Below are 115,343 nucleotides of genomic sequence, written 5' to 3'. Positions count from 1 at the left end.
GATGTGCATAGGTTGTAGCCAAGCCCCCTCTCTTAGCTACAACCCTTGGAAAGTCATTTCTGTGCCAACAAACTCGAATTTATTGGATATTGCTTTTACTAATAACCTTGAGCATGGCTATTTAGTAGGTAGCAATGCCACCCTATTGGAAACCAATGACGGTGGTAATACCTGGAAACCAATAATACTGCAACTGGAGGAGCAAAAGTATCGCTTTGACTCAGTAAGTTTTGCAGGAAAAGAAGGCTGGATTGCCGGAGAGCCTGGACTGTTACTACACACTAGCGATGAAGGTGCTTCTTGGTCGCGTATTCCCCTGAGCGAAAAGCTACCAGGTAGCCCGATCGCAGTTAAGGCGCTAGCAGATAATACAGCTGAAATGGCTACTAATGTTGGAGCCATATATAAGACCACAGACGGCGGCAAAAACTGGAAAGCCCAGGTGGAATCAGCAGTGGGTGTGGTGCGTAACTTAGAGCGTTCTGCTGATGGTAAATATGTTGCAGTTTCGGCTAAGGGTAGTTTCTACTCAACTTGGGAACCAGGGCAAGATGCTTGGGTACCCCATAACCGCAATAGTTCTCGGCGGGTAGAAAACATGGGCTTTAGTGAAAATGGGCAATTGTGGTTGTTAGCTAGAGGAGGTCAAGTTCAGTTTAGTGACGAAACTAAACCTGACGAGTGGCAAAAGGCACAATATCCAGAATTATCCACCAGTTGGGGTTTACTGGATTTGGCATATCGCACACCCAATGAAATTTGGGTAGGTGGCGGTAGCGGTAATTTGCTACGCAGTGCCGACGGTGGCAAAACCTGGGAAAAAGACCGTGAGGTAGAAGAAGTTGCGGCTAATTTATACAAGATTGTATTCTTAGAGCCAGAGCGGGGATTTATAATTGGCGATCGCGGCGTTTTGCTCAAATATCTACCAAACCCTGAAACAACTTCTCCAGAAGCAGCTTAATGGGGAATTGGGCATGGGGAATGGGGCATGGGGCATGGGATATTGCTTATTAATTCTTGTTTTTGACTCCCTTACTTCCTCACTCCCTCTTCTCTGTGCCCAATTCCCAATGCCCAATGCCCAATTCCCAATGCCCCACACCTAATTTCTGAGAAGAACTTTGCAACTTGTAACTCTTTCTTAACTTTGTAGGATAATAAACTCAATAACACTCTATGTATAAGGTAGGGATCTAAATGTCAGGTACCACTGGAGAACGTCCGTTTTCGGACATCATTACTAGCGTTCGTTACTGGGTAATCCACAGCATCACCATCCCGGCATTATTTATTGCTGGTTGGCTATTTGTCAGCACCGGGCTGGCTTATGATGCTTTTGGTACACCCCGTCCCAACGAGTATTTCACACCAGCACGGCAGGAAGTGCCCATTGTGAAAAACCGTTTTGAAGCTAAAAAACAAGTTGAACAATTTATTGGAAAGTAGTTTGAGATCATGACTAGCGGCAACAACATCAATCAACCAGTTACCTATCCAATTTTTACCGTTAGATGGCTGGCAGTTCACACTTTAGGTGTACCAACTGTATTCTTTTTGGGCGCGATCGCCGCAATGCAATTTATTCAACGTTAGGAGCAATTATGGTAGAAAGATCTCCCAATCCCAATAATCAGCCGGTTGAACTAAACCGGACTTCTTTATACCTGGGATTACTAATGATTTTCGTTCTGGGTATTCTGTTTTCTAGTTACTTCTTTAACTAATTAGAAGTACTGTTGTTAATCTTGGTTTATGAACGTGTGTTGATTTGTTGTTAAGGGAGGAGAGAAGCTGTGTCTGGAAGTGGGAGAATTCCCCTGTGGGTCGTCGCTACGATCGCAGGTTTGGGTATAATTACAGTCTTGGGCATTTTCTTTTATGGTGCCTACGCCGGACTCGGTTCTTCGATTTAACATGAGTTAGTTTGAACCGAACACTATAAGTTAGAATTTTCTGGCATTTGTTGAGAAATCAACGTTAAAAAAACCGCCTGTCTCTATGAGATAGGCGGTATTAATTTTGGTCATTTGTCCTACCCTGCGGGTTCGCCCTTGGCGTTCTCGTTCGCGCAGCGTCTCCGTCAGGAGAAGAGTAGCCGCTGGCGCGTCTTTGTCCTTTGTCCTTTGTTTTTTGCAAATGACTAATGACTAATGACTACATCAGTATCAGTTGATATTGCTGATATCGTCGCTTTCAGTGTATAAAAACAGAAAGGCGAAGACCACACCTGGCAAAATCCAACCAATTATGGGCACAAAGAGAGCAGACAAATACGAAGTACTAGCCAAGATAGAAGGCAAAAAAGAAGTTGCCATAGTAAAGGTTCCTATGAATTCACACTACAATTCAAAATGAGCTTACTGCAAATTCTGCCAGATTTTTAAAATTCTTTCATATTTTTAACACAGGGGACTATGGAAAGATGAGGAAGAGAATATGGGGCCGCGATCGCTTATTCCTTATATAATCGATCATTTTTTCAACCAGTCCAACCATAAGACTTGATACTGTCAGCTTTTCGCTTGATAAGAGTTATGGAAAACTTTTCGATCTACTGAATTTGGTCAGTCGAGCAATCATCAATGAATCTACTGCCTCTAGCCGCACCTTTACCAAAAACTACCCCTACCACCTCACATACCCAGGAGTTCATCTAGCAGCAAGTCTGGCAAGTCTGGAGGAATTACAGTTCGTATTATTGTGACTTTGTGACTCTCCTGTTGGGTTGTTAGATCGAGTGCGATCGCTTCTAAGCGAATTTCCAAACAGCCAAAGGGAATGTTTAATTGTGTCATCACTTCCAACCCTCCCGATGCATTAGGAAGTAAATTTGTCAATAAATGGGGGCCATCTAGTAAGTAGCGAGTTTGATAATCTTCAAGCCATAACTTGACAACAACTTGCAAAGGTACTTCTGGCAATACTACGCGCACTATGACAGATTTACCAGCAATTAATTCACCTTCTGGCACATACAAATGTGGAGTTGGCAAAGGCTCAGTGGCTGCTGCAATTATAGGTAAGGAAGAAGATGAATATAAAAGTGGTTGCTCCTTCTCTTCAAAGGTGTAACTCTTATTTGTATCGCCTTCCAGTTCGGTATCTGTATCATCTACAACGATTTCTTGCGCTAACCAAGCTGACGCTATATTTATTTTTATCGGAGGAGGAGGGGGCGGTATTTGTGTTAACAGAGCCGATGAGATTGTTGGTTTTTCTAGTACTTTTTCTGTTTCCGTATTTTCTCCAATCCCCAGTTCCATTTCCTGCGCTGTGTCTATACCTTCTCCAAAGTTCTCCAGTTCAGGAGCCAACCCTTCGACTTCTTCCCATATCTCTTGTCCCTTGGGTGTTTCAGTCAGGAGAAGTTGTGAACTGCTCCAACCTTCGCTTAGATTATTCTCCGTGTTGGCATCTAGGTCTAATGGCAAGTTAACATCAATATTCGCATCTGCACTAAGAGAAAGGGGTATCTGCTGTGCTGGAACATAGTTATTGTCATCTTGAGGTTGCAGATCGTTGATAGATTCAGGCAAGGAGTATCCTTGGCTCTGCATCCACTTCCTCAGCAGGGGGGATGAATAAAGGTTTCCCATTGTAATTAATTGTGCATTTTGTGGGGCTTCGACTTCAGCAACAGATTCTTCCTGGAATTGTGTATCTTGCGAAGCTTCGACTTTAGCAAAAGATTCTTCTTGGAATTGTGCATCACCTACTACTAATTCAGGTATATTTTCATCTTCAGCCACAGTTGCATCCAATTTTGGCAAGTCTTCAGCCGCTTTAACTGCCAATGCATCTGGAGGAACATTGTTTTTTACTTTTTCTTCTGGATCATCTGGCAAAGCTTGTAGTCGTTTCAAGTATGGCAAAGTAGTCTCAAGTATTGGCATTCGACGTTGCTTAATGACCAACTGCTCCAAGTTGATGGTGGCTATAGTAGCATCCTTTTCTAGAAGCTCCTTCGGTGTCTGTGGTTCTGCAACAACATCTGTGGAAATGTTGGCATCACTTTGAATAGGGGGCAGTTTCGGTAATTGAGGCAACGAAATGCTTGAATTTTTGAGCTTAGATGTCCGCAGTTTAGCTTCTCGCAGAACTTGCAGGTTAATTTGCGGTGGTAGAGGTGTGTTTGGGGATGGATTAACTATCTGAGACAGGTCTGTTTTTGCAGTCTTGACCAGATTTAATAGTTTCAAATCGAGCTTAACAGGTGTCTCTGTTTCTGTAAAAGCAGCAGATGAGTCCGATAGTGTTATGGGATCATTTAAAGATGTACTGGATTTTGCTGCGCCTGTAATTGCCAGTAATTCTGTTACATCTGCTGTAATGGTGAAGGACTGGCTGGCTAACGGTATGACTTCGCCAGCATCGGCGAATTTACCATATAAACTGATATCTGCCAAAATTAGCTTGGATTCACAATCAGCAGGAATATCAATTGAGGTATTGATGGTAAAGGGCAACTCTTTATCTGATAAGGGTTGCCGTACTTTGGTCAAGATTTTCGAGTTCTTGGGCGATCGCAGTTCAATTTCTACTTTAAGCGCCCGCAAGCTTTTTGAAGATAATGTTTCACCCCAATCTGGATTTGTCTTTTCTTGGAATTCTATGTACCCGTTGATTATAAGAGCTTGTCCCCAACGGGCAATGTAATTATCCTGACTTAAAGTTAGTAGTAATGGTGGCGGTAGTTGTGTTGCCGAAAAATCTGTAACCTTTTCATCTTTGAGCAGCAGTTCAGAGGCGGGTAAAGCTAAATCTATTAAATTTTGTAAAATCTGCTCTGCTGTCTCTCCTTTGAGCCACACAGGACTTACAGGCTGATCGATAACTATATCTTCATCTTCTTCCGTTTCATCTGGTGCAACAGTGGTAACAAGATTGCTGTCTGTAGTTGCTAGTTCTTCAGAAACAGCGATCGCATTATCTAGCTCAATAGTAGTTTCTGCTGGGGCATTAGATTCCAAGTTCCCTTCATCTGGTGCAACAGTAGTAGCAAGGTTGTTGTCTGTAGTTGCTAGTTCTTCAGAAACAACGATCGCACTATCTAGCTCAATAGTAGTTTCTGCTGGGGCATTAGATTCCAAGTTCCCTTCATCTGGTGCAACACTAGTAGCAAGGTTGCTATCTGTAGTTGTTAGTTCTTCAGAAACAGCGATCGCATTATCTAGCTCAATAGTAGTTTCTGCTGGGGCATTAGATTCCAAGTTCCCTTCATCTGGTGCAACACTAGTAGCAAGGTTGCTATCTGTAGTTGCTAGTTCTTCAGAAACAGCGATCGCATTATCTAGCTCAATAGTAGTTTCTGCTGGGGCATTAGATTCCAAGTTCCCTTCATCTGGTGCAACAGTGGTAACAAGGTTGCTGTCTGTAGTTGCTAGTTCTTCAGAAACAGCGATCGCATTATCTAGCTCAATTACATGTTCTGCTGGGGCATTAGATTCCAAGTTCCCTTCATCTGGTGCAACAGTGGTAGCAAGGTTGCTGTTTGTAGTTGCTAGTTCTTCAGAAACAGCGATCGCATTATCTAGCTCAATTACAGGTTCTGCTGGGGCATTACATTCCAAGTTGTCAGAAAAATTATCTGGGCGATCGGGTGAATTTGATTCTAAATTTTTCCTCTGCTCTCTCTCTGCTAACAGTGAGAAGACTTGCACTTGTACACTGTATTGCCAAGATTTACCGAGCAGATCCGACATCAAATCGCCGGAACACCGCAACTCCCAAACTCCCGGCTGGAAGTAGGTAAAAGGAATTATCGGCATTAAGCCTTCTGAGTTAGTGCGACGCGATCGCTTGAAAATTCGCCGCGTTGGTTGAACTTCCTCAGTTGAAGAGTGAGTTACCCGTACTTCCACGTCTGTATTCAGAAGGTTAGAACGAGCCAAAACTCTATACTGTCCTTCCAAAATTTCCAAATTTGGCGATTCTAGGATATGCCACGAGCGAGCGCCTTGTTTCTGTATCAGAAATTGCCAGTGTTCCATTGTAAGTGATGCCCAGACCGACGAGCCGCTGAGTAATATTGTGGATTAACTTGCTTGCAAGTTTACCTCAGTATTTTAGAAATGCCTCACTTAAATGGCTATCAAGTTAACTCAGTTTTACTGACTTGACTTCTCACACTTTAACTACTCACCTTAAGGAAATTTCAAGAAGTCGCCGTGTTGCTTGTGCGTAAAGCTTTTGTTGTTTTCTGAATATTAAGTTTGACACATCCTAGTGCTAAATTGACAGGAACGCAATGGATACCGTTAGTTGTCTTTGCTCAACTTAGTGCAAAAATTTTTGTATTATTTTTTACTAAAATTATCACTTTGTAATAGACACAACGTACAATAAATTAAAATTCACTTGAGAATTGTTATTGAATCGTAATTGCCCACATTTTTGCTACAAAGAGGTAGGATGTGGTTCTTAAGTGTCCTCTGCGATCGCCCAAGGTAGGCGCAAATCACAACACTTAACCGCGCAAAACATATCCAACCTACCTGAAACTGCTCTTTGAAGGGCGACAAAGCGTGTTTACCCTAAGTGAAATGTGGGTGACAATGAGGATTTACAGGAGGGATTGGATGCTAGTCATTTTAATGGACGATCAAATCCTTGCCCCTGAGCAAGTTTGCCAGTCTTGTTTACTCGCTGACGGGAGCGGTCAACCCCGTTGGCGTGGGGGTCAACTGCGGTGTGGTCAAGCCATTCGCAAACTTACTCAACAGCAGCCAGACCAATATGAGTGTATGATGGGCTTTCGCGTCGCCCATATAGAATAGTTGAATTTCTCAGCAAGACCAAGTAACTGCGTTATCCTAAGCTCAAGTAACTATTGAAATTTAACGACAGGAGAACGCATAATGTCTTGGCGCGGGTCTACAACAGTTTCAGATCGGATTTTTGCTTCCTTGCCTTATTTGCTTCCTCTAATTGAAGTTTTTGTATTTGGTAGATATTTGTTCTCAGAGTTTCCACCTCTACAACTACTGTTTCTACCGCTTCTGCCATTATTGAGAATTTACTACGGCGTGCGTTATGCAGGAATGATTATTTTCTTTGCTTTATTTTTGCTGGTAGTAAGAAACGAAAAAATTAGTCACTTTATTCGTTTTAATACCATGCAAGCAATCCTTTTGGACATCATTATCTTTTTGTTTAGCATCCTGACTGATGTTGTGGGACTAGTTCCCTCCGGTGGTTTTGCCATCCAAACCCTATCCACAACCATTTTTATCGGCATAGTGGGAGCAGTCGCATATTCAGTCATCCAGTCTGTAAGCGGACGTTATGCAGAAATTCCAGCGATTTCCGATGCAGTGTATATGCAAGTGCGTTAGAAGTTAACGGGTCGCTACGGTGTTTTCCAGGCGACCGATACCTTCAATTTCTACGCGGACGCGATCGCCTGGATGCAAAGCACTTACACCCTCCGGCGTACCTGTAAGCACTAAATCACCAGGTAGTAGCGTCATCACCTGACTGATGTAGGAAACTAAAACATCGGGGGAAAACACCATCCGATCAATACAGCTAGATTGAACTGGATTAGCGTCGTCATTGACAAAAGTCTGCAATTTCGCTCCTGGATTTAATTCCCGTACAATCCAAGGGCCCAAAGGACAGAAAGTATCAAAACCTTTGGCTCGCGTCCATTGACCATCCTGTTTTTGTAAATCCCGCGCTGTTACGTCATTGGCAATGGTGTAGCCCCAAATTTTAGTTTGGGCTACCTCTGGCGTACATTCAAAGACGTAATCACCAATCACTAGAGCTAACTCTCCTTCATAGTCAACTCTATGTGACTGGGGAGGATACTTAATTTCCCTCTCAGAAGGAATGATTGACGTAGGTGGCTTAAGAAAGATTAATGGTTCAGAAGGTACTGGAGTTCCCATTTCGGCTGCATGATCTGCATAATTCTTACCAACCGCCACAATTTTTGAGGGAGCGCAGGGAGCCAGAATTTGGTAATTTCCTGGTGTCAAAGTTAAATCAGTGGGTTGTCCTTGTAACCAGGGTGGAGCATCTAGCACCTGTACATTCAGGGATAGCTGTAGTAACCCATAGTAAATCTGTCCTTCTGGATTTTGAATTCGCACGTAGCGCTGCGCCATAACCTTGATGAATATCCTTTTTTCTGCTTTTTCGTTGCTGTGAGCAGGTAGCAATCGTCAGTTAGCTGTTTAGCAAACCGATTGAGCCTTGAGCAAAAAAGCGATCGCTATAGATGCCCTTAAAAAAAGATACCCCTTAGCGAAGCTGATAGCTCGATCAATCTTGTTAAAGAAATATCGGGGTTGCCTTCCAACCTAGTTTTCATTAGGGACATCCAAAAAATCCAAACTTTGGCGATTTGGCTAATGATTCAAATTGAAAACTGGTAAGATTATAGTTCCTTGTTGCTTCAGATGTTGATTAATACTGGCATTTTATATAAAACTCAAGTATAAATTGATATCAGCAGCCGCTTTTGTCCATGAGGAAACTGAAAAATATGACTACAAATTACGAAACAATGTACATCCTCCGTCCTGACCTGGGAGAGGAACAGGTAGAGCAAGCAGTTACTAAATATCAGAATTTGCTTCGCGATCAAGGCGTCCAGGATATCCAAATTCAAAATCGTGGTAAGCGCCGTCTGGCTTACGAAATCAAAAAACATCGGGATGGCATCTATATCCAATTAAACTACAGCGCGCCTGCAACTGCGATCGCCCCCTTTGAACGTGCCATGCGCTTAAGTGAAGAAGTGATTCGCTATTTGACAATCAAACAGGAAATTGAAGAAGAAAAACCCCCCAAAGAGGAAAAAGAAAAGCCCACTAAAGTAGCAGCAACAGTCTAAGGGAGTAGGGAGTGGAAAAGCAGGGAAGCAGGGGGACAAGGGGGACAAGGGAGAATTATTAAACCAAGCGTCGGCTTCCGGCGCTTGAGACTTCTCTCCTTGTCTCTTCCCAATGCCCTATGCCCAAATCCCATTCAAAAAAATTTTGTCTTTTTCTTTTTTCGTGACTTATTTGGGAATGCTAAATTAACAAATACTTGCCAAAGGTAGTACTCCCGCAGTTATACCTAAGAGTGGACAAGATTCTGAATGGGAGCTTTAAGCTGCTGTGAGCCAATCTGATACACCTAATATTCAAGTTCTCTTGACGGAAGTATCGCAGCTACGCCAGGAGTTGCAACTTCGCGATCAATTAGTGCAACAACTATCTCAAGAACTCTTCCGGCTGGTAAAGGGTAACACTAGTTTTATGCCCCAGCAGCCGGAATTTGAGCGCGATCTGACCCAGTTACACGCTTTACAAGAACAACTCCAAGCTGTGGAACAGCAGGTGACGTTCTACCAAGAGCAAATTACAACTCGTGACTCCGAAATTTATCAATTGCGACAGTCAGTTCAAGAACTAACCGATCGCACTCGCATGTTGGAGCAAGTAGTACAAGAATTGCCTCAAATATACCGTCGGAAGTTTGAAGAGCGGATGACGCCAGTCAGAGAAAAGGTAGCAATGCTACAACGGGAAAACCGCCAACTGCAAGCAGAATTGCAAAGTGTGAGTTACCGTTTAGCACTAAAAACTCGCAATGCTAGTCATAGCGGTATTGATTTACCAAATTTTCCCCGTCCAGCATCTGAACAAACTAATATTTCGGCTCCCCAGAATGCCTAAAATTACCATTATGTTGGAATCTAAGAGGTAAGAAATTGGTGCACCAAAGCATCTTGGAGGTATCCAAGCAGTAGATCGAGGCAAAAATAACTATAAAGTTAGAAATAACGTAAAAGCTGATATTCTAGCCTTTCTTACCTCTTGCTTCCTTTCACTATTTACGCCGCATATAAAACAATTAGCTTAGAGTAATTTGAAAAACTCTGTCTTTAAGAGGCTGGGGAGTGTCACAAACAGTTGCATTTGCTTTGACCAATTTTAGTCATTTCTGAACTTTACTGCTTTAGGTAGATGACTTTCAATAAGCAGATTCATTCACTTGTAATTTATACTACCTAGCTCAAAGCCATGAGTTTCCCTCAACATTCTTCTCTAGACAAGAAAGAGGATCGGCCTGCTAGCACCAGACTGTTATCTTAAGAGAATGTGAAAAAATGCAAATACTGCTTGACTCCGCCATCCTTCTTTAGATAGATTTATTAGTTAGTCTGCTAGCATCAAACTGTTATCTTTGACGCTGGTAAAAATATCTTGGTAAGTGTGAAAAATTTCAAACACTGTATCAAGTTGGGTAAGTTCCAAAATCAACCGTACAGGAGCTTGTACATTGCATAGAACCAAGCGGCAACCACTCTGACGTGCAGCTTTTAACCCTTTTACTAAAGGAACTAACCCAGAACTGTCCATGAAGTTAACTTCTGCTAGGTCAAGAACCCAGAGTTGATAAGCTTGAGGGACTACTCCAGCCATCTGTTCGCTCAAAGCCTTACCGCCTTCCAAATCTATGCTTCCTTGGGGTTTAAACAAAATCACTTGAAGTTCTTGTGTGAAAGCCATGAATTTAACAGGGTAATTGGAACACTTGACAAAAAATTGAAAAAGACATAAATACTTCTTTTCTTTCAACGGTGAAATGACTCTTTTACCCAGATATTTGGACAATTGCAGTCTTACAGTTGAGAGATTATTTCAGTATTAATGTCGTATAATTTGTGATAACTTTCATCAATATAGGCATAAGCGCCTAACAATTTCGGTATCAACCGTATCTTTTACAAAATTTTCACAATTTCAACGGATATTTATAAATTTTCTATAAAATTTTTAATCTTTTTTCAATAAATTATGAGCATGTGGTAGAAATTGCAAAAATATTCAAAATTTAACAGTTACTATAGACTAGAAGCTATGGATTATTCAGTATTAAACTAATGACTTAATGACCGAAAACGCTTTCGTATACAAGCCCCTAAATTTATTTATGGGGATTATTAATTTTGAATTTTGAATTTTGAATTTTGAATTCAAAGTGTACTCCTTTGGGGAAGCAAGCTAGGCGCAGCGTCTCGTAGAGAAGCGACGTGACTTTATGTATTAGTTTGATTGACACCCCACCCAAAAAAAAGCAAAAATATATTAAAAGTAAAAATTTGTAAAGACGGCGGTGTGGAATGTCTTTAGAGCTGATTTCACTAGAAAATATCCAGAAAGTTGCTCATAATTACGGGTATTGGGCGATTTTTTTCGGAATTTTGCTAGAAAATTTAGGCATTCCCCTTCCTGGTGAAACCGTGACCTTAGTAGGCGGGTTTTTAGCTGGCAGCGATGAACTAAATTTCTGGCTGGTTCTCGGTGACGCAATCATGGGTGCTGTCATTGGTGGTACTTGTGGCTATTGGATTGGTAGAGTTAGCGGTTGGGCTTTTCTGGTAAAACTTAGTGGCATATTTCGGATTTCTGAAGTGCGGCTGCTGAGTATTAAAGATCAATTTAGTCAAAATGCTGCTAAAGCAGTGTTTTTTGGACGTTTTTTGGCATTGTTACGAATTTTTGCTGCACCACTAGCTGGTATAGCTGAAATGCCCTTTGGAAAATTCTTTTTATACAACTTGTTAGGAGCAGTTGCTTGGGCTAGTTTGATGGTGACGTTAGCTTTTTTTGCTGGCAAAATTGTCTCTTTAGAACAATTGGTTGCTTGGGTGAGTCAATTTGCGATCGCAGCGTTATTAATCCTCGCTGCCTTAATTTTTGTGCCCCTGTGGCTGGAGTCTCGCCAGGTTAAAGGTGCAGCAGAAGAGTAAGTTAAGCATAAAAACTAGCGCAGTCAGGAGTGAGGAGTAAAGTAAAAAGTGAATTTTTTAACTTTTACTTTAGTTTTTTGCTTTTTTAACTCCTAACTCCTGTACAGACGCGATTAATCGCGTCTCTACTTCTAACCCCTAATCTGCTTTGACCAAATGCGAGTCGGTAGTCCCCAAACGTAGATAAAGCCTTCAGCGGCTTTGTGATCAAATTTGTCTTCGGCTCCGTAGGTTGCCAAATCGGGAGTATAGAGAGAATTATCGCTAGAACGCCCAACTATTGTAGAGTTGCCCTTGAACAACTTCACTCGCACAGTTCCAGAAACTTGCTCTTGTGTTTTTTGAATAAAAGCATCAAGTGCAACTTTCAGTGGACTGTACCACAAACCGTTGTAAACAATTTGGCTGTAAGTTTCTTCAATCCCACGCTTGTAATGGGTAACATCTGCCGTTAAATTCAAGCTTTCTAAATCCCTATGTGCCTGAATTAGCACCAACATCGCGGGTGATTCGTAGATTTCCCGCGATTTGATCCCCACCAGACGGTTTTCAATCATATCGATCCGTCCGATGCCATGATTTCCTACCGCCTGATTGAGTTCTTCAATTAGCTCAACTGGCTTTTTGGCTATACCATTGAAGGTTGTGGGAATACCACCGTGGAAACCAATTTCGATGTACTCTGGCTCGTTAGGTGTGTGAGCGATCGCTTTGGTCATCTCATAAATTTCTTCTGGTGGCTCAAATGACGGATCTTCGAGTAAACCAGCTTCAATGCTACGACCGAGCAAATTCTTGTCAATACTATAGGGAGAAGATTTTTTGACTGGTGAGGGAATACCAAACTTTTCCCCATAAGCGATCGTTTCCTCACGACTCATCCCCCATTCTCTGGCTGGTGCAAGGATCTTCAAGTTGGGGTTTAAGGCGGTTACAGAGACATCAAAGCGAACCTGATCGTTGCCTTTGCCAGTGCAACCGTGAGCGATCGCATCAGCACCATATTTTTCGGCTGTTTCTACTAATATTTTGGCAATCAGTGGACGAGCCAGCGCGGTTCCTAGAGGATAACGATTTTCATAAAGGGCGTTGGCTTGAATCGCTCCAAAGGCGTAATCTTTAACAAAGCTGGCTTTGACATCCGCCACTAGGGATTCACTTGCACCCGATTTCAGAGCTTTTTCTCTGATTGGCTCTAATTCATCTCCCTGACCTAAATCTGCTGCAAGGGTAATCACCTCTTCCACACCCCACTCCTGTTTGAGGTAGGGGATGCAAACTGAGGTATCCACTCCGCCAGAATATGCCAGGACAACCTTTTTGGCGCGACCCATTAATTTCTCCAGTTAGGACAACAAAGAATGAGTCATTATTATATCTAAACTAATCCATGTATATTTTATTCATGCAACAACCTATAAGGCGATTTCGGAGTTAGAAGTCAAAATTATAGTTTACTCTTAATCCAGTTCGGTTAAGCTCTAAGCAGTTATTGAGTATAGAAAAAAGTTTTTCTCAAGCTTGCTATGCGTAGTATTGATCGTAGAAGAAGGCCCGATCGTAAATAGCAAAAGGATTAGGGCGAGTTTACCTAAGTAAGCTCACCCTAATTTATATTTAATGTTAACTTAGTTTTGAAATCCTTATACAGGCTAAGGTTAGAGTGTAGAGAAAATCAGGAAAATTTTACTGAGCTAAGATTGACTTTAATAAGATTGCCTTACACTTTGCAACTTCTCGTTCTTGCGTTTGCGTAGAAACATACCACCTACAGCCAGCATACCTAAGGTAACACTAGGCTCAGGAACGGACTTGGGGTCAAAACCTGTAAATCTGTCAGTTCCTTGATGGAAAGAATGGTTGTCACTTTCAAATCCACCACCACCTGCTTGGGTAATGACAATCTTGTTGAAAATATCCTTCTTACTATCTGAGTAGAAGTGAAGGTAGCCATTTCCTTCACCGCCATGCTGTGACGCATGAATTGGAGCAACTGGGTTCACATCCTCAGTTGTAAATGATTTGATCAGATTATCGCCATTGTAGAAGGAAAAAACGTTACCAGAACTGATAGCTCCCCAGTCAATACCGAAATAATTGAGGGAACTTGCAAGGTTAATTGTAACTTTATCGCCGTTGAAAACTGCCAAATAGTTACCATTATTATTGACTTCACCTTTTGCCCCAGCAGGTGCCCATTGATCTAACTTAACACTGCTGATTCCACTGTTATTCTCAAATGAGTACTTAGCGAAACCAGTGGTTGGTGCTTGACCATTATTGAAGTCAATAGTTTTCGTACCGGGAAGCTGAGTAAACTCAGAAAAAGCACCTTTGTCAGTTTTTCCATCAGGGGCTGCAATACCAGTAGTTACTTTAAAGGAAATAGCCTGGGCAGAACCTGCATAAATAAATGAGGAGATTGCAGATAAAGATAGAGCAGCGATACAAGCAATTTTTGTAATAGACATACTTTTGAGATTTTGTATTTTTAATTGTTGAAAAATTCGCTGTGCGATTTGAGTTCATTATGTAACGTCTTCTATCAGGAAGAATAGGATGAAAATACTGCATTTGTATTTACTGAAAAATTGCTAGATTTGAGAAAATACTTGCTTGATTATCGAACATAAATAAGTAGTTTCACTTGCCAAAACAGGGGATAGAATATCTGTTCTTTATCTGAAAAGAAAAAAGTTGTAAAGTGAGAACATATATATTAAGAATTTGTATTTTCGGATGTTGTTTTGATTAAGAACTAATAAAGACAACGGACAAGACTGTTTGAGATTCTCTGTGCTGATAAATAGAAATAGATTCGTAGTCATTGCTATTGCTTTTGATCTTCTTCCGTTGCTCTGTCTACTCGTCTTTCTCCAGTCAACTATGCCACCTGAGTTTTTTTAACATGAGTAGTAACATGAATTAGACTACCTCTTGCAACAAAAGAATCTTGAATCTATGCATCCAACTGAAAAAGCTGCTGTCCCTACTCGCGTTATCGGTTTAATTAGTGGCACATCTGTAGATGGCATAGACGCTGTGTTGGTAGACATTTCCGGCACAGAATTGGATCTCAAAGTTGAGTTGCTAGCCGGGGCAACATATCCTTATCCAGCCGAACTCAGAGAAAGAATATTAGCAGTTGGTGCAGGCGTTGCTATCTCAATGGCAGAATTAGCAGAAATAGATGATGCGATCGCTCAAGTCTTTGCCCAAGCCGCCCAAAATATTCAAATTGGTCATCAGCCAGCCACTCTCATTGGCTCCCACGGTCAGACGGTTTATCATCGACCACCTAAAGAGGGAGCAGGGGAGCAGGGGAGCAGGAGGGAAATGCTCACTACTCATGGGCTAAACCCTAGCTATCCGCTAACAGCACTGGGTACTTCTTTGGGTTATAGTCTCCAACTGGGACGCGGTGCATTAATTGCCCATCTTACGAACATTGCAACTGTGAGCAACTTCCGGGTTGCTGATATTGCTATAGGTGGTCATGGTGCGCCTCTCGTGCCCAGAGTAGATGCTTATTTACTCAGTCATCCCCAGGAGGGGCGTTGTATTCAAAACATTGGTGGTATTGGCAATGTTGCTTATATTCCGCCTCGGCATGGAGACTGGCTCTCAAAAATTCGCGCTTGGGATACTGGCCCAGGAAATAGTCTGTTGGATCTAGCGGTGGAGCATTTAAGCGCTGGTGCTAAAACTTATGATGAGGATGGCAATTGGGCAGCGAGTGGTACTCCTTGCCATCCATTAGTAGAACAATGGCTTAACCAAGACTACTTTCATCTACCGCCACCAAAATCGACAGGACGCGAGTTATTTGGTGTGACTTACCTACATCAGTGTTTAAAAGATGCTCAAGCATACCAACTCAATCCTGCTGACATTCTGGCAACTCTCACAGAACTTACAGCTGCTTCAATTTTTTATAGTTACCGCACTTATTTGCCAGAAATGCCACAACGGGTACTATTATGTGGTGGTGGTAGTCGCAATCTCTATTTGAAACAAAAATTACAGTTATTGTTGGGATCAATACCAGTCTGGACTACAGATGAAGTCGGCTTGAGTGCAGATTTTAAAGAAGCGATCGCTTTTGCAGTTTTAGCCTACTGGCGACATTTGGATATTCCTGGCAACCTACCCACTGCTACAGGTGCACCTCAAGAAGTACTTTTGGGAGAAATTCACCAAGGTCAATTCTGAGTCAAGAACAATAAACAAAATAAAAATTTTTTGATTCTTCACTCGCAACTGAGCACTGGCAACTTAGCACTGCTATAACTATAGTCTTGGCGGCACTCGAGCAAGACAGGGAATAAAAGGTGGCTCATACTTTTTTATTGGAACCAGGACGCTGGGCAATGGAAGGAAATTGGCTGGAACGCAATGGTATGCCAATTAGCGTCAAGGGTATGACCTTGGTGGCTTGGAATCGAGATAACTGGTTCACTATGGCCACAAAACTGATATTCCCAGGTAGCGATCGCTCTGAAATCTCTCTGCAATATAAGGGGCGGTTGGATGATGGAGAGCGTCAATATACTTTTTTACTACAACATAATATTTTAGGGCAGGTTGAAGGCGAAGGCTGGATTGGTCTGGATACTATCGTACAGCGTTACTGGGTACTAGGCGATCGTCAGCGTCGTAGTGGCTTTGAAACCCTACACCGGATTTCGCAAGATAAATATTACCTCAGTAGCGGTATCTTAGCTGGTCATTTTTTAACTAACACAATGGAAGCTAGCTTAGAGCGTCAGTCAGCTTAAAGGCAGCGAGTTAACCACCGCTTTGCTGTTCTTCTAAGCCAAAAACCGCCGTTCAAAAAACTTTGGTAACGCACTGGTTTCCCAATGCCTAATATCTCCTGCCTAACTTTGACCACTCATCGTTTATTCTTACCGACCTACTGAGTTGTATAGTAAAAAAGAAACGATCAAATTATGGTCAGGGTTTTAGCATTTACCTAACCGTATAGTCAGGAGTTAAGTTTTGTGAATCCTAAAGTCTCCGTTATTATCCCTGCTTACAATACTGAAACTTATATTGGGAAGGCAATAGAGTCAGCCTTAGAGCAAACACTCACTGACATTGAAGTTATCATAGTTGATGATGGCTCAAGTGATAAAACTGTAGAAGTTGCTAAAAGTTTCACGGATCAACGTCTCCAAGTAATAGTTAATCAGCAAAATCTTGGAGCAGCGGCTGCACGTAATCGCGCCTTTAGAGCAGCCCGAGGAGAATGGATTGCTGTACTTGATTCAGATGATTGGTATGCTCCTGAAAGATTGGAAAAGCTTGTGTCTTTGGCAAATAAAATAAATGCAGACATGATTGCTGATGATGTTTATCTTATCAAAGATGGTGAAACATCTCCTTGGAGTACATTGATTCAAGAAAGTGGAATCTTTATAGATAAAATTATCAAAATTGATATTGTTTATTTTGTAGAAACTGATATCCATGGACAACCAGGGTTGCATCTTGGTTTAAGCAAGCCTCTATTCAAACGAGAATTTCTGGTTAAGCATGGCATTGAGTACGATGAAGAAATCAGGATGGGTCAAGATTTTTGGCTTGATATGAAATGCTTAATTAAAGGAGCTAGGTTTTTTCTTGAACCAAAACCCTATTATTTCTACCGTTCACGCCCTGGTTCTCTTGTATATCAAAGCCGATTACCACGTCTAAATCAATCTTGCAAAGCTGCTAAATATTTCATGCAACAAGAGGTTGTAAAAAAAAATCCTGCTCTAATGCGTGCTTTATCTTATAATCTTTCAGTCTTTAAGAAAAATTTAGCTTATTTTCAAATTGTAGAACCTATAAAACAAGGAAAATTGTTAACAGCATTCACAGAAATCAAGAAAAATCCGGGCTTCTTTTATGATTTTATGTCCCGATTTCCTGGGATCGTAGAGCGTCGAATTCAATACTATGTGATGAATAATAAATCAAGTTTTGATATGTATCCTAACAAACAGAGAAAACGAAAAACTCCCTCTCAGGCTATTACAGTTTTATCAATAAATAATGCATCCTTACATAGTAATAATGAGCTTGAATGTTAAAAATATTGTTAGATAATCAGAAAATGTTTTAAAAGTATTGGGCGAATATAATTCGCTATTACACAAACTCAAGTCTATCTCCGTGGACTAATGCCAATTTAAAGGTTAGTTAACTTGCAAAGGCAAGTCAAGTTTCATGTAGCCTGCACTAGTGCCGTCTTCTCCCAACACAAAGCAACGTCTTCAAGAGTTGGGGAGACACCAAGAGTGATAGCGCATTAGTCAAAATTGGGCAAACTAAAAATACACCACAATTAAAGTGCAAAATGGTACAAAGCGTCATTATAAATCTACTCTTTATGCTTGTTTAATTTGGTATGTTGCACCAGTTGCAATAACCGTCTTGGTTGCAAACGGTCAGATCGTGGTTTCAATTTTCTGAAAGAGGACTGAAAAAGCTAGTATAGCACCGCGTAAATAGCGCAAAGTCTGAGCGGCGGTTCCCGCCGCTCAGACTTTGCAAGACGACCAACTATTGGAAATCACACAAAAGCCTAGCTTATAAGCTTTTTGCCTTTTGACTTCCATTTCTGTCTTGCAGTAAGAGCATAAAAAGTCATTTCTAGGCGCAATAATCAGATATCAGTTTGAATGCACTTGTCCTCCTAAACATTTACAACCTGCTTTTAGAGTCGAATTTTCTATGTCAGACCCCAACATTGGTCGCTTACTCAGCAAACGCTACCAACTCCAAGAGTTAATCGGTACTGGAGCAATGGGTCGGGTTTATCGTGCTAAAGATACATTGTTGGGAGGTGTACCTGTTGCAGTTAAGTTTCTAGCTCTATCAATCCAAAATGAAAAGATGCGATTGCAAGACCGCTTTGAGCGAGAAGCAAAAACCTGTGCTTTACTAGGGCAAAAAAGTATCCATATTGTCCGAGTTATGGACTATGGCGTAGATGACAATAACATCCCCTTCTACGTCATGGAATACTTACAAGGACAAAGCCTGAACAATATTATTCGCAAGCAACGATTACCTTTACCAAGATTCCTCAGTATGGCGCGTCAACTCAGCCTGGGGTTACAGTGTGCCCATGATGGCATCCCGGTTGATGGCACTATTTACCCAATTATCCATCGTGATGTTAAGCCAAGCAATATGCTGGTGATTCAAGATCCCAGTTTTGGAGAATTGGTCAAGGTTCTAGATTTTGGTATTGCTAAGTTATTACAGTCAGATGGCGACCATACAAAATTTTATTTGGGGACGTTGGCTTATTCTTCTCCCGAACAGATGGAGGGTAAGGAATTAGACAACCGTGCTGATATTTATAGTTTGGGCGTCATGATGTTTGAGATGCTCACAGGCAAAATGCCACTGGTAGCACCAACTCACTCTTTTGGTGCGTGGTATAAAACACATCACTATCAAAAACCACGTTCTTTTGCTGAGGTTGCTCCGGGATTAGAACTACCAAAAGAAATCGAAAATTTAGTGATGAGTTGTCTAGCTAAAGTAGCACGCGATCGCCCCCAAAGTATTACTGAAATCCTCAGAGTTTTAGCATCTTTAGAAAAGCTTGAGCATACACGCAAAATTAAGCAAGCTGACCTTGCCCTAGTTCCTACTACTACAGCTAGTACTGAGCTTGAACAAAAGACCAAAGCCGATTTGTGGGTATCTTGGTCAAACGATGAAATTGCTCGTGCTATTTTCTGGCCCCAAAATAAACCAATTGCCGATATTGTGTTTCCCCAGCCTATTCATATCAATGGGGACGTTTTACCAGCTTTGTGGGTGATGCTACCGCAAGAGGAAATTCAAAAACGCTTACTCTGTACCCGCTATAATCAATTTCTGTTCATCTCTATCCCTCATCCCATGCTGCTATGGATTACTGTCATCTACAATCGCAGGCATGGCGCTAAATGGTTGCCTTATTACCTCGATCTCAAAACTAACCTTGGTCAAGAAATTGCCCGGTTACTACAACATACAGGTTACTACCGTCTGTTATTCTTTGCACGAGAAGCACCAAATGCCTGTACCCACATCTTACTTTCCAGCGTTGCTTCTGCACAGCGCCAACGACTGCAAGAGTGGGTCGCAATCAGCAATACGTTGATGTCCTCTGCTGACCCGCAAACGAGTAAAAGTTTGCTTAAAAAGGAGTACGAAAAGATTAAGCCCCAAATTATAACAAAACTGGAAAGTATTGATACAGATTCTCCATACGATCTTTCCAGCTAGGCATAATTTTTTAATGTTACGTGTTTTATATGGAACTAAAAGGTGGTAGCTCTGAGAATGTAACGTTTTATAAACAAAGTATATATAAACATGTAAGTTCTAGTTATATGTATAAAGAGTGAAATCATTTAGCTACTAAAGCAGTGGTATCCAAATTATCTCTGAATCTTCCTGAGCAAATATTCCAGTGGATTGTCAATTTATGCAGGTGTGATTCTCCTATTAGACGAAATAACAAAAAGTTTGGCTAAAGCAAACAACATATTTAGCCTGCAATGCTTAAGTTAGTCTAGATTTCAGCATATATGCCGTAAACAATGTTTACTCATTCTTCGTTAATTTCGTGAATTGAGCTTTTGCGCCATCTTGTGGAATTATTTATCGAAGTTGACGCCCCGACATCCCCAGCTCTTTTCCTCCTTGGAACCAAGCAAGAGAAGGAGGTCGCCCACTGCGACATTAGAACGACTCTATGCCATAGTGGAACCGGAATCTAAGCCCCACTGATGCTTAAGAAGCTCTTGATAAGTTGCCTCGCGCACGACCATTTGCTCATAGAGCTTGACTAAAAAATCTTTAGCTTGATCGTGGCTCATATTCTGCACCTGAGTAGCAAATGAGCAAATACTGAATTGCTGTTCCAAGGATAGTTTCATTGGTTGATTCATAAATTAACTCCGAAAAAACAAAGTGTAAAGGTGATATCGCTCACAGAAGTCCAAATGGGATAATATTTGGACTCATATCTGTCCAACATTTGTTCCTCCGTATTACGAAAGATAACAATTGTTTGACAGATTGCCCACGTCCAAAGTGTGGACTTTTTCTGCTCTGATATCTTGCACCTAATCCTACTGATATACCACCCAAGTCAGCCGAACCATATTCCGGAAAATAAGCTCTATTTGGTCTTAGATAGGTATAACTACCTCCCTAATTCCCTCCTACTTTGCACAAATCTTCTTTAAAGAGAATATCTGCTGCTATGTAAAACCCGTCTTAGTCTTTGTATTTAAAAAGCCTAAGATGCTGTCTCCCCAGGCGTGGAGAAAGCTTCGGAGGGCGGAGATTTTAAGGAGGTTGGGGAATTAATGGTAATAAGCGTGAATTATAGTCGCTCTACCTTATTACGTGCAAGATGTCAATTTACCAATTTATACAAATTTAGCCTCTTTGGGTGATTTTAGAGGCTAAAAATATTTGTATCAAATTGTAAAAAGGAAAAATGCTCACGCTGAACAAATTACTGAGTATATTTACCAAATTTGTCATTTGTCCTTTGTCCTACCCTGCGGATTCACCCTTGGCTTTCTCGTTCGCGCAGCGTCTCCGTCAGGAGAAGAGTAGCCGCTGGCGCGTCTATGTCATTTGTTTAAAGTTACTAAGCATCGACCAATGACTAATGACTATTTTCTTCGAGTGAGATGATGACAACTGTGATATTATCATGCCCTCCATGCTCTTTAGCAGCCTCAACCAGAGAGATAGCAGCTTTATCAAGCCAAGGACTATCTTTAAGGCAGTTAGCAATCTTCTGCTCGACAAGTTCTTCTGTAAGACCATCACTACATAACAGTAAGCGATCGCCAATTTTTACATCTAGTGGTTGCACATCAATTTGATGCAAATCTTCGCGCCCCAAACAGCGCGATAATACATGGCGAAAAGGATGTAATCGTGCTTCATCTAAGGTGATGTCACCGATTTTGATTGCTCGTGCTACCCAAGTGTGGTCTTCCGTTACTTGTTCTAGGTGCGACTCTCGGAAGCGATACAGCCGCGAATCGCCAACATGAGCGCACCAAGGCGACTCTGGAGAACGAAAAATCACTGCTACAACTGTTGTCCCCATATCGGCGCGTTCGGGATGATTTTGCTGGTCCTGCAAAATCGCTTCGTTGGCTCCCCACAAAGCTTGCTCTAGCAATTCTTGAGAAGACTTAGAAGTTTCCCAATTTGCTACCAAATACGCCTGAATTTCTCCAGTGGCAATCCGACTTGCCTCCTCACCTCCGGCATGACCACCCATACCATCAGCAACAACGAAAAATCGCCCTTCTGGGTCGATATAGTAGGCATCCTGATTATTAGAACGAATAAGTCCCGGATCACTAAAACCCGTGAAATTAAGTTTCATAATTTTTTTGCAACAATTAATACATACGATCGTAACGGTCGAGGCGTAAAAGTAATCGGATCAGGATCGCTGAAAGCGCCGCTGCAATTAAACCAGGCAGCAGTGCCAACCATACATAATCCTTAACCACTAAAATAGTAGCTGAAAGTGTGAAACCGCTGATTAAAAGAGCATAGCTTATTGAGAGCTGAATACTGCTCTGTCGCCGCAGCAGGCGTTCGGTTTCTATAGACCGAACTCGCAAACGCATATCTCCCTGCTCTAGTTTTTCTAGTGTATCCTCTAATCTACGTGGCAGACTAAAGGCGGTACTACTGACCTGAGCTGCTTGGCGACTTAATTCGTTAAGAAAGCTATTCCCCTCAGAACCATTCATATCGGTCATAAGTTGCATTGCATACGGTTTGGCAACTTCCATAAAGTTAAACTCTGGATCTAAGCCTTTGCCTACCCCTTCTAGAGTAGAAAAGGCTCGCATCACGAAAGTGAAAGTTGCTGGAAATCTAAATGGTTGATTATAAGCTATTTCGTAAAGGTCGTCACTGATTGCTGCAACTGATTGGTTCTCAAAAGGCTTATCCATGAAATGATCCAGCATATACTGGACGGAACGCCGCACTGGGCCCATATCATCAGTTGGGGCGATCACACCTAAATTTATCAGAGATTGCACAACGCGATCGCCATTTTTTTCGGCAATGCCAAACAGTGTTTCCATCAATCCTTCGCGGATGTTAGATTTAATCCGCCCCATCATGCCGAAATCGTAGAATATTAAAGCACCATTTGCACTTACAGCAATATTGCCTGGGTGAGGATCGGCGTGGAAAAAGCCACTATTGAGTAATTGTAGTAAGTAGGCTTGAGCGCCTTGACGAGCAATCGCCTTTCGATCTAAACCTGCTGCTTCTAAAGCTTCGTATTGACTAATTTTAATTCCAGGGAGATATTCTAAAGTCAGCACTCTGGAAGTAGTGTAACGCCAGTATATTCTGGGGACGTTCACCCAATCGTAGCCGCGAAAGTTCCGGCGAAAAGTATCGGCGTTACGACCTTCGTTAAGATAATCAATTTCTTCCCAAAGAATGCGACAACATTCTTCGTAAATACCCAACCAATCTCGCCCTCGTCCCCATTTGGGATGGCTTTGAAAGTAGCGGGTAATTCCTTTGAGAATCTGTAAATCTATTTCAAATAATTTCTTTAGTCCAGGACGTTGCACCTTGACAACAACCGATTCCCCAGTATGTAGCACAGCTTTGTGTACTTGCCCTAAGCTAGCAGCAGCTAAGGGAATAGGTTCAAAATTATGGAAGAGTTCAGGAATTTTCTTGCCTAGTTCTTTCTCAATGATCGCTTCTACTTGCTCATAACTAAATGCGGGTACTTTATCTTGTAACTTGGCTAGTTCTTCTACATATTCACCAGGGAATATATCAGCACGGGTAGAAAACAGTTGCCCAACTTTGATGAAGGTTGGCCCTAAATCCAGTAGAGTATTGCGAATCCAAAATGCTTGGGTTTTGCGTCTTGCAGCTTGCTTTACATCAGTCACACCACCTGGATAACTCCAAGATTTGTTGTATAACCAAAGTTTGAACAATAAGGTCAGAACAAAAGACCAAATGTCCACAAAACGCCGATTGCTAGAGTATTTTTCCCGATTCCAACGGTATGCCTTCTCTGAATAACCTTGTTCCATATACTTTGTTTACCGTTGGTTTGCGACCGAATCACTTGGAAGAAAAGACACTCTGATTCCTAAACTATTCTTTTTTAAGTGTCATTTGTCATTTGTACATAATTTTTGACCAATGACTAATGACTAAAATTTATGCAGAAGTTCTTCGATAATGTTGCAATTCTGTTCGTAACAGGGCAATTTCGGCTCGTAATTCATCAATCTCTGCTTGCAAGTCTCCTGAATCAGAACTGGCTTGTGCAGTACCTGTGGTAGGTTGACTGGCATTAGCAGCTTCTGCTGCCCGATTTGCCCGCTCTAGAACTTCTTCTGTAAACTGGCGCAACTGCTCTCTAGCTTCTGCATCAAATTTGCCTAGTTCGCTCAAAGCATCGGTCAGCGCGACCTCTAAACGCTCATTAACTACTTCAGCTACTGCTCTGCCTACGAAAAAGGCTTGCACAATGGGGTTACTCATAAATTTTTGTTACGTTGATCCGCAAGAGAATTATAACTTGCCTGTATGCTTTACGGCTTCTATTGTTGAGCTAGAAATTTACATCAGGCGATCGCTTTATTTATGGCATTCCAATAACTCTTGATAATATTGCTCTGGTGTACTTGGTAAATAAGTTGTCATTTGCAAAGTTTGTTCCTTCAACTTGAAACCTTGGGTAATGTTAATCCGGCTGAGGAAATCGATATCGTGGGAAATTACCCAAAGCGCTCCTTGGTAATCATTGATACCTACTACCATTTGTTCAACAGTTTCAATATCCAGGTTATTAGTTGGCTCATCGAGAACCAGTAGATCGATTTCTGAGATACTGATCATAGCGATGCCTGCGGCGGGCTACGCCTACGCTAATCTTGCCAACTCACCCCCACTCAGCACAGAGGCGCTTTTATGAACATCATCATATTTAAAGAGAAAGTGTCCCAACTGTTGACGCAAAAGCTGATAGCTGAGATGAGGATTGGCAGCTTGCATATTTTCTAGAATTGTGTATCGACGATTTACCAATTCATAGGTTTGATCGAGATATACAGCTTTCATGGCTGGTGCAAGCAAAACTTCACCTAATTCTAAAATCGCTGCTTGGTTTTCCCTTCCCAAAATTGCTTTTACCAAACTCGATTTACCAGAACCGTTTGCGCCGATAATGGCTATGCGATCACCCGCGTCGATATTCACATGAACTTTTTGAAACAAAGTTCTATCTACGCTGAGGTCATAAGCTAAATTCTCTGCTAACAATATTGATTTTTTCGGCATTCTTCTCAAACCTCAATTCGCGAACTTCCACCCGTATGTTTCCCAGAACTACGGGTAGATTAGACACAAAAAAACTAGCCGCAGATACTCGTCAAACGGTTATATGTAGATAGGAGTGATGACAATATTTTTAGTGCATGACTATGTGAAGTAACCCTGTCAAACCAGTTACGTTTATTCTTTGTTGACATTTGTTGCTTTGGCACAACAGGTGTTTGGTATTACTTCATTTGTGTTATCTCGTTGCAGTTGTGATGAGGTTTGATATTAACTATAGTGTAGCATGAAGGTGTTTTAAAAGGTTAGGATCACTTTTTCTATTTCCATACTCTCCAGCCCTACTAGAAAGACTTCCAGCAGTTTTATTCTGAAAGTTTTAGAAAGAGCAGAAGAAGCTGTTAATAATGGTGCAGAAGTTAAGATTATTAGATATGCAGCATGGTTTCATATCTTTGAATTATGGGGTGCTTTATCTTCAAGGCATTTTGCTACTGCTAAACAAGCCAATCGCCTGTTTTTTTCAAGTGCTTAATGTAGGGCGATCGCTTCATAAAAATATTACCATATATATAAATAAATACAAGTTAATCTATGCCTACCAAACAAATCACAGAGTATTTTAACTTCCTGTCTTCTGAAGATATTAGACTCAAAGACTCAAGAATTTGGATTGAAACAATTCTTTATGAATACATTGATTGTGGACGTTCTCCAGAAGAAATTGCCCAAATTTATCAAACAATATCTTTAGAGCAAATATATGCAACAATTCTTTATTATTTGCAAAACAAAGAAACTGTCAGTGCTTACATGAAAAACTGGATAGAACACGGTCATAGAATGCGAGAACAACAGCGGCTTAATCCCCCGCCAGTGTCAGAAAAACTGCCCCAACTCCGAATTGAAAGACAAGCTAAACAGCAAGCATGACACTGCAATATCTGATTGATGAAAATGTCAATCCTATATATCCAAATCAAATTAGACTACGAGAACCTGATATTGCGATCAAAGTGGTAGGAGAATCAGGAACTCCACCAAAAAGTACACTCGATCCAGAAATTCTGTGTTGGTGTGAGGATAATAATTTTATATTAGTGACAAATAACCGAACTTTTATGCCAGGACATTTAGCTGATCATCTTGCTGTTAATCTTCACATATCAGGGATTTTCATCCTCAATCCGAATTTGAGTATTGGTGAAAATAGAGAAGAACTTATAATAGTTGCTTTGGCATCAGAAGCCGATGAATATCAAGACAGAATAGTTTATTTACCATTACCCTAATAATAGGCGATTACCTACAGTACGCTACGCGATCACCAACTCAAAGACTGTTAAAATAAACCCATAACTAATTGATGCCATATCCATTCTATGACTATTGCTCAAGAATTAGATTCTCAAGAAGGCATCTGTCAAGATGTTATATTCCCTCCTGGTGATTTATATAGCGATGAGCCTCCCTTGGAAAGCGAACTTCATCTAGAGCAAATCATGCTCTTACTTAAATGCCTAAAATGGCTGTGGCGAGATAGAAATGATTTCTATGCAGCTGGAAATCTGACTATTTACTACAGTCCACGCCAACGCAAATCAGAACACTTTCGGGGGCCAGACTTTTTTGTCGTGCTGGGATGTGAACGTAAAACCCGTAAAAGCTGGGTAGTTTGGGAAGAAGATGGCAAATATCCGAATGTAATTCTAGAAATTTTGTCTGACTCAACAGCGAATACTGACAAAGATTTAAAGAAAACAATTTATCAAGATACCTTCCGCACACCCGATTATTTTTGGTTTGACCCTTACACACAAGAATTTGCGGGATTTCATTTAGTAGATGGAGAATATCAACCTCTACAAGCAGGCGAACAAGGATATTTGTGGAGTCATCAGCTAGGGTTATATTTGGGAGTTTATGAAGGTTTATTGCGGTTTTTTACACGAGATGGGCAACTAATACCAACACCGGAAGAAACGGCAGAACAGGTACAGCAAAAAGCTGAACAAGCTGAACAAAAAGCTGAACAAGCTGAACAAAAAGCTGAACAAGCCGAACAAAAGGCTGAACAAGCCGAACAAAAAGCTGAACGTTTAGCAGCAAAACTGCGGCAGTTAAATATTAATCCAGATACAATTTAGACCAGAGCTATTTCATTTAGGATAGTGTTGCGCTAAAAACTCCTCAGCTTCAGTCTTATCTTTAATTACTCTATCCAAGGTAGCAGCAAGCATATCATCTAATATTTGTCGATATTGAGGCCCTGGTTTATAACCCAGTTTTTTTAAATCATTGCCATTCAATAGTGGCTGCACATTAGCCCAAACAGTTAAATATTCCCAAATCTGATGTCTAAGCGATCGCGGACTTGGCAAAGCAATTAAAATCAGCATTGGTAAGTCGTACTGTCGCAACAACTGCACTACTTGACTGGGACTTTGACACTTAGGCAAAGATTCCATCACCTCAGTTTGGGCAGAAGCCAAGTTTTGCAAGCGTTTAATGCCATCTTCTTGCAGCTGTAGATTCTTTGCAACTTTCGCCCGATATTGTGGTGCTAGATGGGCGATTAACGCTTCTAAACGCATTTCCCAATTAATGAGGGTTGGTTGCGGGTCAAATCGCCGCAAACAGCGTTCTAGCAAACGTAATTGTCGCAAGAGTTCTGTGTCTAGCTTCAGGGTAAGATGGATGCATTGCAATGCTTCTAAGTTATCGAGTAACTGTAAAGCTGATTTCCAGTAGGGGGCTTCTAGGATGTGTTTTAGTTCTGTTTTCAGTCGAGTTTGCAGGGCTGGAGTTCTGCTATTCTCTTGAGCAGTGCGATCGTAAACACCACTGTTGATGGCATAGCGGATAAACTCTTCAGTTTGCGGTTCTATTTGAAATCCGAAGCGCACGGCAAAGCGCACGCCACGAAAAATGCGGGTGGGGTCTTCAATAAAGCTATTAGCGTGTAAAACCCGAATTTGTTTAGCTTGTAAATCTAGTAATCCACCAAAAAAATCGAGTAATTCACCAGTACGAGGGGAAGTCAGGCGCAAGGCGAGGGCGTTGATGCTAAAATCTCGGCGATACAAATCTTGACGAATGGAACTCGCCTCAACTTCTGGATTTGCGGCTGGATAAGGATAGAATTCTGTTCTAGCAGTGGCAATATCTACCCATAGAGAATCTAATTCTGGGTCTTTGTGCCACAACAAAGCCGCAGTTTGAAAAGCCCCGTGGATTTCTAAGCGAGCCATAGGGTAAAGTTGTTGGAGTGCATTTGCTAATTCCACACCAGCACCAACATCTGCTGATTTATGAAAGCCATCAACCACAAGATCGATATCTTTAATCATCAAAGTGCCCGCTACTGCTTTTGTTAATAGCAAATCCCGCACCGCACCGCCCACTAGGTAAAGATGCCAACTCCGTTTTTCTGCCTCTTGCGATGCTGTAGTGAGTAATTGCCATAGTTGCGGAGCAAGGCGATTTTGCAATTCAGTCCTGAGAGGAATTTTAAATTTTGTTAGCGCAGCGTTAGCGAGTCTGTGAGCGTCATTTTGAATTTTGAATTTTTGCTCCCCCTCTTGGTCTTCATCCTTTTCTTCATGCAATTCTCGCAAGACATCAGTACGGGTGACAATGCCCATTAACTGCTCATTTTCCAATACTGGTAAGCGTCCGATATCATAAGTCACCATCAACGACTCAATTTGTGGCAATGTCGTATCTGGTGTAATTGTTTTGAGATTCTTGGTCATGTAGCCCTTGACTGGTGCATGACTAAATCCGTGGTGTAAGGCAGTATCAATATCCCGCCGCGAAATAATACCTACTAGTTGTCCTTGAGTATCGATTACAAACAAACCAGAGTGTCCATAGCGTAATAAAATGCGTTGGGCTTCGGCAATTGTGGTTTCAGGCAAAATCGTGCGGACAGGAGAAGACATCAAATCCCTAGCAGTCAGGGGATGGGGAATTTGTGCTTTTATCCCGTCAAGGAGTTGTTTTAATATTGCCTGCGAATCAACTTCCCTTAGATTTAGCGATGCGGCTTGCGAATGACCGCCGCCACCCAAGAGTTGGAATAATAGGTTAAGATTCGTTTTGGGAATTTGCGATCGCCCAATTACAGTTAAGCGTGAATCCTCTTCACCTAAAGGATACTCATTAGCCAATAGTAAGGCATCAATTTCAGTTAATTCCACGAGCTCCGAAGCTAGGCTCGATAGCCCTGGTACAAAAGCCTCAGTTTTCAAAGTTACCCAAGCAACCGTATATCCATGTAGATAGAAAGATTCTAAACGTTCTAGAGATTCAGTTAATAGCTGCTGCAATTGCGGAGATAATCCCGGGTCACGGTAGGTGGAAATTACTGATAAACTAGCACCTTGTTCCATTAACCAAGCCAAAGCTAAAGCATCCCGTGCTGTGGACTGGTCATATGTCAAAGAGCCAGTGTCAACGTGGATACCCAAAGCCATTACAGTCGCTTCGGTAGGAGTCAAGGAAATTTCCTGTTGTTGCAATTGCTCGACGATTAAAGTTGTGGTGGCTCCTACTGAGTCAATATGTGATCGCGTCGCGGGAATATCTGATTCTTGTCCTAAGTGATGGTCATAAACTATAATCTCTTTTAGACTAGGTAAATCTAACCAATCAGCAGCTTTACCCAAGCGATCGCGCTGTTGTGTATCCACCACAGTCAAAGAGCGAATTGTTTCTGAATTCACCGAACGGCGTTCAATCAGAGAATATTTATCCCGATGCAATGCTAAAAAATCCCGTACAGTAGGATGAGAACCGCCAGGTAGCACAATCTTGCTTCCCGATAGTAGGCGCGTTAACCCTACTGCTGCTCCTAATGCGTCAAAATCTGCTGTTGTGTGGCAAAGAATTAAATCCATAGTTAAGAGCCATTAATCACTTGTACTTAGACAAAGGACAAATGACAAAAATGTTGCAATTTCTGCTAGCTTAAAAATAATAAGAAAGTGTCAGTGTCGCCCTTTAGGATATTCTATCTTTAGTATTTCACTGTATTGGGAGAAGCAAAAATGACCATAATATTCCAATTTGCCTTGATAGGTCTAGTCTTGTTGTCTTTTGTCCTAGTTGTGGGCGTTCCGGTTGCTTACGCCACTCCCCAAAATTGGGGTGAATCTAAAAAACTGCTCTGGGTTGGTTCTGGGGTCTGGATTGGTTTGGTATTTTTAGTTGGTTTGTTAAACTTTTTTGTCGTGTAGGTGACGGCTTCGCTCTGGCGCAAGCACATAATATAAGAACTAGAGGGGCAGAAAAGCCAAGGTCAAAGGTTAAGGGAAACAAGGGATTTTTTCTTTTTCCTACTAACTTCATCCTGACCGTGCTTTCCTGCTCCTCTACATTTAAATAAGAAATGTATATTGACCAGAAGTATAGTTGATAAAGAGGCAGTCATGGCAGTTTTCGAGGGAACTTTTACCCAAACGGAGCCTTTGCGGTTTGCAGTGGTGATTGGTCGATTCAATGACCTCGTTACCGGAAAGCTGTTAGAGGGATGTCAAGATTGTTTAAAACGCCACGGTGTAGACCCTAACCCCCAAGGTAATCAGGTGGACTATGTTTGGGTTCCGGGAAGTTTTGAGGTACCTTTAGTAGCTCGCCAATTAGCAATTTCCCATCGTTATGATGCTGTAATTTGTCTTGGCGCAGTCATTCGAGGACAAACCCCCCATTTTGATTATGTCTCCTCAGAGGTTTCTAAAGGCATTGCCGCCGCTAGCTTTCAAACTGGGGTGCCAGTAATTTTTGGCATTTTGACAGTAGATACTATGCAGCAGGCCTTAGAACGGGCAGGCATAAAAGGTAATCATGGCTGGGATTATGCCCTGAATGCCCTAGAAATGGCGAGCCTCATGCGGCAACTGCGTTCCAATCTGGCAGAGCCATATTCTCGTAATAGCCAGTCTTTACCACCCTCTTTTCAAAGTACCAGCGTCGGCAATTTAACTGTGGAGTCAGAAGAACTCGGCTAATCCGTCATTAGTCCTCTCTTACAAAGTTCTGAGCGGAGGTTTCCTCCGATAAGACTTTGCGCTTTGTCCTTTGTTATTCACTAATGACCATTGTACAGACGCGATTAATGAGCCAGCGCGTTGCGGTGAGGGGGTCGCAGTCTTGGCGGTTCCCGTTGATTGCGTTAGCGCAGCGTTAGCGACGAAGGAGCGTCACCCCCGAACCCGAAGGGGGGTTCCCACGCCACTTGCTCCACTTGGGGAAACCCCAAGACCGCAGTGGCTTCCCGTTGTAGCGACTGGCGTCGCGTCTGTACTGACTAATGACCAAATTAAGGGGTTGACAATGACAAATAAATCTGAGATATTAATACTTGGGTGATGATTGCGGGTATAGCTCAGTGGTAGAGCGTCACCTTGCCAAGGTGAATGTCGCGCGTTCGAATCGCGTTACCCGCTTCCAAGTAAAACCTCTTGAATTTAACAATTCCAAGAGGTTTAATGTTTTTAAGGTGCGTTGAAGTATTCGTAGATAAGCTCTGCACTCTTGTAAACCGCTCCAAATGTGAACAGATTCATTCAAGATTAGCCACAATTTATATTTGGACAAAGAGTTACACACTACAATAGATGTTTTAGCAATTCCCCCTTTGCAAATGCTTGTGAACTTTAAGGAATAGAGATTGGATCTAATGTCGATCTAATCTTGAGAACCGATAGTGATATATATTGGCCCAAAGGGAAATTAGCGGGTTTGTTAATGTGTGTTGTTTACGAGCGTAGCATTCCCAAAGGATTTGCTTTCGGAGTAGTCGCCACCTACGCTTAAAATTGTACCAGGTGTGTCAGCATAATAAATCCCCAAAAACGCAACCACATTACCTTGAAAGCGACAGATGAAAAGAAGAAAGTTTTTAAACAAGATCGCCAGCTACGGGGAAAGACTACAAATAGATAATTCCGTACTAATTTGGCAACTAGTATACTTAAAGTTAGATGCTTCTACTATATTTAATCAGGACAATGTTTGTATCGCCTTTCTATGTATATAAACACAGAAGCCTTTAAGGCATCATATTCTCGCAGTTCATGTAAAACACGCTCAAGTTATTAGAACGCTTGTGCAATCTCAAAAACCCGAAAAAATCGATTTCAATACCGAATACCCCTGTCCCTGTCGTCGCCGGGGTCAGTTAATTCCGATTACGCTAACAGAAGCATTTGGTTGCGATCGCTGTCAGCAAATCTTTGTCGTAGAAGATAATGGTCATGTTTTAGAACAGCTTTCTACCACCTATCCCTACAAACGGGCTTGGCGTTGGATGGGAAATAGTTGGCATGTTGTCCATCCCCGCTTGGGAGAAAGCTATCTGCCTATAGCGCTGGGCATTATTTTCGTGCTAGTGATTATATGGCTGCCATTAGCACTGCGATTGGCAAATGGTTCCAGCATTATTGCTTGGGCAATGGTGGCGGTGCTATTGGCTATCCTACCAGCACTAATGGTCTGGCTTACCTACAGACGTTAACTCAATGACTGTTGAAGTTTTAGATGACCACCCCGAACCGATTACTAGTGCCCAACGAGCCTATCAAGCTTCCCTAAAATTGGGACTCACAAAGGGAATAGACCGCAGTCGTGCAGTATTGGCAATGGCCAAGGCGATTGAGCGCTCATTTGATGACATTCTAGAAGCCAATACCTTGGATTTAGAAGCCAGTCGAGAAATGGCAGTGCCTGAGCTGATATTGGATTGGCTGAAACTGACTCCCACAAGGCTAGAGATGACAGTAGACATTTTACAAAGGTTGGGGGAATTATCAGATCCACTGCGACGCGTCAGAACTGCTGATTATCAACTGGAAGATTCCCAAAGTTACACTCAATTAATGCCTTTGGGAGTGATTGGATTTATTTATGAGGCGTTTCCCGATTTAGCGGCGATCGCAGCAGGTTTTTGTATCAAAACTGGTAATTGTATAATTCTCAAAGGCAGTACTGAAGCTAGCCATTCTAACGCGGTCATCGCTGAGGTACTGCAAAGTGCGATCGCAGAAGTTGGTCTAGCTCCGAGCTGTCTAGAACTGATCACAGCAGAACATGGTGCTTCGATTCGAGATTTAGTCACCCAAGACCAGTACGTGAATTTAGTTATTCCCTATGGACGTTCTAGCTTAGTGCAGCAGGTTGTCCGACAGTCAACTTGCCCAGTTTTAAAGTCAGCGATGGGTAACTGTTACCTTTACTGGTCGCTGAATAGTAGCTTAGAAATGGTGCGCTGGATGATTCTTAATAGCCATCAAAGTGAACCCGATCAAGTCAACGCCATTGAAAAGGTACTAATTCATCGTCAAGCTTTGCCATCATCAATAGCCGTTTTATGGAACAGCTTGATAGAAAAAGGCTTTGAAATTAAAGGTGATGCAGAACTAGTACAAGCCTTTCCTCAGTTGCAGCTGGTAAAAGAAGGCGAATGGGGAAACCCTTATTTAACAAGGACAGTAGCTTTTAAACTGGTAGATAGCTTAGAGGCTGCGATCGCTTGGATTAATGAATACAGTAGTGGTCATGCTGACTCCATCGTAACTGAATCCTATCAGGAAAGTCGGCAGTTTGCCTTGGGAGTTACCAGTGCCTCTACCTACATCAACACTTCCCCGCGTTTTTCTCGTAACCCTTCGCGGGGAGATTCAGTGTTTCTCGGTATGTCTAACCAAAAAGGTCATCGTCGGGGATTTATCAGCCTGGAAACCTTGACCACCGTTAAGCACATTGTTCAGGGGAATGGCAGGTTTTAAATAATTGGTAATTTATACAGTAGAATTCTGAATTCTGAAGTAAAACTATCTCAAATTACCGTGAATAATTAAATTCCCCACACCTCAACAGTGCTATCTCCACTCCAAATAAATAGTATCTGTCCATCTGAGCTAATTGCAAGACGAGTAATTGACGATGAGTGACTTGTAAGACTACAAAGTTCATATCCTCTCCGAATGTTCTACACTTTAATGGTTCCATCTTCTCGATTACCACTAAGCAAAAAGCGTTGATCTCCCTTAAGAAGGTGTTCCAGAGGGTTTGTGCTGTACTGTTGATGCAATACTGCTCGGTTAAGAATATTGTAGGTTGGGTTAAAGCAATGCGTTACCCAACATTTAGCGGGGTTTGTTAGGTTTCGTTCCTCAACCCAAGCTACATATTTTTATTTTTAGGCAAAACCTACGCAGTATTGACCGTTGATGGTACTAATTGATTCTGGAGTTAAGGTATGGATGGAAACAGGAGATCCGAAATTTGTTTTATTGAAGAGTTCCTTGAGCTTTATGCTGCTGGAAGAAGGGATTTCTCTGGACTGAGTTTTGATTCTATTGATGGTAATTTCTCTTTGTTGGAAGGAGCCGATCTCAGTAGAATTAATTTGGCTGGGGCTAACCTGGCCCAATTCAACCTGACTGGGATTAATTTCAATGGTGCTTATTTGGTTGCAATTGACTTTTCGGAAGGCTCTGTTTATGAATGTAACTTGAGTAGGGCTGATTTGCGAGGTGCCAATCTGATCAAGACTGGGTTGCATGCTAATTTGCGAAGTGCTGACTTGAGTTACGCCAACTTGACTAGGGCTAATTTGGCTGGAGCTATCGGTCCAGCCATCCTCAATCATACCAACCTGGCTGAAGCTGACCTCACAAACACTGTTGGTTTTATGCACAAGAATGGGTTGGAACTCCGTCAAGACAGATATAGCGACATTGGTACTTTTTTCTGGAATACCATCATGCCCGATGGAAGTATCGAAACTGGACCTGTCTATATTGCTGACTGGGTGTGATAGGTTGTCAATATTATCCTGTGCTGCCATCAAAGGGGCAGTAGTAAGTAAGTGATTTATATCTGTTAATATTTGCGGATATAGTAAATCCTATCTGAGTTACAAAAACTGCAAGAAATTTAAAAAAGGCACAGAATAGGGAAAATGACTATGAAAGCCAGAAGCGATCGCCTGGTAAGTTTTACAGTCAATAAATCTTTCTGAAGAGTTATTTTCGCATTTCTTTGCAATACTTAACTAACTTCTAATAAAAAAAGTAAACATAGATTAAAAATGATAACTAACATCATAATTTATTAAGTTATCCAGGCTAAATTGAGAGTATGCTTAATAATTGAAATCCAGTTGAAAATTTAAGTAAATAGGTGCAAATAAACTTAAACATTTGTTGAGCTTTTTGTACTTTGTCATTTGTTTGAGTGTTAAATACTAAAAAACAAAGTTTATTTGTGCCAAGTTACTGACTAGGTTGTTGAGCAAGGCAGTAAAAATCTGACCTGAGCCAAGTAATAACAGCGAAAACAAAAGTAAACTTCACAAAAATTACGTAAGATGATCAGAAGAATTTTGCTGGCTGTATCGGGATTGGGACACGCAGAGGAAATGCTCAAAACCCTGAAAGAAATCCCTTCAATTCAATCTGCAAAAGTTACAATTTTGCATGTTGTTCCTGCACAAAGTACTGCTACTACCATGACAGCTAAATGGGAAAATGGTGGTAAAATTCTGGCGAATGCCATTCAAACCTTGAACTTAGATCCTAGCCAAGTTTCTTCAATTTTGCGTGAAGGCGACCCTAAAGATGTGGTTTGCCAAGTCGCTGATGAAATCGACGCTGACTTGATTATTATGGGTTCACGTGGACTGAAGCGGTTGCAATCGATTTTATCGAACTCAGTCAGTCAGTATGTTTTCCAACTATCTTCTCGCCCCATGTTGCTGGTAAAAGATGACATTTATGTTAAAAGAATTAAGCGCATTATGGTGGCAATAGACAATTCTGATTCAGCAAAAAATTGCTTGAAATTGGCATTGTTTTTACTCCGAGATATTCCAGGCGGCGAGTTAATTTTGGCAAATATTAGTACGGATTTTGGGGGTAAAAAATCGGAAATAACCCAGGTTAACTCAGATAAAAATCCAGTTTTAGCAGCCGCTGTTGCAGAAGCTGAGAAACAAGGCATCAAATCTCGTTCTTATATCAGCAGTGGCAAGCCTGGTGAAGAAATTTGTCGACTGGCAGAAGAGTTGAATATAGACTTATTATTGCTCGGTTCTCCAGATCGTCGTCCATCGATCGCTAAGAGTTTTGTTGATATAGATCGGCTCATCGGATCTTCCTTGTCTGACTATGTTCGAGTCAATGCCACTTGTCCGGTATTGTTGGCACGGTCAATCGCTTAAAGTAAACAGTGCTGAGTATAATAATTGTTGTCATAAAATAGCAAACAAGTAATACCAATTTGAAAAAAGAATGCGACAGATACATACGGACATACCTTTGTTCTGTCTGGCTTTGCTTAATGCGTGAATTTTGTTAGCGCAGCGTAAAGCCTTCTCTTCTCTTTCAGAGACGAAGACAGCGAACGAGAGGCTTCGCCAACGGCATGGCAACTCTTAGAGACGCTACGCGAACGCTTAGAGCGAGTCCGCGAGCGTCATTTTGAATTTTGAATTGGTATAATATTTGTCTTGTCTTTACTATTCAGCACCTAGCACAGGCTACGCTAACAGCACTAATTTGATAGTTGATAAATAAAAACCCCTGCACCAATAGTGTAGGGGTTATTTATTTTATAGACAAACTCTTAACTATCTTTTCCACCTTCGCGGCTAGCAGTTTGGATGTACAGAATTAGTAAAAACACAGCAGGGACTAGTACGAACAAAATGCTCGCTATGAACCCCAGGTCATTAACTTGCATGGCAAGAAAGCCTCTCTTAAATTTCCAGTCAACAACATTAGGATAGCATCAACGATGACAGAGTTATACCAATTCAAAATTCAAAATGTCTGCGTAGCGTCTTGTAGAGAGGAAACTCAATTTTGGTAAGTATTTTGACTACTGACTGGATACATGACAGATTTGAGAACTTAAGGCTTCGTGACTACGCTGACTGAACCATTCACTAAAGTTTGACAGGCAAGGCGGTAACTTTCTGGCTTTTTCTTGAATTTTCGGTTCTCTACGTCTGTGCGAGGGGAAAGATTTTTTAGTCCTTCGACTATTTCCACAACACAAGTACCACACTGACCATTACCACCACAATTGGTCATCTTGCCAATCAATGTATATATATCAATGCCATTTTGTATCGCTTTGAGGCGGAGATTAGCACCATCTGCCGCCACTACTTCTTTATTTTCTTTGATGAATTTGATATTACCCACAACTAATTCCTCCTTGACTATAAGCTTGACTTTCAAGGCTTCATATTGACATAGCTTGATTAATATCTTATTTATTATAATAATTTATTGCAAAATATTAATAAATATTAATTTTATCAAACACAAGGCTGCAAAAAAATAGGACAGGTACTCTACCTGTCCTATAAATTGAACAATAGATTAACTTATCTAAATCCCACAGCTGCTTGCCAAACGAAAGCAAGCAATAAGAAGAATACGGGGATAACTGGGAGAACGTCTACCAAAGGATCGAAGATTTGGTAAGCTTCTGGCAGTTTTGCTAATAAAAGTGCTGCTTCCATGTTTGTTTAAATCCACCTATCCAACACAGCTTTCATAATTGAGAAGTATCTTAACATGGTTTGGTCATTGGTCATTAATCCTCTGCTCTTCCACTCTCGATTTCTCATTTCCCCTTTCTTCGGTGAGCCAGTGACCAAATTCTGCAACAAAGCGATCGCTCAATATTGCTTCTCGAATTTTTTGCGTAAAGCGAATTAGTTCGGTAATGTTGTGAATGCTCAACAAGGTATAAGCCAAAATTTCCTGCGATCGCACTAAATGAGATATGTAAGCACGGCTAAAATTTTGACAAGTGTAGCACAAACAAGTTTCATCTAATGAGGTAAAGTCTTCACGAAACTTAGCATTTTTTAAATTCCAGCGTCCGCCTTGGACTATTGCTGTACCATGTCTTGCCCAGCGGGTGGGAATGACGCAATCAAATAAGTCTATACCAGATGCGATCGCGATCGCCATTTCTCGATAAGTACCCACACCCATCAAGTAACGCGGCTTTTCGGGGGGTAGAAGCGGTGCTGTTACTTTGACAACCTCAGCCATCAATTCTGGCGGTTCTCCCACACTCACGCCACCAATGGCATATCCAGGCAAATCCAACTTAGCCAAAGCTTCCGCCGCACGGCAACGCAAATCCAAATACACGCCCCCTTGCACAATCCCAAACAATGCCTGATCGCTGCGTTGATGAGCTGTTATACAGCGTTCTAACCAGCGGTAAGTGCGCTTAGTTGCAGTTTCTACTTCTTGGCGAGTCGCTGGGTAGGGCGGACACTCATCAAAGGCCATAATCACATCGGCCCCCAAAGTATTTTGAATCTCAATGGAGCGCTCTGGTGTTAAGTTAATAATTTGTCCATTATGGGGCGAGCGAAAAGTTACGCCTTCTTCAGTAATTTTTCGCATTTCGCTTAAGCTGAAGACTTGAAACCCACCCGAATCTGTGAGCATTGGGCCGTTCCAACCCATAAATTTATGCAACCCACCACCTCCAGCCACGATCGCTTCCCCTGGTTGTACGTGAAGATGATAAGTATTAGATAATATCATTTGCGCCCCAGTATCTCGTAGCTGAGATGGAGTAATAGTTTTGACATTTGCCAGCGTTCCCACTGGCATAAATCTGGGGGTTTCTACAAGACCGTGAGGGGTGAAAAATACTCCTGCTCTAGCTTTTGTCTGACTACAGCAAGCAAAACATTGAAAAGAAAAATTCGCACTCATGCCATTTGGAATTTTAGATTTTGCGAAAAGTTTGAGCGGAGGTTTCTTCCAATCAAAATTTTTCAAGACAGATTTTGGATTGTGAAACACTTAATCGGTATAGGAGTTTCAGAAATCTATAATTAGTACAACGCGGCAGAAATAAACCTACTATTTCATTACAGCCAGAAAGCCCAAAATAAAAGCTTTTTAACTTTTGAACGCCAGTTGCTTCTCCCAAGGGGAGACGCTGCGCGTAGCTTGCTTCCCCAAAGGGGTACAAGTCGTCAGAGCCGACGACAGTCGCCTCAAGTCGGGAAACCATGAAGGCAGTTCCTCCTGGGGGGAACCCCCTCTAAGCGACTGCCTCACCACGGTGCTGTCTCCCCAACGCACTGGCTCCTTTTGACTTTTGCCTTGCGATACTAGCAGCCATAAAACCAAATGGTATTAGGGCAAAATTAATATTATTTGGCTAAATTATGAACAAACATCAAGATTGGTAATTGAGTTTTAGCGAACACTTAAGCATTCATTACTCACCTAGTACAACACGGCGTAAATAAACATACCATTTAAAATGACGCGAAAGCCCGGAACACAATACTTTTGACTTTTGAACGCCAGTTGCTTGGCTGTCGGCAGAGCCGGATGCCGGTCGCTCATGAGGGAAACCCCCAAGACCGCGCTGTCTCCCCAACGCACTGGCTCCTTTTGACTTCCGCGCAGCGGTACTAGTTACCAACTTTAAGAGTATATACTCTAAATAATTGTTATTTAGAAAGAATCAGAACAGTCATCATCGATTTCTGCATCCCACTTGGCTGAGAGTACTTGTTCCATCATCGCTTCTATAGCGCTGACATTGAAGCTTCGCTCTCGTCGCTCTTGTAAAGGGGTTGATCGGGGAATTAACCGCAGACACACTCCTTCTTGCATCAAATCGAAGTAAGTTTCTTGTTGCGACGACTGTTTTAGTTCCAAGTAATCAAAACTACAAACATTCAGATATAGCGCGCGGTTAGCCACTAGGGTAGACCTTTGCGGATTGGCAAAAACTTCCATCACATCCCCTTCACCCTCGCTCAGTACCTTATCTTCTTGGGTGTAGATGTAGTGGACTCGACCTAAATCCGCTAGCAATCGCCGGATGTCGAGCTTATTCACAATAATGCCCGTGTTAATAATGCACGGAGCTGGTATCCTGGTGTCGGGTAGATGATAACTCATAGGAAAATAGCGATTGAGCTAAGGAGAGCGACAACATAGCTAAACTGTCATAATTGAATAGCTTGTTTACTCCCTACATTTAAAAAAATATCAATTTTCTGGGGCAATCGTCTAATAATTTAGAGTAAGTTTTTAGTTAACGAATACAAAACACAAATTTTGCTCCCTGATGAAATTTTAACTTTCTAAATCGCTTATCTTTGTATAAGAAACTACTCTAAAATACTGGCTTGCCACTTAGACCAGCATAACAAAATTTTCCAAGAGAATGTCTGATAGAAGTAAATCTTATTTAAAGTTTTAAAGTCTGGTTATGTTGTACCGAAATCAATACTATTATCCAGCAGTTTACCAAATATTAATGTAATTCAGATGACGAAACAGCAACAGTGGTGGAAAAAGCTGCTGTTAAAGCTGGCAGCTAGTATTATATTTTACACTAGTATTCCACTACCGTATTTGAACGGATTGGACTTTCAAGGAGTGGCACATCTTGCTTCGCTTGTCGGGTTGATAATTGGGGGAATTTTAGGATTACTGGATACGGGGATAGATTATATTGGTATGCCCGTGCTAACTCGTAGTGCTTTGGTAGTAAGTGTTTGGATTGTCATAACTGGAGGATTGCACTTAGATGGGGCAATGGATACTGCCGATGGTTTAGCAGTGGGCGACCCAGATCGGCGACTGGAGGTGATGGCAGATAGTGCTACAGGAGCTTTTGGAGCAATGGCTGCGATCGCCTTGGTGATACTGAAAATAACAGCTTTAGCGGATATGCCAGAAAACCGTTGGTTATTGCTGATGGCTGCTTGTGGCTGGGGACGTTGGGGACAACAACTAGCGATCGCCCGATATCCTTATCTGAAAGCAACTGGTAAAGGCGCATTTCACAAACAAGCAATTCGTTCTTACAAAGATTTGTTACCGGGATTGTTATTGTTGTTTAGTTTGAGTGGTTTACTTTGGCTAATAGATAAACAGCAGCTATTTCTCGCACTGGCAATGATAGTTGTTGGAAGTGCGATCGCCACTTTAACTGGTGCATGGTTCAATTACAAATTAGGGGGACACACTGGAGATACTTACGGCGCAGTCGTTGAGTGGACTGAAGCTTTATTTCTTTGTTTATTGACAGTTTTTTAAGAAATGGGGAGTAGGGGAGGCAGGGGGGACAAGGGGACAAAGGAGACAAGGGGGAATTATTAAACAAGTCTCTCCCCGAAGTTCTGATGCCTACGGCAGGCTACGCCAACGCCGGAAGCCGACGCTCAGACTTCTCTCCTTATCTCTCCCCTCTGACTTGTCTACCTTGTCTCTTCTCAATGCCCCATGCCCACTTCATTTAATCGGTTGCAACTTTGTCACTTTAAGTTTAAAAGCCCCAACCCCGGTTTCCCCAAAAGACCGGACACGAATAACATAATTTCCTGTCTCTACGATGCGAGTAAAGAGTAAGGAATTGCTACTACCATCAGGACCATCATCATTTTCTGCTAAAGTCGAACCATCAGGTGCCAGCAGTGTGATGATACTGTCAAAGTTTTCCGATGACAGGTCAACTGCTAAATTATCGCCCTTCTGCAACTTCACTGTGTAATCACGGGCAAACCCACCTTGACCTGTGGGAATGTCTTTGTCGGACAGGCTATCGGAAAGTTCAGTACTGTTAGATAAAGGTATTGGACTATACAATTTATTTTGAGCAAAAGCTGCACTTATACTAATGCCTATTGCCAGCAATGTGGCAGGAATGATGATGAGTTGTTTTAAACCTGCCGCAAAAACTTTATTCATACATTTTAAGCAATTTTTCTACAAAAATAGGTTAAATCGGTCAATATGTCCACTTATTAGTCAAAGCTCGCGCGTTAATTTTTGATTTACCCGTCTTTGACGGCAGTGGCTACAGCTACTAATCCTAAGACCACAATTCCATACTGACGAAGTGTTTGCACAGCAGATCTGGCAGTAGCACCAGTAGTATAAATGTCGTCCACTAAAAGCACAGGGACATTTGGAGGACGATGGCGAAATTCTTGCCCAATAGCAAAAGCTTTGTCCAAGTTTTTTTCTCGTTTAGATACCGACAAACCAAACTGCGCTTCAGTTTCTCGCACTCTTGCTAAACCGTTTAGTTTCAATTTTAATCCAGTAATTTCGCAGAAGCTTTGTGCTATCAGTGCGGCTTGATTGTATTTACGTTGTTTTTGTTTGCTAGTGTGGAGTGGGATAGGAACTACTATAGGCTGGCTATCTCGCCTTGGTGAATTTAACAACCATGCTTCTCCTAACCACTGACCCAAAGGACGAGCTATTTGGGGTTGATTTTCGTATTTCATCGCTGCGATCGCCCGTTTCACCGGGCCACCATATTCCGCCCAGCCAAACACTGGTATAGGCTCTTGCCATAGAAAAATCGGGTCTTTACGTTGACATTTTTGCAGTTGTCTGGTGCAGTTGTGACAAAATTCTTGCGAAGTTGCGCGTTGACATAGGGGGCAATGGTATTGAAGAAAAAGATTGAGTAAGCCTGTGAGATTTTTAATCCAAGCGTGCATTTAAAATTGTCCTTTGTCATTAGTCATTAGTCATTAGTCTTTGACCAATGACTTAACATACACGCGATCGCACCTTGTTGTTTCTACTCCTGTTGCTGGAGTGTAGCCATTGCTTTCATACAGCTTGACTGCTTCCACCAAAACACTGGCGGTTTCAATCCAAATTTGTTGAAAACCACGCTTTGCGATCGCTGCTTCTAGCTGTTGTAACAAATATTTCCCTAATCCCAAACCCCTGATGCTGGGTAAAAGATACATTTTGCGGATTTCTACAGCTTTTTTGCCTCGGTGTATGGGGTAATATGCTCCAGTACCTACTAACTGGCTTTGGTGTTCAATTACCCAAAACTCTCCCCCAGTAGCTAAATAATATTCTTCTACTCGCAGCACATCTTGGTCAGCACCCTTTGGTTCCCAACCCAGACCGTATTCTGATAATACATAACTGATGACTTCAGCGGCTCTTGTGCGATCGCTTTCCACCCAATCACGAATTAAAAAATCTTGATAATAGTTTTTCATTACCATTTGCTGGTCAAGTTTACACAGAAAATTTTTCTGCATCTATATCCCAATTTACTCAGCAAATAGCAATTCTTGCAGAGTCGATTTCAGGCTGTACTCTCAAGGCGTGAATTATGCCAGTGCTGAAAAACAGTCATCTTTAACAAAGAAATCGGCTAATCCCTGCTGATGGAGACAATACCCCTATAAGCCTGAACTTGATTTTTGTCAGTAACTATGAGATATTTCATTTGAAATTTAAAATACTGTATTACGATAAATTTACTGATAATTTTTGCCAAGTAACAAGGTGTATAAACTTTTTGATATGAATTTAAGTTTTTTTTTAAAGCATCTACTGTGATTTTAAAAACTGGCAAAAGCAAGGCATTAAATCTTTTCCTAATGTGCCAGACTTAAACCAGACATTGCGACCATCGTTAGATAAATTAAACAGAGAATTTCTCTTTGCTTTAACAGAACTGACTTCTGTTCTAGGTTGTCCACAGATACAGAAATTAATTCAGTCACGTTCCCAGGTAATTATTCAGGGAAATGGTATTGATCGGCAAGTGCAGAACCTAGCAATTTCACCCTTGCTGCAATTTAAAAGCTCTTCTTGCAGAGTAGTTTCCTTGCCTAAATTAGAAATTTCGATAATGGACAAAAAGCCGTGAGCAGTAGCTATGTGGAGGGGCGAAAAGTGGTTGACTGGGATTACCATCATGACAATCTCAGCAACAACGCGATCGTCGGCTCCTTTTTTGCTAGATGACATAGTTGACCACAACTACTGCACCTTCAGCTGCAAAATGTTTGGCAATAGAGACACCGATATCTATCGAGAGCAAAAACAACTGCGGTAAAGCGATCGCCCATGTTGAGTTTGTTGAAAATTATAATAGGCAGTTGTTGCTTCTATGATTAACAGCTTGTGTGATTGGGTTAGTGATAGAGAATTTAATAAATAAATAAGAGGGGTAAAGGGTAAAAGATTGATAATAGTTGCCCATCATAGGAGCAATAGCTTTTTACCCTTCCCCTTGCCCCTTACCGTTCCTGATAAATAACTGATGATACACTTCTTGCTCCTGCCTTGAAAGTGCTGAGTACTGAGTGCTGTTAGCGTCAGCGGGGCGTTTAGCCCGTGCTGAGTAAAAATACTAATTCCTAGCCCCCTGCTGCCTGCTAAGAGCCTATTTTCATGCTTGGTGATGTACGAAGTTCATGAGGACTGCCTTCTTGTATTAGGGCAATGTCGCTTCAGAAATGCTCAAAGTTTTGTTGGCATCAGCTTTCGAGGACTCGTTTGCAACGGATGCAGTTATCTCCCCAGTGGCGCTGTCGTTTATCTCGTTACCAGGACGCAAGGCACTTAAAGCAGTCTTAATCACAACAGCTGTAGGTACTGCCACAATTACACCCAACAGCCCACCAATTCTTGCCCCTGTTAAGACCGAAATTAAAATCCAAACTGGATTTAAACCAGTAAAATTGCCTAAAATTCGGGGGGCAATTAAATTTTCGAGAATTTGCTGTACAATTACCGCTGCAATCAACACTCTCACACCCATTGAAAAATCTTGCAACGCTACCAATAGTGTAGTCAGGGCGATGCCTACAGAACCGCCAAAGGGGACCAGAGCCATTAGACCAATAGTTAGTCCGAATAGTAACCCAAATGGCACTTTCAGCCACAAAAAGGTAGGAATAAGGGCTGAAGCCATACAGGTAGATAAAATCAACTGGGTGATGAAGAAATTTTGGAAGCTGAGGCGGACTGTTTTGGAAAAAGGCTCGCGAAATTTATTAGGTAGCCATTCGACTAAACTTTCCCAGAGTTCACCCCCGTGCTGTAAAAGATAAAAAGTCAAAACTATCGTTAAGAGAATATCTAGCAGGCTAGTAACTGTCAGCACAGCTAGATTTAAAACTTGTCCAGCGATCGCTTGTAATTGTCCTTTGACACGATCGTTGATTTGCACCACTAAAGCATCGAGGTTAATCGGTATGCCAAAAGTCTCAGCTTTCCCGTTTAATATCATTAACTGAGAGCGTCCAGAGTCGATTAACTCTGGCAAACGCGCCACTAGTTGTTGAGCTTGGGTAAGAGCCAGGGGAAAAAGTGTCACACCCAACGCCAATAAAATCGATAAAGCCAAGAGAAATACTAAAATAGCAACTTGCTCTCTCTTAGCACCATGATGCTCCATCCAGCTCACGGGGTAGTTGAGCAGAAATGCTAGCACTGAGGCTCCGACTAAAATGACTATGAGAGAATGGAAATAATTGAAAAATACCGAAATTGCCCAACCATTGATAACTAGCAGCGGAGCAAATAGCGCGATCGCCCCGATTCGCGCTATTGGAGTGAATGTTTGCCACCAGTCGAGTAGCTTACGTGTCTGCATTTTGAGCTGATTGCGGAATAGAACTAAATGAAATTTTTCTTTACAGCTTATTATCTCTAACTATATGAGTCTTATTCATCCTTCTAGTTTAGGAGTTAGACTAACTCTAATGGAGAATTTTGAACCACAAGAGAATAGAAAGTGGGGAGCGAGGGAGCAAGGGAGCAGGGGAGCAGAGGAGCAGAGGAGCGAGGGAGCGGGGGAGCAGGAGGAGAATAATAATGTCCCATCCCCAATCCCCAAAACACAGTTGCTTTTACATTTAGTTCCGATAGTCGGCTTTTTTCCATCCTTGTGGACGCTCTATCGGGGCCAGGGTAGTCGGGAACAACTTGCTATTAGTCGTCTGTCTATTACTTTGGGACTTACTTGGTTGTTGAGTTATCTATTATTAGCTACCGGAGCAGCAACTTCAGATTTTTTTGGGCTACGTCTATTTATCCTCAATAGCTTTCTCACGTCAGGTTACTTTTTAGTAAGTGTTTGGTTGATTTTGCGCCTAATGCAAGGCAAATCTGGTCGTTTACCAGGGTTTAGTAGTTTAGCTGAACGAGTGCTTGGCAAGTATTTATCTTAATTTTTTCGGGTGATCATTTGTCGGTGTTTTTACTGATTTTTGGAAAATTTATGGCTGATTTATTTATATATCTAGTCAAATCCAGTTTATTATTGCCATACTTCAGTAAAACATCTCCAGGTTGTCCCAAAAAAAGAATAAATGCTGCTATAAGTGTTGTGGTTGACACTACATTAAAAAAGTTAGCACCGATAATTAAGAGTTAGCTATTATGGGTTGATTTGTTTGAGTGTTTTTAGCCTGCAAAATAACTGAATTTGATTAAAGAGTAAGTGTGAGGAAGTCTGTGACCATTCAAAGAAGTTCGGCGGAAGAAAACCAGTCGGGAAAAGCCTCAAGGTCTAGTAAAAAAATTTCCCAGAAATCGACATCAGGACGTTGGCTGTGGTTTTGGGTAGGGATGAGTGGTATTGCAATGGTGTCAGCAACTGCGGGGGCGCTTTTAGCGGTGTCTTTGACCAGTACGCCTTTGCAACAAGCCCAGCTAACTCCAAAGGATGAGGCGGCCTTTGATAGCGATCGCATTTCTGGAGGTGTGCTGCGATTTTCAGAATTAACTCGCCCGGTGAATCTCTTGGTGATGGGGATGAGCGTACTTCCGCCAGATATCCAAAACCCTCCTGAAGAAACCAAAAACCTCAAATACCTGCCTCAAGTAAACTCTTTTGATGGTCTTTCCGATGTGATGCTCTTGGTCAAATTTGATCCAGAGACGAAAAAAATAAATATGCTCTCCATTCCTAGAGATACCCGCACGGAAATAGAGGGGTATGGAGTGAAAAAAATTAATGCTGCCAATGTTGACGGTGGTCCAGCTTTGACTGCCAGAACTGTGAGTAATCTCTTAGGTGGGGCAGGAATTGATCGCTATATCCGAATTAACGTTTTGGGAGTTGCTAAGCTAATTGATGCTTTAGGTGGCGTGACAGTCTACGTTCCCAAAGATATGAAATACCAAGATGATTCTCAGCATTTGTACATCAATTTGAAGGCGGGTAAGCAGCATCTCAACGGCGATCAAGCATTACAATTGCTGCGTTTTCGCCATGACGAACTCGGTGATATTGGTCGGATTCAGCGCCAGCAAATGGTGATTCGCGCTTTGATGGAGCAAACACTCAACCCAGCTACTGTTGCTCAATTACCTAAAGTTCTTGATGTTGTCAAAGAACACATTGATACTAACTTGACAGTTGAAGAATTAGTGGCGCTAATGGGTTTTGGGGTGCGGACAAATCGCTCTAATATGCAAATGTTAATGCTGCCAGGTCGCTTTAGCGAGAAAGGCGAGTTTGATGCTAGCTATTGGTTGCCCAACAAAAATGGTATTGCGAAACTGATGGCTCAACACTTTGGTTTGGAGTCAGAACAGGAACAGCTGGGGACTGCAACTGACTCCCGCTCTTTGCGTGTAGCAATTCAAGATAGTACAGGTGGCGATCGCTCTAACCTCCAACCGTTAATTAAAGCTTTGGAAAAATCTGGATATCGCAATATCTATCTGGCCAAGGCATGGGGTGAACCTCTAGATGTAACTCATATTGTTGCCCAACAAGGAGATGGTGACAGTGCTGAATCAATTCGCAGCACTTTGGGATTTGGAGAAGTGCGGGTGGAAAGCACTGGCAACCTTGCCTCGGATATCAGTATCCAAGTAGGTAAAGATTGGTTGGAACAAAAGTCTATTTTGGAGAAGTCGTTGACACCCTAAAGGGTATATCTGCTAACACTGAATTTACTACTTGGCTCAGTTCTTGGAGTTTAGCTGCTACTACACCATTGGTTAATAATTCTTCTGCTTTAGCTAAACCCTTTGCCATATCTGAACAAATACCACTCCGCCATAGATAAAATCCGCCATTCCACAAGGCTGTTTGCATCAATTCACTTGGTTTACCTGCCAAAACCTCTTGAATATCCGCCACCAGTTCTTCAGTAGTTCCAAGGGGTACATTCTTGGTAGTAAAGCCGTAATCACGCGGTACGAGGTGCAATCGTTCTACCTCTTGGGATGCTACGGATGAAGATAAGCTGATGATTGCAGTGCGATCGCGTGGTAAGTCGCAACTACCTTCCAATCCTTTGACTAATGTAAATTTTGTTACTCCCCGCAGTCCGAAAGCTATCTGAAACATTCCTTCTGTTGGCGGATGGACAAACCCAGCAATTATGTGAGCATACCCGGCATAAGGACACCAAATTAGCTCCATTGTTGCCAAGGGCGGACGTTTGCCAAGTTGGTCGCGGTACTCCCAAATACTTGTAGTTAAGGGAAAATGCTGAGGTAGATAAATAAAGCCGATTCCCGTTTGCTCAAACACTTGTTGAGTTTGTGCTAGGGGTAAGGTAGTCCAATCAACTCCTAAACCCTGCCAAATATCTATCAGGGGTAAGCCGTACTTTGTTGGTAGGCGATCGCCACCATGCATTACCACTGGTTGTCCCACTGCGGCGAGTAGTAAAGCTATGACGGGACTAATTGGTGCTGTGCGTGTTCTCCCATCATAAGGGATGCCAAGAGCGATCGCTGGTTGCCCAGAGGCTATGGGTTGCAGTTTTGGCCCCAGTTCCTCATAAGCATCCAACATTCCAGCTAACTCTTCTCCTGTGGGACGCTTGATTCGATGAGCAATCAAAAACGCCCCAATTTGGGCTGGTGTCGCTTCTCCCAGCAGCATCATTTTAGTAGCGGTGGCTGCTTCAATCCGAGTTAAATTCTCGGCTGTGTGGTTTCCGCTGCCTACTTTTTGCAGAAATTCCCGAAATACATTGCTCATTTTTCCTTTGTCCTCTGTCCACCGTCATTTGTCCATTGTCTTTCGTCTTTCGTGATAACCGAAAATGACTAATGACCAAATATTGGATTTTGGATTTTGGATTTTATTAATAAATGCGATCTTGACAAACTAAAAACAGCAAGATGTAAAGCAGGTAAGTCTTTGGGGTAGATGTCAAGAAATGGTTGTTAAGGCAAATAAGTATAAGCAGTCAAACCCGCAATTAACTTGACAATTCAATTGGAAACATTACGAAGTCGAAGTCCGTAAAATACCTTGTAAATCAAGACTTACAGGCAGTTTTAGCATCAATTTCATCATCAAGCCTAAAACGCTAAGAATAACGACTGCTATTGTTGCCCAGCAAAGGTTTAAAGCGAGTTACAGACATGTTTGGTATACTATGTACTAAAAAACTAAAATTATTATATTTCTTTAGATAGATTGTATTACATGTTTCATTACTGGTAGTTGTTAAAGAACAGGCAACTTGAGGGCAAGAAATTTTAGCACGCCTTTTGTATAAGCAGGGTCGCCAAAGCAATCTAGGTTTTTTCTGCACTTAAGAAATTTTTTGTCCAAAGTCCAAGTAGAGTTGACGCGTCAAAACCAAAACAGCTAATAAAATCACTTTTGATTCGAGAGAGAGGGCTAATGATTATTAACGACTTGACCTACTTAGAGCAAGCTGAATCCGCAAACACTTTAGTAGGCGGAGGTAAGTACGGCAAAGACTACGGCAAGGACTATGTCAAATACTACGTCAAGGACTATGTCAAATACTACGTCAAGGACTATGTCAAAGACTACGGCAAGGGCTATGGCAAAGACTACGGCAAGGGCTATGGCAAACACAAGTAGAAATTGAGTGAGTGTTGTGGAACCCAAATGGTTGTGTAACCTTTTTAGCGTGCCGGAGCTTAACTTTTCTACCATTTCGGAATCACCGCAACCTTAGACTTGCAAACCTGGGTTCTTCCACTTTAGCTTTTGATAGTTCACAAATCTTCTGGCTCTTGAAAGCGATACTTGGCCGCTTTCAGCCAGGAGATTTTTTGCAACTGCGTCACCTTCATCTGCCAGAGAGTTCAGTATGAAAGACATCGAAATTGAGATCATTGATAATTTTGAAACGTTTCAAACAATCAAAAACCATTGGGACTCCGTATACAAAAGCGATCCTGAAGCTCAATTCTTCTTGTCTTGGACTTGGCTATCTGGTGTGGTGAAAAAATTGTGCAGCCATTCCCGTGCCGCGTGGTTTATATTAGCAGCAAAATCAACTGCTCCGACTTCAGAGTATGTGGCATTTTTTCCGCTAAATATTGGGATCGCAGAACATCCCGAAGGCTGGCTCCAGAGTCGTCTCTCGATGATGGGAGTTGCAGATTCAGAGCATCTTGGGTTTATTTGCTTGCCAGAATATGAAGCAGCAGTCACTTCTGCCTTTGCCCAATTCCTTGAGCAACAGCAGGAAACTTGGGCTATTTTTGAAGTCGAAAATATTCAAACAAGCAAAGGTCGAATGAGTCGGTTCCTGGATCGGTTTTCCACAGAAGCCTTTGAATTCGCAGAACAGGAACGGTTGAGCGATTTAGTAGATCAAATCGACAATAGCATTGTTCCGTACATCGCTTTGCCAGACGACTGGGAACAGTACCTGCAAACCGTCGTTAGCTCCAACACTCGACAGAAAATTAGACGCCTCTTGAGAAAAGTTGAAAACTCCAACGAGTTCCACCTGACTCAGGTCAACGCAGAGAATTTAGATCTTCATCTAGAGATCCTCTTAGGATTTTGGCAAACCAATTGGGAAGGCAGAAAAGGCACAGACTACTGCAAAAAAATCGTAGAGAAAATCGGGTTTGTTTTGCGTCATAGCTTTGAACACCAAAGCTTATACTTACCAGTGCTCTGGCAAGGAAACCAACCGCTGGGTGCGATCGCAAACCTAATGGATTTCGATCGCAAAACGGCTCTGTTCTTCATAGCAGGTCGCGATGACACTGCCAAAGAGCTTTCTTCTGGTCTAGTTCTTCATGCCTATGGGATTCAACATGCGATCAACAATCAATTTAAAGTTTATGATTTCCTGATCGGTAACGAGGCATACAAGTTTTCGTTTGGAGCCAAAGCCCGTCAGATCAAAACTATGCTGATCCAGCCCAAGCGATCGCACCAAAATCAAGCGCTAAATTTAAGAACAATTCCGGAAGCGCTCCACCGTTTTATCCATTACCAACAAACCAACCGACTCGATCGAGCAGAGCAAGGCTATCGTCAAATTCTGAATATGCAACCTCAACACCCAGGCGCACTCTATCGCTTAGGAGTCTTGATGCACTGCAAAGAAAAGTACTCAATCGCTGAAGAGTTGTTCAGATATGTCCTTGAGCTGCAACCTCAAGATGTGAAAGCCTGGTTTAGTTTAGGCAACTTGCATCAAGCTCAAAATCAATTACCAGAAGCACAAGCAGCCTATCAGCAAGCTTTAGCACTCCCCTCTGAATCCTCAATGCTTTCATCAGCAATCCATCATAATCTTGGCTATACGTTGCAACAACAGAATCAATGGGAAGCCGCGATCGCACATTACCAAAAATCCCAAGAACTTCAGCCCAACTCCATCGAAGCAGAAGTAATTTTGGCAAATGCTCGCTACGCCCAAGGAACATTACCCCCAGAAAAGCAACTGCATTACGCCACCCTCAACTATGAATTGGGTAGCAGACGAAAACAAGTAGGTGATTTCAAGGTTGCGATCGAGTACTATCGCCAATCCATCACAATGCAGCCCACTCTAGCAGAAGCTCACTATCACCTCGGCATCGCATTCCAAAAACTAGGAAACTTGGACGAGGCGATCGCACATTACCAAAGCGCCCAAGCCGTGAAACCCGACTATCTTGAAGCCGAAGTGAGTTTAGCGAATGCTCTTTATGTTCAGGGAAAGCTGCCCTCAGAAAAACAAGCGCATTATGCTGCCCTCAATTATAAATTAGGCAACCACTGCAAACAGGCAGATGATTTAGAAACTGCAACGGAATACTATCGGCAATCTCTCGTCCTAAATCCAAACCAACCAGAAGTTCACTATCATCTAGGATTTGCCTTACAAGAACAAGGAAACTTGGGCGAGGCGATCGCACATTACCAAAGCGCCCAAGCCCTGCGACCCAACTACCTTGAGGCCGAGGTAGGAATCGCAACCGTTCTCTGTGCACAAGACAAACTAACCGCAGCGGATCGAGATCGCTATGCTGCACTCAATTACGATTTGGGCAAGGTTCACCACCAATCAGGAGATATCAAGGCTGCAATCAAATACTATGAGCGAGCGATCGGACTAAAACCAGATTTGATAGAGGTTCGCGATCGTCTACGCCAAGCACTGCAAGAAGAGGACGGTATTAAAATTAAGATCAGTCTTGCAAAACAATAGAAGCTATAGCAGGAGGCAGGAGGCAGAGGGCAGGAGGCAGGAGATAAAACTATTGTTAACTCTAGCATTCACCCCATCCTTATGTCCTAACCTGTGTGACTACGGCTATAAGTGTACACGATTGAAAATTGCTGTAAGATGTATAGCGCTTTATTGACTTTATTATCAATAAATTCAGGACTTTTTCAAGTCCTTTAATTCTTCAAACCTATACCCGTCAACTTTTTCAGGCTTTATCAACAGTCGATGTAACCCTTTAGAACCACTGTATTGAGCGGGCAATGCCCTACTTGTTTGCTTTTAGCGTTCCCGCTATGAAAGCAAGTAGCGTGAGGATTGGAGAGGGGTATACTTGATGTAATTGCAAAACAGAGAATGCTGATTACCAAATCAGCTTTTTACTACACAATATATACAGTGAAATTAACTAGGTTATCCTGACCAAATCGCAGTGAATCAGAGTTTTGTAGGCGATACTGCATACCGGGAGTCAGAGGATTATTGTTTAAATAAATACCATTTGTACTCATATCAACAATCATGTAGGAATTTTGCGACCAGTCCCAATCGACTCGCGCATGACGACGAGAGACTATTCCTTCACTAGGAATACCAGTCAAGTCAATTTCTGGCGGTGCTATTCCTGGACTCTGACTGCGGCGACCAATATAACCTCCTTCCCCAACGAGGTGAAATTCTCTGCCAGTGCTATGAATCAGCTTTAAGGCTGGTGCTCTTTGAGCCGGAGGGGTATAAACAGGCGGTGTTGGTTGATAGGAAACTCTTGGCTGATAGACTGTTGAATAATCAACGGGAGCTTGTTGGGGAGGTTGGTAGTTAGGTTGGTCTGTGGCTGGGCGCTGATACTGAACAGGTGGTTGACTAGGTTGTTGTTGAATAGGCGGTGTTTGACTAGGTGGTTGTGGTGTAGAAGAAACTACATTACCCACAGGAGTAGAACACCAGGGACAAACCTTAGCATTGTTAGGCAGGGCGCGGTTAAAATATTCGCAACTGGGATTAGGGCACCGATTTGCAGGCATAAGATTTTATATCATCAGGCATAGGTTGTAAAGCTACAAGACCTACTTTACTAAGTAAACACTGACCCTGACGAGTAGTTAGCATCTGGGCAAATGTAGAACCACCAGGCAGGCGGCTGCTATCTTTAGGGTACACTACAAAAATAGGGTATCCTAGAGGGTAGCTTTGGAAAGTTGTGACATCAACATAATAATCATCATGCTGACACAAGTCATCTGAGGGATTAATTGAGCGGCGATCGCGTCTTTGAAACAGAGGTTGAATCGCTGAATTTTTGTCATTGGCGATCGCTAGCGGATAGCCAGTACACTGAGTCGAAGTTTTACTAATAATACCAAAACCTATAATACCAGTGCTTCGCCCTTCTAAAATCTCACTGCGTATCAGGTTTTGAGTTTTTGTTGTATCAAGTTTAGTAACTTTTGCTGCAAATAAAGCTTCGTCTTGAGGATCATTTTTCAGAACTATTTCTTGAAATTTACTGATTGCTTCTGGTTCAGTTGGGGCAAAAGGTTTCACAGGTAGATTTGGAAGTTTGGGACTAATCTGCTGCCAATTAGTAATTTTGCCTGTGTAAATTTGACGTAATTGCTCTAGATTGATTTGCCCGCCAAGAGCATTGGCAAGATTTGAGTCTCTTTTATTAAATGCTACAAAAACAAGTAATCCATCATAGGCTACTGCTTTTTTCGCAAGTTTATCTGTGATGTTGTCTACCAAACTAGTAATCGCAAAATCTTTTTTGCTTGTTTGGACTTCTTCGATACTTTTAATCGGATTATTTACATTTGATGACAAAACTGATTTATAGTCAAATGTTGCTGTTGCATCTGACTTTGGCCTGGTCAATAAATCTCCTAAACGACTGTTGTCCACTGATTGTGTTAAAACAAAACTCCATGTACTATCTTTTTCTCCTGTGTAGGTAAATTGTCCAGAAGGAACGTTGGGGACTTCTGAAAAATTCCGCACAAGTCTAGACCATTGGATATATTGATTAGGATTATCTGTTTTTCTACCCCAAAGCCAATACCAAATTCCCCCACCAAGTAGTAATAACGCCAGAATTACTAGCAAAAGTAAGGGCATTGGCAAAGGCTTTTTTATTTCTTGAGAACCTGGCGAACGCACTGAACTTGAACTTTTAGCACGATCTTCTTGAGGAAGTTCTAGCAGTGCTTGACGAGCCGTTTCTGCACTCTTGAAAGGAGTTTCCAGCCCAATTAAACGATAAATAAATTGCTTTAAATGGCTGTCGGTATCCGGCCATTGTTGATTATCTCTAGGATCGAGAGGCTGGTTAGATGAAAAATTAGTTGTCCGTCCTACCCATAAAGAAAAAGCTAGCAATCCTAATGATTCTAAATCTTGCTCAGGTCTGGCGGGCGCGGGTTGAGGAATAATGGGTGGAATAAATAAGTTTTCCCAAATAGCTAAATCACAAAAGTATATAGAAAACTTTTGATTATTTTCTACTTTAATTAAAGTACTATCTAAATTGATATTGCCGTGAGTGATACCCAGTTGTACTTGATTTGAGGGAAAACGCAGCTTTTGAGTGTGGAGAAACTGGAGAGTTTGTAAACTTTGATTTAGTACCTCACGCACATCAATAGATGTCATTGCTCCCTTTTCTATGAGATACTTACCTAAAGTTTGGGATGACTCTATGCCTTTAGTAATTAAATAGCAGCGTTCTCCTTTTTGATCGGCGATCGCTTCTTTAGTTTCCACAAGACGGAAGTTTTGAATTCGACTATCAGCTAAACTTACCCCACCCACCCGTTTAAAAGTCTCTTTCCGCTTTTGAGTCTCACCTTCATTAAAAGAACGATTGGGGAGCAGGTATTCTTTGATGATTACAGGTTGTTTGTCTTTAAGTTGAATAGCTGAGTATAACCGACCTAAACCCCGCACACCGATAAAATTAGCTATTTGATAAGTTCCCTGACTTCCTTTAATCTCAGCCTCCTGTGGTAAAGTTGCTGGAAAACCACATTCCAAGCAAAACTTAGCACCCTTGATTTGCTGCGCCGTTTGGAAGGGGCGATCGCAACTTAAGGGAGAATTGTAAGAGCAGGGGTATTCTTGATAAAAAGATTCAAATGAAGCCATATACAAAGAGTTTCGTGAATTGCGCCGATTACTTCCGTCGCGCTCAAGCATGAACTAATCCTAACTTGATGGCAGCCACAATCGCTTGAGTCCGGCTAGTAACCTTCAATTTTTCAAAAATACTGGTGAGATGCGCCTTAACAGTAGCAACTGTTACATATAAATGTTTAGCAATTTCTTCATTAGAAGCACCTTGAGTTAACCAGTATAAAACCTCTTGTTCTCTTTCGGTTAAATGCACCTCATGACATGCTTTTACACAAGAATCTGAATAAGCTTGAAAAAACCGGAAAAATCGACTAGCAACTTCTGAAGGTAGATAAATTTCCGATCTTGTTACAGTGTCAATAGCTTCACATAATTGGGTTGCCACACGATTTTTAAACACATAACCTGCGGCTCCCCCCTGCATCGCTCTAAAAATCCAGTCGTCTTCTTGATGAGCCGACAATACTAAAACTTTGCCAGTGTAAGTAGCTTCTTTAAGACGTGCCAGAACTGTAATTCCATCACATCCTTTCAATTGCATATCCAGCAAAATTAAATCTGGACACTTCTGAACTGTAAACTTTAAAACCTGCTCAACAGAATCTGCATCACCAATAACTTCTACAGGCAATGCAGAATTAATACTATAAAAATTTAGTAGAGTACGTAACCCTTGACGAAACCGTTCTTCGTCATCTACGAGTAAAACTGAAAGTTTATTACTATCATTAGCCATCTTTTTAATTAGGGATTACGGATTACGGATGCGAATTAGTTCACGCTCCTTGGTCGAGGCAAAATCATCGAAAATTGTGCCCCACTTTCTGATAAAATTTGTGCCCAGATACTTCCTTGATGATCCAAAATAATTTTTTTAGCAATAGTTAAGCCCAGTCCTGTGCCTCCTTTCCGTCGAGAATAAAATGGGGTAAATATTTTTTGTAAATCCTCTTGAGACAATCCTGGCCCTTGATCGGAGATTTTAATTAAAATTTCATCTTGAAAAATTTGCCAACTACAGGTAATAGTTCCTGAATTAGGACTAAAATGAGCGGCATTACTGAGGATATTATCAAAAACTTGTTTCATTTGTAATTTGTCTATCTTTAGTATTGTCGATGCATCGGGAATCAATATTTTAAGTTGTTTCTGATTAATTAGAGGTTGCAAATTTGTAATACTTTCAACCACTAAACTTCTTAAATCTTGAAATGTTACCTTTAATTTTGCACTTTGACCGCAATTAATCAGTTCGTTTAAATTAGTATCTAAATCTTGTATACTTTCGCCGATGATTGTTGCTTGCTCTTGCCAAGGGCTATCCTCTAAACCTAAGCAGAGATTATGTGCATACAATCCTATGAGTCCTAGAGAGTTACGTAATTGATGACCCACTCGATGCAAGATATCTTCCAGGAGTTTAATTTCAGTTTTTTGTCTGCCATAGTCCAAGGAAATATTTACATACTTACTCAGCAGCATAGCAGAGCGTTTTACGTACAATTGCAAACTCTCTGACAGAGGTTCATGAGTAATGATTTGAATGTATTCAGGTTTTTGATTTCTATAGCCTATGGGGCAAATGTAAGAAATGGACGAAAAGTCTTTAAGTTTAAATTTCTGTAAAGTCAAAGCAGGCGGAAAATCTGTAAGCCATACTTCTGAACGCAAATAAGCTAAAGTTTTTGGGGAAAAAGGAATTTGGTCTTGACCATAATTTATAACTTCTTGATGAGCTTTTAACAATGAATCATAATAGACAATGCGAGCGAAAAAAATTGGATATTGACTAGTTAACTGCTCAGACTCTAGCTGGCAAAAGCTTTGGATGTCTGAGGAACTCAAATAATTAGAGCCATTTTCTAGTTTTTGTACAGAAAAGCCTAGTGTCATAGCTTCACTCGCTTTTTGCAACCAAATGTTTTTACTCTTCTGCTGACCAGTATAAAATTATGCAGTCACAAGAATGTTTATTTTTTTGTTAAATTATCTTTTTAGATAATTCATACAAATAATTATTAAGGTTTGTATTCACACGTATATAAAGCTAACCTTGCTGTGTAAACAAGTTTGTATCAAGGACTTTAGTTCTGATGTTAAGCACTGAAATGCTTACTACGTACCCAAGCTTTCGTTAGCTTAATGGACTACTTGGGATATTTTTTCAGCCATTAGTGTCAAGTTAAGATGAAATCACTGGGGTCAACTAGTATAGCTAAGGACTGGGGACTGGATGAAAAGTCTTTGTCTTGAAAAGTTCAGATCGGCGGAAGCCACCGCTCCGACTTTTCGCTTTGTTTTTAGGTTTTATCCTCCTCTAATTAAAATTGAACAAAAATAATAAACGGCTGCCCGAATTCAATAAACGGCTGCCCGAATTCAATAAACGACACCCCGAATTCGATGAACATACCTTTGACATTTGGGCTTCTGCCTTAACTTGACACCAATGCTTTTCAGCCCACCCCACACGAAAGAAAATGTAGTGCGTCCAATTAAAAACTGCTCCAGATTAATCTACAAACTGAAGTTGCTGCTTTTCGGATTTTTGAGAAACTAATATTTTCCAGCCCCTCAATCATCATTCTGGGGGAGATGGGGAGCTGGAGGGACAAGAGGGACAAAGGGGACTAGGGGGAATTATTGAAACTCTCTTTTTTGTCTCCCCCTTCTTCCTTGTCTCCTTTGTCTCTTCTCATGCCCAATGCCCCATGCCTAATCCAAAAATATCGACAAAAGTCTAATTAACTTTAGAAGCCCGATACATATACTGTAGATGCATCTGGATTAGCTACCAGCACAACACCTTCATGCTTATCTTCGTTCTTCAAACTTTAGCCGAAATTCTAGCTGGAGGAACCTCACTTACCAGTACAGAGCAAATTGACTTTAGCCATCCTGGTAATCGTAGGGAAGAGGGAGCAGGCCCGACTCTCAATTTATATATTTTTGATATACGTGAGAGTAAGCAGGTACAACATTCTGGTAGGCAAGTTGAACGCAAGCTAACACGCGCTCTACAACCTGCTACTGTAAATTGGGCACCCGCTTGGTTTGATGTTTCGCTGCTATTAACAGCCTGGGATAGAACAGCTTTAGGTGAGCATCACTTTATTAGTGAGGCGTTGACTGTGCTGTTGCGTCATCGCACCTTGGAAGAGGAGTTTTTGGTTCCTGAATTACGGGGCTATGGGAATTTGAACCTGACAGTTGCCTTAGAGCCGCCAATTGAGATTGGCTCTTTATGGAGCGCTCTCAATGTGCCATTGCGTTCAGCCTTATATTTGACAGTTACAATACCCTTCGAGCCACAACCTACTCCAGTACCTTTGGTTTGGGAGCGAGTTTTCAATTTGCGAAATCAATCGTCTCGCGATGGTGACAGTTTAGTATTAACCAGGCGAGTTGCGATCGCGGGTATTGTCAAAAGTGCGGTGACAAATCTGCCGTTAGTAGCGACAGAAGTGGCTGTCAGGGGAACTGAAAAGTCCATATTAACCACCAAAGAAGGGCTGTTCTTCTTTGAAGACCTTCATTTAGGTAATTATGTTTTGACTCTGAATCATCCTGGCTATTTACCCCAAAACGTCAATGCATTGGTAGAGAACCAAAGTAATACTTTCAAAGAAATATTTCTAACTCCTGAATAATTAGATTTTTACTGACTTGGAGAGACTTTCATGGCTAGACTTGATTACTTTGCTCCTGGTGTCTATATTGAAGAAATTGACCGAGGTAGCCGACCAATTGAAGGTGTTAGCACAGCAGTTGCCGGATTTGTCGGCTTTACTGAAGACGTTCGCGGTGGGGCTGAGTTATACAAGCCCATGCTAATAACTACTTGGACGCAATATTTAAACTTCTTTGCCCGTCCCAACTCTGATGGCTTCACCGACTTCAACGCTTATTTACCCTTTTCAGTTTACGGCTACTTTATGAATGGTGGCGGTCGTTGTTGGATAACAAGCATCGGGACTCAGTTACCAGGCGCACCCAGACCCGCAACTCCAGAACCGGCTAACTTACGAATTAACGCTCGAGGTAATCGTCCAGCCCTGCGCTTTACTTTGCGCCCTGAACAAGCAGCAGGTGGATTAGTAAATATTGTAATTATTGATGGTTCGCCCCGCGCCTTACCCGAAGGTACTGAAGGAGAAACGCCTCCAAATACGGGCGAATATTTTACCATCGAAATTCGTCGGGGAGATGAACTTCTAGAGCAATACGAAAACTTGACAATGAACCGCGAGCCTACTAATCAGGTAGCCACTTATGCGCTGGCGGCATTGAGAAATTCGATGTATGTCACTTTAGAAGATATTACTCAAAGCGGACAGCCTCTAGCTCGTCGTCCGGTTAATGGTCAATATGAACTAGCGCCGCCTATTGTCGCTACTCCACCCGATAGATTTTCACAAAATTTAGAAGGGGTTCGAGATGATCGCACCGGTGTACGCGGTATCTTTGAAGTTGATGAAATCACGATGCTGGCCTGTCCTGATGTGATGCGGGCTTATCAAGAGCAAGTACTGAATTTAGATCAAGTCCACGGCATCATCGAACTGATGATTAGTATGTGCGAGGGTTCTGCCAGTGGCGATATTCCCAATCCGCCCAACCGCATGGTTGTACTTGATGCGCCACCGGAAGCCGTTAAACCGCAGCAAGTAGTGGAATGGTTGAATAGATTTAACCGTCGTTCGATGTTTGCGGCCCTTTATTATCCTTGGATTAAAGTACCGAATCCACGCGATCGCGGTAATCCAATTTTAGTACCTCCTTGTGGTCATGTTATGGGTGTTTGGGCCCGTACCGACGAAACTAGAGGAGTTTATAAAGCGCCTGCAAATGAAGTTCCTAGAGGCGTAATTGGTTTGGGCTATGACACAAACTTCCGCGAACAAGAACTATTAAACCCCTTGGGGATAAATTGTATTCGCAGCTTCCCCAATCGAGGTATCCGCATTTGGGGGGCACGCACTTTAGTTGAGCCAGATAAAACAGAATGGCGTTACATCAGTGTGCGTCGGCTAATTAGCTATATCGAAAAATCTCTAGAATTAGGGACTCAGTGGGTAGTTTTTGAACCGAACGACCAAGATTTATGGGCGCGTGTCACCCGCACCGTCAGTAATTTCTTAGAACGTATCTGGCGTGAAGGTGCTTTATTTGGGGCATCTCCAGCACAAGCATTTTATGTGAAGTGCGACGAAGAATTAAACCCACCAGAAACCAGAATTTTAGGACGTTTATATATTGAAGTCGGTGTTTGTCCCGTCAGACCAGCGGAGTTTGTTGTTTTCCGCATCAGCCAATGGAATGGTATTGAAGATAGCGAATAAGGCATGGGGCACGGAGAAGAGACAAGGGAGACAAGGAAGAGGAGGGAGACAAGGGAGAGATATTATTAAACAATTCCCCCTTGTCCCCCTTTTCCCCCTCTGCTCCCCATTCCCATTTCAAAATTAATTAAACACAAAGGAGTCTAAAAGTATGGCAGGCGAATTTTTAACCTCTTGTAAATTTTACTTCGAGGCTGACGGAATTACTGATAAGTTCATTAAAGAAATTAGCGGACTAGGCGTTGAGAATACACCAGCGCAAGAAGTTCACGGTTCATCTAAGGGCGCTAAACTAATGCGTCAAGCTACACCAACTGTTGTTAAATTTACCAATATTACAGTAAAAGTCATCGCCACTGATGATATAGACCTTTATAAATGGTATCAAGACTGTAACGAAGATATGGGAGACCCTCGGAAGTGGGCACAGAATCGTAAGACTGGTTCGGTGGTTGCTTACGACCAACAAGGCTCTGAAAAGGCACGGTGGAACATTGTCAATTGTTATCCCTGTAAATACACTGGGCCTACCTTAACTGCCTCCGGTGGTGATATGGCAAATGAGACTGTTGAATTGGTTCACGAAGGAATTAAACGAATTAAATAATTTAGTATTTGCAGTAATTAACAGTGGTACAATCCGCAAGTCGAATTCCAGAAGTTCTTACGGCCCATCGGTTCTATTTAGAACTGACACTAGAAGGTCAAAACGATGCCAATTGTTTCTTTTTGGAGTGTCAAGGTTTCAAAAGAACACAAGAGGTTGTTGAAATTACTGAAGTCACTTCTCAAAGCTGGGGTACAAAAGGGCAGTCAAAAGGTCAGGTGGTGAGAACTAAGCTTCCCAGCAATTCTAAGAGTGGTAATCTCATTCTGCGTAGAGGTACCACTAAATCTATGGATTTTTGGAAGTGGTTTGAAAAAGTCCAACAGGGTAATTGGTCTGAGCAACGTAGACTTGTTGCTTTATCTATTTATAATCAGGCAAATGAAGAAGTAGCTAGATTTGAATTAGCCGGTGCTTGGCCCGCAAGTTACAAAATTGCTGATGTCAATGCCCGTAGCCATGACATTGAAATTGAGGAGGTGGAGGTTGCTTTTGAGGAATTTAAACGCGTGAAATAATTAGGAGGATTATGTTTCCCACAGAGTTTGAATTTACACTGCCAAAGGGGTATCTAGATTCTGAAGGCAACCTCCATCGCAAAGGTGTAATGCGGTTATCAACGGCAATAGACGAGATTGCACCTTTGCGTGACCCACGTGTTAAAGCGAATCCCGTTTATGCCACAATTATTATCTTGTCGCGAGTGATTACCCACTTGGGTGCTTTATCAGAAGTTACTCCTGCAATTGTGGAAAACTTTTTTTCCCAAGATTTAAATTATCTCCAAGATTTTTACCGTCGAATCAATGGATTGGAAGGCGTAACTTCCATACCGGAAGATACAGTAAATTCTCCCGAAGCACTTGTTCATAATTGAGTTGAGCATGGGGCATGGGGCATGGGGCATGGGGCATGGGGAATAGAAGATAGGGATGAGGAAGTGGAGAATAGGAGAGTAGGAAAATAGAGAAAAAATTTATTAACGGAGTTCAAAGACTCATTCACGAGTATCAAAGACTCATTAACGGAGTTCAAAGACTCATCCCCAATTCTCAATGCCCAATGCCCAATGTCCAATGCCCAATGCCCAATGCCCAAATAAAATAACCTATGCGCCGTAAAAAAGATACTCTCTGCACAGAATTTGCCTTCACTCTTCCTAAAGGATTGAGTGATGGTGAACAACGAGTACATCGTCATGGAGTGATGCGTTTAGCCACCGCCAAAGATGAAATTTTGGTGCAACAAGAGCGCAAAGTTCAGGAAAATCCAGCTTATGGCGTTTTGGTGATGCTTGCACGGGTTATTACTCGCTTGGGTAGTTTCAACTCTGTTAGTCCTGATTTACTCGAAGGACTGCTTTTACATGACATTGCCTATCTCCGAGAATTTTACAATCGAATCAATCAGCAAGGCAATGTACACATTCCGACACAATGTCCCCACTGCAATACTCAATTTTCAGTGGAGCTAGAACTAGCGGGGGAGTCGTAAGCTACCCCTCTGATACTTTATATGAGGAGGTAGCTTTTATTGCTTATCATTTTCACTGGTCACAAGATGATATTTTAAATTTAGAACATACTACCCGTCAGCGCTGGGTGGCAGAAATCAATAAAATTAACCAAAAATTAATATGAAAGTAAAAGTTAGCTACTCACCAAATCTAAGTGAAGTCAATGAAGTTGACCTTACCACAGAAACTCCAACGAGAGGAGAATGGCTAATAGGTCGTTCTCCTGATTCTGATTTAGTCCTAGACAGCCCTGATATCAGTCGGGTACATGCTAAGTTTTTTGTTAAAGGTGGAAATTACTACTTCTCTGACCTTGGCAGTAGAAATGGCTCAATATTTAATGGGAAACAAGCTGAAAAAGATCGACCATATTCTTTGAGCAATGGAGATATTATTCGGATTGCAGATTATGTTTTGATCTTGGAAGGAGTTGCCCCCGTTTATGAGCAACCAGAGACAGTCTTTAGAATTATAGATCCTTCACTGTTTTCTCGGCCGCGATCGCCTGAAAATGTCAGCGCTGCCAATGTTGTTAATCCAACTCCAGAGGTAGTTAGCGAAGTTCCACCACCAATTAGTCCCGAAGTAGAAACACCTCCTTCCTCAGAAATCAGCGAAATCTCAGAAGTTGTTTCGACTCAACCTGATGATGTCATCCCAGTTGTTGAGATAATTACCCCTGAAAACATCATTCAGCCACCAGAAGCAGTTAGCGAAGTTCCACACGATGTTCGTGATGAAATTGGGGATTTGCGGACATCAGATGCACCAGAAGTTAGCGCAGATAGTAAGGAAATAGAGGTTCCAGAAGTCAGCGAAGCCTCAGAAGTTTCTTTGACTGAACCTGATGAGGCCATAGCTGCACCTGAAAACATCATTGAAACTCCTGAAGAGGAAAGTATAGTTCCAGAAGCTACCGACGATGAGGTTACAGACTTTGAAGCAGCACTGGCGACAGAATCTACTTTCGTACAACGGCGTGATACAAGTGCTATTCCAGAAACTACCGATGACGAAGATGCAGAGTTGGAGGCAGCACTAGCAGCAGAAGTTACCTACGTACAACCACGGGATATTCTCAACGAAGTTCCTGCACAGAATCCTATTCCCGAAGCTACCGACGATGAGAATGCAGAGTTGGAGGCAGCATTAGCAGCAGAAGTTACCTCCGTACAGCCGCGTGATATTTTCCACCATATATCTGAGGAGGAGAGTGACATTCCCGAAGCTACTCATGATGAAGTAGAGAATTTGGATACGCCAGTCGCAGAAAAAGCCAGTGAAGTTGTTGAAAACGAAGAGATTCAGCCACAAGAAGCATTGAGCCAAGCTACACAGGATACCACTGATGAACCGATAGATGGGGATACGTCAGTTACAACAGCAGACAGCGCAGATGTTAACGAAGTAGAACCTACTTCTGCGGTGGATGAAACAATAAGCGAAGTTTCTGAAGCATCAACTGCACCTGATGAAGCGATAGATTGGGATACGTCAGTTATAGTAACAGACAGTGCAGATGTTGACGAAATAGAACCCACTTCTGCGGTGGATGAAACAATAAGCGAAGTTTCTGAAGCATCAACTGCACCTGATGATGCCGTTGCGGAAGTTTTAAGCAATCAACACGTTGATTTGAATAATGCAAGTACTGAAGAAGTTAGTGTAGATGTTGATGATGTTTCTGCACAAGTAAGTAAAATTTCTGACTCAGATGACATTCCATCTTTGGAAACAACAGAAAGTGGAACGACTGAGAACATCAGTCAAACTATTGAAGAATTACCTGAAATAAAAGAGCGTTTTGATGAAACTCCAGAAGAAACAAATGTCAGTGAGTCTCCTCAAGCAATCATTGAAAGAAATATAGTACTGATCGCTCATGAAAGCAAGAAATCAGAACTTGCTGAATTGGTTTCTCAACATCAGGAATTTTTCTCACAGAGTTTTACAATTACCTGGCCATCTGTTAGTGAAGTCTTACATCAACAGACAGGGATAACTATTAGTCAACAAACTGCCGCACCAACTTCTGGAGGATATCAAACAATTGCTTCATTGGTTGGAGCCGGAGAAATTGTAGCAGTTATTTTTCTGCGAGATTTGCTGCAACCTCAGCCAGGTCAAGCAAATGAAGAAGCATTGTTAAGATTATGCACTATTAATTCAGTTTTATTGGCTACTAATTTGCCAACAGCAGAGGCGATTGTGCATTATCTGAAACACAAATAGCAACTCTAAATTAGTCACGAACAACAAGATACCCGACTTATTAAAAAAGTCGGGTATTTGATAATATTAGTGTTTGCAAGTAAAATATGATTACTATATTTTTTGAAAAGTTGCAAATTGCGTAGAATAATTTCAATAATAAAAATTAATCTAAAAATATAGGTAGATTTTAAAATTAAATCTATTTAAAAAAATGGTTGTAAATTTTAAAAATTTATTTAGACAGCCAGTTATTCTTTCAAGTGCGATCGCTACAATTTTACTAGTAGGCATTCAAAAACTTGGGGTTTTCGAGCCTTTAGAAATGAAAGTCTACGACCAAATGATGCAATTACGTGCCGACCCAGGCCCAGACACTCGTCTGTTGATTGTTGCTTTAAGTGAAAAAGATATCCAAAAATGGAATTGGCCCCTGTCTAGTGAACTTCTAGACCGACTGTTAGGCAAACTTGAAGAATATCAACCGCGAGCCATTGGTCTAGATATTTTTCGTGACTTACCAGTACCGCCGGGTCATGACAAACTACTGCAACGCTTACAACAAAGCGATATCATTATTCCTATCTGCAAACATTCTGGTTCTAACAATCCGGGAATAGCGCCTCCAAAAGGCGTTGAAGCAGAGCGAGTTGGATTTAATGATGTCGTAGAAGATACTGATGCCACAATTCGCCGCAACCTCTTATTAGTAGGTGCAGAGGAGTCCGATTCTTGTCAAAGTACCTATTCTTTTAGCTTACAACTAGCGCTCAAATATTTAGAAGTCGGAGGCATCCAACTAGAATTTACCCCCAAAAAGGAACTACGACTACGTAATACTGTATTTAAACCCCTGCAAAGTAGCGCTGGTGGTTATCAAAAAGCAGATACCAATGGTTACCAAATCCTGCTTAATTACCGTTCTGGTCATCAGGTTGCCCGGCAGGTAACTATTACAGAAGTACTTGCAAATCAAGTTAAACCAGATTTAGTTAAAGACCGCATTGTTTTGATTGGTTCAACAGCCAATAGTTTAAATGATATTTTTAATACGCCCTTTGCTAGCGGTAAGTCAGATAATTCTGGCAAGATGGCCGGAATTGAAATTCATGCCCACAGCGTTAGTCAAATTCTCAGTGCTGTTCTGAACAAACAGCCTCTATTTTGGTTTTTGCCTGAGTGGGGTAAAGTACTTTGGATATGGGGATGGACTGTAGTTGGTGGGTTGCTGGTATGGCGGATTCAACATCCGCTAGGCTTAGGATTGGCAGCAGCAACAGCCCTTGCAGTATTATTTGGAGCCAATTTTGTCATTTTTACCCAAGCTGGATGGTTCCCAGTCATACCTCCAGCGTTGGGGTTAGTATTTACCGCCAGCAGTGTCCTTGCCTATAGTGCTTATCAAACTAAACAAGAGCAAAAAGAAATTACCCAACGGGTTCAAGAACACCAACAATTAATTTTAGAATTGCAAGGTCTTTTACGGCAGCGTGGCAACGCCTCAAATGAAGCGCCAACGCTAATTGTTGATTCCATCGGACAAGAAATTGCACTAGGCACGGTACTAAACAACCGCTACAAAATTACTCAACCCTTGGGTTCTGGAGGATTTAGCAATACTTATTTGGCTGACGATATCCAGCGTCCTGGTAATCCGCAGTGTGTGGTTAAACAGTTGCGACCTTCTCACCAAGATACAGAATATTTAAATGTTGTCAGACGCCTATTCGACGCTGAAGCAGAAATCTTAGAAACTTTGGGTAAGCACCCACAAATTCCCCAATTGCTAGCTTTTTTTGAAGAAAATCGACAATTTTCTTTAGTACAAGAATTTGTTCGAGGGCACGCTATGGATAAAGAGCTAACCGCTGGGAAGCGACTAAAACAAGCTGAAGTTGTGGAGATACTCAAAGAAGTTTTAAACGTGCTAGTTTTTGTTCATAGCTATGGCGTAATCCATCGAGATATCAAACCTAGTAACTTGATTAGACGAGAATCAGATGGGCATATTGTTTTAATTGACTTTGGCGCTGTTAAGCAGATTCAACCTCAGCAGCAAGAAGCTCAGACAATTTCAATTGGTACTCCTAGTTATGCACCTTCTGAACAAATGAGTGGGTTGCCAAAACTCAACAGCGATATTTATGCGTTGGGAATTATGGCAATACAAGGATTAATTGGGGTAGAACCCAGAGAGTTTCGTAGAGACACAAATATTGGTGAAATAATTATCCAAAGTGAAGCTGATGCTAATCAACAGATTTGGCAACATTGGCGCGAATTAACTGAGGCTACAGATGAGTTAGTGATGATTTTAAATAAAATGGTACATTTTGACTTCACTCAACGATATCAGTCAGCGGCAGAGGTGCTTAAAAATCTCGAAAGTCTTTAGTACTTTTTCTAAACACTAAAGTGCTAATAAAAAAGCTCGGTCACTCGCATGACCAAGCTATTAACTATTTCAACCAATTATTGCAGGAAAAGTAGTGCGTAGGCGTAGCCCGTCGTAGACATCGCAAACTATTAATTAGCAGATTTTTCCAAATTTACCTTGACGACTTTGTTCTTTTCTTGCTCAGTTTTAGGCAATATTAGATTCAAGATGCCATCTTTATAATCTGCCTTAACGTCAGTATTTTTAATTCGAGATGATAGAGGAATTACGCGTTGAAATTTACCGTAATGAAACTCACTTCTGGTAACACCTTTTTCCTCTGTTTTCGTTTCAGACTTACGCTCACCGCTAACGTAAACAGCATTTTCTGTAACTTGTACATCCAGGTCTTTAGCTTCTATTCCTGGCAATTCTAGCTTCAGATGAATCGCATCTTCAGTTTCTTGAATTTCAGCAGCAGGAACTTTGCTTAAGCCTTTATCAAACAATGCAGATGGTAGTCTGGTATCTTCAAGTAAACTATTGATTTGGTGTTGTATAGTGTCAATTTCTCTCCAAGGATTCCAACGAACTAGTGTCATAACTCTTCCTCGCATTAGTTAGCTTTGTTTAATAACTTTTGCACCTAACTTTGTGCTTACATATTTATATTATGTAGAGTTAAACCTGCTGTAGATTCGGTTATTAGCACCAACTAATTGATGATTACCGTACCAAATTCAGATATAAGGAAAATTACGGTTTACTCTAATTTATATGTTTGGTAAACCTGAATATACACATTAGATTTAATTTATACTAAACCAAGAAATTTGCTGTTGAAGGAAATAGTTCAAAAATGCGATGCCTCGGTTGGGCTATGCCTAAAACTAAGTAACAGCGCTGCATAAATTTTTAGATAACCTCTGTTAAATACATATCTGTTCAATTTTGTCCTGCACTTAACTTCCGATTTATTAACCAACACAGTATCAATAATGAAACTCTTTTCCCCGCTCAATTTTGCACACATTCTTGATTCTAGTGTCTTACCTAGAATCGCTAGGACTCAAATAGCTACTCATAGCAAGAGTGGCACATCAATCAACACAGCTATCAAATCTAATACTTTACACAACCATTCCACAGATATCAATTGCCTCAAAACTTTTGATAGTGCTGTTCTTGCTTATCACATGATGGGTCTTAGTAATTTTTAACCATCCGTAGGATGCGCTCAATTAAATCACCCGAATGGGTGAGGAGCAAATCAACCGTTCAGGTGAACTGGGTGCAGGAAGTTAAGACAGATAAAAAATAAGACTCTATTACTCAAGAACACTAATTGCATTTTACTAAGCTGTCGCGCCTATAAGTTGCCTCATAATCTGTTAGGTAAAACCTGTAAACCCTCTCCTCTGCTCCTCTGCCGTCTCAATGTGCAAACTAAAAACACAACAGCTTATAACTAAGGATAATCCTATGAAACTCTCTATCTTGATTGATTCTGTACTTATTGTTACTTCTATTGCTTTATTGCCTGGAATCGGTGGCACTCAAATAGCTACTAAAAATAGTGGCGAACCTATAGCTATCAACTCTAATAATTTATCTAATCATTCCAATAACGTCAGCTACCTCAAACCCTTTGATGCTGTATTTATAGCTCACCAAAGTAATTTGAATCCCCAATGACTAGAATTTATCGTCTCGGATTTGAAACCCAGTTTTTCTGTGTAAAAAGCCGACTATCTGGGTTATCCAGTTAGCAAGACGGTTAAATTTATGCTCAATAGTTTTTTCTTTGGCATTCAATTGATATATAAGCTGTTAAGCACCTAAAAAAGCACATTTAGACAGCAGGGGAGTAGAATTGACCGGAGGCAGCGCGTCTCCGGCTTTGCGCTTTTTCTCCAAAATCAACAATATGCAAGTTAAATGCGTATTAGCTTATAAATATAGGATTCCTATTTGATTTTTAAACAAAACTACGAGAAAATACGGAGAGGCGCACGAGTCTAACAAAAAACAATGAGAAGTCAGCATTTACAAACTGCCACACTCAAAATGGGAGTATCCCAGCAACAGTCAGCAGAGGGAATAGCACTTCATGCAATCGCCGAACTACAAAATTTTATCGCTCTGCATCCAGATGCTTAAACGTAAGTTAAGGGACTTCCAAAAATTAAATTATTCAATTTTGTAAGCGAAGACGATCATTAGATTCTTGCTCCTCTGCTTCCCTTGCTCACCAAAGCAATGGGTATTTTTTTAGTTGAAAGTCCCTAATTCTACCTCCTGTCCCCTGCCCTCTGCTCCTTGCCTCCTAAAATTTAACTTCTCACTCTAAAAAATGGTTCCTTCCAGACGAGTTTATTTATTGTTGGTTTTGGGTATTGCGATCGCCCCGATCCTATCCTTATTTCTCAGCATTAAAGCAACCATCGCTATCACTCTGCTATTTGATGCCATCATTCTTGGACTGATGGTTGTAGATGGTTTGCGGGTGCGGCGTTCTCGTGTGCAAATTACCCGCGAATTACCGTCACGATTATCCATTGGGCGAGATAATCCCGTAGTGTTAAAGGTGACATCGCCAAATACCGATGCCCAAATTGAAATCCGCGACTATTACCCAACAGGATTTGGCGTGTCTGTACCTGCACTCAGCGCCATTGTTCCCAGTAACAGCACTGAGGAATTAACGTATACTGTCCACCCAACACAGCGGGGAGAGTTTCCTTGGGGAAATATTCAAGTCCGACAGTTGGGGCTTTGGGGATTAGCTTGGGATGATTGGCAAATTCCCCAAAGTCTGCCAGTAAAAGTTTATCCTGATTTAGTCGGATTGCGATCGCTGACAATTCGTCTGACACTGCAATCATCAGGATCGATGCGCCAATCTCGCAAAACTGGTATTGGTACAGAGTTTGCCGAATTGCGAAACTATCGCACTGGTGACGATTTGCGGTTTATTGATTGGAAAGCTACCGCCCGTCGGGTTGGGGCTTATGGTAATGCTATGCCACTGGTGAGGGTTTTGGAACCAGAACAGGAACAAACATTACTGATTTTGCTTGATCGCGGCCGATTGATGACGGCAAAAGTACAGAATTTGCAGCGATTTGACTGGGGATTGAATGCAACTTTATCTTTAGCTTTGGCAGGTTTACATCGAGGCGATCGCGTGGGTGTTGGTATATTTGACCGCCAAATGCATACGTGGATTACCCCAGAACGCGGTCAACATCATTTGAATCAGTTAATTGATCGCTTAACTCCAATTCAACCAGTGTTATTTGAATCTGATTATTTGGGGGCGGTGACAAATGTTTTGCAGCGACAAACTCGGAGGGCACTTGTAGTAGTGATTACCGACTTAATTGATGTCACTGCCTCTACAGAACTCCTAGCTGCACTCTCTAAGTTAGCACCCCGCTATCTCCCATTTTGCGTTACTCTACGAGATCCACAAGTTGATCGTCTAGCACACACCTTTACAGATGATGTCGCAAGTGCCTATACCCGTGCAGTAGCACTAGATTTATTAATGCAACGACAAGTAGCTTATGCCCAACTGAAACAAAAAGGAGTATTGGTACTAGATGCACCAGCAAATCAAATTGCCGATCAGTTAGTTGAGCGATATCTGCAACTCAAAGCGCGAAATCAACTTTAGTAACCGTCATTCTGACTTGTGCATTTTTATGCAATTATTCAGCGGAGGCATAAACTTTGCTTAAAATTATCCAGGTAGAGACTGATGAACATAACTCTCATATCCAGGAAGTGTTTTGGGAATATTTTAATGAGACTAAGTTGATATTCAGCCATCAATTCGGTATCAATTTAAATATTAATACATTCTTTGAACAATATATGACTCAACTCCACGAATTTCTACCTCCTTCAGGGCGCTTGCTTTTGGGACAATATGAGAAAGAAATAGCTGGCTGCACTTGCTTGCGAAAGATTAGTGAAGATATTGGCGAAATTAAAAGAATGTATGTAAGACCAGAATTTCGCAGAAAAGGAATTGGTAGGTCTTTATTAGAAGCTATCATCAATGAAGCTGCCTACATTGGTTACTCCAGGATACGTTTAGACAGCGCTCCTTTTGCAAAGGAAGCACAAGCACTTTATCATGTATTTGGCTTTCAAAATATTGAGCCGTATTTGGAAAAAACAGAGATTCCTCTAGAACATCGAGCAAACTGGGTTTTTATGGAATTAATTTTAAAATGATCCATATCCGTTGTGAAACTCTGCTAGACTACACAGCAATAGCTGAGGTGAATACATTAGCTTTTGGGCAAGAAAACGAAGCTCAACTTGTGGAGAAAATTCGCTATTCTGACCGTTATATTTCCGAACTTTCTCTAGTTGCAGAGATTGAAAATGTTGTAGTCGGTCATATTTTATTCAGCTATATTGACCTGGTGGGTAAAGAAACACTACAGGTACTAGGTCTAGCACCTATGGCTGTTAATCCACAGTTTCAACGACAAGGAGTTGGTAGCGCACTGGTACAAACTGGGTTAGAAAAAGCACACACAAAGGGAGAAGCCATAGTTATTGTACTTGGTCATCCCCAATTTTATACTCGTTTTGGCTTTCAGCCTTCTGTGGTTTATGAAATCGAGTCTCCTTTTCCAGTACCAGAGGATGTCTTCATGGTTAAACCACTGCAAAGCTATCAAAAAAAGTATAAAGGGAAGGTTGTTTATCCAGCTGCTTTTGATGGAGTATAGTATTATTCCAGCGTAAATATTTACAATCAACAGTTATTAATTTCTATATTTTATGTCTGGTATATCTGAAATGGTGTATTACGACTTTAGCCTAACGCAACGATAAGATAATTACTGGTAAATTCTCCTAATTTATCTGAAGCGTCTAATCTTAACGAAAGCTTGAGCATTCATCACCACAGATGAGACTGTGTTAACCACAGCTAATATTTTTATTTGTTAAAAAAATGTAATTTTATTTAAAATACTTGCTTGCTAAATTAAATATATGTATGTTTTAAGTTTGTATAAAGCCGATAAAACATAGTTTTAGCAGCAAAAATTTTTATGTAGATCAATTATTTAAAACTAGGATGTTTTACAGAAAAGATATTCCTTTGAAGAAGTTTGTAAAATAGGTACTTTAATAGAACCTATCGGTTGTGCTAAAAAGTGATTGGGAAGACGTACTTGTAAAGGCAGAGCAACAACAACTCACTTTTAGACAAAAACCTCAACTCCGTTTTGCTGATTCTTTTATAGAACATGACACTTTCTTTTTAGAAGATCCCTTCTATAACTTGATAGAGTTTAAACATTATCGTCACCTAGAAGCAATTTTTGGACATTATGACTATACGCAAATAGAACAAGGAGTTTGACAAGGGTTAAAATAATTCGTAATACTCACCAAAGGCGAGAAGCAAGCTTAGGTTTAGTTGAGAGCTTTGAAAATCACTGGTGCTGAAACTATACCCTTTGCCTCTAATGCAGCTGCAACCCGTAAAATTAACGCTTCATTATATGGTGCTGCGATTAATTGCACACCTAAAGGTAAGGCATTTTGGCGCTGAATTGGTACTGATAAAACGGGTAAACCAATAAAAGATAATGGTTGAGTAAATAGCCCTAAATGAGGACGGATAAGAATTTCTTCGCCATCCAAAATCATGGTTTGTTGACCAATTAATGGTGCAGAAATTGGTGTAGTTGGGGCAAGAATTACATCGACATTTTGAAACACTTCCCGAACGCGATCGCGATACCATCTTCTAAATCGTTGTGCTTGGAGATACCAGCTACTAGGAATTAACGCTCCAGCCAAAAAGCGATCGCGTGTAGCGAAATCAAAATCTTCAGGACGCGATCGCAATTTGTCCAAATGCAGATTTGCACCCTCACTAGCTGTAATCACAAAGGCTGCTGCACGGGCGCGGTGTGCTTCTGGTATGATTACGTATTCAGTGACTTCTATTGCATCAGCTACTTTTTGCACTGCTGCTAAAGCTTCTAGTTCTGCGCCTTTGGTAAAGTAATCACCTGCAATGGCAATTCTAATATTAGAGATATCTTGTTTGAGTTGTGGTAAACATAATTCAGGTGGACGCTTTGTACAAATGGGATCGCGATCGTCTTCTCCCTGAAGCACATCAAACACCGTAGCGATATCCTGCACCGAACGCGCAAAAGGGCCAATATGGTTAAAACTGCTAGAAAATAAAGCTACCCCAGCACTAGATAACCTTCCATAAGTTGGCTTGAAACCAAAAACGCCACACAACGCCGCCGGAACGCGAATTGAACCATTCGTATCAGAACCCAACGTCAGCGGTACTAAACCAGCCGCAACCGCCGCCGCCGAACCACCCGATGAACCACCAGCAACTCGCTGTAAATCATGGGGGTTGTGAGTAGCACCGTAATGGGAGTTTTCCGTCACAAACCCATAAGCGTACTCATCCATATTCAAAGCACCAAGTAGAACAGCACCCGCTTGCTTCAGCTTCGCTACTGCGGTTGCATCTTGAGTAGCTGCTGGGTTTTCTGCATTGATTTTCGATCCAGCCAGAGTTGTTAAACCAGCGATATCGAAGAGATTTTTTACTGCAAAAGGTACACCAGCAAGGGTTCCAGGATTATTACCTTGAGCAATTTCCCGATCAATCAGTGCTGCATCTGTTAAAGCTGTCTCAGCAGTTATAGTGGTAAAACAGTTGAATAGATGATTGTGCGTTGCTATTCGTGCTAACACAGCTTTCGTAACTTCCACTGCGCTAGCTTTACCTTCGCGTACAGCAGTTGATATTGTTATGGCATCGGCTGAATCAAAATTCATGCTGAAATATTAAGAGATAGCGCGTTTAGCTTTTTGAGTAATAGCAGTCATACCAATTCAAAATTCAAAATGACGCTCGCGGACTCGCTAACGCTGTGCTAACAAAATTCAAAATTAAGAAAGTGAAATCTAGCATATATTTCAAGGTTTGATTGTGTATCATATTTTTCGTGATTTCGTGAAATGGTATCAACAATAGTTTTTGCTTCACTAAAACATCAACATAGCTATTCTTGAAGCAATTATGGTTCAAAAACTGGTGCAACTTCAATTTCCTCTGGTAAAGGGAAAGAATTTACAAGATTAGCGATCGCTCTAATTCTCTCAAAATTTGCCACCACACCATCATGATACTCATCTCTGATCTCTAAATCCAACAACAACCCCATCAGGTCGACATACTCACCCACATCAAACTCTTCTCTTCTCATCTCTCTTCCTTTGCGTAAATCCGCGGTAAGCCGAAGTGTCTACGTTATCTTAAAACTTATTGTTACTTTACAGGCGCTTGCAACAATTCAATATCTCTAATCTGAAGAATGCCACTACTCTCAAATTGCACACTGATTTGAATTGTGGCAGCATCTGCTTCTTTTTTAAAATAGGCACGCGCTTCGTAAGGCTGAAAATCTTCCGTTAGTAAAACTTCTGTTGGCCAGAAGTGCCTCATTGTGCCCCACTGTCCCGTTCTCCGCCAACCTAAACTAACTTTAATTGGTTTTTCTGTGTTTAGTGCTTTCGCGTTAAATTGACAAGCAAGAACACACTCTTGGACATCGGGTTCTGCAATTTCAAATAAGATGACGTTTCGCAAAGGATCTGCACTAGTTATGAAGGGCTGAGTGTTATCGTCATAAGCTTCAATTTGCCAGCTTTCTCCGACAATTGCAATACCTCCCTTTGTCACCGTAGAATCGGCAGGTGTGAATCGACGAATTAGCACAAATGGCTCTGTGGGTTCGGGAACCCCGAAGCGTTTTTGCAGATCGTTACCGACTTCTTGAATTTTAGAGTCAATAAAACCTTTGAGATTATTGAATAAATCATCGAACATCGCGATCGCCCTAAATCATCTTTTTTTAGTCTTCCCCTTGAAAGTTGCAAATGAAATTACCCATACAAACTTACCAAGGTTAAAGATTTTCTCAAATGAAAGATGATTTTAAGAGCAAACAAGGGATAACTAAGGATAGTTCCATCCAGGGTGAGTATTCTCTTAGTTTCCTATGACCTATTGCCTCAGAATTGCCGACCTACCTACAAATGAGCGTCCGCGTGAGCGATTAATGACACATGGTGCAAAAATTTTAGCCACAGCAGAGTTAATCGCAATTCTTCTAGGCACTGGTCAAGGGCCAGGAAAACTGTCTGCTGTGGGTTTGGGACAATATATCTTGAGAGAATTAGGCAAACACCAACGCGACCCTTTGGTAGTTCTGCGAGAAGTTAGTCCTGCTGAGTTAATGCAAATTTCTGGTGTTGGTCCGGCGAAGGCGACAAGTATTTTAGCAGCAATCGAATTGGGTAAACGCGCCTTTCAATCTCGTCCCAACGATCGCACATTAATTGATAGCCCACTTGCTGCTGCTGCTACCCTCAGTCAAGATTTGATGTGGCAGACACAAGAACGTTTTGCAGTGGTGCTATTAGATGTCAAAAATCGCTTACTAGGTACGCAAGTAATTACCATTGGCACTGCAACCGAAACCCTAGCCTCTCCCCGTGATATTTTTCGAGAAGTTATTCGTCAAGGCGCAACGCGGGTAATAGTTGCTCACAACCATCCTTCTGGAAACCTTGAACCCAGCCACGAAGATATAGAATTGACGCGTCAGTTGTTAGCAGGAGCACAGCTTTTGGGCATTCCGGTACTAGATCATCTGATTTTGGGCAATGGCAATCATCAAAGTTTACGGGAACTGACAACCTTGTGGGATGAGCATCCGCAAGGGGATTAAGTTACAATACAGTTTAATTAAGGGAAAAAGTTATCTGTTGAGGCAAGCAGGGGGAGCAGGGGGAGAGAAAAAATGCTTAACCCAAGCGTATTGGATTAAGTCAGTGAATAAGACGCGGTGACACGAATCATTATATTTCACCGCCTCCCCGCATATTCTTTCTTTGCGTATGCCCGAAAGTTACAACTTATTTGCTTTCTTGCATATTTCTAACTAGTTTAGTTACTAGCTTTCTGGGAGTAAATCTTACAGATTCAGCGAGTAGCTTATTTTTAATTCCAGGAACGACAACAGGTTTGTTTTCAAATAGACCACGATAGCCAATTTGGGCTACTGTTTCCGCAGTCATAATTTTTTGACCACTTACCAACTTTGAGTCTTCCATTGCGGCTCTTTGCTGAAAACCAGATTCTGTAGGCCCTGGACAAAGTGCTGTTACAGAAACGCCTGTGCCTTCTAATTCATTAGCGATCGCTTCTGAGAACGATAAGACATAGGCTTTACTGGCATAGTATACTGCCATCAGCGGCCCTGGTTGAAAAGCAGCAGTAGAGGCCAGGTTTAATATTTTTCCAGACCCTCGCTTAACCATACCTTTGAGAAATAATTTGGTCAAATGTGTCAGACATAAAATATTGACTTGTAGCAATTGCATTTCTGCATTTAGGTCAATTTCGTTAAATAATCCGTAGGTAGCAAACCCAGCATTGTTCACCAGCACATCAATATTAATCGATGCTTGTTCTAGCTCTGTGAAAATTTCTTCTGGGGCGGATGGGTTAGATAAATCCTTGGAAATAACTTTGACATTGATGCCAAATCTATTTTTAAATTCATCGGCGATTTTATTCAGCTTATCCACGCTTCTAGCTACCAATACAAGATTGTAACCATCCTGAGCAAATAACTTCACAAATTCATAACCGATGCCGCTAGATGCACCAGTAATAAGAGCCGTTTGTTTGCGATTACTCTGCATAATTTTCCTCTGTTAACAGCTTGAAATAAATAGATATCTGGTAAAAATAACTATGTGTTAATCCAGAATCTTTATAGAGATGTAGGCTGCATATTTCCAATCTTTTTCACTCATGTCTTTTATGAATCATTAGTTATTAGTCATTATTAACCTAACGCTCTTTAACCTTGATTATTCTCTTTCTAAAATAATTAACAAGTGCTAAGTAAACAAAACTAATTACTGACTACACAACAATAAGCACTTATTTATTGCCATTGGGAAATTTCCAAGCGAACTGCCGCATTTGTTCCTAAGACTTTTTGTCCGCGTTCGGGTAGAGGAACATACGCAACATATATACCGGAACTGGATTCAGAAGTCGGATTTAACTTTGTGACTGGCTCTTTTTGATCAGAATTCCAACTGTATTTAGCCTCATAAGTGCTATTTGATTCGGCAACATCAGTAATTAGATAGTCAGACCATAAAGGTACTTGGTCGAGATGATGGTCGTGTAACCAATTCGTCTCTTGTTTTGTAAAGGAATGCAGTGCTAAACGCAGGGCATATCTACAGGTATTATCGTCATTGGCTGAGTTTCTTGGGATTAAGAAAGCTGTAAATAGGGGAACAGGTTTATCTGTTCGAGTTAACTCTTGTGTAATTGGGCAATAATGAGCGATCGCTTGCTCATATATAGGAATAGGAAGACCACGCAAAGCCACCCTAGTTTCCAGTTGATAAAAATTCTTGTCCAGGTCTTTTAACTCGACATTGCTAAGAGACAGTTTTACCTGGATATCACCAAACAAAAATCGTTGCAGGTTTTGATAACCTTCTTCCGAGTTCACCATGCCATAACGCCCACCATGAGAACGGTGAATATAGGCACGATGAGAACCCATAATATAAGCTTTATCAATCTGAACTAGACCATCACTTTTGACTCCGACAGTCTTGCGTGAAAGACCAAAACCTTCTTCATAATCATGAGCATTAGTACCGATAATACAAAAAACGCGGTTTGGTGGAAATGCGTCCTCTATGCTTTGTAGTTTTTCTAACTGAAAGCCCTTGGGTAACTCATCAGTTGGCTGGGCATTAGGTGTTAAATACTGATACATTCTCTGGGGACCAAAGTCATCAGAATTATTTAATCTGAGAGTGTCTCTTAGGTTTTCGATCAAGCCATCTCCAATATCAAAAACAATGCCACCATGAGGTGTACCGTAGGTAAAGAATTTATTAATGTGATTGGTAGCTACGTCGTTTGTTTCTGGATAAATCTTTTGAATCAAACTGCGACAAACAAGACCTCCCATTGAGTGGGCGACAAGATAAATTTTGCCTGCCCCTGTGGTTTCCTTAACATTTTGAATCCAGTCTTTTAAATCCTTCGCTATTTCCTCCATCTCTTGTCTGACTACACTTGAGGAGCCAAAACTCGGTGTAGATATATCATAAAATCGATAGATCCAAATAGTTTTATGAAGTTGACCAGACAATCTTTTAATCTGACTGCTCACATTCTGATTGTCAACAATCGGTTGATAACCATGATCGGTCATTAGCCGTAGCAATGGACTCTCGAAAAAAAACTTCTGAGGATTTTCCTTCTCATCTACTCGAATATGGGTTGAACCACTATTGAATCCATAAAAGGGATCGTCAACTGTTTGCTCAACGTCTTTTTGTGTACCTGCATATCCACGAACAAAGATGATTGGTAAATACTGCATATATATCCTTCCTATTTAATAAATATTCTTTCTCGTTCCCAGGTTAAATCTAGGAACGAAAAAAAATATCCAGACAAGTTACTTTTAGTACAACATTTTATTTAGGACTTACGCACACTCTACGAATTATTGGCGACGGACACTTTCCTCAAGTCGGGAAACCCGCCCACGGAAGTGTCCTCCTCTTGGCACGGCAGTTGCTTCAAGTCGGCAGAGCCGCCCAACGCACTGCCTCATCTTGGCGGTTCGAGAAATTAAGCTTTTTAGCAATTTTTGCGTAAGTCCTATATTAATTCGTAGCGAATTCTCTGCGCCCCTAGAGCGTTCAAAACACTACGATTTTACACGGGAGCTGTACTTAGAACGTTTTCACGAACTCAATTAGCGCTTTCTTATCTTCATCTGGCAGATTTGAGCCAAAATAATGACCTTCATCTTCCACAAAGTCAGGAGATTTGTTGGCTCTTAAAAGTACGCGTGCCAACTTACCCTTAATTCCACCGACCGGTTTCAAGTCTTGGAAAAGGTTGCCGAGATTGAGAGATGTAATTGCCTCTCTCATATTGATGCTTGCTAGCAAATTCACAGGCGTACCTTTAGGAACAGGAAGTTTAAATCTCGGATTCGGATCTCCTGGGGGAAGCTCTAATTTGGTTTCTCGGTCTGTCCTGCTGATAATTCCCTCACGCTTTTCAGGCCAGAGCAGCTTTTCCATAGCATCAGTATAAGCTTCTACACGTCCTTTCACTGAAGGATCTTCGTTGTAAAGTCCTAGCGTATTGTTGTGAAGAAGTGGTGCTGTTGCCCAAATGCTCACTAGTGAAGGTGTACGGTAATATCCCAAACCGCCGTCAGGTATCTTAAATTCGATGGGTTTTTTCTGATCGAAGGGGTTATACAGCGTCAAAGTACCTGGTGAAGGCAGTTCTTTGTAAGTCTTCGATGAGAACTGATCCCAAATATGACCCTTAGCGGCATTTGTCCCTAGCGATCGCGCCGCATTGGTACCAATTAGTGTGACTGGATAACGTTGGTCATCAGACAAGAAGTTGTGGTCAAGAAAATTACTACTGAGTACAGACTCTTCGTACCATTTTTGAGCCTGTTCGGGGTCAGCAGCAATTTCAGCCGATGGCTTTTTGCTGGAATGGCAACTAGCACAAGTGCTGGCAAAAACCAGCTTGCCACGTTTGAGAACTTCTTCATCTTTAGTCAAGAACTGTTCACCACCTGCTGCATCTTTCAGGTGCATCGGCTTAATGGTTTTTAAGAATGCTTCGGCATCAGCCATGCGTGTTTCTGTCTGTCTCCAGCCTTCGCACTCCTTCCGTGCCTTTTCGATGTCAAAAGGTTTTTGGGGAGTTCTGCCTAATAAAGGCTCATGGAGACTTGTCCAGTAATCGCCGCACATCCCAATGTTGACGTAGACGCGTAATGAGGCAATTGCCACTCCTGTAGAGTCTGCACCATCCTTGAGAATATGATTAACATCCTTGGTTGAACCATCGTTCATCACCTCTGGATATTTGGGGCGATCGCTTAAATTAAAAATGGCATTGATCGCATTCGGATTATTGATATGATCGGTGGCAATCCGAGAAGTATCAGAGGTACCAGGTTTTTGAGAGTCAAGTACTTGCTTAATAAAACTATTGTCCGCAACGCTGGATGCAAATAATTTGTTTTCCTTGATGTACTGATTACCCAATGCTGGTACCAAGTTTTCCCATCTTGGATGTTCCTTATCTCTGGGTGGATTGAGAGGATTTAATCCTACGTGACAAATTGCACAGGACTGCCCGATTACGTAGGGAGGTTCGATTTGTGAGGTTTTGGCATATTCAACAGGGTTCCATTTTGCCGAGTCGAAGTTGGGGTTTTGGAACTTACGCAACCCAATAACACCAGTTGAGAGCGGATCTTTACACTTATCTAGCCACAAACCGTATTCATCTGGCGCTGTTGCTTTTTCACATCCAGGATCGTTAATTGCACCATAACGTTGCAATCGCTCGTCATGCACACGCGAGTCAATCAGCTTTAGCAGATCAACACCACCACGCGTTCGCTTCGCTAGATCGCGATAGTACTTGGCGTTATCGCCAGTCCATAAGTACCAAGTACAACGACCCCGCTTTTCGGCATCTGTCAAATTCTCCTTTTTATAATCTGGGAGATAACCGATACCCTCACAGTTATCAGGGTATTCAGATACACCTTTATCAGAATACTCAGTACTTATGGGCGCAGGTGTTTCACTATACTCATCAGCTATAGCTGTAGACGATCCATAAAAGCCGCAGACTATAAACATAGTCACGAACAGGAGGAGCAGACAGCCCTTAAAAATTAGACTTGTCTTTTTCATAAAACTCTCTGGTTGTAACACCTTAACCTTTTCCACTGCACCTCACCTTTACAGAGGTACACTAATGCTTCATCACTAATTTCCCATTTTCCAGATTTAGTCTTAGGAGATTTTGATGATTTATGTACCTTACTGAGGTTCTTATATATGAAGTTACTACACAAATTTGCAAAACGTCATCAATAAACTTTTATACATTTTTAAATCAAAAATTTAAAAAATTGTAAATTTACAATGGCGTTCAATAACTAATTTGCTATGGTTATATCGATTTCCTACCTACTTAGTTAGATTTGCAACAAATCGTTAGCAGCTACTTTTAAGGTTGTCTTAACCTTTTAAGAGAAATAAAAGACGGAAATTTTCACTTTTTTTAAGAATTGCTCTGTAAATCCCATCCTTTACAAACTGCAAAAGTCTTTATATAACTGTAAAAACCAATAAGGATAAATATCGATGCTCAACTTGGTAGTTAGATTTAAGTAACAAAAACTTAATATTTAGCGTTGGCGCAGGCATCGCATCCGAAATTCTCCACTGGAGATTTATAGAGATAAAAAACTACTCTCTCAGAGACACTAGAAACAATAGTTCTCTGGCGAGACTGTTAGTGCTACGAAAAATTTTGCCACCTAATTTTATTGCCGAAACAAGAGAAGACAGAGGAACACATGGAAAACGATATTATCTTTGAGCCATTGAGATTTCGTAATCTCACAGTAAAAAATCGGATATTTCGCTCAAGCATTTCTGGAAGATGGGATAACTATGATGGTTCAGGTACTCAAGCCCGAATCAACTGGGAAGAAAAGTTTGCTCGTGGTGGTGTAGGGGCTATTATTACTTCCTTTGTCCCAGTTGCTATTCGGGGGCGAATTATGCCCAATTACGCCACAATTAACTGTGATGAGCGCATTCCTTTTTGGCGAAAAGTAGGAGAAAAAGTCCACGAATATGACTGCAAACTTATCTTGCAATTAAGTCATTCGGGGCGACAGCAAGATATTGGTGGTGTAGAAAACTTAGGAAAAAAAGCGTTAAGTTCAACCAGCAAAACTGAGCCATTCCACGGCTTTTTATGTCAAGCGATGACACTAACAGAGGTTAAAGAAACCATCCAATACTTTGCTGATGGTGCTAGACGTGCCCGTGAAGCAGGTTTAGACGGAGTGGAATTGCACAGTGCTAATGGATATCTTTTTAATCAATTTCTTAGTTCTGGAATTAACGACCGTCAAGATGAATATGGCGGTTCATTAGAGAATCGAGCGCGATTTTTGCTAGATGTAATTAGAGCAATCCGTAAAGAAGTAGGCAACGATTTTCATTTGCAATTCAAAATTAGTGCCGTTGATTATAATAACGCCGTCACCTTTTGGGAAAAACCAGGTAATACCATAGAAGATTCCATTCAAGTTTGTAAATGGGCAGAAGAAGCTGGAGCTGATGCTGTACATGTGTCAACTGGTAGCTTATTTCCTCACCCACTCAATCCTATTGGTGATTTTAATTTTGATATCATTACTAAAACTTATGATTCTATGTTGTCAAGTGGTGTCGAAACCACACGCAACTACATTTTATTTCGCAAAGCATTTTTGCATCCAGTTTTCAATTTTTTATGGAATCGCGTGAAAAAGCAATTGCCTTCTCAAGCATTTAGTGGTGATGATGTAAAAGACCTCAAAATCAAGCAGCTACTGATAGAGAACCAAGGCAGAAACTTACTAGATTCCAGAGAAATTAAAAAGCACGTTAATATTCCCGTATTATGTACAGGTGGTTTACAGCAGGCTTCTTATATTCGTCAGGCAATTAACGAGCATTATTGCGATGGCGTTACAATGGCTCGTACTTTAATTGCTAACAACGATCTAGTTAAATCTTTTAAAGCAGGTAAAGATTTGGCAGATAAACCTTGTACCTATTGTAATAAATGTCTGCTGAATGTAATTGAAAATCCTTTGGGTTGTTACGAGCAGGATCGCTTCAATAATTATGAAGAGATGATGGAAGAAGTAATGTCAGTCTTTCATCAAACTCAGCTTGTAAATTCATCTAGATAAAAAAGCGATGCGTATCACATCGACAATTTCGCTTATAAATAATCTCGACAATATAGGGAGTGTTTCATGACTGAACAAACAAACCCTACCCTACTTCCAAGCTCAATCAAGGGAGTCTTCCAGCGGATTTGGGTTGTGATTGTAGGTATTGTAGCAGTAACAGTATTCTTCCTTTGGCCTGTTTTGTCTAACTCTCCAGTGGATTATGCTGATATTGAAAACCATTTTAAATATGGTTCAATTGGCAGCGAACCGGTCAATGGCATCCCTTACTGGATTTGGAAAGTTTTACCAGAATTATTTCCAGATAAATTACCTGGAAAAGGTTATACTTCTCTGGGATTTATCAAAGAACCTGACAAAGATTTGCCTATAGGTTTTTCGCAACGGCGAGTCTTTATTGATAGAGTTGGGTTGAATTGTGCTGTATGTCATACAGGAACGCTGCGAAATACCCCTAATAGCGAACATCAAGTCATCACAAGAATGCCTGCTAATGTAGTTAATTTGCAGGGATATATCAAATTCTTATCAGCAGTTGGTGTAGATGAGCGCTTTACTGCTAACCGGATGTTGCCAGAAATTGAAAAAATTAGTGGCGGTCTTAATCCCATTGAAAAATTACTTTATCGCTTCATTGCAATTCCCCAAACTAGAGATGCACTAATTAATCAAGCATCTCGACTTAATTTCGTTGAAAAACAACCAGATTGGGGCCCAGGAAGAGTAGATACTTTTAATCCTTATAAAGCAATTCAATTCCATTTCCCAATGGATAAATTGCGTGAGGATGAACTGATTGGTACTTCTGATTTCCCCTCAGTTTGGAATCAAAAGCCCCGTGAAGGATTGCAGTTACATTGGGATGGTAATAACACTTCCGTTAATGAACGAAATAAGAGTGCAGCTTTAGGCGCTGGAGTCACACCCACAACGATTGATTTGCCTCGAATTCAGAGAGTTGCCGATTGGCTTTGGGAACTACCACCACCAAAATATCCCTACGAAGTTAACGAAACTATCGCAGCGAAAGGAGAACAACTTTTTGAAAGTAATTGTGCTAGTTGTCATGCTTTTGGTGGTGCTTATACAGGCAAAGTTGTACCAATTCAAGAAATTGGAACAGACCCCCATCGTCTCGACTCATATACCTACAAAACGATGTCTAATCAAAATACTCTGTATACAGGGTATCCGTGGCGTTTTAAGAATTTCCGCAAGACTAATGGGTATGCAAATATGCCCCTTGATGGTGTTTGGTTACGCGGCCCTTATCTGCACAATGGTTCAGTTCCTACTTTACGAGATTTACTAGAAACACCAGAAAATAGACCTAAAGAATTTTATCGTGGCTACGATGTGATTGACAGAGCAAAAGTTGGTTTTGTATCTGATGTCGGTGTAGAAAACGGTAAGAAATACTTTAAGTTCGATACCACAAAACCTGGAAATAGTAACAGTGGCCACTTATACGGCACTGATCTTCCTACAGAAGATAAAAATGCATTAGTTGAGTACATGAAAAAGCTTTAAAAGGAGAAAAAAATGAATAATTACGCTAAATGGTTTAGTCGCGTTACTTGGCTCGGCATTATCGCTAATATGTTTTTTGTCATTCCCTCGTGCTTCTTTCCAGAACTAATGTTGACGTTTCTTCAGATGCATATACCAATGCCAATTATCTGGGTTCGCGCTGCGGGAATGCTGTTATTTATTATTAGTGCATTTTATATACCTGGAGCACTTGACCCATACCGATATCAGGCAACCGCCTGGATATCAATATTTCCTTCACGAGCTTTTGGATCGACATTTTTCATTTGTGCAGTACTTTTCTTTGGGCAAGATAAAGGATTTTTATCCATTGCCTTTGTAGACCTGTTTTTTGGATTAACGGAAGTAATTCTTCTCACACTAGCAATGCGTGACCAAAATGCGATCGCTGCAACTCCAGTGAAGCAATTCTCCTAATTTTATCCCTAGTTTAGTGTGGGTATATTGCCTGCACTACAAACAGATTCTTCTGCAAAGGAGCAAAAGAGTGCCATGACAATACTCAAAAATAAAATAGGTAGCGTAATCGCAAGCATTGTTTTAATTACGATCCTTTTAGGTGGTGTAGTTGGGTATGTGGGATGGTACAACCTTTTTCGAGAGGTTCCCACATATTATGAATCGCCTGAAGAACACTTTAAATATGGTTCTATTGGCACAGAAGAAGCGCAAGGTGTTCCCTATTGGATTTGGCTGGTATTACCACGAATATTCCCTGATAAATTACCAGGGCCAGGTGGTTATACTTCTTTGGGAATCACATGGGAAGAGGGTAAAGAAATGCCAGTTGGGTTTACGAAAAAAACCATTGGCTTCCCTCGCGTCGGTATAACTTGCGCTGTTTGCCATACAGCTACCTTTAGAAAAACAGAAAGGGATAAACCCACAATTGTAGCCGCGGCTCCTGCTAATAAGTTTGATTCACAAGGCTATTTACGATTTTTGAGTGCAACTGCTGGCGATCCCAGATTTACGGCAGATTATATCCTTGACGAAATCAAATATAACTATCAGCTTTCGTGGTTAGAAAATTTACTTTATCGCTATGTGCTAATTCCTCAAACTAAGAAAGCACTGCTGCAACAAAAAGAAGACTATAGTTGGACAGATTCTCGTCCTAACTGGGGCCCTGGTCGGATTGATCCTTTTAATCCGGTTAAATTCAATACTTTAAAGTTACCCAAAGATAACACTATCGGTAACTCTGATATGATGCCTCTTTGGAATCAAAAGATGCACAAAGGGTTTGCACTGCATTGGGATGGGTTAGAAACTTCACTAACAGAAACTGTTCAAACTGGAGCAATTGGTGATGGTGCTACCAAAAAATCACTTCCTGTAGCCGATTTACAACGGGTAGAAGATTTTATTCAAGAACTACCACCTCCTAAATATCCATTTGCTATTAATGAGCAAGTGGCTGCAAAAGGAAGTCAAATTTTTGCTAATACTTGTGCATCTTGTCACGCTTTTGGTGGGGAAAGAACAGGTACTGTTATCCCTGTGGAAGAAGTGGGAACTGACCGCCATCGGTTAGATATGTGGACACAAGAAGGAGCAGACACTTACAATCGTTTTGGTAATGGCTACCCTTGGGATTTTAAAAACTTACGCAAAACCAATGGGTATGTATCTGTTTCCTTAGATGGATTATGGTTAAGAGCGCCATATTTACATAATGGTTCAGTTCCATCTTTACAAGATTTGTTAGAAAAACCAGAGAATCGTCCTCAAGTTTTTTATCGGGGATATGATGTCTATGACCCGAAAAAAGTTGGTTTTATTACTGAAGGAGATGAAGCCAAAACTATAGGTTTTAAATACGATACTACGGTAACTGCTAATTCAAATCAAGGACACATTTATGGTACTGATTTATCTGATGAGAATAAAAAAGCTTTAATTGAGTACTTGAAAACTCTGTAATTAAAGTAGTTGCTAAATCAGAAAATGATTTTTAGCAATCCTAAATCATTTGTGAAATATTTTCTTTTTACACTTCGCACCCTTTGCATACTTCTCTGCGATCGCGTAGCGTCTCGCAGTTCATTAAACAAAGTAATTTTCACAACTCAGACAGGATTGCTATAGCAACTTTGTGACGTTAGTCATTTACTACCAAGTAATATAACTGCTGTAATTGGAGATAATCATGAAACCATACTTACCGCAAAACGAGCCTAATGTTAATACCCGAATAAATTTACTAGATAAAAATCGAGAAGAATACAATTTTAATCACAATTATCTGGCTCCTCTATCAGTAATTGATAAAGTGCCTCATAAAGAAAACTTTTCAGCGGAATATACTGCTAAACGTTTGGCAAGTATGGCAACTCTTGCACCAAATATGCTAGCTGCCAAAGCCAGAAACTTCTTAGACCCATTAGATGAATTGGAAGAATATGAAGAACTTTTGTCACTACTCCCAAAACCCGATGTCATAAAAAATTACAAAACAGACTCTTGTTTTGCAGAACAACGACTCTCTGGAGCGAACCCATTAGCTATTCAAAGAATTGATGTATTACCTGATAATTTTGCTGTCACAGATGTTCATTTTCAGAAGGTTGCAGGTGCAGAATTGACGTTGGAAAAGGCACTCAAGGAAGGTAAGCTATATTTCTTAGATTACCCTTTATTATCTAATATTAAAGGTGGTGTCTACGAGAATGTTAAAAAGTACCTTCCCAAGCCACAAGCTCTATTTTATTGGCAAAGTAATGATAGTTCTAATGGCGGTTCTCTAGTGCCTGTTGCTATCCAGATTAATCATGACTCTGGTGCAAAAAGCGTGATTTATACACCAGATGACCCCTATTTAGATTGGTTTTTGGCAAAAATCTGCGTTCAAATTGCTGATGGCAACCATCAGGAATTGGGTACTCATTTTACTTATACCCATGCAGTTATGGCTCCGTTTGCAATTGTAACTGCGCGGCAACTAGCAGAAAATCATCCCATCGCTCTACTGTTAAAACCCCACTTTCGTTTTATGCTATTTGATAACGATTTGGGGCGCACTCAATTTTTACAACCTGGAGGCCCGGTTGATGAGTTTATGGCAGGTTCATTGGCAGAGTCTCTTGGATTTGTGGCGAAGGTTTATGAAGAATGGAGTGTTGAAAAGTTTACCTTCCCTCGCTTAATAAAAAGTCGCGGAACGGATGACCCAGAAATTTTACCGCACTTTCCTTTCCGGGACGATGGCATATTAATTTGGAATGCTGTCGAAAAGTTTGTGACTGAATACTTGCAACTCTATTACAAAACCTCACAGGATATTAGTGATGACTATGAGTTGCAAAATTGGGCTAAAGAATTAGTGGCTCAAGATGGTGGTAGAGTCAAGGGAATGCCAGGCAAGATTGCGACTCTAGAACAACTGATTGAAATCATCAGTGTGGTAGTATTCACTTGCGCTGCTTTACACTCTGCTTTGAATTTTTCTCAGTACGAATATATGGCTTTTGTACCCAATATGCCCTATGCAGCCTACCACCCAATTCCAGAAACTAAAGGTGTGGACTTAGAAACTATTATGAAGATACTTCCTCCCTTTAAACAAGCTGCTGACCAGGTGATGTGGACTGAGATTTTAACATCGTACCACTATGACAAATTGGGTTTTTATGATGAGGAGTTTGCCGATCCATTGGCGCAGGAAATTGTGGTGCAATTCCAACAAAATTTACATGAAATAGAACGGCAAATAGATATTAGAAATCAAACTCGTCCCATACCTTACAACTACTTCAAGCCTTCGCAAATCATTAACAGTATCAATACTTGAACTTGGAATTGGGGACACTTCGACCCCGAAATTTTCTTAGCTGAAATTGGAGAATATTGAAGGCGGCCCGTTGAACTAATCTCAGAAAAAAGAGGAATAACAATGTCAAATCAGCAAGTAACTGTCACCGCTCGATTAAAAGTAAAGCCAGGTTTGGAGCAGGGATTCAAACAGGAATTTCAATCTGTAATAGCTGTTACCCTTACAGAAGAAGGTTGTATTAATTACGATTTACATCAATCTGTTGAAGATCCATCTTTGTTTCTGTTGCATGAAAACTGGGTCAGCCAGGAAATTCTAGCTCAACACCTAGAGCAGCCGTATATTAAAGCTTTGAGCGAAAAGTCAGGACAATTTTTAGTTGAACCACCTGAAGTCAGGTTATGGCAGCAGATTGCGAACAATCCCTAGTACAGTTCGGCGTAAATAAACCACCTATTCAAAATCAATGAAACGCTTGCGTTGTATTAATTTTGAATTTTGAATTTTGAATTTTGAATTCCGCCTTGCGGTACTAGTTGGTGATAATAATGACATCAAGGGTGTTATTGTATGGTGCAACTGGCTATGCTGGAAAACTCATTGCTGAATCTGCTAAAAATAACGGACTGGAATTAATTTTAGCTGGACGCAATCAAAGTTCACTAGCAGCAATAGCCAATGAATTAAGTTTGGACTTTCGGGTTTTTGGCCTAGACGATCCGCAAGCGATCGCTCGCTCTCTTGAGGATATAATTGCTGTGATCAACTGCTCTGGGCCTTTCTCCAAAACCTCAAAGCCACTTGTCGATACCTGCCTCCAAACTAAAACTCATTATTTAGACATAGCTGGCGAAGTACCTGAATTTCAGGTGCTACAAGCACGAGATACTGAGGCTAAAAGTGCAGGGATAATGCTTCTCCCTGGTGTAGGATTTGGGGTTGTCCCTACTGATTGTGTAGCTGCTTACCTCAAACAGAAGTTAGCGATGGCAACGCGGCTGATTTTAATCTATGAAACAGTGGGCGGTGTATCTCAAGGAACTGCAAATACAGTACTGCCAACTTTACATCATATCGGGGTAGTCCGAGAATCAGGTAAGCTCATTGCATCTCGTCCAGCATCGAAAAGCCGTAAAGTTGATTTTGGTTATGGCCCGGTAATAGCAGTAACAAACCCTTGGCGTGCTGATATTATCACTGCCTTTCAGACTACGGGTATTCCCAATATTGAGGTTTATACCGTATTTCCTAATCCTGTGCGCTTCTTGATGGAGTCGAGCCAGTATTTGGGATGGTTATTTAACTCGTCTTTATTCCAAAATGCTTTAGCTAGTCTAATTAAAACTCTACCGACTGGGCCAACGGCAGCAGAACGAGCCAAAGGGCAAGTTAGAGTAATTGGTATTGCTGAGGATGAAACTGGTCAACAAGTAAGTGCAAAGCTCTTAGGGCCGGAAGCATACGATTTTACAGCATTAGCAGGTGTAGCAGCAATCAAACGGGTAATTCAAGGCGAAGTTAAAGTAGGATTCCAGACTCCTGCATCCGTATATGGGGCAGATTTTGTCCTTGAGATTCCGGGAGTTACCGGGTTCGAGTAAGGATACAACAGAAAGCTGGGTTTTTTAGGCTTGATAGGTAAAAAACCTAGCTTTTTTTTGGACCAATGCTTAGATTTTTTGCTGACTTTGTGCATTTATTTTAAGCCGTTTTGTTGACAAGATTATACCAATTCAAAATTCAAAATGACGCTCTCTACGAGACGCTAAAAGCGTAGCTTGCAACTATTACAGAGTAAGCAGACTCGCTAACGCTGCGCTAACAAAATTCATGCATTAAGAAAGCTAGACATAACAAAGGTATGTCCGTATGTATCTGTCGCATTCTTTTTTCAAATTGGTGTTAGTGGAAAGTGCGATCGCTTTGACAAAACAATTAAAAATAGAAAATTACGAATAAAACTTTAGTTGTGGGATACAGAGCTTACTTTAAAAAAGAATTGCTCCGAGGCGCGCAGCGTGTTCGCGTAGCGTCTCGTAGAGAGGCGCAAGGCGTCAAGAGTTCCAGAGCTTACGGCTTAAGTCGTGGGATTTAATTTTTAATTTGAGCGAAGCGAGTGACTCTGGGTTTGGTAGTAGGATTGCCGAGCTATAGGTAGCTAGTACTGGCTCGTTCCATTCTGAACCAATACGGTTTAGTTAAGGGAGACAAGGGAGAAGTTTCTTCAATGATTCTTCCTTGTCCCCCTTGTCCCCTTGTCCTCTCAAGCGTGAAGAGAAGATGCTTAATCCAAGCGTATTGCATTCTGAACCACACCCTGAACTTGCTAATTTGGCATGAATGAAGAGAGAATCTATCAGTTAAGTCAAACTAACTTTCTAAAACGCAATAGTGGATGTTACCGAATTAGTCAAAGTTTCAATTATTCTCTTGCTCCTTGCTACAGGAGTAGCTTTGCTGTCCCGACGGTTGAGAATTCCTTATGTTACGGGTTTAGTACTAGCAGGTTTGCCCATCACTGAGTTATTGTCTCGTCAGATTGGTTTAAGTCCAACCCTTGTTTTGGATCTTTTCTTGCCAATTCTGCTCTTTGAAGCTGGTATTAATACAGATGTCAGTCGTCTACGCAGCACCTTTAAACCAATTGCCCTACTAGCTGGGCCAGGGGCTGTGATTTCCAGTGCGATTATTGCCGTCCTGTTGAAATTTGTCCTTGGACTGAGTTGGATACCTGCCTTATTTGTCGGAGTAATGCTGGCAAACACTGATACTGTTTCCATGATTGCTGTATTTAAGGATATACCAGTGCCCTCTCGGCTTTCCACTATTGTTGAAGGGGAAACTCTATTCAATGATGCCGCTGCCTTAGTTTCCTTCAACCTGATTTTGCAAGTATATTCAACAGGCTCACTCACATTTATCGAGGGAATCCAACAACTGCTATTTATCTCTCTAGGAGGCTGCGTTGTGGGGTTAGTCTTGGGCTACTTGAGTATACCTGTATTCACCCGTTTAGATGATGCTCTTAGCAGTCTTTTGCTGACAGTCGCAGTTGCATTAGGAACTTTTCAGGTTGGGCAATATCTCGGTGTCTCAGGCCCTGTAGCGGTAGTTGTCGCTGGCTTAATTTTCGGTAATTTTGGGCTTTCTCGCAATACCTCTGCTTCTAGTCGCATCACCTTGTTGAGTTTCTGGGAATATGCCAGTTTTACTGTCAACACATTTATTTTTCTGTTGATTGGTGTAGAAATAGACCTGGTAACACTCTGGAAAACTTTACCTGCAATTCTACTTGCAGTTTTGGCTTATCAAGTCGGGCGAGTTCTTACAGTCTATCCACTGCTAGCAGTGGTTCGTTGGATTGACCGCCCAATTCCATTGCGTTGGCAACATTTACTGTTTTTAGGCAACATTAAAGGTTCACTGTCAATGGCTCTAGCGTTGAGCTTACCCACCACATTACCAGGGCGAGAAGTCCTGATAGCTATAGTCTTCGGCTCTGTGCTGGTGTCGTTAGTGGGACAGGGTTTAAGTTTGCCTTGGGTGGTAAAACGCTTAAAATTATCTAAATTTTCCGAAATTCAACAACAGGTTGAAGAGTTGCAAGCCCAGTTGATGACAGGTAAGGCGGCACAAGATGAATTAGATAGCCTGTTGAAATCAGGGGTATTACCAAAAGCCGTTTATGAAGAGATGCGTTCGGCTTATCAGGTAAGAATTGCCAGTGCAGAAAAAACACTGCGGGAACTATATAATCGTCGCCCTGATGAGGTAGAAGGTAGAAGTCGCAAAAGCAGTAAACTTGAAGCCATTCGCCGACGTTTATTGCTGGCAGAAAAAGGAGCGCTTAATGAGGCAATGCGGAAGCGAATTCTCTCAGAAGAAATTGTGCGCGAGCGGATACAAACTCTTGATGAACAATTACTGAAATTAGAAGATGATTAAATATGGGGCATTGGGCATGGGGCATTGGGTATAGGGGATAGTCTGAGCTTCGTTGATGAACCTCTGAGTTTCGCGAGTTAACCTTTGAGCTTTGTTGATGAACCTCTGAGCTTTGGCTGATTAAAATTTGTTGCCTCCAGCAATAGATTGAGTCAGAGACTCAATGAATGCATTGCCATGCGGAGCATAGGAACGAGGAAACGAGGAATTAACTTGATTACGAATTACGTTAACGTAGCGGTAGCAAATCCGCTTACTCTGTAAGAGTTGCAAGCTACGCTTTTAGCGTCTGGTAGAGAGCGTCATTACGAACTATTTTAAAGGCGATCGCTTATCGTTATTTTGACTTTTAATTACTCTACCAGGACTGATAAAAGAAATTCCTTGTTGAAAGTCAGTACCAATCATGACTGCTTCCACTATCGGTTCGGATATTTCGGTTTGGGCTACCCACTCGACAATGAAGTTTGCGCCTAAACCTCCACTGCTGTCATTTCTATTGATAAAAAAATCTGTAGAAGCTAGCGCATCAAGTTGAATAGGGCGCTCCAAATACTGTTTAACTAGTTTCCCTTCTGAGTTATAGTAGCGCACAGAAGTAACAATAATCGGATTGGTCAAATCTGTATTCCGAACACTGAGCGTAACTGCTAACTCAAAAATCTCTTGCTTATTGTGATGATAGATATGTGAATAGACCGGAACATAAAGAGTTTGACCGCTTGCTATCTTAAAATTCTGATCCAGCGTCACTGTTTTTTGCAACGGGGTTGCTGGAATGGCGTTAGGTTGCGACTTGGGTGTTGATTCACAAGATGCAAGAATAATAACAGCGATCGCTAAATAAATATATCGATACGGCTTCATCAAAATTTATTTACACTAATTTTTTATCGTAAATCAAGGGGTTTAAAACTCCTCTCTTACAAAGTTCTGATCGGAGGAAACCTCCGCTCTGACTTTGCGCTACGTCTACACGTAGCGCAAAGTCAGAGTCACTCCGCCTCCGGTCAGTTACCCTGCGGGATCTTGCTACAGTCGGGGTTTAAATCCCTGTCTGAAAATGTCTTTAATTTTGAATTTTGAATTTTGAATTGTTAAACATGTGTAGCTAACCCTACCTAATAAACAGTTTAGGTAGGAACTGCGCTCAACATTTTTGTTCAATAAAATCAATGACTTGATGTAAGCATCGTGGTTTAGTCACAATCAGCACAGTTGAATAAGGTTCCAGTATTGTACTACCGTTGGGAATCATCAAATCTTCATGAGGATGGGATTGATAACCAATAATTAGCGAACCAGTAGGGAATTGGGAATCCTGAGCAATTTCGGCAACGCTACGACCAGCAACATAGCAATTGTTAGGGATGGAAAGTTTCAGAACCTCAATCTGTCCTTGCTCAAAATGCATCATTGATTCCACTTGCGGATACTCAATGGCGTTCACCATTGTTGCAACTGCTAGTTCAACAGTACTGATAATATGGTTGGCTCCAGCTATCCGTAGTGGTTCGGCAAAGTCGGGGTGGCGCATCCGACTCAAAATATGGGTTACACCGTAGTGTTTAGCAAGAGTTACCATTGCTAAGTTTAAAGCATCACTTCTTAGAACTGCTGCCAAGGAACCAGCTTTGCGAATCCCAGCTTCCAGTAATACTTCTGTACTCACAGCACTGCCTTCAAAAGCCATTGCTCCCACTTGTTCGCGGGCATAGCGGCAAGCTATAGGATCAATGTCAATTACAGCAACAGTATGCCCTAGTTCTACCAGTTTTTGCGCTAGACTTAAGCCCACTAAGCCTGCTCCACCAATCAGTACGTACATGAATGCTCCTAATGCTCTTTCACTTTTTACTTCACTCTATAAGCTAACAAAGAATGAAGTATAGCTTGTGAGGATCGCTCGGTACTCAAACCATCTGCAATCAGCATGGAGGAATTAGTAAAACTGCGTTGTCTGTGAAGTTGGCACAACAGAAACAGATATACTAATCGTATTTGATTTGTGGGCTTTTCAGAAATAATTTAAAATTGTTATCCAACGTGAATTCTATTCATCTATACTTTTAATTATCCTAATTTATTACTTTGATGAGATAAAAATTATTTTATTCTGAGGGAGGTAAAAATTTCTCATGTCTCAATTTTATATCAGTTTTTTATCAACTTGCTTACTAACAACGAATTTCATCTTTCCTCAAATAGCATTGGCAGATATTAAACCTCAAATGCTACCTTTAGCTCAGATTCAATCTCAAAATGAATCCATGTCTCCTAAAGTAGCTTTAGAAAGATTATTTACTAACAAAGAAATACAGAGTGAATGGTTTGCACCAGATTTTTTAGCTCAAATTCCTATTGAACAGGTGCGGCAAATCATTGATGGCATGAAAAGTCAACTAGTAACCTATCAAGGCGTACAAAATAATGGACAAGATTACTTAGTTATTTTTAGTCAAGCTTCAGTGCCAACTAAAATAGCTCTAAATAGCAAAGGACAGATTTCAGGGTTGCTGTTTGAGTCACCACAAGCCCAAGTTATTAATCTAGAAGAAGCAACTACTAAATTTAAAGCATTACCTGGTAAAGTCAGTTTTCTAGTTCAGGAAGGCAAAACAATACAAGCTGCATTAAATACTAAAACACCCCTGGCAGTTGGTTCAGCCTTCAAACTAGCCGTACTCAAAGCACTGAAATCAGAAATTGCTTCTGATAAGCGAACATGGAAGGATGTAGTACAACTGCAACCTAGTTGGAAAAGTTTACCATCTGGAATATTACAAACATGGCCAGATGGAACATATCTGACAGTGCAAACACTTGCAGCTTTAATGATTTCTTCGAGCGACAATACAGCAACAGATATATTAATTAACTTCATAGGACGACAACCTATTGAGTTGGTATCACCCCGTAATCGTCCTTTCTTAACTACCCGTGAATCGTTTATTTTGAAAAGTTCTCGAAATGAAAATTTTCTAAAGCGTTATCGCACAAGTAACGAAGCTCAACGTCGTGCAATCCTGAAAGAACTCTCTAAAAAGCCGCTTCCTGATGTGAATGAATTTGAGGGAGCTAATCCAGTTGCCGTTGATGTCGAATGGTTTTTTACAGCTGAGGAACTTTGTGGATTAATGGAACAAGTTGCTGATTTACCTCTAATGAGTATTAATCCTGGTGTTGCCAATGCTAAAGATTGGCAGCGAGTAGCATTTAAAGGTGGATCTGAGCCTGGTGTTCTCAATCTGACAACTTGGTTGCAAGGGAAGAATGGCAAAAATTATTGTGTGGTTGCCACTTGGAATAACAGCAATGCATCTCTAGAAGAGTCAAAATTTATGGCATTGTACAGTGGGGTGCTTGCCAAACTTGCAACGAATAAATGAATTTGTGACTTGTCATTTGTCTTTTGTTAGGAGTGCGATCGCTCTTTTATATCTTTGAAGAGATAAAAATAAGATGCTGACCTTGAATCTTTTTCAAAACCTCGCTTGATAAGCATTGCCAAAAAATCTTTGTTTGGAACCAAGCATGGATAAATTAGGTTTTAAATATTCTCTCAGAAGAGTAATAAAGTAACGCTATATAGGCTTTTAAATTATGATATTGAGCCATTGTCTTTTGCAAATAATTTTAGCAATTCTTTGTTTTTTTAGAAGGAATGCCTAATTAAAGAGTATAGTTGTGAGATACTGGACAGTATGAGTGAAAAGGCTATGGTTGACCTTGGATATACTGCCCCTACTCATGCATTATTAACTGGGCGATATAATTGTTAATATCAAAATATTCTATAATTTCAAAGATATAGTGAAATTTATCTGCTGCTCTCATAACTTATATACGGTGAGCATAATGGCTATCAATGAGTGTCATAGAGCTTAAGAATCTCTCATGCTAACTAGCAGAAAAATAATGAAATTCAGGCAGTATTTAGATAATTAGAAACTGCTTACACTGCTAAATAAATAAATTTATAATCTGTTATAAGTATTATGAGTAACCCTGAAATACCAAACAAACCAATGCAATTTCCCAGCTTTGGCAAAGCCAAGCGGCAACAGCACTGGCTGATGGGACTAGTAGCAGCTGGATTGTTAGGAACTGCTATCACTGTTTTTCTAATAGTGCAAAGTAAGATACCTAAAGCAGATCTGACTAAGCAAACAGTAGTAGTGCAGTCGAAAGACATCACAGTTCAAATCAAAGCGAATGCCACTGTCCAGTCGTTAAAAAAGATCAATCTCGGTCCCAAAGAGCAAAGTCGAATTGAACAACTGTATGTGGACGAAGGTGTCAAAGTGAAGCAAGGGCAATTAATTGCCCGCATGGATAGCCAGCGAATTCAGCAACAGGTAAATCAATACAAGGCATTACTTGCTAAAGTTCAGGCTGACCTTGCTGAAAAGCGTGCTGGTAGTCGCCCTGAAGAAATAGGTGAGGCTAAAGCTAGAGTTGCAACAGCCCAAGCCAACGTAGCTCAGGCTCAGGCAAGATTGAATCGAGCTACAGAAGAACTCCAGCGTAACCAATTGTTAGCACAGCGGGGAGCTATCTCCCTAAATAGTTTGGGGGATTTTTCTAGTAAAGAGCGTGAGGCAAAGGCTGATTTAGAAGCACAGTTAGCTGGGCTAAGAGAACAAAGACAGACTCTAGAAAAACTTCGTAATGGTACGCGCAAAGAGCAAATCGTTGCCTCTGAAGCTGACGTTGCCCAAGCAGAAGCACAGTTGCGCTCTTATCAAACCCAGCTAGAAGATACTTTGATCCGCGCTCCTTTTGCTGGTACGATTACACGTAAATTTGCCCAAGAAGGTGATTTTGTCACCCCAACGACTTCTGCCTCATCTAGCGATGGTGCAACATCTGCTTCCATTGCTGAACTTTCTAGCGGGTTGGAAGTAGAAGCAAAAATTCCAGAAGCAAGTATTGCCCGCATTAAAACAGGGCAGCAGGTAGAAATTCGCTCAGATGCCTATCCCAATAAAACCTTTCAGGGAAGCGTCCGTCTCGTGGCACCCAGAGCTATACAGGACAGCTCTAGCCAGGGAGGTCAATCGAGTGGAGGTGTTACCTCCTTTCGAGTCAAAGTAGCACTAAAAACGGGTCAAGACTTACTCAAGGGGGGCATGAATGTAAAATTGAACTTTATCAGTAATAAGATTTACAATGCCTTAGTTGTTCCTTTAGCAGCAATTGTGACCCAAAAAGATGGTCAGACTGGGGTATGGATACCAAATGAAAATAACATTGCTCAATTGAGACCAGTTATTGCTGGTTCTGTTAGTGGCAATCAAATTCAGATTATCAAAGGCGTGAGTAAGGGGGAACGGATCTTGCTCAGTCCGCCAGAAGGTCAACCTATCCCAGGAGTTGACACGATGCCATAGCCATTCACAACTGATCATTTCAACATGGACATATTTGAAAGCGTCAAAATGGCAGTCACTACTCTGAGTGCTAATAAGCTCCGCAGCGGTCTGACGATGCTGGGGATCACGATTGGCAATGCTGCTGTGATTACCCTGATTGGCATTGGACAAGGCGCACAAAATTATACTTCAGAAAAGTTGGAGTCGTATGGGGCAAATAGTTTATTCGTTTACGTCAATTATGAGGATGCTGAAGGCTCCACGAGTGAAACACCCCAACTAGTGTTGTCAGATGCGGAGGCGATCGCTACTCAAGCACCTGCTGTGAAAGCGGTAGCTCCTGAAATCAGTTCTCAACTGTCAATCTCTTATCTTGCCCGTAATCCGAAGAGTTCAATTATAGGGACAACCCCAGGGTTTCTGTACGTCCATAATATGACTGTTGCTAAAGGGCGGTTTTTTAATCAATCCGAACAGCAACAGAATGTGCAAGTAGTGACTTTGGGGCCAGAACTAGCCCAGAAACTATTTGGCAGTGAAGACCCGCTTGGCAAAGAGGTGCAAATCGGCAATCTCAGCTTTCTGGTGATTGGAGTAATGAAAGCCAAAGGTTCCTTTGGTGGGCAAAATTCAGACAATACTGCCTATATACCAATTACCACAATGGCTGACCAGTTGAGCGGACGGCGATCGCCCTACGGTATTCCCATTGATAGTATGCAGGTGTCTGCAAAAGATAAGCAGAGTATCCGCGCTGCGGCGTTTCAAATTACCAACCTTCTGACCCAATTGCGAGGTAAGCAAGACATCGCTGTTATCTCTGATAAATCTTTTAACGATCTGATTAACCAAGTCACTCAAGCATTGTCGTTGACACTGGCAGCGATCGCTAGTATTTCGCTGTTAGTGGGTGGCATTGGCATCATGAATATTATGCTAGTCTCAGTGACTGAGCGTACACAGGAAATTGGCTTACGTAAGGCACTTGGGGCAACTCAGGAAGCGATTCTAACTCAGTTTTTGATTGAGGCAATTATTCTGTCAGTAGCTGGCGGTTTGATTGGTGTTGGTGTCGGCTTGAGTGGGACTACGATTGTGGGACTTTTTACCCCTTTTAAACCGAGCGTACCAGTAGGGGCGATCGCTATGGCACTCGGTGTCTCTGGTGGGATCGGTCTAATTTTTGGTGTTGTTCCAGCCCGTAGAGCTGGTCAACTCGACCCAATAGTTGCTCTAAGAAGCGCTTAAAATGTCAACCCCTGCGGGGAATTCAAAATTCAAAATTCAAAATTCAAAATTCAAAAAAAGGGTTGTGGAGAAACACAAGTCTGAGTAATACCAATTCAAAATTCAAAATTCAAAAAGCCAGACAGAACAAAGGTATGTCCGTATGTATCTGTCGCATTCTTTTTTCAAATTAGTATAACATTACTTAGTAGCAATATAAATAACAAAATTATTCCAGCGGAGATTTTTTCAATTGTAATTTTTAAACTTGTGTTTTTCGAGCAACTCTTTAACTTGAGCAGCCACCAAAGGATGTGGATCTTTTTGTAACTGGGGTAGGATTTGCAGGAGAACGCGATATGAAACCATATTTAAATATGCGATCGCAGCTTCTCTGACAAAGCCGGTTGGATGACGCAAACTCACTAATATCTCAGAACTAGTTAGTCGAATGCGTGTCACTTGAGCATAATGAAAACAGCAAGCTAAACACCAGTCAGAAAGGAAATTACCTAACATTAGCAATCTGTGGAGGCGATCGCTAACTATCATATTTTCATATTCTACAATCTTGGCTTCTACAAGATGTTGCAATTTTTCTGTGTGCGGTCGGTTATCTAAAATATTTAGCAATAAAGATTTTGAAGGCAAAGTTACGGTATGCTCTAAGATTTCCAACCCTCGCGCTAAGTTTACCACTGAGAGCGATCGCAGATTGAAGGATGCTGCCTGCATTTTTTCCGGCGAGTAAAGCAGTCTCAGTAATAGTAGCAGCCGCTCTTTCACATCCAATTCTAATTCTAGAAGGGCGCGTTGCAGTAATCCCCAGACAATCACAATCCTCTGATTGGATTGATAATTTTCTTTTTGGTCTAATGTTTGGAAGTCAATGTATGCGGCGTAAATTTCACCTAAAAACTTTAATTCCTGCTTAATTAAATTTTCCACTCGACTTTCATAAAACCGATCTACTAAACCTTTAAGTCCTGGTTGTTTATGTATTTTTAATAAGCTGCGGAGAATATGATCCCTAGTAGTACCCCAGGATATTTCTAAGTTTTCCCATAAAGTCTCCAATGCTTGCTGAGTGCCGACTTGAGCAATGGTACGCCAAGCGTACATCCGCACTACTTCTGGTTTGTAAATATTGGTAGCCAACCGTAACAGCATTTCTAAAGCTTCATTTTCTAGTCGCACTAAGGCTGACATGGCTGTGCTACGGGTTGATTTGTAGTAAAGTGCTGCAATCAGCGCTGAATAGTACTCTTCTAAATGAGTGGCAGCAATCATTTCCAATACGGCACAGCGCACCCGTAACGACTCATCTTGTAATAAATTCGGGATGTGAATTCGCAATGCCTGCAAATAAACTGCTTCTCTGAGTGCTCTAACTCCATTCACCCGTTCCCGTTCTTGCTTATGAGTCAGCATCCGGCGCATGGTTTGGGTAGCTGCTACCTTTTGCATCGGCGTTCCCTGGCGTAAGACTAAAGCGGCGGCGGTGGCGCGGACAAGGGAGTTTTGCCGGGGGTGTAAATATCCTTCTAAGAGGCTTAAATTGGGATTTGGTTCAGCCAACCAAATGTAGCGTAGCGCTAAGGCAAAAACTTCGGGGTTAGTTTCTTGGGATTCTTCTAACAAAGGACGGATAGCAGCTAGATAAACCGGATTTACACCTCCCATCAGCATTACTTCCAAACTTTGGCGCTGCAAATCTGGGGTTAACTTCAATAGTAGAGGTGCTAAAACTTCCGCAGCTCCTTGGGAGTCAATTTGGGCTAAAAGTTCAATACAAGAGCGTTTATCAGCCTCAGAGCCTTTTTCTGCCAAAGCTTTGACTACACCCTGTTTAAAAAATCGTAAGCCGACATTGCTTGCACTTAAGTGACCCCGCGCCACACTCAAGACTAACAGTTCAACATAGCGCGATCGCAATTCCCAAACTACTTTTAAACAGGTGCCAGTTATCAGCATTGTTTCTGCTACAAACACCCATTTTTCTAGTGGTTCGGGTACAAACCGCCCACAAAACAAGATAGTCACAAAAATTAGCGCTCCTGTCAAACCTGTAGCGATCGCTTCGGCTGTTCCACCAGATAAAGTCTGCATCCGGCTGCGAATGGCCTCTGGAATCGGTTGATACAGAATGGGGCCGCTACTCATGACAAAGGTGTAGCGCAGAAGTTCATCGCAGAATTTGACAATTATCAAACCCCAGAAAAAGCTTTGCGATTGGATGGCTGGAATTAAATGTAGCAATACCAGCATTCCTGGTAGTGAAAAGCCGACGGTGATTGGTAAAAGCGTGGCCGTGAAAAATACCCCCATTCGTTCGATGAGGCGGCTGGAAAAAAACCACTGCAACAACAACTCACACAGTCCCAACATTCCACCAAAAAGACCCAAAAAGCTCGCAAGTTCTCGGTCGCCCAAATTAGATTGGAGTTCACGTAGATACTGAAAATCTATTAACAACCCAATAACTTGCAACAGACCCACAAAAGCAAACAACTGGCAAACGTACCGCTTCAGCGGACTTTTAATGAAACGCTCTCGTGAAGCTTGTTGTTCGGGAATTAGTCTTTGTGGAGTTTCAGGAAAAGCTGCTCGATAGTGATGAGTTAAATAGAATAGAATCCCCGATCCTAATAAAATCACCATACAGGCGATAAAGATGATCTTATTTAGTGTGGTGTATTGCAATAGCCAAGGCAAACTAAAGCCACTGATCACATCTGCTACTAAAAGACCACTACTCACCAGTGGGTAAGTCCGTTTAATCTCCCGAATATTAAATATTTGGTTGGCGACAATGGAAGTGTTGAGGTCATTGACCACATAAAGTGCATCTACCCACAGCCGCAGTAGAAATGCCGATATCACTGCCAGGTAGGAAAAATGCGATCCCCAACGTAATACAACTAATAAAACTAATGGCATCAACATGCAAGGTGCGATCGCCACAATTACCCGACGTAAGGGAAAAATCTTTTGCAGCCAAGAGTATAAAAAAACCAGTCCGGCACTCATTGTGGCACTAGCAATATACATCCACGGCAGTAGATGAGTCCCATATTCATCCAAAAACAGCGCCACCGTACTGTCTTCTGCCCACCGTAATCCTATACATATTATTGTATAGAAAAGAAACATTATCTGGGTTCGTTCACTCTCCTCTGGTCGGAGATTCACCCACTGTAGTAGTCGTGGTAAAGCAACTTTATTTGCAGCCAACCAGTGATTTTTCAGTTCCATGCAGTTTTATTTTCTGGTAGTATCACCGCGTAATCGGGAGCGGGGCAAGGGAAGAAATATACCTCTTATCCTCCTTGTCCCCTTGTCTCCCTTGTCCCCCTTATCTTCCTTGTCCTTCATCTCCTGGAAATAGCAAAAGTCCTGAGCAACTGAGTATTATGTTTCCCACTCAGCCTTCAGGACTATCGATTTTAGATAAATTTAAACGAGCTTAGAGCTTTGGGCGCATGTTGCATGCTGGAGTTGATGGCGTTAAATCACTCAATCCGGTTAAACGTCTGAAACTGGTTAATAAGTTGGAAGTAAAAGCTTCCGGCAAAGCGACCAGACGGGTTTGCATACCTAAACCTGGAAAAGACGAAAAACGCCCATTATACCAATTCTGTATGAAGATGCGCTAAACCATAAGTACAAGAAAGAAAAACGAACCGCAAAGACAAGGCAGTGCGTTGGGCGGGTTCCCCGACTTGAAGCAACTGCCGCGCAAAGAACACAAAGAAAGAAGTTAAAAGGATTTGGCGCAGTCTCACAAAGAAATGGTATTAGGGATTCTCGTGCTGGAAGATAGGGCAACTCAAGCACTACTCAAGCTGGCACTTGAGCCAGAATGGGAAGCTAAATTTGAACCCAACTCCTATGGCTTTAGACCCGGAATGTCTGCCTATGATGTAGTTACAGCAATCCATACAGCAATCTGCCAATAAGCAAAATATGTCTTAGACGCAGACATCGCCAAATGCTTTGACTGTATCAATCATCTTCAAAATTTACGACTTTTGGTAAAGCTTGAGTCACGTCGCTTTGCTCCAAATTAAAAATTAAAAATTAATAATCTCTATTCAATTCATGACCTAATTATTAATTTCCAATAACCCAGGTGGTGGTGTAATTTCAATGCGACCAGATGGCAAGTCTACCACTGGTGCGATCGCTTGTACAAATGGAATCAAAACAGTCTTTTGCTTTTTGTCATTTGTGATTTGTCCTTTGTCAGTGGTAAAAGATGGGTGTAATTTTACTTCTAACAAATCATTGCCAGCCGGGATGATGTCTATCACCGTACCCACGAGTTCGCCAGATGCTTGCATGAAGACTTCTAAACCAATCAAATCGAGGACATGATATTCATCTTCGCCTAATTGGGGGCGATCGCTTGCTGGTACCATTAACTTACAACCGCGCAACGCCTCCGCCTGATCGCAATTTTCCACGCCAGCTAATTTAATCGCATACAAGTTTTTGTTACTGATATAACGTCCTGTCAATAATTCGATTGGTTGTGGTTCTGTGTCACCTGAACGCAACAACCAACGTTTTCCCGGCACCTCAAATCTTTCAGGAAAGTCAGATACAGGATAAACCCGTAATTCTCCAGACAACCCTTGAGGGGCAACAATTTTACCAATTTCTAGCCAATTATCGAGATTGGAGAAGGTGGGGTCCCCTCTGGGGATAAGGGATAATGGGGATTGAGGACTGGGCCTTTTTGATTTTTGTCTTCCTCCTCTGCTCCCTATCTCTTTGTTAGCTTCTTCGCTTTTCATTTCTATTTTCTACTATTAGGCAGTCACCGCCGCACCTTTATAAGCTTCTTCAGCCACTTTTGCTAAACGTTGCATAGCAGTAGAAATTTCCTCATCGCTGCCTGTAAGGCTGATGCGGAAACATTGGTGCTTGTGCGCCCATTCTTCCTCTAAACCGGGGAAGAAGGTAGTTCCTGGAACAATAATTACACCTACTTGCTTTAATTGCTGGTAAAATTCCCAGTCACTGATGGGTAGATCCTGTAACCACAACCAAGCAAAAATTGCTCCTTCACCACAATGCAGAAACCAAGGTAAATTCTTAGGCATCGCTTGTTCTAAACTGGTTTCTAAAACGGTAAATTTATTTTGATAAAAGGGACGGATGACAGTGTGGGAAATTTCCACTAAAGCACCAGAATTGATTGCATAAGCTGCGATCGCTTGGCCGTAACGTGAAGAATGGAGACTGATATTTGCCTCAAAACACTCCAGCAATTCAATCCACTTTTCATCCCCAATAGCTATACCAATCCTTTCTCCTGGTAATCCCGCTTTCGATAAACTCATGCAGTGGAGAATATTATCACCAAACACTGGTGTCATTTCGGTAAAATTTAATGCTGGAAAGGGAGGTGCATAAGCTGAGTCAATTAACACGGGTAGATTGTAAGGTGCAGCCAGGGCGGCAATCTTTTTCACCTCATCATCGCTGAGGACGTTACCAGTAGGATTACAGGGACGAGAGAAGAGAACACAACCAGTATTTTCTGTAATCGACAGTTGGCTGAAGTCAGGACGATATTTAAATCGGTGGGCAGCTGCATCAATATCAAGAGTCGGTTTGTGGGCAATTAAGGCTTTTGGAACTAAGGAGATACCACCATAACCTGTGTAGTCAGGGCAGAGGGGCAAAACGATTTGTTTTAACTCGCCGCTGGGAGTGTAGCCACCGAAGGTATTGGCAGCGTAGAAGTAGAGGGTTTGACTACCGGGGGTGATCAGGATATTGCGTTCGCTTAAGTTTAACCCATAGCGTTTGTTGAAGTCGTTGGCGATCGCTTCAACAAATGGTGCATAGCCCTGACTGGAGCCATAACGGCAAACTACCTCGCCATATTCTGGACTAGCCAAAAGCTGTGCAGTACAATCCCGCCATAATTGCTCTACCTCTGGCAAAATCAACGGATTACCAGCACTCAAATTAATAAAATGCTGCCCTGCACCCGCTCGTAATGTCTCGATAATATCCTTCATGATTGCTCTGACGCCAGTCAGGTTGGACATTTGAGCGCCAATTTGAGTTAGGGCAGGGTTCATAAGCTGTGACAAAATATATTAATTTAGGGGTGGACAAATTATTTGGGGGTTGCTGCTGACATCCAGTTTACATTGTTGTCAAAACAGCTGTTGCCGCCTTTAACCAATCTAGCTAGAGAATGATATTTTAACAAAGTAATATTTATCGTTATAGTGGCGATCGTGCTTAGTAAATATGATGAAGTAATACAAAAGTTTATCATGCGTTCAATATTTATGAGGCGACTAGGGGACAAGGAAGAAATAAGCAATGCCCAATGCCCAATGCCCAATGCCCAATGACAAAACTATACAGGAGCGCTGAATATTGGAAGTTAAAGCAGCAGTAGCTCACAGCGCAGGTAAGCCGTTGACGATTGAAACCGTTCAATTATCAGGGCCACAAGCCCGCGAAGTGTTAGTTGAGGTGAAAGCAAGCGGAGTTTGTCATACCGACGCTTTTACCTTATCGGGTGACGATCCAGAAGGTTTATTTCCGGCTATTTTGGGACATGAAGGTGCTGGTGTGGTAATAGAAGTAGGTGCTGGTGTCACCAGTCTCAAACCAGGGGATCATGTAATTCCTCTCTACACTCCCGAATGTCGTCAGTGCGAATATTGTTTGAGTTTCAAAACTAATCTCTGTCAAGCCATTCGCCTAACTCAAGGACGCGGTGTTATGCCCGATGGCACTAGTCGCTTTAGTATTGATGGGCAGATAATTCATCATTATATGGGTACATCCACTTTTGCTAACTATACGGTGCTGCCGGAAATTGCCTTAGCAAAAATTCGGGAAGATGCTCCCTTTGATAAGGTTTGTTACATTGGCTGCGGTGTGACTACTGGTATTGGTGCAGTTATCAATACTGCAAAGGTGGAACCTGGGGCAAATGTTGTGGTTTTTGGTTTGGGTGGTATAGGCTTAAATGTCATCCAAGGAGCGCGGATGGTAGGGGCCAATATGATTGTTGGGGTAGATATTAATCCCAACAAACGCACCTTGGCACAAAAGTTTGGCATGACGCACTTTGTCAATCCCCAAGAAGTAGAGCGTGATTTAGTTCCTTATCTGGTTGATTTAACAAAAGGAGGTGCTGATTACAGTTTTGAATGTATCGGTAATGTCAAAATTATGCGTCAAGCATTAGAATGCTGCCACAAAGGTTGGGGTGTGAGTGTAATTATTGGTGTTGCTGGTGCTGGACAGGAAATCAGTACTCGTCCTTTTCAACTAGTAACTGGGCGCGTTTGGAAAGGTTCGGCATTCGGTGGCGCTAGAGGACGTACAGATGTGCCAAAAATTGTTGATTGGTATATAGAAGGTAAGATAAATATTGATGATTTGATTACCCATGTGATGCCGATTGAACAAATTAATGATGCTTTTGAGTTGATGCATAAAGGTGAATCAATTCGCAGTGTGGTGACTTTCTAATTCGTAATTCGTAATTTGTGATTTGTGCCTGATGCTTATGCAGATCGTCCTGTTTTAAATAAGGTTTAAATCTCTAACTGAAACATAATACCAATTCAAAATTCAAAATTAAGAAAGCCAGACATCACAGAAGCACTCCAGGAATCATATCAAAATGGTAGGGATTTAGCATCAGGAGAAACAAATCTGCCACTCTCAACTTTTGCCAAGCAATGTTTATATGCTTTTGAGGAAATTTTGAGCGATCGCTTTTATCCGGGTGAGCCTACCACAGATGATTTAATGGATTGACATTTTTCAGTCAAAATTCACAAGTAGCAAAATTTGTCAACTTGATAATACTTTATCAAAGTATCGATCAATTTCTGCTATCAGTATTTCAAAGTCTACAGGCTTGGTCAAGTGGCATTTGAAACCAGCCTGAAGCGCAAGCTGTCGATCCTCTGGGCTACCGTAGCCAGTAAGCGCAATCAGAATTGAGCGAGTAAATTTGGAGTCTTTACTTAATTCCTGTGCAATGGCGAATCCATCCATTTCGGGAAGTCCGATGTCACAAATAATCACATGAGGCTCAAGCTTCTTTGCAGTTTCTACCCCTAAAATTCCATTATTGGCAATGGAAACTTCATGCCCAAAATACTCAAGTACTGCTTGTAATGATACGGCTGAATCGTCATTATCTTCAATGACTAAAATCTTCAACGATTTTTTAGCCGCCTCTGTAATCTCCATATCGTTGTCTAAGGCTGTAATTTCTTCGCATACAGGGAGAGTGACTTTGAATTCTGCTCCCAAATTGATCCCTCTACTTGAGGCTTCAACACTACCACCATGAAGTTCCACAAGACTTTTTACTACCGAAAGTCCTAAACCTAGCCCGCCCCGCGAACGATCTAAACTGCGATCGGCCTGGGTAAACGGCTCGAAAAGTTCTGGTAATATTGTCGGGTCTATCCCTATGCCTAAGTCTCTTACAGATAAGACTGCTACACTACCTGAGCCATTCTCACCTGGAATAACTGAGAGATCCACCCAGATTGTCCCATCTGGCTTGGAAAACTTTAAGGCGTTATCAAGAAGATTCCCAAAGATTTGAAAGAAGCGAGTGGAGTCAACATAAGCCCACACGGGCGTGTTTGACAGGTCTTGTACTACGTTAAGATTCCATCTGTTTATTGCTTGTGCATGATCGTTGAGATTCTGGCAAACCAGTTCCACCAAATTAACCTTCTCAAGGTTTAATGAAACCTTCCCATAAGTGATGGATGATACGTCAAGTAAGTCATCGATCAATTTCGAGAGGTGCTTAATCTGGTGTTGCATCCTTAAAACTGTTTCTCCAACTGCGCCAGTCTCGCCTAGCTTCAACTTCAGTAGCTGAACGCTGTTGGAAATAGGGGCAACGGGATTCCTTAGCTCGTGAGCTAGCATCGCAATAAATTTGTCTTTCAGGGCGTTTTGGCTCGTCAGTTTCTGGAAAAGTTGAACATTAGTGATCGCAACTGCCGTAGTGTCAGTCAAAATCTCAAGCATTCCGATCTCTTGGGGCGTGGCTAGGTGTCGTGTACTCCAGTAGGCTCCAATCGCGCCTAGTGGATCGGAAACCCGAATGGGAACCATGACTAAACTTTTGACAAAAGTCACTTTGTAGGCTTCAATAGGAATTCGTGCATCCTGGTAAATGTCCTCAATTACGGCTGCTTTTTTATTGAGCATTGCCCAACCGGAGATGCAAGACTTGAGCGGAAAACGCATACCTTTCCAAAGTGGCCCAATGGCGTTTTCATCTACATAGTGGCAACATTCACCATCCCGCAATACAAAAGTTACTCCATCAGCATTTGTGAGATCGCGAGCAGCCAAACGCACAATCTCAATAATTTCCTCAATAGTCCGTACACAAGCTAAATCCTTCACGACCGAAAGCAGCCTGTTGTAAGACGAAATGCTATGGCTGTGATCTGAATTCTGTTCTTGAGAGATGGAGATGTCTAATGTATTTTTCATAAAGAACTCCAAACAAAAGGATGTCTGTATAAAAACTCAGCTAAAGCGGGTAGGTTCAGCAGACACCTACTCTTTATCGTAATCTTAACTTTAATATTGAGAGTACAATCTGTTAAGTAGGTCAACTTAATTAAAGGTAAAACGCTCGGCTGAGTAGTCTCCTTGGTTACTCTAATTTTTATACCTGACGTAATAGCGATCGTCAAATCGTATTCATCTTCAAAAAGTATATTTATACAGGCGTTGCTGAATCAAAATATGAGTCATGCGTCGCCTCAAGCTTGCGTCCACAGCGCTACTGAGCCATACTTCAGATTCAGATAATGTATTACTAATTTAATTGAATATTTAAGCATTTCTTCGGTTTTTGAATAACAAAAAGTTTTACAATGTAGTCGAGCTAGATAATAGCAATGCAATTGTAAAAAATATATCTACTCGTTTATCCCATACAGGATTTTTTTAACTTAGTTCAGTGAGTAACAAAAAGGGCGGGTTTTATACCCGCCTTCGAAGAAATATTTAAACTAAACTAGCGATCGCAACTTAATTACCAATTTTCGGCGCACTCAAAGAAACCTTTAGTGTTTCTTCTTTTTGCTGTGCTAACGTCGGTACAGAATCCCGCAATCTTGCCGTCAATTGTACAGTTGTAGCGTCGTACATCTGAGTCAGCAATTTTGGATATAAACCAATACCAATAATTGGCACCAACAAACAGGCAATGATAAATACTTCACGGGGTTCGGCATCTATCAAAGCTTGGTGAGAAACTAATTCCTCGTTCTCTTTACCGTAGAAAATTTCTCGCAGCATCGACAGCAGATAAATCGGAGTTAAAATCACTCCCACTGCCATCAAGAACACTACGATAACTTTGAAGGTAGAGCTATAAGCATCGCTAGTAGCAAAGCCAACAAACACCATTAATTCTGCTACGAAACCGCTCATACCTGGTAAAGCAAGAGAAGCCATCGAACAAGCAGTAAACATAGCGAAAATCTTCTTCATTCTTTTGCCGACACCGCCCATTTCATCCAACATCAGGGTGTGTGTGCGATCATAAGTTGCGCCGACAAGGAAGAACAAACTCGCCCCAATTAACCCGTGGGAAACCATTTGCAATACTGCCCCACTCAATCCCAAATCGGTGAAGGAAGCGATACCAATCATCACAAAGCCCATGTGAGAAATTGAGGAGTAGGCAATTTTTCGCTTCAGGTTACGCTGGGCAAAGGATGTCAAGGCAGCGTAGATGATATTAACTACCCCTAACACTACCAATACTGGCGCAAAGAAAGCGTGGGCATCGGGGAGCATTTGAGCATTCATCCGAATCAAGGCGTAACCGCCCATTTTCAGGAGAATGCCTGCTAATAACATGTGTACAGGGGCCGTAGCTTCACCGTGGGCATCAGGTAGCCAAGTGTGCAACGGAATAATCGGCAACTTGACGGCGTAAGCAATTAAGAAGCCAGCATAAAGGGCAAGTTGGAAATTCAGGGCGAAATCTTTTAAGGTGATCGCTCGCATGTCAAACGTCACCGTATCGCCGTAAAATCCCATTGTCAGGGCAGACAGCAAAATAAACAGCGAACCGCCGGCGGTGTATAAAATAAATTTGGTCGCTGCATATTGCCGCCTTTTGCCTCCCCAAATCGACAGCAGAAAGTATATCGGTACTAGTTCCAGTTCCCACACCAGGAAAAATAACAGCATATCCTGGACGGCGAACACGGCAATCTGACCGCCATACATCGCCAAAATCAAGAAGTAAAATAGCTTCGGCTTGAAGGTAACAGGCCAAGCTGCTAAAATCGCCAGCGTGGTAATGAATCCAGTCAAAATAATTAGGGGCATGGATAAGCCATCTGCCCCTACTGACCAATTCAAATCTAGTTGGGGTACCCAGGCGTAACTCTCAGCCAACTGCAAATCTGGATTGGAGAAATCATACCCAGTATAAAAAGCATAAACAATTAGTGCAAAATCTATCAGCCCTACGATCAGGGAGTACCAGCGCACTGTTTTGCCTTCTTTATCTGGGATGATGGGAATCAGTAGTGAGGCGGCTATCGGCAACAGAATAATCGTCGTCAGCCACGGAAAATTAGCTGTATTCATCACAATTTGTCTGCTATCAAAATCATGTTTGGCAAAAAGTCACTAGTTATTAACTAACAGCTTTTTGAGGATTTCGTCTTCCTCGTTAGGTTGATTTAATTAAATTGCCAATTCCATTTTGTCTTTTGGGAGCCTTTTTTGACACTTGGGAGTGGAAAATGTGAGTTTTGATACTCCCAGTCAAAATAAAAATTTACCCTAAAAAAGCCGATAAACTAGAATTATAGCGGTGCGATCGCGTAGTCCAACCCATCGCTAAAAATACACGATGCTGTTTGGTAGTTGTTGAAAAAAGCAATTTGGAGCAAAAAAGCATAACAGGAGAAATAACCATAATGATAATGGCACATACATAGATAAAACGCGATCGCTTGCGATCGCATATCATTTATCTACTGTGTAGTCTGTCTTCCATAGCAATAACTTCATGCCTTTCTCCGATTTCACTAATCCTTACCAAAATCCGGCTAACATACCACAGAACTATCGCCAGCATATAAATCTACAGAAGTTATTTAAAGCTGATGGTTCTTATGTGCGTCCAGCAGAAGATCCTGTGATGATGTGGGCGCTTCAGATTTTAGTAGAAGAGTACGGTGTTCCACTAGAAGCAATGGAACTAGAACTAAATGCAGATTTTGCCGAGGGAACTTATCAAGGCGGACGACGCTATCAAGGACGGGCAGACGTTGTAGTTTATGATGACCGTTATGCTGATTCTGTAGGTAATTTGGATGTAGCCTTTATTATGGTGGAGGCTATGGAACCAAGTAAAAAAGTTGGCGGGACTGAGGGGGAAGGTTGGGTTGATCATCTTAACCGACTCAATGCTTACATGAGAGTAAATATCAAGCAGTGCGTTTTGTGTCGGGGTAAAATCCCCGCTACAAAACGTAATTGCAAATTGTTTTTAGCTTGTTTGCAATCGTTTGGGTAACTCTGTTTCAATCTCTTCTGCTGATATTTTTACTCGTCCTGGAACTGCCCGTAACATATCTACATATTTGTGAAAGGCTTCAATATCTTGAGGGTTACGGCGTACATATACTAGTAGTTCTTGGCGCGTCATTCCTTCAAAATGTGATTCCGTCATACGTTAATCCCCCATCAATGTCGATTTCTATTTCTATTGTCTCTTCAACAATAATGTAGATGCAACGTGTTCGTTCATCTAACCGAGTCATGTTAATTGCTTTTAACAGATTGCTAGTTTGTACGCATACTCGGTATAGCGATTTAAGTTGAGCTATTGTTGGTTCCATTATTCCTTCAATTTTTAGTCTGAATCAAAAACCACATTATATGAGTCACATTTGCGGAATGTGAGTTTAATTGCTGACTATTAGTCAAAAAAAAGGAGTCCAAATCAGGCTCCTAAGTGAAAGGGCAGTTATAAACCGCATCTACACAGGCAAAACCCGCCTGCGCGGGTTAAAAAATTTTAATTTTATCCTACGGAGTGGGCTTTGTTTGTGTAGCCGCGAATTCTATTCGCCCTGGCTATAAAAATCAGGTAACACCAAAGACAACTACTAAGCCCAAGACCGCCCCAAACACAATCAAGGCATAGAATTGAGCGCGACCGTTTTCTAGATACTTCAAACCTTCACCGCTAACAAGGGTGAAAAAGCCTGTGAGGTTAACAGCACCATCTACAACACGGAAGTCAACTTCCATAACTTGTCTAGCTACGCGACGCAAGCCGAGGACAAAAACCCGATGGTAAATGTCATCAAAGTACCACTTGTTGAGGGATAACTCGTAAAGTGGTTGGATTTTAGCAGCGATCGCAGCCGGGTCAATCTGACGGCGCAAATACATCAGTGAAGCTAAGGTAATCGCAACCAAGGAAATTCCCACTGAGGCACCCGCCATAATGTAGAATTCCGTCGGATTGAACTCGGAAGCTTTTTCTATAACTTCGGTGAGAGTTTCGCTAGGAGGAAAGATAAACTCTTCAAAATAATTGGCGTAGGGAGTTCCCACCAAACCAATGAAAATCGAAGGTACAGCCAAAAATACTAATGGCAGAGTCATTGTCCACGGCGATTCGTGGGGGGAGTCGCTGTGATGCCCGTGGGAGTCATGAGAGTCATGGGAGTCATGGTGTTCAGTGGCAGCCAATTCTCCTTTTTTCATTGCCCCAGGCCCAAAATTCGGGGCTAGTTCTTCTGACTCTAACTCTAGAACAATTGTGGCTGCCTTCTTGAGTTTTTCCTTGATTTTCTCATCAGTACCCCGGAATTTGCCTTCAAATGTCGAGAAATACATTCTAAACATATAAAAAGCAGTAATACCAGCAGTTAGCCAGCCGATAAACCAAAGAAGTGGGTTAGCCTCAAAAGCCTTCCCCAAAATTTCATCTTTTGACCAGAAACCAGCAAAGGGTGGGATACCAGAAATTGCCAAGCAACCAATCAAAAAGGTAGTTGCTGTGACAGGCATATACTTTCGCAGTCCACCCATCAAGCGCATATCTTGAGCTAAGGCAGGGTCGTGTCCAACGACACCTTCCATACCATGAATTACTGAACCTGAACCCAAGAACAGCATCGCCTTGAAATAGGCATGGGTCATCAGGTGGAATAGTCCCGCACTGTAGGAACCTATTCCCATTGCCATCACCATGTAACCGAGTTGGGAAATGGTGGAGTAAGCCAAGCCCTTTTTGATGTCGTTTTGGGTAATGGCAATGGTTGCCCCCAAAAACGCCGTAAACGCCCCAGTAAAGGCAATGACATTCATTGCGGCTGGAACATCTTCAAATACTGGGTACATCCGGGCAATCAGGAAAACACCCGCCGCCACCATCGTTGCTGCGTGAATCAAGGCAGAAATGGGGGTGGGGCCTTCCATCGCATCTGGTAGCCAGACATGGAGGGGGAATTGGGCTGATTTCGCCACTGGCCCTAAGAAAACTAAAATCGCAAACAGGACAGCGAGAAAATTGCTGATCGAACCTGATTCTACGAGTTGGGCGAGGCGATCGCCCATGATATTAAAATCAAAGCTTCCTGTTGCCCAGAACAGCCCTAAAATACCGAGTAATAGACCAAAGTCGCCTACGCGGTTGGTAACAAATGCTTTTTGCGCGGCATCAGCTGCTGACTTGCGATCATACCAAAAGCCGACCAGCAAGTAAGAACACATCCCCACAAGTTCCCAGAAGATATAAATCTGTACTAAGTTGGGGCTGACTACCAGACCTAACATTGAGGAGCCAAACAAACTGAGATAGGCGTAAAACCTCACGTAACCGGGATCGTGAGCCATGTAGCCATCGGTGTAAACCATGACTAACAACGCTACCGTTGTGACAATCACCAGCATTAGGGCTGTCAGGTGGTCAATAGTGTAGCCCATGCTCAGATGAAAATTACCTGCTGCCGCCCACTCAAACGTGCGGATATAAGTCGCGTGTCCTTGAATTTGACTCCATAGCAAGGCAAACGACAGCCCCATAGCTGCTGCCATCATGGAGATAATCACCACAGCGTTAAGCTGCCGTAGGCGGTTTGTCACCTGATTCAACGAGATTAACCCTAGACCGACCAGCATCGCCCCAAAAAGAGGGAACACCGGAATCAGCCAGGCATACTGATAGATTACTTCCATCACTGACGCCTACTTTTAGAATTCTTGATTAGCGTGTCGAAACTGTTAATAATTGTGACACACACCCTTTAGGATAAAATAACCCACCCAAGGCTGATTGGGTGGGGTATTAAGCATGGTTTTAGATTTGGTCATTAGTTATTGGTCATTGGTCATTAGTCATTAGTCCAATGCCCCATGACGCCAGTTGCTTCAAGTCGGGCATTGCCCGCCCAACGCACTGGCTCCCCCATGCCTTATACCCAATATCCATTAGGCTAATCGATACTCTAAGTCCGCTGTTTTTGAACTTTTGTAGATTTTGGGGTAATTGCTGTAGCTGGCTTTAATCTCTTCTAAAGCTAGACGTAAATCTTCCCTGCTACGAAAGCATTCCAAGCGATGGCGAATAGTGCCATTTTCAATCAATAGTAAAGTGGGTAGTGATTTTAGCCTATAGGTAGTAGACAATTTAAAATTTTGATCGGCGTTAACCCCGACTAATTTAATTTCATCCCCGCACTGGGCTTGAAATTGCAACAATAGTGGGTGAATAACTCGACACAAGCCACACCAAGGTGCTTCAAAGTTAACTAAAACAGGAATAGGAGATTTTAAAACTTCTTCAGTAAATGTCCGCTCACTAACCGACAACACCATGACGCCTCTTGGATTATAAGGTTTTTATTTTTATATCAAACTAGCTATCAGTACTGAATTGAGTA

Annotated in this window: 105 protein-coding genes, 1 tRNA gene and 3 pseudogenes (1 of these 109 only partly in view); 61 read left to right on the top strand and 48 right to left on the bottom strand. The window is 41.6% G+C overall.

Annotated features, from left to right (window positions below; genetic code table 11):
- From V7K56_RS12255 to V7K56_RS12235, 5 genes are all read left to right on the top strand, one after another.
- Positions 1-964: the 3' portion of a photosynthesis system II assembly factor Ycf48 gene (locus V7K56_RS12255; protein WP_334910744.1), read on the top strand. Its footprint begins 56 nt before the window's first position; 964 of the gene's 1,020 nt are visible here — the last part of the coding sequence; its start codon lies beyond the left edge, outside the window; its stop codon occupies positions 962-964.
- A 236-nt stretch (positions 965-1,200) separates the two neighbouring features.
- Positions 1,201-1,449: a cytochrome b559 subunit alpha gene (gene psbE, locus V7K56_RS12250; RefSeq protein WP_012411800.1), complete on the top strand. Its 249-nt coding sequence runs from the start codon at positions 1,201-1,203 to the stop codon at positions 1,447-1,449.
- A 9-nt stretch (positions 1,450-1,458) separates the two neighbouring features.
- Entirely contained in the window at positions 1,459-1,596 is a 138-nt protein-coding gene (psbF, locus tag V7K56_RS12245) for a cytochrome b559 subunit beta (protein ID WP_015115279.1), read from the top strand.
- 8 nt (positions 1,597-1,604) lie between these two features.
- On the top strand, positions 1,605-1,727 hold the full coding sequence (locus V7K56_RS12240) for a photosystem II reaction center protein L (RefSeq protein ID WP_322670285.1): 123 nt from the start codon (positions 1,605-1,607) through the stop codon (positions 1,725-1,727).
- 69 nt (positions 1,728-1,796) lie between these two features.
- The gene (locus V7K56_RS12235) at positions 1,797-1,916 is read left to right on the top strand and encodes a photosystem II reaction center protein J (protein ID WP_012411803.1); all 120 of its coding nucleotides are present in this window, start codon (positions 1,797-1,799) and stop codon (positions 1,914-1,916) included.
- Positions 1,917-2,168: 252 nt separating this feature from the next.
- Here the strand turns inward: V7K56_RS12235 and V7K56_RS12230 are convergent, their stop codons facing one another.
- From V7K56_RS12230 to V7K56_RS37065, 3 genes and pseudogenes are all read right to left on the bottom strand, one after another.
- A complete protein-coding gene (locus V7K56_RS12230; protein ID WP_334910742.1) occupies positions 2,169-2,318 on the bottom strand; it encodes a photosystem I reaction center subunit VIII in 150 nt (49 codons plus the stop codon).
- Positions 2,319-2,636: 318 nt separating this feature from the next.
- Positions 2,637-5,663 (bottom strand): hypothetical protein, encoded by a 3,027-nt coding sequence (locus V7K56_RS12225; protein WP_442940018.1) that lies wholly within the window; start codon positions 5,661-5,663, stop codon positions 2,637-2,639.
- A pseudogene (locus V7K56_RS37065) lies at positions 5,654-5,993 on the bottom strand (hypothetical protein); the annotation flags it as partial. The gene V7K56_RS12225 and the pseudogene V7K56_RS37065, both read right to left, overlap by 10 nt.
- 588 nt (positions 5,994-6,581) lie before the next feature.
- On the opposite strand from V7K56_RS37065, the gene V7K56_RS12220 reads away from it, so the two are divergent.
- Together V7K56_RS12220 and V7K56_RS12215 are read left to right on the top strand one after the other, a co-directional pair.
- Positions 6,582-6,779 (top strand): hypothetical protein, encoded by a 198-nt coding sequence (locus V7K56_RS12220; protein WP_334910738.1) that lies wholly within the window; start codon positions 6,582-6,584, stop codon positions 6,777-6,779.
- A gap of 81 nt (positions 6,780-6,860) precedes the next feature.
- Positions 6,861-7,337, top strand: a complete 477-nt coding sequence (locus tag V7K56_RS12215; RefSeq protein ID WP_334910736.1) for a Tic20 family protein — start codon at positions 6,861-6,863, stop codon at positions 7,335-7,337.
- Between the two features lie 3 nt (positions 7,338-7,340).
- Here the strand turns inward: V7K56_RS12215 and V7K56_RS12210 are convergent, their stop codons facing one another.
- Complete coding sequence (locus V7K56_RS12210; protein WP_334910734.1) at positions 7,341-8,114, bottom strand: fumarylacetoacetate hydrolase family protein; 774 nt, start codon at positions 8,112-8,114, stop codon at positions 7,341-7,343.
- Positions 8,115-8,494: 380 nt separating this feature from the next.
- Between V7K56_RS12210 and rpsF the strand changes: the two genes are divergently transcribed.
- Both rpsF and V7K56_RS12200 read left to right on the top strand, forming a co-directional pair.
- Positions 8,495-8,845 carry a 30S ribosomal protein S6 gene (rpsF, locus tag V7K56_RS12205; RefSeq protein WP_334910732.1) on the top strand — a complete coding sequence of 117 codons (351 nt, stop codon included), beginning with the start codon at positions 8,495-8,497 and terminating at the stop codon, positions 8,843-8,845.
- A 268-nt stretch (positions 8,846-9,113) separates the two neighbouring features.
- The gene (locus V7K56_RS12200; RefSeq protein ID WP_334910730.1) at positions 9,114-9,674 is read left to right on the top strand and encodes an Npun_F5560 family protein; all 561 of its coding nucleotides are present in this window, start codon (positions 9,114-9,116) and stop codon (positions 9,672-9,674) included.
- A gap of 483 nt (positions 9,675-10,157) precedes the next feature.
- On the opposite strand, the gene V7K56_RS12195 is transcribed toward V7K56_RS12200, so the two are convergent.
- Positions 10,158-10,511, bottom strand: a complete 354-nt coding sequence (locus V7K56_RS12195) for an STAS domain-containing protein (RefSeq protein ID WP_334910728.1) — start codon at positions 10,509-10,511, stop codon at positions 10,158-10,160.
- Between the two features lie 614 nt (positions 10,512-11,125).
- Here V7K56_RS12195 and V7K56_RS12190 point away from each other — a divergent pair.
- The gene (locus tag V7K56_RS12190; RefSeq protein ID WP_334910726.1) at positions 11,126-11,755 is read left to right on the top strand and encodes a DedA family protein; all 630 of its coding nucleotides are present in this window, start codon (positions 11,126-11,128) and stop codon (positions 11,753-11,755) included.
- Between the two features lie 131 nt (positions 11,756-11,886).
- Here the strand turns inward: V7K56_RS12190 and V7K56_RS12185 are convergent, their stop codons facing one another.
- Together V7K56_RS12185 and V7K56_RS12180 are read right to left on the bottom strand one after the other, a co-directional pair.
- On the bottom strand, positions 11,887-13,089 hold the full coding sequence (locus tag V7K56_RS12185) for an argininosuccinate synthase (protein ID WP_334910724.1): 1,203 nt from the start codon (positions 13,087-13,089) through the stop codon (positions 11,887-11,889).
- Positions 13,090-13,461: 372 nt separating this feature from the next.
- On the bottom strand, positions 13,462-14,226 hold the full coding sequence (locus V7K56_RS12180; RefSeq protein ID WP_334910722.1) for an Npun_F0296 family exosortase-dependent surface protein: 765 nt from the start codon (positions 14,224-14,226) through the stop codon (positions 13,462-13,464).
- Between the two features lie 490 nt (positions 14,227-14,716).
- Here V7K56_RS12180 and V7K56_RS12175 point away from each other — a divergent pair, with 490 nt between their 5' ends.
- From V7K56_RS12175 to V7K56_RS12160, 4 genes are all read left to right on the top strand, one after another.
- Complete coding sequence (locus V7K56_RS12175) at positions 14,717-15,967, top strand: anhydro-N-acetylmuramic acid kinase (RefSeq protein WP_334910720.1); 1,251 nt, start codon at positions 14,717-14,719, stop codon at positions 15,965-15,967.
- A gap of 119 nt (positions 15,968-16,086) precedes the next feature.
- The gene (locus tag V7K56_RS12170) at positions 16,087-16,533 is read left to right on the top strand and encodes a hypothetical protein (RefSeq protein WP_334910718.1); all 447 of its coding nucleotides are present in this window, start codon (positions 16,087-16,089) and stop codon (positions 16,531-16,533) included.
- A 225-nt stretch (positions 16,534-16,758) separates the two neighbouring features.
- Positions 16,759-17,835 (top strand): glycosyltransferase family 2 protein, encoded by a 1,077-nt coding sequence (locus V7K56_RS12165; RefSeq protein ID WP_334910716.1) that lies wholly within the window; start codon positions 16,759-16,761, stop codon positions 17,833-17,835.
- A gap of 643 nt (positions 17,836-18,478) precedes the next feature.
- Positions 18,479-20,032 (top strand): serine/threonine-protein kinase, encoded by a 1,554-nt coding sequence (locus V7K56_RS12160; protein ID WP_334910714.1) that lies wholly within the window; start codon positions 18,479-18,481, stop codon positions 20,030-20,032.
- A gap of 470 nt (positions 20,033-20,502) precedes the next feature.
- Here V7K56_RS12160 and V7K56_RS12155 read toward each other — a convergent pair whose 3' ends face one another.
- From V7K56_RS12155 to V7K56_RS12130, 6 genes are all read right to left on the bottom strand, one after another.
- On the bottom strand, positions 20,503-20,700 hold the full coding sequence (locus tag V7K56_RS12155; RefSeq protein WP_041565841.1) for an NblA/ycf18 family protein: 198 nt from the start codon (positions 20,698-20,700) through the stop codon (positions 20,503-20,505).
- A gap of 731 nt (positions 20,701-21,431) precedes the next feature.
- Entirely contained in the window at positions 21,432-22,169 is a 738-nt protein-coding gene (locus tag V7K56_RS12150) for a Stp1/IreP family PP2C-type Ser/Thr phosphatase (RefSeq protein ID WP_334910712.1), read from the bottom strand.
- 16 nt (positions 22,170-22,185) lie between these two features.
- Complete coding sequence (locus V7K56_RS12145; RefSeq protein WP_334910710.1) at positions 22,186-23,871, bottom strand: ABC1 kinase family protein; 1,686 nt, start codon at positions 23,869-23,871, stop codon at positions 22,186-22,188.
- A 130-nt stretch (positions 23,872-24,001) separates the two neighbouring features.
- Positions 24,002-24,328, bottom strand: a complete 327-nt coding sequence (locus V7K56_RS12140) for a DUF6825 family protein (protein WP_334910708.1) — start codon at positions 24,326-24,328, stop codon at positions 24,002-24,004.
- Positions 24,329-24,424: 96 nt separating this feature from the next.
- Positions 24,425-24,685: a hypothetical protein gene (locus V7K56_RS12135; RefSeq protein ID WP_334910706.1), complete on the bottom strand. Its 261-nt coding sequence runs from the start codon at positions 24,683-24,685 to the stop codon at positions 24,425-24,427.
- Between the two features lie 24 nt (positions 24,686-24,709).
- Positions 24,710-25,126: an ATP-binding cassette domain-containing protein gene (locus tag V7K56_RS12130; protein WP_334910704.1), complete on the bottom strand. Its 417-nt coding sequence runs from the start codon at positions 25,124-25,126 to the stop codon at positions 24,710-24,712.
- 591 nt (positions 25,127-25,717) lie between these two features.
- Between V7K56_RS12130 and V7K56_RS12125 the strand changes: the two genes are divergently transcribed.
- The 3 genes from V7K56_RS12125 to V7K56_RS12115 all read left to right on the top strand — a co-directional run bounded on the left by V7K56_RS12125 (position 25,718) and on the right by V7K56_RS12115 (position 27,270).
- Complete coding sequence (locus V7K56_RS12125) at positions 25,718-26,056, top strand: DUF433 domain-containing protein (protein WP_334910701.1); 339 nt, start codon at positions 25,718-25,720, stop codon at positions 26,054-26,056.
- The gene (locus V7K56_RS12120; protein ID WP_334910699.1) at positions 26,053-26,415 is read left to right on the top strand and encodes a DUF5615 family PIN-like protein; all 363 of its coding nucleotides are present in this window, start codon (positions 26,053-26,055) and stop codon (positions 26,413-26,415) included. Before V7K56_RS12125 ends, V7K56_RS12120 begins: the two co-directional genes overlap by 4 nt.
- Before the next feature lie 90 nt (positions 26,416-26,505).
- Complete coding sequence (locus tag V7K56_RS12115; RefSeq protein ID WP_334910697.1) at positions 26,506-27,270, top strand: Uma2 family endonuclease; 765 nt, start codon at positions 26,506-26,508, stop codon at positions 27,268-27,270.
- A 12-nt stretch (positions 27,271-27,282) separates the two neighbouring features.
- Here V7K56_RS12115 and V7K56_RS12110 read toward each other — a convergent pair whose 3' ends face one another.
- Positions 27,283-30,024: a CBS domain-containing protein gene (locus V7K56_RS12110; protein ID WP_334910695.1), complete on the bottom strand. Its 2,742-nt coding sequence runs from the start codon at positions 30,022-30,024 to the stop codon at positions 27,283-27,285.
- A 150-nt stretch (positions 30,025-30,174) separates the two neighbouring features.
- Between V7K56_RS12110 and psbZ the strand changes: the two genes are divergently transcribed.
- From psbZ to V7K56_RS12075, 7 genes are all read left to right on the top strand, one after another.
- Positions 30,175-30,363, top strand: coding sequence for a photosystem II reaction center protein PsbZ (gene psbZ / locus V7K56_RS12105; RefSeq protein ID WP_179068007.1), 189 nt, complete (start codon positions 30,175-30,177; stop codon positions 30,361-30,363).
- 192 nt (positions 30,364-30,555) lie between these two features.
- Entirely contained in the window at positions 30,556-31,134 is a 579-nt protein-coding gene (gene ribH / locus V7K56_RS12100) for a 6,7-dimethyl-8-ribityllumazine synthase (RefSeq protein ID WP_334910693.1), read from the top strand.
- A 366-nt stretch (positions 31,135-31,500) separates the two neighbouring features.
- Positions 31,501-31,572: transfer RNA gene (locus V7K56_RS12095), tRNA-Gly, on the top strand.
- Positions 31,573-32,234: 662 nt separating this feature from the next.
- Entirely contained in the window at positions 32,235-32,642 is a 408-nt protein-coding gene (locus tag V7K56_RS12090) for a hypothetical protein (protein ID WP_094348002.1), read from the top strand.
- 4 nt (positions 32,643-32,646) lie between these two features.
- Positions 32,647-33,912, top strand: coding sequence for a glutamate-5-semialdehyde dehydrogenase (locus V7K56_RS12085; RefSeq protein WP_334910691.1), 1,266 nt, complete (start codon positions 32,647-32,649; stop codon positions 33,910-33,912).
- Between the two features lie 473 nt (positions 33,913-34,385).
- Positions 34,386-34,946: a pentapeptide repeat-containing protein gene (locus V7K56_RS12080; protein WP_334910689.1), complete on the top strand. Its 561-nt coding sequence runs from the start codon at positions 34,386-34,388 to the stop codon at positions 34,944-34,946.
- 552 nt (positions 34,947-35,498) lie between these two features.
- Complete coding sequence (locus V7K56_RS12075; RefSeq protein ID WP_334910687.1) at positions 35,499-36,350, top strand: universal stress protein; 852 nt, start codon at positions 35,499-35,501, stop codon at positions 36,348-36,350.
- A 404-nt stretch (positions 36,351-36,754) separates the two neighbouring features.
- Here the strand turns inward: V7K56_RS12075 and psbM are convergent, their stop codons facing one another.
- The 6 genes from psbM to V7K56_RS12045 form a co-directional block, all read right to left on the bottom strand.
- On the bottom strand, positions 36,755-36,871 hold the full coding sequence (gene psbM, locus V7K56_RS12070) for a photosystem II reaction center protein PsbM (RefSeq protein WP_084227279.1): 117 nt from the start codon (positions 36,869-36,871) through the stop codon (positions 36,755-36,757).
- A 170-nt stretch (positions 36,872-37,041) separates the two neighbouring features.
- A complete protein-coding gene (locus V7K56_RS12065; protein WP_334910685.1) occupies positions 37,042-37,338 on the bottom strand; it encodes a 2Fe-2S iron-sulfur cluster-binding protein in 297 nt (98 codons plus the stop codon).
- Between the two features lie 185 nt (positions 37,339-37,523).
- The gene (locus V7K56_RS12060; RefSeq protein WP_006195022.1) at positions 37,524-37,661 is read right to left on the bottom strand and encodes a photosystem II reaction center protein K; all 138 of its coding nucleotides are present in this window, start codon (positions 37,659-37,661) and stop codon (positions 37,524-37,526) included.
- A 64-nt stretch (positions 37,662-37,725) separates the two neighbouring features.
- Positions 37,726-38,883 carry a tRNA guanosine(34) transglycosylase Tgt gene (gene tgt, locus V7K56_RS12055; RefSeq protein WP_334910683.1) on the bottom strand — a complete coding sequence of 386 codons (1,158 nt, stop codon included), beginning with the start codon at positions 38,881-38,883 and terminating at the stop codon, positions 37,726-37,728.
- Positions 38,884-38,935: 52 nt separating this feature from the next.
- Positions 38,936-39,187, bottom strand: coding sequence for a hypothetical protein (locus V7K56_RS12050; RefSeq protein ID WP_334910681.1), 252 nt, complete (start codon positions 39,185-39,187; stop codon positions 38,936-38,938).
- Positions 39,188-39,639: 452 nt separating this feature from the next.
- Entirely contained in the window at positions 39,640-40,092 is a 453-nt protein-coding gene (locus V7K56_RS12045) for a hypothetical protein (protein WP_334910679.1), read from the bottom strand.
- A gap of 372 nt (positions 40,093-40,464) precedes the next feature.
- On the opposite strand from V7K56_RS12045, the gene cobS reads away from it, so the two are divergent.
- Entirely contained in the window at positions 40,465-41,238 is a 774-nt protein-coding gene (gene cobS / locus V7K56_RS12040; RefSeq protein ID WP_334910676.1) for an adenosylcobinamide-GDP ribazoletransferase, read from the top strand.
- Positions 41,239-41,433: 195 nt separating this feature from the next.
- Here the strand turns inward: cobS and V7K56_RS12035 are convergent, their stop codons facing one another.
- The 3 genes from V7K56_RS12035 to V7K56_RS12025 form a co-directional block, all read right to left on the bottom strand.
- Positions 41,434-41,889 (bottom strand): PPC domain-containing protein, encoded by a 456-nt coding sequence (locus V7K56_RS12035; protein ID WP_334910671.1) that lies wholly within the window; start codon positions 41,887-41,889, stop codon positions 41,434-41,436.
- A gap of 86 nt (positions 41,890-41,975) precedes the next feature.
- Complete coding sequence (locus tag V7K56_RS12030) at positions 41,976-42,653, bottom strand: ComF family protein (RefSeq protein ID WP_334910669.1); 678 nt, start codon at positions 42,651-42,653, stop codon at positions 41,976-41,978.
- 33 nt (positions 42,654-42,686) lie between these two features.
- Positions 42,687-43,175, bottom strand: coding sequence for a GNAT family N-acetyltransferase (locus V7K56_RS12025; protein WP_334910667.1), 489 nt, complete (start codon positions 43,173-43,175; stop codon positions 42,687-42,689).
- Between the two features lie 668 nt (positions 43,176-43,843).
- On the opposite strand from V7K56_RS12025, the gene V7K56_RS12020 reads away from it, so the two are divergent.
- Positions 43,844-44,023 carry a hypothetical protein gene (locus tag V7K56_RS12020; RefSeq protein WP_334910665.1) on the top strand — a complete coding sequence of 60 codons (180 nt, stop codon included), beginning with the start codon at positions 43,844-43,846 and terminating at the stop codon, positions 44,021-44,023.
- A 381-nt stretch (positions 44,024-44,404) separates the two neighbouring features.
- Here the strand turns inward: V7K56_RS12020 and V7K56_RS12015 are convergent, their stop codons facing one another.
- Positions 44,405-45,568: an AI-2E family transporter gene (locus tag V7K56_RS12015; RefSeq protein ID WP_334910663.1), complete on the bottom strand. Its 1,164-nt coding sequence runs from the start codon at positions 45,566-45,568 to the stop codon at positions 44,405-44,407.
- A gap of 109 nt (positions 45,569-45,677) precedes the next feature.
- Here V7K56_RS12015 and V7K56_RS12010 point away from each other — a divergent pair, with 109 nt between their 5' ends.
- Positions 45,678-46,145, top strand: a complete 468-nt coding sequence (locus V7K56_RS12010; RefSeq protein WP_334910661.1) for a hypothetical protein — start codon at positions 45,678-45,680, stop codon at positions 46,143-46,145.
- A gap of 286 nt (positions 46,146-46,431) precedes the next feature.
- A complete protein-coding gene (locus V7K56_RS12005) occupies positions 46,432-47,856 on the top strand; it encodes an LCP family protein (protein WP_334910659.1) in 1,425 nt (474 codons plus the stop codon).
- Here V7K56_RS12005 and V7K56_RS12000 read toward each other — a convergent pair.
- Positions 47,828-48,922 (bottom strand): anthranilate phosphoribosyltransferase family protein, encoded by a 1,095-nt coding sequence (locus tag V7K56_RS12000; protein ID WP_334910657.1) that lies wholly within the window; start codon positions 48,920-48,922, stop codon positions 47,828-47,830. The two genes, V7K56_RS12005 and V7K56_RS12000, sit on opposite strands and share 29 nt — an antisense overlap.
- 633 nt (positions 48,923-49,555) lie before the next feature.
- Between V7K56_RS12000 and V7K56_RS11995 the strand changes: the two genes are divergently transcribed.
- Positions 49,556-49,783, top strand: a complete 228-nt coding sequence (locus tag V7K56_RS11995; protein ID WP_334910654.1) for a hypothetical protein — start codon at positions 49,556-49,558, stop codon at positions 49,781-49,783.
- 232 nt (positions 49,784-50,015) lie between these two features.
- Positions 50,016-52,364: a GNAT family N-acetyltransferase gene (locus tag V7K56_RS11990; protein ID WP_334910652.1), complete on the top strand. Its 2,349-nt coding sequence runs from the start codon at positions 50,016-50,018 to the stop codon at positions 52,362-52,364.
- 401 nt (positions 52,365-52,765) lie between these two features.
- Here the strand turns inward: V7K56_RS11990 and V7K56_RS11985 are convergent, their stop codons facing one another.
- Genes V7K56_RS11985 through V7K56_RS11970 form a run of 4 tightly spaced genes read right to left on the bottom strand, consistent with a single transcriptional unit; the run spans position 52,766 to position 57,404 of the window.
- The gene (locus V7K56_RS11985) at positions 52,766-53,407 is read right to left on the bottom strand and encodes an FHA domain-containing protein (RefSeq protein ID WP_334910651.1); all 642 of its coding nucleotides are present in this window, start codon (positions 53,405-53,407) and stop codon (positions 52,766-52,768) included.
- Positions 53,385-55,523: a substrate-binding domain-containing protein gene (locus tag V7K56_RS11980; protein WP_334910649.1), complete on the bottom strand. Its 2,139-nt coding sequence runs from the start codon at positions 55,521-55,523 to the stop codon at positions 53,385-53,387. Before V7K56_RS11980 ends, V7K56_RS11985 begins: the two co-directional genes overlap by 23 nt.
- A 43-nt stretch (positions 55,524-55,566) precedes the next feature.
- Positions 55,567-56,247, bottom strand: coding sequence for a response regulator transcription factor (locus V7K56_RS11975; RefSeq protein WP_334910647.1), 681 nt, complete (start codon positions 56,245-56,247; stop codon positions 55,567-55,569).
- 35 nt (positions 56,248-56,282) lie between these two features.
- Complete coding sequence (locus V7K56_RS11970; protein ID WP_334910645.1) at positions 56,283-57,404, bottom strand: sensor histidine kinase; 1,122 nt, start codon at positions 57,402-57,404, stop codon at positions 56,283-56,285.
- Between the two features lie 917 nt (positions 57,405-58,321).
- Here V7K56_RS11970 and V7K56_RS11965 point away from each other — a divergent pair.
- From V7K56_RS11965 to V7K56_RS11925, 9 genes are all read left to right on the top strand, one after another.
- Complete coding sequence (locus tag V7K56_RS11965) at positions 58,322-59,161, top strand: Pvc16 family protein (protein ID WP_334910643.1); 840 nt, start codon at positions 58,322-58,324, stop codon at positions 59,159-59,161.
- A 30-nt stretch (positions 59,162-59,191) separates the two neighbouring features.
- The gene (locus tag V7K56_RS11960; protein WP_334910641.1) at positions 59,192-60,853 is read left to right on the top strand and encodes a phage tail sheath family protein; all 1,662 of its coding nucleotides are present in this window, start codon (positions 59,192-59,194) and stop codon (positions 60,851-60,853) included.
- A gap of 151 nt (positions 60,854-61,004) precedes the next feature.
- Positions 61,005-61,460: a phage tail protein gene (locus V7K56_RS11955; RefSeq protein ID WP_094331970.1), complete on the top strand. Its 456-nt coding sequence runs from the start codon at positions 61,005-61,007 to the stop codon at positions 61,458-61,460.
- A 23-nt stretch (positions 61,461-61,483) separates the two neighbouring features.
- The gene (locus tag V7K56_RS11950) at positions 61,484-61,978 is read left to right on the top strand and encodes a phage tail protein (protein ID WP_334910639.1); all 495 of its coding nucleotides are present in this window, start codon (positions 61,484-61,486) and stop codon (positions 61,976-61,978) included.
- Positions 61,979-61,989: 11 nt separating this feature from the next.
- Positions 61,990-62,337 (top strand): hypothetical protein, encoded by a 348-nt coding sequence (locus V7K56_RS11945; protein ID WP_334910637.1) that lies wholly within the window; start codon positions 61,990-61,992, stop codon positions 62,335-62,337.
- Between the two features lie 233 nt (positions 62,338-62,570).
- Positions 62,571-62,954, top strand: coding sequence for a phage tail assembly protein (locus V7K56_RS11940; protein WP_334910635.1), 384 nt, complete (start codon positions 62,571-62,573; stop codon positions 62,952-62,954).
- On the top strand, positions 62,897-63,100 hold the full coding sequence (locus V7K56_RS11935; RefSeq protein ID WP_313931140.1) for a DUF6760 family protein: 204 nt from the start codon (positions 62,897-62,899) through the stop codon (positions 63,098-63,100). The genes V7K56_RS11940 and V7K56_RS11935 overlap by 58 nt, the downstream gene beginning before the upstream one ends.
- Positions 63,097-65,208 (top strand): FHA domain-containing protein, encoded by a 2,112-nt coding sequence (locus V7K56_RS11930; protein WP_334910633.1) that lies wholly within the window; start codon positions 63,097-63,099, stop codon positions 65,206-65,208. The genes V7K56_RS11935 and V7K56_RS11930 overlap by 4 nt, the downstream gene beginning before the upstream one ends.
- Positions 65,209-65,401: 193 nt before the next feature.
- Positions 65,402-67,582 carry a CHASE2 domain-containing serine/threonine-protein kinase gene (locus V7K56_RS11925; protein ID WP_334910631.1) on the top strand — a complete coding sequence of 727 codons (2,181 nt, stop codon included), beginning with the start codon at positions 65,402-65,404 and terminating at the stop codon, positions 67,580-67,582.
- A gap of 131 nt (positions 67,583-67,713) precedes the next feature.
- Here V7K56_RS11925 and V7K56_RS11920 read toward each other — a convergent pair whose 3' ends face one another.
- Positions 67,714-68,166 carry an Hsp20/alpha crystallin family protein gene (locus V7K56_RS11920; RefSeq protein WP_334910629.1) on the bottom strand — a complete coding sequence of 151 codons (453 nt, stop codon included), beginning with the start codon at positions 68,164-68,166 and terminating at the stop codon, positions 67,714-67,716.
- Positions 68,167-69,046: 880 nt separating this feature from the next.
- Here V7K56_RS11920 and V7K56_RS11915 point away from each other — a divergent pair.
- The 6 genes and pseudogenes from V7K56_RS11915 (at position 69,047) to V7K56_RS11890 (ending at position 72,956) form a co-directional block, all read left to right on the top strand.
- Positions 69,047-69,259 carry a hypothetical protein gene (locus V7K56_RS11915; protein WP_334910627.1) on the top strand — a complete coding sequence of 71 codons (213 nt, stop codon included), beginning with the start codon at positions 69,047-69,049 and terminating at the stop codon, positions 69,257-69,259.
- A 336-nt stretch (positions 69,260-69,595) separates the two neighbouring features.
- Positions 69,596-69,721, top strand: a pseudogene (locus V7K56_RS11910) (IS630 family transposase); the annotation flags it as partial.
- A 196-nt stretch (positions 69,722-69,917) separates the two neighbouring features.
- On the top strand, positions 69,918-71,243 hold the full coding sequence (locus V7K56_RS11905) for a DUF58 domain-containing protein (protein ID WP_334910625.1): 1,326 nt from the start codon (positions 69,918-69,920) through the stop codon (positions 71,241-71,243).
- 56 nt (positions 71,244-71,299) lie between these two features.
- Positions 71,300-71,809: a GNAT family N-acetyltransferase gene (locus tag V7K56_RS11900; protein WP_334910623.1), complete on the top strand. Its 510-nt coding sequence runs from the start codon at positions 71,300-71,302 to the stop codon at positions 71,807-71,809.
- Positions 71,806-72,315, top strand: a complete 510-nt coding sequence (locus V7K56_RS11895) for a GNAT family N-acetyltransferase (protein WP_334910621.1) — start codon at positions 71,806-71,808, stop codon at positions 72,313-72,315. The genes V7K56_RS11900 and V7K56_RS11895 overlap by 4 nt, the downstream gene beginning before the upstream one ends.
- A 422-nt stretch (positions 72,316-72,737) precedes the next feature.
- Complete coding sequence (locus V7K56_RS11890) at positions 72,738-72,956, top strand: hypothetical protein (RefSeq protein ID WP_334910619.1); 219 nt, start codon at positions 72,738-72,740, stop codon at positions 72,954-72,956.
- A gap of 53 nt (positions 72,957-73,009) precedes the next feature.
- Here V7K56_RS11890 and V7K56_RS11885 read toward each other — a convergent pair whose 3' ends face one another.
- From V7K56_RS11885 to V7K56_RS11875, 3 genes are all read right to left on the bottom strand, one after another.
- Positions 73,010-74,410 (bottom strand): AtzE family amidohydrolase, encoded by a 1,401-nt coding sequence (locus V7K56_RS11885; protein WP_334910617.1) that lies wholly within the window; start codon positions 74,408-74,410, stop codon positions 73,010-73,012.
- Positions 74,411-74,652: 242 nt separating this feature from the next.
- Positions 74,653-74,841 (bottom strand): DUF4089 domain-containing protein, encoded by a 189-nt coding sequence (locus V7K56_RS11880; protein WP_334910615.1) that lies wholly within the window; start codon positions 74,839-74,841, stop codon positions 74,653-74,655.
- A 62-nt stretch (positions 74,842-74,903) separates the two neighbouring features.
- On the bottom strand, positions 74,904-75,464 hold the full coding sequence (locus V7K56_RS11875) for a hypothetical protein (protein WP_334910613.1): 561 nt from the start codon (positions 75,462-75,464) through the stop codon (positions 74,904-74,906).
- 172 nt (positions 75,465-75,636) lie between these two features.
- Between V7K56_RS11875 and radC the strand changes: the two genes are divergently transcribed.
- Complete coding sequence (radC, locus tag V7K56_RS11870) at positions 75,637-76,368, top strand: RadC family protein (RefSeq protein WP_334910611.1); 732 nt, start codon at positions 75,637-75,639, stop codon at positions 76,366-76,368.
- Positions 76,369-76,555: 187 nt separating this feature from the next.
- Here radC and V7K56_RS11865 read toward each other — a convergent pair whose 3' ends face one another.
- The 3 genes from V7K56_RS11865 to V7K56_RS11855 form a co-directional block, all read right to left on the bottom strand.
- On the bottom strand, positions 76,556-77,347 hold the full coding sequence (locus tag V7K56_RS11865) for an SDR family NAD(P)-dependent oxidoreductase (protein WP_334910609.1): 792 nt from the start codon (positions 77,345-77,347) through the stop codon (positions 76,556-76,558).
- A 248-nt stretch (positions 77,348-77,595) separates the two neighbouring features.
- Positions 77,596-79,068 carry an esterase/lipase family protein gene (locus V7K56_RS11860; protein ID WP_334910607.1) on the bottom strand — a complete coding sequence of 491 codons (1,473 nt, stop codon included), beginning with the start codon at positions 79,066-79,068 and terminating at the stop codon, positions 77,596-77,598.
- Between the two features lie 358 nt (positions 79,069-79,426).
- Positions 79,427-81,436, bottom strand: a complete 2,010-nt coding sequence (locus tag V7K56_RS11855; RefSeq protein ID WP_334910605.1) for a hypothetical protein — start codon at positions 81,434-81,436, stop codon at positions 79,427-79,429.
- Positions 81,437-82,107: 671 nt separating this feature from the next.
- On the opposite strand from V7K56_RS11855, the gene V7K56_RS11850 reads away from it, so the two are divergent.
- From V7K56_RS11850 to V7K56_RS11815, 8 genes are all read left to right on the top strand, one after another.
- Positions 82,108-83,502 carry an NADH:flavin oxidoreductase gene (locus tag V7K56_RS11850; protein WP_334910603.1) on the top strand — a complete coding sequence of 465 codons (1,395 nt, stop codon included), beginning with the start codon at positions 82,108-82,110 and terminating at the stop codon, positions 83,500-83,502.
- 66 nt (positions 83,503-83,568) lie between these two features.
- Positions 83,569-85,035, top strand: a complete 1,467-nt coding sequence (locus V7K56_RS11845; RefSeq protein WP_334910601.1) for a c-type cytochrome — start codon at positions 83,569-83,571, stop codon at positions 85,033-85,035.
- A 12-nt stretch (positions 85,036-85,047) separates the two neighbouring features.
- Positions 85,048-85,473 (top strand): hypothetical protein, encoded by a 426-nt coding sequence (locus V7K56_RS11840; protein WP_334910599.1) that lies wholly within the window; start codon positions 85,048-85,050, stop codon positions 85,471-85,473.
- A 75-nt stretch (positions 85,474-85,548) separates the two neighbouring features.
- A complete protein-coding gene (locus tag V7K56_RS11835) occupies positions 85,549-86,982 on the top strand; it encodes a c-type cytochrome (protein ID WP_334910597.1) in 1,434 nt (477 codons plus the stop codon).
- 226 nt (positions 86,983-87,208) lie between these two features.
- A complete protein-coding gene (locus V7K56_RS11830) occupies positions 87,209-88,849 on the top strand; it encodes a lipoxygenase family protein (protein ID WP_334910595.1) in 1,641 nt (546 codons plus the stop codon).
- Positions 88,850-88,951: 102 nt separating this feature from the next.
- Positions 88,952-89,260 (top strand): putative quinol monooxygenase, encoded by a 309-nt coding sequence (locus tag V7K56_RS11825; protein WP_334910594.1) that lies wholly within the window; start codon positions 88,952-88,954, stop codon positions 89,258-89,260.
- Positions 89,261-89,379: 119 nt separating this feature from the next.
- A complete protein-coding gene (locus tag V7K56_RS11820) occupies positions 89,380-90,432 on the top strand; it encodes a saccharopine dehydrogenase family protein (RefSeq protein WP_334910593.1) in 1,053 nt (350 codons plus the stop codon).
- A 790-nt stretch (positions 90,433-91,222) separates the two neighbouring features.
- A complete protein-coding gene (locus V7K56_RS11815) occupies positions 91,223-92,776 on the top strand; it encodes a cation:proton antiporter (protein WP_334910592.1) in 1,554 nt (517 codons plus the stop codon).
- A 312-nt stretch (positions 92,777-93,088) separates the two neighbouring features.
- Here the strand turns inward: V7K56_RS11815 and V7K56_RS11810 are convergent, their stop codons facing one another.
- Positions 93,089-93,643 (bottom strand): DUF3124 domain-containing protein, encoded by a 555-nt coding sequence (locus tag V7K56_RS11810; protein ID WP_334910591.1) that lies wholly within the window; start codon positions 93,641-93,643, stop codon positions 93,089-93,091.
- A gap of 283 nt (positions 93,644-93,926) precedes the next feature.
- Complete coding sequence (locus V7K56_RS11805; RefSeq protein WP_334910590.1) at positions 93,927-94,604, bottom strand: potassium channel family protein; 678 nt, start codon at positions 94,602-94,604, stop codon at positions 93,927-93,929.
- A 310-nt stretch (positions 94,605-94,914) separates the two neighbouring features.
- Between V7K56_RS11805 and V7K56_RS11800 the strand changes: the two genes are divergently transcribed.
- The 3 genes from V7K56_RS11800 (at position 94,915) to V7K56_RS11790 (ending at position 99,399) form a co-directional block, all read left to right on the top strand.
- Positions 94,915-96,165, top strand: a complete 1,251-nt coding sequence (locus V7K56_RS11800) for a serine hydrolase (protein ID WP_334910589.1) — start codon at positions 94,915-94,917, stop codon at positions 96,163-96,165.
- 609 nt (positions 96,166-96,774) lie between these two features.
- Positions 96,775-98,169, top strand: a complete 1,395-nt coding sequence (locus tag V7K56_RS11795; protein WP_334910588.1) for an efflux RND transporter periplasmic adaptor subunit — start codon at positions 96,775-96,777, stop codon at positions 98,167-98,169.
- A gap of 24 nt (positions 98,170-98,193) precedes the next feature.
- Positions 98,194-99,399, top strand: a complete 1,206-nt coding sequence (locus tag V7K56_RS11790) for an ABC transporter permease (RefSeq protein ID WP_334910587.1) — start codon at positions 98,194-98,196, stop codon at positions 99,397-99,399.
- 228 nt (positions 99,400-99,627) lie between these two features.
- On the opposite strand, the gene V7K56_RS11785 is transcribed toward V7K56_RS11790, so the two are convergent.
- Entirely contained in the window at positions 99,628-102,633 is a 3,006-nt protein-coding gene (locus V7K56_RS11785; RefSeq protein ID WP_334910586.1) for an MFS transporter, read from the bottom strand.
- Positions 102,634-103,148: 515 nt separating this feature from the next.
- Between V7K56_RS11785 and V7K56_RS11780 the strand changes: the two genes are divergently transcribed.
- Positions 103,149-103,337 carry a hypothetical protein gene (locus tag V7K56_RS11780; protein ID WP_334910585.1) on the top strand — a complete coding sequence of 63 codons (189 nt, stop codon included), beginning with the start codon at positions 103,149-103,151 and terminating at the stop codon, positions 103,335-103,337.
- A 147-nt stretch (positions 103,338-103,484) separates the two neighbouring features.
- Here V7K56_RS11780 and rimM read toward each other — a convergent pair whose 3' ends face one another.
- Both rimM and V7K56_RS11770 read right to left on the bottom strand, forming a co-directional pair.
- The gene (gene rimM / locus V7K56_RS11775) at positions 103,485-104,177 is read right to left on the bottom strand and encodes a ribosome maturation factor RimM (protein ID WP_334910584.1); all 693 of its coding nucleotides are present in this window, start codon (positions 104,175-104,177) and stop codon (positions 103,485-103,487) included.
- 15 nt (positions 104,178-104,192) lie between these two features.
- A complete protein-coding gene (locus V7K56_RS11770) occupies positions 104,193-105,476 on the bottom strand; it encodes a valine--pyruvate transaminase (RefSeq protein WP_334910583.1) in 1,284 nt (427 codons plus the stop codon).
- 307 nt (positions 105,477-105,783) lie between these two features.
- Between V7K56_RS11770 and V7K56_RS11765 the strand changes: the two genes are divergently transcribed.
- Together V7K56_RS11765 and V7K56_RS11760 are read left to right on the top strand one after the other, a co-directional pair.
- Positions 105,784-106,893 (top strand): S-(hydroxymethyl)glutathione dehydrogenase/class III alcohol dehydrogenase, encoded by a 1,110-nt coding sequence (locus V7K56_RS11765; RefSeq protein ID WP_334910582.1) that lies wholly within the window; start codon positions 105,784-105,786, stop codon positions 106,891-106,893.
- 84 nt (positions 106,894-106,977) lie between these two features.
- Complete coding sequence (locus V7K56_RS11760; RefSeq protein ID WP_334910762.1) at positions 106,978-107,184, top strand: DUF29 family protein; 207 nt, start codon at positions 106,978-106,980, stop codon at positions 107,182-107,184.
- 36 nt (positions 107,185-107,220) lie between these two features.
- On the opposite strand, the gene V7K56_RS11755 is transcribed toward V7K56_RS11760, so the two are convergent.
- The 3 genes and pseudogenes from V7K56_RS11755 to V7K56_RS11750 all read right to left on the bottom strand — a co-directional run bounded on the left by V7K56_RS11755 (position 107,221) and on the right by V7K56_RS11750 (position 111,024).
- On the bottom strand, positions 107,221-108,900 hold the full coding sequence (locus V7K56_RS11755; RefSeq protein ID WP_334910581.1) for a hybrid sensor histidine kinase/response regulator: 1,680 nt from the start codon (positions 108,898-108,900) through the stop codon (positions 107,221-107,223).
- Positions 108,901-109,175: 275 nt separating this feature from the next.
- Positions 109,176-109,310 (bottom strand): annotated as a pseudogene (locus V7K56_RS37060) (IS1 family transposase); the annotation flags it as partial.
- Between the two features lie 136 nt (positions 109,311-109,446).
- Entirely contained in the window at positions 109,447-111,024 is a 1,578-nt protein-coding gene (locus V7K56_RS11750; protein WP_334910580.1) for an NAD(P)H-quinone oxidoreductase subunit 4, read from the bottom strand.
- A 427-nt stretch (positions 111,025-111,451) separates the two neighbouring features.
- On the opposite strand from V7K56_RS11750, the gene V7K56_RS11745 reads away from it, so the two are divergent.
- Positions 111,452-111,961 (top strand): hypothetical protein, encoded by a 510-nt coding sequence (locus V7K56_RS11745; protein ID WP_334910579.1) that lies wholly within the window; start codon positions 111,452-111,454, stop codon positions 111,959-111,961.
- On the opposite strand, the gene V7K56_RS11740 is transcribed toward V7K56_RS11745, so the two are convergent.
- From V7K56_RS11740 to V7K56_RS11730, 4 genes are all read right to left on the bottom strand, one after another.
- Positions 111,935-112,117 carry a DUF6887 family protein gene (locus V7K56_RS11740; protein WP_334910578.1) on the bottom strand — a complete coding sequence of 61 codons (183 nt, stop codon included), beginning with the start codon at positions 112,115-112,117 and terminating at the stop codon, positions 111,935-111,937. The two genes, V7K56_RS11745 and V7K56_RS11740, sit on opposite strands and share 27 nt — an antisense overlap.
- Positions 112,098-112,286, bottom strand: coding sequence for a DUF6888 family protein (locus V7K56_RS37055; protein WP_442940007.1), 189 nt, complete (start codon positions 112,284-112,286; stop codon positions 112,098-112,100). The genes V7K56_RS11740 and V7K56_RS37055 overlap by 20 nt, the downstream gene beginning before the upstream one ends.
- A 247-nt stretch (positions 112,287-112,533) precedes the next feature.
- Positions 112,534-114,639 (bottom strand): NAD(P)H-quinone oxidoreductase subunit 5, encoded by a 2,106-nt coding sequence (locus tag V7K56_RS11735; RefSeq protein WP_334910576.1) that lies wholly within the window; start codon positions 114,637-114,639, stop codon positions 112,534-112,536.
- Between the two features lie 252 nt (positions 114,640-114,891).
- Positions 114,892-115,278 (bottom strand): thioredoxin family protein, encoded by a 387-nt coding sequence (locus V7K56_RS11730; protein WP_334910574.1) that lies wholly within the window; start codon positions 115,276-115,278, stop codon positions 114,892-114,894.
- Positions 115,279-115,343 lie beyond the last annotated feature (65 nt).

Source organism: Nostoc sp. (genome assembly GCF_036917535.1).
Taxonomy (GTDB): Bacteria; Cyanobacteriota; Cyanobacteriia; order Cyanobacteriales; family Nostocaceae; genus Nostoc.
The sequence above is the reverse complement of the archived record's forward strand: the minus strand, read 5'-3'. Positions and strand labels throughout refer to the sequence as shown.

Excerpts from the sequence above, each read along its gene's own strand:
- psbE (WP_012411800.1), top strand. The coding sequence starts at position 1,201 with ATGTCAGGTACCACTGGAGAACGTCCGTTTTCGGACATCATTACTAGC.
- psbF (WP_015115279.1), top strand. The coding sequence starts at position 1,459 with ATGACTAGCGGCAACAACATCAATCAACCAGTTACCTATCCAATTTTT.
- V7K56_RS12240 (WP_322670285.1), top strand. The coding sequence starts at position 1,605 with ATGGTAGAAAGATCTCCCAATCCCAATAATCAGCCGGTTGAACTAAAC.
- V7K56_RS12230 (WP_334910742.1), bottom strand. The coding sequence starts at position 2,318 with ATGGCAACTTCTTTTTTGCCTTCTATCTTGGCTAGTACTTCGTATTTG.
- V7K56_RS12220 (WP_334910738.1), top strand. The coding sequence starts at position 6,582 with ATGCTAGTCATTTTAATGGACGATCAAATCCTTGCCCCTGAGCAAGTT.
- V7K56_RS12215 (WP_334910736.1), top strand. The coding sequence starts at position 6,861 with ATGTCTTGGCGCGGGTCTACAACAGTTTCAGATCGGATTTTTGCTTCC.
- V7K56_RS12210 (WP_334910734.1), bottom strand. The coding sequence starts at position 8,114 with ATGGCGCAGCGCTACGTGCGAATTCAAAATCCAGAAGGACAGATTTAC.
- rpsF (WP_334910732.1), top strand. The coding sequence starts at position 8,495 with ATGACTACAAATTACGAAACAATGTACATCCTCCGTCCTGACCTGGGA.
- V7K56_RS12195 (WP_334910728.1), bottom strand. The coding sequence starts at position 10,511 with ATGGCTTTCACACAAGAACTTCAAGTGATTTTGTTTAAACCCCAAGGA.
- V7K56_RS12190 (WP_334910726.1), top strand. The coding sequence starts at position 11,126 with ATGTCTTTAGAGCTGATTTCACTAGAAAATATCCAGAAAGTTGCTCAT.
- V7K56_RS12185 (WP_334910724.1), bottom strand. The coding sequence starts at position 13,089 with ATGGGTCGCGCCAAAAAGGTTGTCCTGGCATATTCTGGCGGAGTGGAT.
- V7K56_RS12180 (WP_334910722.1), bottom strand. The coding sequence starts at position 14,226 with ATGTCTATTACAAAAATTGCTTGTATCGCTGCTCTATCTTTATCTGCA.
- V7K56_RS12175 (WP_334910720.1), top strand. The coding sequence starts at position 14,717 with ATGCATCCAACTGAAAAAGCTGCTGTCCCTACTCGCGTTATCGGTTTA.
- V7K56_RS12160 (WP_334910714.1), top strand. The coding sequence starts at position 18,479 with ATGTCAGACCCCAACATTGGTCGCTTACTCAGCAAACGCTACCAACTC.
- V7K56_RS12155 (WP_041565841.1), bottom strand. The coding sequence starts at position 20,700 with ATGAATCAACCAATGAAACTATCCTTGGAACAGCAATTCAGTATTTGC.
- V7K56_RS12150 (WP_334910712.1), bottom strand. The coding sequence starts at position 22,169 with ATGAAACTTAATTTCACGGGTTTTAGTGATCCGGGACTTATTCGTTCT.
- V7K56_RS12145 (WP_334910710.1), bottom strand. The coding sequence starts at position 23,871 with ATGGAACAAGGTTATTCAGAGAAGGCATACCGTTGGAATCGGGAAAAA.
- V7K56_RS12140 (WP_334910708.1), bottom strand. The coding sequence starts at position 24,328 with ATGAGTAACCCCATTGTGCAAGCCTTTTTCGTAGGCAGAGCAGTAGCT.
- V7K56_RS12135 (WP_334910706.1), bottom strand. The coding sequence starts at position 24,685 with ATGATCAGTATCTCAGAAATCGATCTACTGGTTCTCGATGAGCCAACT.
- V7K56_RS12130 (WP_334910704.1), bottom strand. The coding sequence starts at position 25,126 with ATGCCGAAAAAATCAATATTGTTAGCAGAGAATTTAGCTTATGACCTC.
- V7K56_RS12125 (WP_334910701.1), top strand. The coding sequence starts at position 25,718 with ATGCCTACCAAACAAATCACAGAGTATTTTAACTTCCTGTCTTCTGAA.
- V7K56_RS12120 (WP_334910699.1), top strand. The coding sequence starts at position 26,053 with ATGACACTGCAATATCTGATTGATGAAAATGTCAATCCTATATATCCA.
- V7K56_RS12115 (WP_334910697.1), top strand. The coding sequence starts at position 26,506 with ATGACTATTGCTCAAGAATTAGATTCTCAAGAAGGCATCTGTCAAGAT.
- V7K56_RS12110 (WP_334910695.1), bottom strand. The coding sequence starts at position 30,024 with ATGGATTTAATTCTTTGCCACACAACAGCAGATTTTGACGCATTAGGA.
- psbZ (WP_179068007.1), top strand. The coding sequence starts at position 30,175 with ATGACCATAATATTCCAATTTGCCTTGATAGGTCTAGTCTTGTTGTCT.
- ribH (WP_334910693.1), top strand. The coding sequence starts at position 30,556 with ATGGCAGTTTTCGAGGGAACTTTTACCCAAACGGAGCCTTTGCGGTTT.
- V7K56_RS12085 (WP_334910691.1), top strand. The coding sequence starts at position 32,647 with ATGACTGTTGAAGTTTTAGATGACCACCCCGAACCGATTACTAGTGCC.
- V7K56_RS12080 (WP_334910689.1), top strand. The coding sequence starts at position 34,386 with ATGGATGGAAACAGGAGATCCGAAATTTGTTTTATTGAAGAGTTCCTT.
- V7K56_RS12075 (WP_334910687.1), top strand. The coding sequence starts at position 35,499 with ATGATCAGAAGAATTTTGCTGGCTGTATCGGGATTGGGACACGCAGAG.
- psbM (WP_084227279.1), bottom strand. The coding sequence starts at position 36,871 with ATGCAAGTTAATGACCTGGGGTTCATAGCGAGCATTTTGTTCGTACTA.
- V7K56_RS12060 (WP_006195022.1), bottom strand. The coding sequence starts at position 37,661 with ATGGAAGCAGCACTTTTATTAGCAAAACTGCCAGAAGCTTACCAAATC.
- tgt (WP_334910683.1), bottom strand. The coding sequence starts at position 38,883 with ATGAGTGCGAATTTTTCTTTTCAATGTTTTGCTTGCTGTAGTCAGACA.
- V7K56_RS12050 (WP_334910681.1), bottom strand. The coding sequence starts at position 39,187 with ATGGTTTCCCGACTTGAGGCGACTGTCGTCGGCTCTGACGACTTGTAC.
- V7K56_RS12045 (WP_334910679.1), bottom strand. The coding sequence starts at position 40,092 with ATGAGTTATCATCTACCCGACACCAGGATACCAGCTCCGTGCATTATT.
- cobS (WP_334910676.1), top strand. The coding sequence starts at position 40,465 with ATGACGAAACAGCAACAGTGGTGGAAAAAGCTGCTGTTAAAGCTGGCA.
- V7K56_RS12035 (WP_334910671.1), bottom strand. The coding sequence starts at position 41,889 with ATGAATAAAGTTTTTGCGGCAGGTTTAAAACAACTCATCATCATTCCT.
- V7K56_RS12030 (WP_334910669.1), bottom strand. The coding sequence starts at position 42,653 with ATGCACGCTTGGATTAAAAATCTCACAGGCTTACTCAATCTTTTTCTT.
- V7K56_RS12025 (WP_334910667.1), bottom strand. The coding sequence starts at position 43,175 with ATGAAAAACTATTATCAAGATTTTTTAATTCGTGATTGGGTGGAAAGC.
- V7K56_RS12020 (WP_334910665.1), top strand. The coding sequence starts at position 43,844 with ATGTGGAGGGGCGAAAAGTGGTTGACTGGGATTACCATCATGACAATC.
- V7K56_RS12015 (WP_334910663.1), bottom strand. The coding sequence starts at position 45,568 with ATGCAGACACGTAAGCTACTCGACTGGTGGCAAACATTCACTCCAATA.
- V7K56_RS12010 (WP_334910661.1), top strand. The coding sequence starts at position 45,678 with ATGGAGAATTTTGAACCACAAGAGAATAGAAAGTGGGGAGCGAGGGAG.
- V7K56_RS12000 (WP_334910657.1), bottom strand. The coding sequence starts at position 48,922 with ATGAGCAATGTATTTCGGGAATTTCTGCAAAAAGTAGGCAGCGGAAAC.
- V7K56_RS11990 (WP_334910652.1), top strand. The coding sequence starts at position 50,016 with ATGAAAGACATCGAAATTGAGATCATTGATAATTTTGAAACGTTTCAA.
- V7K56_RS11985 (WP_334910651.1), bottom strand. The coding sequence starts at position 53,407 with ATGCCTGCAAATCGGTGCCCTAATCCCAGTTGCGAATATTTTAACCGC.
- V7K56_RS11980 (WP_334910649.1), bottom strand. The coding sequence starts at position 55,523 with ATGGCTTCATTTGAATCTTTTTATCAAGAATACCCCTGCTCTTACAAT.
- V7K56_RS11975 (WP_334910647.1), bottom strand. The coding sequence starts at position 56,247 with ATGGCTAATGATAGTAATAAACTTTCAGTTTTACTCGTAGATGACGAA.
- V7K56_RS11970 (WP_334910645.1), bottom strand. The coding sequence starts at position 57,404 with ATGACACTAGGCTTTTCTGTACAAAAACTAGAAAATGGCTCTAATTAT.
- V7K56_RS11965 (WP_334910643.1), top strand. The coding sequence starts at position 58,322 with ATGCTTATCTTCGTTCTTCAAACTTTAGCCGAAATTCTAGCTGGAGGA.
- V7K56_RS11960 (WP_334910641.1), top strand. The coding sequence starts at position 59,192 with ATGGCTAGACTTGATTACTTTGCTCCTGGTGTCTATATTGAAGAAATT.
- V7K56_RS11955 (WP_094331970.1), top strand. The coding sequence starts at position 61,005 with ATGGCAGGCGAATTTTTAACCTCTTGTAAATTTTACTTCGAGGCTGAC.
- V7K56_RS11945 (WP_334910637.1), top strand. The coding sequence starts at position 61,990 with ATGTTTCCCACAGAGTTTGAATTTACACTGCCAAAGGGGTATCTAGAT.
- V7K56_RS11940 (WP_334910635.1), top strand. The coding sequence starts at position 62,571 with ATGCGCCGTAAAAAAGATACTCTCTGCACAGAATTTGCCTTCACTCTT.
- V7K56_RS11935 (WP_313931140.1), top strand. The coding sequence starts at position 62,897 with ATGTCCCCACTGCAATACTCAATTTTCAGTGGAGCTAGAACTAGCGGG.
- V7K56_RS11930 (WP_334910633.1), top strand. The coding sequence starts at position 63,097 with ATGAAAGTAAAAGTTAGCTACTCACCAAATCTAAGTGAAGTCAATGAA.
- V7K56_RS11925 (WP_334910631.1), top strand. The coding sequence starts at position 65,402 with ATGGTTGTAAATTTTAAAAATTTATTTAGACAGCCAGTTATTCTTTCA.
- V7K56_RS11920 (WP_334910629.1), bottom strand. The coding sequence starts at position 68,166 with ATGACACTAGTTCGTTGGAATCCTTGGAGAGAAATTGACACTATACAA.
- V7K56_RS11915 (WP_334910627.1), top strand. The coding sequence starts at position 69,047 with ATGAAACTCTCTATCTTGATTGATTCTGTACTTATTGTTACTTCTATT.
- V7K56_RS11905 (WP_334910625.1), top strand. The coding sequence starts at position 69,918 with ATGGTTCCTTCCAGACGAGTTTATTTATTGTTGGTTTTGGGTATTGCG.
- V7K56_RS11895 (WP_334910621.1), top strand. The coding sequence starts at position 71,806 with ATGATCCATATCCGTTGTGAAACTCTGCTAGACTACACAGCAATAGCT.
- V7K56_RS11885 (WP_334910617.1), bottom strand. The coding sequence starts at position 74,410 with ATGAATTTTGATTCAGCCGATGCCATAACAATATCAACTGCTGTACGC.
- V7K56_RS11880 (WP_334910615.1), bottom strand. The coding sequence starts at position 74,841 with ATGAGAAGAGAAGAGTTTGATGTGGGTGAGTATGTCGACCTGATGGGG.
- V7K56_RS11875 (WP_334910613.1), bottom strand. The coding sequence starts at position 75,464 with ATGTTCGATGATTTATTCAATAATCTCAAAGGTTTTATTGACTCTAAA.
- radC (WP_334910611.1), top strand. The coding sequence starts at position 75,637 with ATGACCTATTGCCTCAGAATTGCCGACCTACCTACAAATGAGCGTCCG.
- V7K56_RS11865 (WP_334910609.1), bottom strand. The coding sequence starts at position 77,347 with ATGCAGAGTAATCGCAAACAAACGGCTCTTATTACTGGTGCATCTAGC.
- V7K56_RS11860 (WP_334910607.1), bottom strand. The coding sequence starts at position 79,068 with ATGCAGTATTTACCAATCATCTTTGTTCGTGGATATGCAGGTACACAA.
- V7K56_RS11855 (WP_334910605.1), bottom strand. The coding sequence starts at position 81,436 with ATGAAAAAGACAAGTCTAATTTTTAAGGGCTGTCTGCTCCTCCTGTTC.
- V7K56_RS11850 (WP_334910603.1), top strand. The coding sequence starts at position 82,108 with ATGGAAAACGATATTATCTTTGAGCCATTGAGATTTCGTAATCTCACA.
- V7K56_RS11845 (WP_334910601.1), top strand. The coding sequence starts at position 83,569 with ATGACTGAACAAACAAACCCTACCCTACTTCCAAGCTCAATCAAGGGA.
- V7K56_RS11840 (WP_334910599.1), top strand. The coding sequence starts at position 85,048 with ATGAATAATTACGCTAAATGGTTTAGTCGCGTTACTTGGCTCGGCATT.
- V7K56_RS11835 (WP_334910597.1), top strand. The coding sequence starts at position 85,549 with ATGACAATACTCAAAAATAAAATAGGTAGCGTAATCGCAAGCATTGTT.
- V7K56_RS11830 (WP_334910595.1), top strand. The coding sequence starts at position 87,209 with ATGAAACCATACTTACCGCAAAACGAGCCTAATGTTAATACCCGAATA.
- V7K56_RS11825 (WP_334910594.1), top strand. The coding sequence starts at position 88,952 with ATGTCAAATCAGCAAGTAACTGTCACCGCTCGATTAAAAGTAAAGCCA.
- V7K56_RS11820 (WP_334910593.1), top strand. The coding sequence starts at position 89,380 with ATGACATCAAGGGTGTTATTGTATGGTGCAACTGGCTATGCTGGAAAA.
- V7K56_RS11810 (WP_334910591.1), bottom strand. The coding sequence starts at position 93,643 with ATGAAGCCGTATCGATATATTTATTTAGCGATCGCTGTTATTATTCTT.
- V7K56_RS11805 (WP_334910590.1), bottom strand. The coding sequence starts at position 94,604 with ATGTACGTACTGATTGGTGGAGCAGGCTTAGTGGGCTTAAGTCTAGCG.
- V7K56_RS11800 (WP_334910589.1), top strand. The coding sequence starts at position 94,915 with ATGTCTCAATTTTATATCAGTTTTTTATCAACTTGCTTACTAACAACG.
- V7K56_RS11795 (WP_334910588.1), top strand. The coding sequence starts at position 96,775 with ATGAGTAACCCTGAAATACCAAACAAACCAATGCAATTTCCCAGCTTT.
- V7K56_RS11790 (WP_334910587.1), top strand. The coding sequence starts at position 98,194 with ATGGACATATTTGAAAGCGTCAAAATGGCAGTCACTACTCTGAGTGCT.
- V7K56_RS11785 (WP_334910586.1), bottom strand. The coding sequence starts at position 102,633 with ATGGAACTGAAAAATCACTGGTTGGCTGCAAATAAAGTTGCTTTACCA.
- rimM (WP_334910584.1), bottom strand. The coding sequence starts at position 104,177 with ATGAAAAGCGAAGAAGCTAACAAAGAGATAGGGAGCAGAGGAGGAAGA.
- V7K56_RS11770 (WP_334910583.1), bottom strand. The coding sequence starts at position 105,476 with ATGAACCCTGCCCTAACTCAAATTGGCGCTCAAATGTCCAACCTGACT.
- V7K56_RS11755 (WP_334910581.1), bottom strand. The coding sequence starts at position 108,900 with ATGAAAAATACATTAGACATCTCCATCTCTCAAGAACAGAATTCAGAT.
- V7K56_RS11750 (WP_334910580.1), bottom strand. The coding sequence starts at position 111,024 with ATGAATACAGCTAATTTTCCGTGGCTGACGACGATTATTCTGTTGCCG.
- V7K56_RS11745 (WP_334910579.1), top strand. The coding sequence starts at position 111,452 with ATGCCTTTCTCCGATTTCACTAATCCTTACCAAAATCCGGCTAACATA.
- V7K56_RS11740 (WP_334910578.1), bottom strand. The coding sequence starts at position 112,117 with ATGACGGAATCACATTTTGAAGGAATGACGCGCCAAGAACTACTAGTA.
- V7K56_RS37055 (WP_442940007.1), bottom strand. The coding sequence starts at position 112,286 with ATGGAACCAACAATAGCTCAACTTAAATCGCTATACCGAGTATGCGTA.
- V7K56_RS11735 (WP_334910576.1), bottom strand. The coding sequence starts at position 114,639 with ATGGAAGTAATCTATCAGTATGCCTGGCTGATTCCGGTGTTCCCTCTT.
- V7K56_RS11730 (WP_334910574.1), bottom strand. The coding sequence starts at position 115,278 with ATGGTGTTGTCGGTTAGTGAGCGGACATTTACTGAAGAAGTTTTAAAA.